Genomic DNA, 110,424 nt, shown 5'->3' with positions numbered 1-110,424 from the left:
GAGCTGTCCTGGGCCGCCCCCCTCGGCGACGCGCCGGATCCCGCCTGGGCCGGAGAGATCGACCAGGTGGTGATACGCGGCAACCGGATCACCACGGAAGTCGTCTTCCTGCACCGGGCAAGCGGCACCGTGATCTTCACCGACCTGATCCAGCACATGTCGCCCGGCTGGTTTCGCGGATGGCGGGCGATCGTCGCGCGGCTCGACCTCATGGCGGCACCCCGACCGGAGGTGCCCCGCAAGTTCCGCCTCGCCTTCACCGATCGCAGGGCAGCCCGGTCGGCCGTACGGCAGGTGCTCGCCTGGGAGGCCCGCGCCGTGCTCTTCGCCCATGGGCCGCCGGTGACGCTCGACGCGAGGGCGACGCTGCGCCGGATCTTCGCGTGGCTCTCGCCCTGACGCGGACCCGCGCGCAAATCTTCGCCGAGGACTGGCAGCGCCGCCGTCCCGCCCCCATATCCCCGTCATGAACTACTTGCTCGCCATCCTCCTGCCGCCGATCTCGATCATGCTCGCCGGCCGTCCGATCATCGGGATCATCACGCTGCTGATATGGCCCTTCGCCCTGTTCTTTTCGGGCGGGCTGACGCATCCGATGTTCATCCTGCTGGCGTGGTTCATCATCTTCGAGGGGCGCAACCGGCAACAGGGCTGACGCGATCGGCCCCGCGCACGTTGCAATGAGCCGGGGCAGCCGCTAGTGCGGCTGAAACCAACGAGCAGCGACACGCAGGCAATGTCCGCCCCCTCCGAGAGCCTCTCACGCACGCCCAGGGCGCTGTTGCGTCTGCTGATGATCCTGCTGCCGGGACTTCTGGCGATCCTTCTGCTGACACGGGCCTTCCTCGGCCTCGCACCCGTGGCCTGGTCCACGGCGGTCATTCTGGCCGGAGCTCTTCTGGCGACGCTCTTCCTGCCGTCGCCGCTGACAACGTCGGCCCTGCGATGGCGGAGCCTCGGATTCGCGCTCCTCGTCTTCTCCGTGGCGCTGGCGGTGCCCGTGACGGCGATCATCCTGATCTTCGGTCACGCCGATTTCTTCGCGATTCTCGTCAACATCGGTCTCGGTGTCGCGGGCACGCCAATCCTGCCCTACGTGTCCTTCGCGGCGACGGCGCTCATCCTCTGGGCCGCCATCGTCACCGCCCTCGTCCGGTTGCGCGGTCCGGTCCAGCGGCTGCCGGGCGCATGGATCTGGCCGGCGGCCGTCATCCTCGCCATCAATCCGGTGTTCCGCGACCTGATCGTCAATCGCTACTATGCGCTCATGGGCCAACCGACGACCCTGATCGAGCGATACACCGACCCGGAGATCGTTGCCGGGGTCACACCGCCGAACCTCGTCTTCCTCCTGCTCGAGGGCTACGACCGGCAGTTCATCGACCCGGTCCATTACGGCGACCTCGCGCCGGAGATCCGCGCTCTGGAGGAAACATCGCTCGCCTTCACAGACGTCGACCAATATGCCGGCACGGGCTGGAGCATCGCCGGCCATGCCGCCGCCTATTGCGGCGTGCCGCTCTCGCCGATCTTTCTCAGTGTGGCGCGCAGCTACGCGATCCTGCCCGACGCGACCTGCCTGCCCAACGTCCTGCACGACCTCGGCTATCGCCAGACCTACTATTCCGGCACCAACAAGTCGCGGGACAATCACTTCGGCTTCCAGACCTTCTTCGAGGACCGCCGCATCGACGAGGTCATCGACCCGCCCACACTCAAGCCAGCGTCGGGCGAAGTACCCGACGACGGCGCGGCATCGATCAAATGGGGTCTCTACGACAGCGATCTGTTGAGCGCGATCTGGGACGGGATCGAGGCGGGCGTCGCCGGCGACCGGCCCTTCGCGATCTACGCCTCGACCACCGACACCCACGGTCCGTATGGCGGCGTCTCTCCACCCTGCACCGAGGACGGACGCGGCCGCATCGTCATCGACCTGCGGGAATCGGTCGATTGCGTGTCGCGCATGGTCGGCGATTTCGTCGACCGCCTGGAGCGGGAGCACGGCGATGCGAACATCCTCCTCGTCGTCGCTTCCGACCACCTGTCGCATCACCCCGGATTGACACGCCACGTGCCCTCGGACGAGCGGCGGAACCTGATGTTCATCCGTGGGCCGGGAATCGTGCCGGGGCGGGTCGACAAGCCGGGCGCGATGTTCGATCTCTTTCCGACCGTCCTCGACGCGATGGGCCTTCTTGCGCCCGACCAGCCGCGGGCCGGCGTCGGAACGTCATTGATGCGCGAGGCACCGACCCTCGCAGAGGAATACGATCCTGCCGCGTTCGAACGCCTGCTGACCGCCGATGGCGCGCTCGCGGGCTTCGTCTGGGCGGAAAAAGACTGAGGAGCGCTGAAATGGGTTTCAAGATGGGTATCGTGGGTCTGCCGAACGTCGGCAAGTCGACCCTCTTCAACGCCCTGACGAAGACGGCCGCCGCGCAGGCCGCCAACTTCCCCTTCTGCACGATCGAGCCGAACGTGGGCGACGTGGCCGTGCCCGACGCCCGCCTGGACACGCTGGCCGGCATCGCCAAGTCGGCGCAGGTCATCCCGACGCGGATGACCTTCGTGGACATCGCGGGTCTCGTGAAGGGAGCGTCGAAGGGCGAGGGCCTCGGCAACCAGTTCCTGGCCAACATCCGGGAGACGGACGCGATCGCCCATGTCCTGCGCTGCTTCGAGGACGGCGACGTCACCCATGTCGAGGACCGGGTGAACCCGGTCGAGGACGCGGAAATCATCGAGACCGAGCTGATGATCGCCGACATGGAATCGATCGAGAAGCGCCTCGCCGGGCTCAGCCGAAAGATCCGCGGCGGCGACAAGGAGGCCCTGGTGCAGGAACGGCTGCTGAAGGCCGCCCTCGCCGCGCTCGAAAACGGTCGCCCGGCCCGGACGGTCGAGGTGGAGGTCGAAGACCGCAAGGCGTGGGCCATGCTGCAGCTGCTGACCTCGAAGCCCATTCTCTACGTCTGCAATGTCGACGAAGCCTCGGCGGCGACCGGCAACGCCTTCTCCACCGCGGTCGCCGAAATGGCGGAGGCGCAGGGCGCGGCCCATGTCGTCATCTCCGCCCAGATCGAGGAGGAAATCGCCCAGCTTTCGCCCGAGGAAGCCACCGAGTTCCTGGCCGAGATGGATCTGGAGGAGCCTGGCCTCGACCGGCTGATCCGCGCGGGCTATGCGCTGCTCGACCTCGAGACATACTTCACGGTCGGCCCGAAGGAGGCCCGCGCCTGGACGATTTCCCGCGGGACGAGCGCGCCGAAGGCCGCAGGCGTCATCCACGGCGACTTCGAAAAGGGGTTCATCCGCGCCGAGACGATCGCCTACGACGACTTCGTCTCGCTCGGGGGCGAACAGGCGGCGAAAGAGGCCGGCAAGATGCGCGCAGAGGGCAAGGGCTACACCGTCAAGGACGGCGATGTGCTGCATTTCCTCTTCAATACCTGACGGATCCGGGCCGCAAGCGCGGCAGAGCCGCCACTATTCAGCTCCGATCGCACTTCACACGCATTCGTGAACTTGAGATTCAGGACCGGCTGTGGCCGTTAGTGGGTTGACCAGTCAAACGCACCTCTGCCGGTGTGTCAAAACGTTTGCCTCAAGGAGATTTCGCATGAACAGACGCGAGCTGATCACGGGGGGTGCCGCCCTTTCCGCCCTTTCCCTGTTCGGATCGACCGAGGCCATGGCACAGGCCCTCCGCCCGGATTTCATGCCCGTCGAGGTGGCCATCCAGCCCGGGATCCCGGCGAACGAGATTCACGTCCTTCCCGACAGCTTCATGCTCTTCTGGACGCTGCCGAACGCGCGCGCCATGCGCTACATGGTCGGCGTGGGCCGGCCGGGTCTCTACGAGAGCGGCGAATTCTTCGTCGGAGCCAAGAAGGAATGGCCGAGCTGGACACCGACCCAGTCGATGATCGAGCGGACGCCGGAATACGCACAGTGGAAGGACGGCATGCCCGGCGGCCCGAACAACCCGCTCGGCGCACGCGCGCTCTACCTCTTCGAACCGGGCCGCGGCGACACCTTCCTGCGGATCCACGGCACCAACGCACCGGGGACGATCGGGACCGCGGTGTCGAACGGCTGCGCGCGGCTCGTGAACGACCAGGCCGTCGATCTCTACAACCGCGTACCGATGCGTTCGCGCGTCGTGCTGCACCCCAAGACGGTCTGAGATCCGGACGGCGCAGCCTATCCGGAGCGGCGACATGACGACACCGGGGCGGCCTCTGCCTGAGGCCGCCTTTTCCATGCGCTCCAACCGGTTCCTATCCCTTGCCGACCCTTGCGAAAAACGCCTTGCGGTCCGCGCACCTCTCGCCTAGGTCGGTCGGCGGAGACGTGGCCGAGTGGTCGAAGGCGCTCCCCTGCTAAGGGAGTAGGCGGGAAACCGTCTCGAGGGTTCGAATCCCTTCGTCTCCGCCATCAGCTTCTATTCTCGTTCTTGTTCAGCGTGTTATGAGGTCTTGGTGCTTCTTCTGTTCCGGGTTGCTACAGTAGCGAATGTCGATCCGTGTCGCCGTCCCCAAGCTTTTCCTGCGTGGAGGCCAATGGTCTGTCCGTGTGCAATTGCCTGCTGAGCATCAAGAGCGTCTTGGGCGGAAGGAATACTGGATCAGCTTGAGAACATCCGACCGGATCGAAACGACGACCCGCGCACCCGAGTTGATACTGGCAAAGCGCGAAGAGATTGCAGACCTGGTCATGCGCTTCACTGGACCTCGAACCGGGCCGCCAGCTCGGCAACCGTCCGCTCGCCGCGCAGCGCCTCCAGCGCCACCTTCGCCTTGAACGCGGCCGCGTGCCGCTTCCTCTTCGCCATCTCGTCCGTCTCCTTCTCGAAGACCAAGATGACCTCAGATCGTAGCTCCCGTCAGCGTCCAATTTCCAGGGAGCACCTCACAGTGCTTCGTGCGGGAACAAGAGTTGGTCGAGATAGCCTACCCTCAGGCTTCACAGCCATTAGATGACAGTCCCGGCGGAAAAAGGCTTCGCGCATCGGCTTAGCGACAAATTGCAAAGCGTCTCAGAGGCTTGAGCCTGTCAGGCAATGCCACGGAAGGGGTGGTCGCGGCGCTTATCATACGTCACTAGCGTCTTGCGTTGTTTCCGTCAGCGGATGCAGGCGCGTATCCCCCTCCTCCACTGCAGCCCGGAAATGGCATACAGTTTCGCGCTCATGCCGATCTTGGTTCGATCGACCTCTCGGGGCATTGCTGCGAAATGCCCTGTCGGGCACTTAAAGCGCGGTTTGCCATTAGACTTCGGGAAGCAGGGTTCCAGACGCGCCATCTGCGCATCGCTCAACCAGAAGGGATCGGACATATCACTGCTCTGTTCTCGCAAGGTGAATCATACCCATCCGCTAGCAATCAATGGAACCCGAACCTAGTTGCCGGCACAGGAAAGTGTTCGCCCAAACATGGCGGGAGGACATGCGCGGAAACACCGGAGCAAGAGGCACAGGTCGGCATCCCACCATGGTCGAGAGCGTGATCGGGAGCCGGACGACACTCATTGCCGAAAAAGTTCTGCTTGTCCTGTCTGAAAACGGTCACCGCCGCGGCCACGATTGCCGCCGCAACCGCGAGTCCCGCGCTGGCCGGGGGCCGATCCATCTGTGCAGTGGTGGCCGCGTATGACGTCGTCACGCTCGACGACGCCGACTTCTGCGACCGGAGCGACCCGGGGCGCGCGCCCCCGCGACTGTCCCCTCCCATCGGCGCGGGCAGGGGCGCTGTCCGCGCCGGACCGCCGAGACGACGGCGCAACACCGCGTCAGGTAGGACGGCCCGAAAACAACACAGACCCAAGGATACGGATTTGCACCTCCTCAAGACAGCCGCGCTTTCGATTGGCAGCCTTCTTCTCACCGCCGGCACCGCCTCGGCCGATGGAACATGGAGCGTCGGAGCCTTCGCAGGCGTCACCGTCGATTACTACATCGGCGGCGACCGCAGCGACATCGGCGTCGGCCCCTTCCTCGCCTACGACACCGAGCGGCTGCATCTCGGCTTCGACGGCGCGTCCTACAACTTCATCGCCCGTCCCGATCTGACGGTGGGTGCCGGACTCAGCCTCCGGGCCGAGCCCGATTTCCCGGGTGGCGCACTCTTCTCCGGTCTCGACCGGGGCACGGCGGTCGAGGCCGGGGTCTTCGCGCGGCAGAGTCTGGGCGAGTCGGGCTACATCGGCGGCGGTCTGCGCCGCGACATCTCTTCCGAACACGGCGGCTACGAGGCGGACCTCCATGTCGGCACGCAGTTCGCGCTCGGCCGGGTCGGGGTCGACGCCTCGATCGGAGGCAAGTTCCGCGACGGCGACCTGAACCACTATCTCGTCGGCGTCTCCGCGTCCGAGGCGAATGGCGATCGGTCGGCCTATGATCCGGGTTCGTCGTTCATTCCCTACGTCGGACTGACGGCCAGCGTCCCGCTGTCGGATAAGGTCACCCTCGTCGGCGCGGCCAGCTACGAGCACCTCGGCTCCACCTACGAGGACAGCCCTCTCGTGGAACGCAACAAGACGGGCAGCCTCGGCGTCGGGCTCGTCTACCAGTTCTAGGATGCGAGCTCAGCCCGCGCCGGCCCAGGAGAGCTTGTCGATGAAGGCATGTTCGGAGGCCGACCCCTCCGCCTGCTCCTCCTTCCACTGCTTGCGCAGTTCCATTGGGGTCATCCCGAGCTCCTGACGGAAGGCGCGGTAGAAGGACGAGCGCGAATTGAAACCGACATCATGGGCGATCGACAGGATCGTCGCATCGCTTCCGAGCAGCACCTCGACCGCCCTGCGGATGCGGAAACCGTTCACGTAGTCGAAGAAGTTGCGCTTCATCACGAAGTTCAGCGTCTGAGAAACGTAGTTCGTGCTGACGCCGATATGAGTGGCGAGATCCCAGAGCGACAGGTTCGGGTCGTCGTAGAGCTGATCCTGTCGCATGGCCGCGTCGATCTTGGTCGAGATCCGGCCCATGTCGGCGTCGGTCAGGGCCGACCGGCTGTACTTCGGCGCCACCTCCTCGCTTCGGACCGACTTCTCCATCTCCGACGCGGAGAGGCCGGGCCGCTGGCGCAGACCCCAGACCGCGATGACGCCGATCAGCTCGACATCCGCAAAACCCAGGGCAAAGGCGAAGGCCGGCGACAAGTCCTCGACCGCCAATGGCGCCAGCAAGTGAGCGATGCTCGTCACCCAGTACATCATCCCGGCGACGGCGATCCACCACACCCATCCGAGTTCCCGGCTTTCCGTGCTGGCGAAGAGATCCTTCAGGCGGCTGTTGTAGAGATAGAGGATCCGCAGCGTCCACAGCAGGTAGAAGAGAACCTGAAAGTAGAAGACGACGGTGGCGGTGTAGACGAGGATCGTCGCGAGCATGACGACCGCTCCCTCCGCGACTTGTCCCTGGTCAAGCACCGCGAGGGTCGATGCCGACACCAGCAGGTAGGTCGCCCCGGCGGCGCCCGCCAGGACGATCGGAGGAAGGTGCCAGAGGAGCGAGCGAAGCCGCAGCTCCGGCGTCTCCGACGTGAGCATCCGAACATAGAGCCAGAACAGCGGGGCCATCGTGGTTATGATCGGGAGCGACGCCGCGGTCGCGAGACGTAGGGCAAGCGCCGGCTCGGAACCGGCGATCGTCCGATCCAGCAGAGTTGGAACGAGGATGGCAACCTGCGCGGTGAAGAACAGCGCGAGAGGCAGGTAGACGCGCCGGTCCTCCTGACGCTGGAAGAGCTGGATGGCACAGATCGCCGACAAGCCCATCAGGAACATGTCCGCCGCGAACTGGAGCGTCTCACCTGACGTCATGGGCGCGGTTCCGTCTGTCGTGATTTCGCCCGGTAGATGCCGCACGAAGCCACGAGACCGCCAGAGCAAAAACGACATCGGCGGCTTTCCGTCGCACGGCGGCCCCGCAGGCGACCTGCCCTGCGCCGCGGCCCGCTTGCCAATCGCCGGTCGAGCGGTGATCCTCGGACCGGTGCGGGCAAGAGGATGTGGCGCGGTGACGAGGACCAGGGATGACATGCTGCGGGTTCGCCGCAGCTGGGCGCAGATCGCCGGCGACCCGGATGCGGCGGCGCGACTCTTCTATGCCAAGCTCTTCCGCATCGACCCCTCGACGAAGCCGCTCTTCGTGGGCGACCCCGTCCTGCAGGGCCGCAAGCTGATGCAAACGCTGAGCTTCGTGGTCGACCACCTCGATGACGAGGGCCGCCTGATGCCCGCCGCCCGCGACCTCGCCGTCCGGCATGTCGGGTACGGCGTCGTGGCGGAGCAATACGCGAGTGTTGGCGCGGCGCTGATCGAGACGCTCGCCCGGCTGATCGGACCGGACTTCTCGACCGAGGACCGGGCCGCCTGGGCCGAAACCTACCGCGCCCTCTCGGATGCCATGATCGCCGCGGCCTACCCCGGCCACTGACCTATCCTTCCGTATAGTCCGTCTCTCCGGATGCGCGGGTGCGATGCGGGCGCAGACGGGCTAAGGGGATGCGCATGAGACATCAGGAGGCATCCTTGGAGATCGACGTTGTAGTGGCGCGGAGCGCCGGGGAACTCGCCGCGAAACTGTCGGGCACGGACGCCGACTTCGTTTCGGTGCACGGGGACTGCGGCCTCGACGTCGCCGCTGCGGCGGTCGGGCTCGGGCTGCAGGCCCTCCACGGAGCGACCTCCTGCCTCGGCGCGATGACCGGCGAAGGGCCGACGGATGGCCTCGCGGCCTTCGTCCTGCGTGACCCCGCCGGAGCCTACGGCACCGCGCTCGCCACGTTCGGGGACGATCCCGCCGGGGCCGCCGCCCGAGCCACGCGCGCGGCGCTCGAAAACGCCGACCGCCCGGGCGAGCAGCCCGATCTCGTCTGGGTCTCCGCAACCCCCGGAGCCGAGGAAGAGGTCCTCGCAGGGATCGAAAGCGTCATCGGGCGCGACATTCCGATCATCGGCGGCAGTGCGGCCGACAATGCGGTCGCGGGCGGGTGGTTCGTCTACGACGGCAGCGAGCGGACCGAAGCCGGGGTCGTCGTCTCGGCGCTCTTCCCCTCGCGTCCGATCTCCTTCGCCTACCAGAGCGGCTATGCCCCGACCGAACACGCCGGCACCGTCACCCGCGCCGAGGGGCGGCGCATCCACGAGATCGACGGTCGCCCGGCGCTCGAGGTCTATGCGGAATGGACCGAGGGCGCGATCGACGGCCCGGCGGCGCATGAGGCATCGGTGCCGATCCTGTCGGAAAGCACGCTCTGGCCTCTCGGACGCGAGATCGCGGGCGTCGGCGCGGTGCCGTTCTACCTTCTGGCGCATCCGGCGGTGGCGCAGGCCGACGGTGCGATCGACCTCTTCGCCACCGTGGCCGAGGGCGAGGCGCTGACGCTGATGAGCGGCACGCAGGAGAGCCTGATCGCACGCGCGGGCCGCGTTGCCGCGCTCGCCCGCGCGACCGGCGGCGTCGAGGAGACGCCCGTCGCCGGTGCCCTGATGATCTATTGTGGCGGCTGCATGCTCTCGGTGCGCGATCGCGTCGCGGACGTCGCCGCCGGCGTGGACATCGCCCTCGACGGGGCCCCCTTTCTCGGAGCCTTCACCTTCGGCGAGCAGGGCGCGCTTCTCGGTGCCGGCAACCGCCATGGCAATCTGATGATCTCCTGCATAGTGTTCCACTGACACAGCAGCCGGGCGGACCATGGACCAGGACGAGCGACTGCGCGAGGCCCTGCTGGAGCTGCAGTTGCTGCGCGACCGCGAGGCCCGCGTCCATGCCGAGACGCAGACCCTCCTCGACTGTCTGGAGGCCTATTCCGCCGCGCCCGGACCCGGCGAGGCGCTGACGTCACTCTTCGTCTCGCTGCGCGGCAAGATCGGGTCGGACCTGTCGCTCCTCGTGGCCCGCGACGCCGAGGGCGACACGACCGTCGCCGCCACCGACCGCGCCGATGTCCTGGGCCAGAGCATCGTCGCGCCCTTCGACCTTTTCCGGCGACCGCGCAACATCTCCGACCTCTCCGTGACCGGCGACTGGTCGGGGGCCGTCGACGTCGCGGGGTTCCGGGCGCTTCTGGTCGCGCCGGTCTCCGGGGAGCTCGCGCTCCTGACGTTCCGCCGCCTGCCGACAGGCTTTCGCAAGGACGACATCAACCTGGTGCAGCGGCTCTCGGGCCTTGCCGCGCAGGCCTTGCGCAACCTCGACGTGGCGGCCGAGAAGGACATGCTGGCGGCGACCATTTCGGGCTCCTCCTCGGGCGTCGCGATCGCCGACGCGACCGATCCGGCCCGCCCGCTCGTCTACGTCAACCAAGCCTTCGAGCGCATTTCGGGCTACGCGGCGGCCGAGGTTCTGGGCCGCAACTGCCGCTTCCTGAGCGACGAACCCCCCGATGCCCCCGAACGCGCCCGTCTGCGCGCGGCGGTCGCGACCTGCGCGCCCGGGACGTTCGTTCTGCGCAACCGGCGCAGGGACGGAACGATGTTCTGGAACGAACTCACGCTCTTTCCGGTGCGCGACGGAGCCGGTCAGGTGCGCAAGCTGGTGGCGACGCAGACCGACGTGACCGACCGCATCCGCGCCGGGGAGGAACGCGACCGGTTGCGCCAGAGAATGGAGAGCGCGCTTGCAGCGACGGACGATGCCTTTCTCGTCCTCGACGGCGACGGCCGCGTGGCCTTCGCCAACGCCGCGGTCGACCTCTTCTTTCCCCTGCCCCAGGGCGAATGGACCGAAGGGGCCGACTTCGACACGACCTGGGCCGCCTATCTCGACGGCTGCAGCGATCTGCCGGGGCGGGTGACGCGCCGGTTGCGGGCGGCCGACTTCACGGCTCTCGCGCGGCTCGGCACGAGCCAGGGGCTCGACCTGCCCGACGGCCGCAGCCTCCTCGTCCGCGCCGGGCGGCTCGACGATGGGGGCTTCGCGGTCTCGGCCACCGATGTCACCGCCATGCGCTCGGCCCAGAACCTTCTGGCGCAGCGCCTCGCCGCGATCGAGGCCACCGCCGACGGCATCGCCATGACCGACGAAGACGGGCGGCTCGTCTATCTCAACGCCGCCGCCGCCGCGCTGCTCGGCTACGACGATCCGGGCCGCGCTCTCGGGCGGCGCTGGCGTGCGCAGTACCGGGATGCCCCCGCCCGCACCCGGGGCGGCGCGTTCCAGACCACAGTGTCACGGACCGACGGCAGCGCGGTGCAGACCCACGAGATCACCGGCTCGCCCCTCGACGGCGGCGGGTCGATCATCGTCATCCGCGACATCACCGAGACACTCGAGACCGAGGCACGGGAGGAGGAGCTGACGAAGGAACTGATCCGCCTGCAGCGGCAGGAAGCCATCGCCCAGTTGACCGCCGGCATCGCGCATGACTTCAACAACCTTCTGTCGGCGATCACCGGCTCGGCCACGCTGATCGAGATGCAGGGGGATCTGCCACCGGAGGTCGCGCCCCATCTCGCCCGGATCGGGGCCGCGGGAACGCAGGCCGCGAAGCTGATCGCGCGCCTCCTCGACATCGGGGCGGATTCGGAAACCGACGGTCTCTTCGAGGTCTCGACAGTCCTGAGCGACCTGCCCGCGCTCGTCGACGCGGCCCTGCCCGGCGGGATCGCCTTCGACATCCGGGCCGATCGGCCCGCGCTGGCCCTGCGCGGCGACCCCGGCACGCTCAGCCAGATCCTAGTGAATCTCGCGCTGAATGCCCGCGACGCCATCGGCAGCCGGAGGGGGCGCATCACGCTCTCGGTCGACACCATGGCGGGTTCCGAGGCCCCCGTCCCGGCCGTGGGCCGCCTCGACCCGGCCCGGAGCTATGCCGTGCTGGCCGTCTCGGACGATGGTGCGGGGATGGACGCGGCGACTGCGGAACGGATCTTCACGCCCTATTTCACCACCAAGGGCCGACTCGGATCGGGGCTCGGCCTCGCGACGATGGCGATGCAGGCGCGCTCGGTCGGCGGGGCCGTCGCGGTCGAAAGCGCGCCGGCGCAGGGCACGACCATCACGCTGTTCTGGCCGCTCGCGACGGGAGGCGGAGCACGCGCGCCCGCGCCCGCACCCGGGACGCCGCACCTCGACGGCCGCACTGTCATCGTGGTCGACGACGATCCGAACGTCGGGGCCGTCGTCGCCGGATACCTCGAGGCCCACGGCGCGGAGGTGACGACCTGCGAAGACCCCCGCGACGCGGCAGAGGCGATCGAGGAAGACCCCGACGCCTGGTCGGCACTCGTCACCGACTACGACATGCCGGGCCTCACCGGCGGGGCGCTCGCCGCACGGGCCCGCGCGGCGGCCCCGGACCTGCCGATCCTCGTCATCACGGCCCTCGCCCGGCGGCTGTCGGACCCGCGCGTCACCGACGATCCGGGCACCCGGGTCCTGCCGAAGCCCGTCGACCTCGAAGCGCTGCTGCGGGCACTGGCCAGCCCGGTGCGGGACCGCTAGACAGAAGACATGCGACTGCTCCTGGCCGACGATCACGACCTGGTTCTCGAGACCCTGAGCGCCTTCCTGACCGCGCAGGGCGAGTTCGAGGTCGAGACGCGCGGCTCGCTTGAGGACGCGCTCGTCCGGATCGGGGAGTCGCCCGCGCCCGATCTCGTGCTGCTCGACTACTCCATGCCCGGCATGAACGGGCTCGACGGGCTGGAGCGGGCCATCGCCGCGTCCTTCGGTCGTCCGGTCGCCATCATGTCCGGCACCGCCACCAAGGCCGTCGCGCAGGAGGCAATCGACAAAGGGGCGATCGGCTTCCTCCCGAAGACCATGGCCGCGAAATCACTCGTCAATGCGGTGCGCTTCATGGCGATGGGCGAGACCTACGTGCCGCTCGACTTCCTCAACGCCCAGGACGAGGCTGCCGACGTTCCGCTGGCCCGGCTTCTGTCGGAGCGGGAGCGGCAGGTGCTCGAAGCCCTGACGCGGGGACTGTCGAACAAGGAGATCGCGCGGGAGCTCGACCTCCAGGAAGTGACGATCAAGCTGCATGTGAAGACGCTCTGCCGCAAGCTCGATGCCAAGAACCGCACCCATGCCGCGATGATCGGAAAGGAGGCCGGCATCGTCTGACGCCGGCCCCGGGGATCAGAAGACGAAGGCGTCCACCACCGTCTGGTAGATGTCGTCGGCCGCGCCGGCCTCGCAGATCAGGGTCGCACCGCCGAGGTCGACCACCGCGTCGCCTGCGCCGTTCAACGAGACGTTCGCCGCGATCCACTCCGCCTCCGCCAGACCGCCCAGCAGGTCGAGCTTGCGCAGGTCGAGGCGGTCGGCTTCCGCGCCGTCGCGGGTGAGGTCGGTGATTCGATCGACGGAGCCGTCCATATCCTCGTCGCGGAAGACGAACGTGTCCGACCCCGCGCCACCGCTGGCCAGATCAGCGCCCGCGCCGAGGTAGATCTTGTCACGGCCCGCGCCGCCCGAGATCACGTCGTCCCCGGAGGAGGCGTTGATGTAGTCGCGCCCCTCGCCGCCCTCGATCCGGTCGGCACCCGAGCCCGAACGGATGCGGTCATCGCCCGCCCCGCCGTCGATGACGTCGGCGCCGGACCCGCCCGCGATCACATCCGCAGCCTCGCCGCCGGACAACTGGTCGCCGCCGCTGCCGCCATCGAGCCGGTCCGCGCCGGTGCCACCGTCGAGCGTGTCGGCCCCACTGCCACCGTCGAGCGTATCGGCCCCCGCACCGCCCGACAGAAGGTCGTCGCCGCTCTGGCCCGACAGCACATCGCGCCCCGCGTCGCCGGCGAGATCGTCGTCGCCGCTGCCGCCATCCAGGACATCGTCGCCGGAGCCGCCGGAGAGCGCGTCGTCCTCCCGCCCGCCCGAGAGTGCGTCGTCACCCGAACCGCCACGCAGTATGTCGTGGCCGCTGCCGCCCGAGAGGACGTCGGCCCCCGCACCGCCGTCGAGAACATCGTGCCCCGCGGAGCCGTCGAGCAGGTCGTCGCCCGACCCGCCGGCCAGGACGTCGTCGTCCTCCTCCAGAAGGTTGCCGTGCTGATCGTAGCGCAGGCCCGCGTCGTCATAGACCGACACGATCGTCGAGATGCTGCCCGGCCCCGCACCGCCATAGAGCACGTCGTCCCCGGCGTCGCCCTGCAGATGGTCGCCCGCCGAGGCCCCGATGAGGGCATCGGAACCGAAACCGCCGTGCACCTCGTCGGCCCCGGCCCCGGCCTCCACCAGATCGTCGTAGCTGCGGTTCGCGTCCTCGACCTCGTGGAGGCCGACGCCGCGGATCAGGAGGGTCGCGTCGGGGTCGAGCGTCGCGAAGGGGTCGATCGCGCGCGGGTCCATCGCGCCGTCGTTGCTGTAGGCGGGCGGCGCGTCGCTGACGAGTTCGAGCCGTGCCGTGCCATCGTCGAGCCGCTCGACACGGTAGATGCCACCCGTGCGGCCCGTCGCGTCGTTCATGTCGTGGTCGCCCCCGTTGCCGCCGGCATAGAGGTTGCCCTCTCCGTCCACGACGAAGGCCCCGAAGGTGATGTCGGGCGCGCCCTCGACCAGTGTGCCGTCGATCATCGTGCCGGTCACCGGGATCGTCGTGAAGACGGGCTCGCCGCCTTCGGCCACGGCCGAGATGTCGATCCGGATCAGCTTGGCCGCCCCGCCCTCGCCGTCTGGCTTCACGAGACCGTAGAAGCACTGGCTCTCCGCGTCGAAGCCCACGTCCCAGACCTTGTCGGCGATCATGTCGACCGGGAAGCGGAAGGTCCGCGCGAGCGGGTTGCCGTCGGCGTCGCGCGTATCCACGTCGATCATCGTGACGCGGTCGAAATCGGCCTCGAAGGCCCAGAGGTTGCCGCGGTCGTCGAAGTCGCCCGTCCAGGAGCGATAGGGCGTCGACCCGACGCGATAGGCATTGCCGTCCGCGTCGTACATCACGAGGTCGGACTGCGTCACGGCCTGACCGAGCGCATCCACGCCATCCCGCACGGCGATGCCGTAGATCAGGTCGTCCTCCTGGTTGAAGCCGATGGCGTTCGCCACCACCGTGGCCTCGGCTCCGGCGGCGGTGTAGCTCTGTGCCTCGGTGTCGAAGACCTGAAGACGGCCGTTCATCACCTGATAGATCGCCGGTTGGCCGGGCGCGAAGGCCGCGACTTCCACCGGCTCTCCGTTCAGCGTCACCGTGGTGGCGTAGCTCGCGATCGGGCCGCTCGTGTCGTAGGCCGGATCCGCGTCGGGCCGCAGCCGCAACGTCAGCTCGCCCGGCTCGCCCGTGCCCGTCAGCGTCACGGCCGCCTCCGAGAAGGCCCCGCTTCCGGTCGTCACCTCGCCGATGACCTCGCCGTTCCAGAGCACATCGACCGTGCCGGAACCGCCCCGGGTGATGTTGGCCGCGAGTTCGAAGGCGATCTCGTAGCTGGCCCCGGCGACCGTCTCCACGGTTTGGGACATCTGCTGCAGCCCGTCGGCGTCGAGACCGACGGTCCAGGCTCCGCCCTCGGCATATTGGTCGAGGGTCAATGCGCCCTCGGGGCTTTGGAGCAGGTCGACCGACAGGCTGTCGCCCAGGATGAGGTCGGCGCCGGCACCCCCCGAGAGGGTGTCGTCACCGGCGAGGCCGACCATATGGTCGATACCCGAGCCGCCGTCGAGAACGTCGTTCTGCCAGCCGCCCACGAGGGTCGGATTGAGGGGTTGAGAGGGTTGGGACATGGGTTTCACTCCATTCAGGGGGGTTTGATGGAACGGGCCGGACGGCGCGCTCCGGTTCACCAGCCGATGCCGTGGTAGAAAGGGCTCTCGGGCAGGTCGGGAAGCGCGCGGACCACGTCGACCACATGGGTCCGACCATCGGTCAGCACGGCATCGAGAAGGGCGGCATAGGCCGGCGTGGCCTGGGTCACGATCACCGCGTCGGCGTCGCGGACGGCCTCGGCCGCCTCCGCGGCCAGAAGCCCGCGCAGATCGCCGGCCAGGGCGGCCAGCCCCGGCGAGGCGTGGCGAACGTAGGCCAATTGTCCCTCGATATCGGTGTCGGGTGTCACCGCCGGGTCGTGGGCCATGACCTCGATGCCGGCGGCGCGGAGCTCGGCGATGACCTCGAGGATCGGGCTTTCGCGCAGGTCGTCCGTCCCCGGCTTGAAGGCGAGGCCAAGCACCGCGACACGGCGCGCCCCGGTCGCGCGCACGAGGCGCAGGCTCTCCTCGATCTGAGCCCGGTTCGATGCGCCCAAATGGTCGATCATCGGCAGCGACACCCCCGCCCGCGCCGCGATATGGGACACCGCCCGCACCTCCTTCGGCAGGCAGGATCCGCCATAGGCGAAACCGGGTTTCAGGTAGTAGGGCGACAGGTTCAGCTTGGTGTCGCGGCAGAAGACGTCCATCACGGCATGGCTGTCCACGCCCTGCGACTTGGCCAGTCGTCCGATCTCGTTCGCGAAACAGACCTTGGCGGCGTGCCAGACGTTGTCGGCGTATTTCACCATCTCGGCGGTCTCGATGGAGGTCACGACCGGCGCGGCATCCACGGGCTCGTAGATCCGGCGCATGATTTGGGCCGTCCGCGGGCAGGTCGCCCCGATCACCGTCTTCGGCGGAGCATGGAAGTCGGCGACCGCCACGCCCTCGCGCAGGAACTCGGGGTTGAAGGCGACGCCGAAGTCCACGCCGAGCCGCTTGCCCGACATCTCCTCCAGGATCGGTGTCATCACCTTCATCGTCGTCCCCGGCGGGATCGAGCAGCGCATGGCGAAGACGTGGAAGCCGTCCTTTTCGGCAAGGCCCCGTCCCATGTCGCGCGCCGCCGCCTCGATGTAGCGGTGGTCGCAGCCACCATCGGGGGCCGTCGGCGTGCCGACCGAGACGAAGGTGACATCGGTGTCGCGAACCGCCGCGGCGAGATCGTCGGTCGCGGCGATCAGATCGCGGGCCACGCCGTCCGAGAGCAGGCGGTCGAGCCCGGCCTCGTGGATCGGCGCGCGCCCCGCGGCGATGGCGGCGACCTTGCCCGCGTCGAGGTCGACGCCGACGACCCGATGCCCGAGGGCCGCGAGGCAGGCGGTGGAAACGGCACCGACATAGCCGAGACCGACGATGGAGATGGCGGCCTTCTCCTCCAGCAGGGCGAGGGGAACGGCCGTTGCAGTGGCGAGATCGGAGCGGGGGAAGTCGAACATGGGAGCCTCTCAGATGGGACATGATTGCGTCTGAGACGGTGATAACGCTTTGATAGAAAATGATTTCGATCTCGAAGGCGCAGTCGGGGGCGCGATGGTCTAGCTGCCGCGCGGATGGGCAGCCAGACCTGTCCGAAGGGATAGTCGCCGCGCCGGAGGCGGGTCCCGAAACGCGAAACGCCCGCGACCGGTCATCCGGTTGCGGGCGGCAAGTGGCGGAGCGCTCGGCCGCGTCAGGCGGCGTCGGCGCGGGCGTAGACGTCCTCGTAGCGGACGATGTCGTCCTCCCCGAGATAGGCCCCCGACTGAACCTCGATCAGCGTCAGCGGCAGTTTCCCGTGATTCTCGAGCCGGTGAACCGCGCCCAGCGGGACGTAGATCGACTGGTTCTCGGTCAGCATCTCGACGCGCCCGTCGACCGTCACCGTGGCCGTGCCGGCGACGACGACCCAATGCTCGGACCGATGGACGTGGGATTGCAGCGACAGGCGGCCACCGGGCTTCACCATGATCCGCTTGACCTGGAACCGGTCCCCGAGCGCCAGCGTCTCGTAGTGACCCCAGGGCCGGTGACACTGGCGGAAGCCATCGGCCTGCGGGGCTTCCTGCGCGCGCAGCACCTCGACCACCTCCTTCACGCGCTCGCCCTCGCTCATGTCGGCCACGAGGATGGCGTCGCCGGTCGCGACGGCGGCGATGTTGCGAAGGCCCAGACCGACGATCCGCGTGTCCGGCCGGTCCGAGCGAAGAAGCGTGTCCGCGCAGCCGATCTGCGTGGCCGACCCCGAGAGCGCGTTGCCGTCGGCATCCTGTGCGGCGGTCGCGTGGACGGCACGCCAGCCCCCCATGTCGTGCCAGCCACAGGCCATCGGCACCACGGTCAGGGCCTCGGCCCGCTCCATGATCGCATGGTCGATGGAGATGGTTTCGGCGCGCTCCCATCCCTCGGCCCCCAGCCGCAGGAAGCCCATGTCCTCCGTCGCGTGCCGGAGCGCCGCGCGCACCGGCATCAGAAGCTCGGGGGCGTGGGTCTCGAAGGCAGCGAGGATCGTGTCGACGCGGAAGAGGAACGTGCCCGCGTTCCAGAGGTGCCGACCGCCCGCCACGAAGGCCTCCGCCAGCGCGCGCGCGGGTTTCTCGACGAAGCCGGCCAGCGGCTGCGCGACACCGGTTTCCGCGGTCTCCGTCAGTTCAAGGTAGCCATAGCCGGTCTCGGGCCCCGTCGGGCGATTGCCGAAGGTGACGATCGCCCCGCGCGCCGCGGCCTCGGCCCCGGCGGCGACGGCGCTCTCGAAAGCCTCGGCATCGGCGATCCGGTGATCGGAGGGGGTCACGAGCATGAGCGCCTCGGGCGTTGCGGCCATGCGCAGCGCGGCGGCGAGCACGGCCGGCGCGGTGCTGCGGCCCGTGGGCTCCAGCATCAGGGTCGCGCGCACACCCGCCGTCTCGGCCTGCTCGGCGGCGATGAAGCGGTAGTCGGCCCCGGTGACGACGAGGGGGTCGGCATAGCGCGGCCCGGAAAGGCGCGAGAGCGTCGCCTCGAACAGGCTCTGTCCGCCGGTCAGGTCGGTGAACTGCTTGGGGTAGTCGCGGCGCGAGGCGGGCCAGAGGCGGGTGCCGGATCCGCCGGCGAGGATGATGGGGGTGATCATGGGTTCGGTCTCCGGTTGAGGTTGTGCCCCCTGCGTACCGGGCCCCGGAGCGCGGATCGCCTGACCGGAGGGAGGGGCGGGGAGTCCGGATGGGGCGGGCGCTATTCGGAAGGATAGTCCGCCATGCCCGAAGGCAGATGCAGCCCCTCAGAGCGGGGCCGGAATCGCCTCGACGTAGAGCGCGAGCAGCGTGACGAAGGCCGTCACCGCGATGGCGAGCTGCGCCTTGGCCGTCGCGTTCTGAACCCGCGCGACCCAGCCCCCGCCACCGCCCGCCGACTGGTTGCCCCGGTTCGACCATTTCTGCTTCGACAGATGGAACACCATGAAGATCTTCACCGAGGCGTTGATGACCTGGTTGAGGTAGAGGATGAACGGCCACGACAGGTCGATGCGACGACTGTAGCGATAGAGAAACAGGCAGAGGAGCACCCGGCTGAAGAGCACCCAGATCAACGCCGACCACAGAAAGAGCGGCTCGGTCAGGGCCAGGATGACGGCGAGCGTCGGGGACACCATCATCGTCCACATGGCGATACGCTGATCGACGAGGCACCACCAGATGAAGGGTTTCACCTGCCGCGGCCCGAGCGCGATGGCGCGGCTGCCGTTGCGGAGCATGTTGCCCGACCACCGGCGGAAGTTCTGGACCATCCGCCCGAGGCCGTTCTCCTTGATGACCTCGATCGTGTAGACGGTCGCGTCGGGCACATAGGTCATCTTCGCGCCGCGGGTGAGCATGTGGTACCAGGTCGACTTGTCGTCGCCCGACAGGAAACGGAACCGGCCCCACAGCCAGTGGTCGAGATGATCCGCCTCGATCGTCCGGATGAAGCGCTCGGAACGCATGTGCTGTGCGCGAAAGACGCTCATCCGCCCGGTCAGCGTCAGCACCTTTCCCGAGAGCGCGTGGCTTTGCATGGCGAGACGGCGCTGCGCAAAGCGCATGTCGAGCCACGCCTCGATCCACTTCGGCCCGTAGCAGATCACCTCTTCGTCGGTGGTGAGCGCCTGCAGCTCCGGGTCCGCTCCGAACATCGGGAGCGTCTTCTCTAGCACGTCGGCTCCATAGAGCGCGTCGCCGTCCATGAAGATCACGAGGTCGTCGGGGTCGACGCCTGCGCGGTTGATCGCGCGCAGGATCATCCCGATCGCCATGCGCTTGCCCGGCTGGTTCTGACGCAGGAAGACGAGTTCAGCGAGGTCGTCGGGAATGTCCTGCGCGTGGGTTTCGACGAAAGCGCGGATGATGGCCTCGTCATAGGCGGACCCGGTGCCGATGTAGAGGGTGGTCGGGATCCGCTCGCGCCGGATCTGGCCGAGGATCGAGCCGATCACCCGCCGGGTGATGGCGGGCTCCTCGAAGTAGGTCGTCATCTGGATGTGCAGCCGCCGCGGCCGCCAGCCCCCCCGCCAGACCGCATCGGCGGCGGCGCGCATCGCGGGCCAGCGCCGGCGGCGGTAGATCTCGGCACGCACGGCATGTGTGAACCACCAGCCGAAGCGCCAGATGCCGAGCGTGCCCATCGCGATCGTGACATGCAGCGTGGAGGGCGTGAAGAAGCGGTTGTGGGTGTGGACGAGCAGCCAGACGAGCACCGCGAGGATCAGCAGAAGACCGATCACCTGCCTTGGCCGCCACTTCGCGAGACCACGCCGCACGGGTGCCCGCAGGTCGCGGAGGCGCACGGTCAGATCCTTTTCGAACGCGTATTCGGTCGCGGGCGCGTGCATCGCTCAGCTCCAGTCCCGGAAAAGACCCGCGACAAACGCGCCCAGACGGCGTGCCCAGGGGCGACGCGCCTCCACCGCGACCGGCATCAGGTGCGGCAGGCGTTCGCGTGTCTGGCCCAGCGTCAGCTCGGGGAAGTCGACCGTGACGAGCATCCCGAATTCGGGCGACAGCTCCGGGTCGATACCTGCGACGACGGCCGAGATCCGTCCCTCGAGCCGCGCGGGCCCGGTGCCGTCGTTGACCGTCACGTCCGTCGCCATGCCCGGGGCGAGGGCGGCAGCCATGTCCTGCCCGATCCAGCCGCGCGCGACGCGGGCCTCCGCCCCCTCGATCTCCACGGCCGGGATCCCGCGGGCGAGGAACTGCCCCTCCTGCACCATCACCGCGGTGACGTGGCCCGGCGCGGACGCGATCAGATGCAGGGCGTCCGCCGCCCCGCGCAGCCGCCCCCGCTCCCGCCGCAGGCGGCGCAGCTCCTGCTCCAGATCCGCGATCTCGAGCAGGAGGCCCGCCTCGGTCTCGAAGAGCGCAGCGTGATCGGGAGACGTGCGGCCCTCGAAGGCTGCGCGCTCGGCTTCCGCCCGTCGCCGCACGGCCGCGTCGGTGGCCATGCGGATGGCACCCGACAGCGCTTCGCGCTCCCGTGCGATCCAGTCGGCGACCGCGGCGTGATCGGTGCGGACGGCGTCGAGCCGCCGTTCGAGCATGGCGATGCGGCCCCGCACGTCGGTCAGCCCGGCCTCGGTCTCGGGCGTCACGACGCGCACCAGCAGATCGCCCGCCGCCACCTCAGCGCCCGGGGCGACGAGAATATCGGCGACGTAGCCCGGCTGCAGCGCCAGTATCTGCGTCAGCGGAGCCTCGATGCGCGCGTTGCGGATGTCGACCGTCGCCAGTCGCGAGACGACGCCCTGTCCCAGCGTCGCGAGGACGACGCCCGCGATCACCAGGTAGCCGAGCACCGTGAGTGCCGCACGCAATGGCCGCGGCGCGACGGTGGCCCGACCCGCGGCCTCCTCCTCTGCGGTCTCCTCCATCGGAACGAGATCGACGGGCGTATCGAGGCTGGTGATGACATCATCCGTCGCTGCCATGCGGCCGGAGAGCAGCGATCGGTAGAAGACCGCGAGCGTCTCGCGCTGGCGACCCGAGAGACCGTCGAACGCCAGGAACCGCGTCACCCCCTGTCGGGCAAGCCGGACGGGGAAACGGATGTCGACCCCCTGGAAGGGGATCGACAGGATCGCCTCGCGGGGCAGAAGCTCGCTCTCGCCCGGGAAGGTGAAGCCGGTGAGCGACCAGCTTTCGATCGTGAGCCGCTCGCCGGTCATCAGCTCCAGACCGAGCGGCGCGCGGACCGACAGGGCGAGGTCGGACATGGGACGTTCGTGGCGGATCTTCACGGCGGGGCACTCCGGATGGGTCGCCCCGGTGTACTCTGTCCCGGCTCCGCCGCCGCTGTTCCGGTCGGGTAGGACACCGGCGCGAAAGTATAGGTCCGTCTGACCGCCGGTGCCGTCTCGGAGCCCTAGGCCTCGCGATCCGTTCGGGGACGCGATCGCTGAAGCAGCGCCATCCCGAGCGGAACCGCCGCGATGGCGAGCAAGATGGCGAGCAGCACGAGCGACACAGGCCGCTCCCAGAAGAGGCTCATCGTGCCCTGCGAGATGATGTAGCTCTGCAGGAAGGTCTCCTCCGCCATACCCCCGAGGACGAGGGCCAGAACGGTCGCTGCCGGCGAGTAGCCGTACTTCTTCATCGCGAAGCCGATCGCCCCGCTGATCACGAGGATCCAGGTCTCCACGATGCTCGCGTTGATCGCATAGGCCCCGATCACGCAGAGCAGGACGATGACGGGAACGACGTTGACGTAAGGTACGTCGAGGAATTTCACGAAGAGCGGGATGGCGAAGATGCTGAGCGCGATCAGGATCATATTGCCCAGATACATGCTGGCGATGAGGCCCCAGACGAACTCCGGATCGTTCACGATCAGCATCGGTCCGGGCTGCAGGCCCCACATCAGGAAGGCCCCGAGCAGGACGGCCGTCGCCCCGGACCCGGGGATGCCCAGAGATAGGAGCGGCACCATCGCACCCGCGGAGGCCGCGTTGTTGGCAGCCTCGGGTGCAACGAGGCCGCGCATCTCGCCCTTGCCGAAATTCTCCGGGTCGCGCGCGATCTTCTTCTCGACCGAATAGCCGATGATCGACCCGAGCGTGGCCCCCGATCCGGGCAGGACGCCCGCGATGAAACCGATGGCCGAGCCGCGCCAGAAGGTGAAGCGCGACTCCCGATAATCCCGGCGCGTGGGCCAGAAGGCCTTGTCGCGGAAGCTGACGCGCAGGCGCTTGGCCGGCTCCCGGTGCTGGCCGTTCAGGACACAGTGCAGAAGCTCGCCGATCCCGAAGAGCCCGATCGCGACCGCCACGAAGTAGACGCCCCCGATGAGCTCGGGCGAGCCGAAGGTGAACCGCTGCTGACCGCTCATCACGTCCACGCCGACGGTGCCGACGGCAAAGCCGATCAGCGCCGAGATGAAGCCCTTGAACTTGTTGTCTCCCATCATCGTTGTCAGCATCAGGAGGCCGACCGCGATGATGAGGAAATATTCCGACGGCCCGAAGGACGCCGCGAAGCCCGCGAGCGACGGGGCGAGCGCGGTGATGAGGATCACACCGATGGTGCCGCCGAAGAAGGAGGCGATCGCCTGCATGACGAGCGCGGGCCCCGCCCGTCCCTTCTGCGCCAGCGGATAGCCGTCGAGCGTGGAGGCCACCGTCGCGGATTCGCCCGGCGTGTTGATCAGGATGGAGGTGATCGTACCGCCGTACATCGAGCCATAGTAGATCCCGGCGAGCATGATGATCGCGATCGTCGGCGTCAGACCGAAGGTCATCGGGATGAGCACGGCGATGCCCGCGGCCGGGCCGAAGCCGGGAAAGAGCCCGACGATCATGCCCACGAAGGCTCCGACGACGAGGAAGAGAAGACCCTGGGGCGAGGCGGCGACGCTGAGGCCGAGGGACAGGTTGGCGACGATGTCGGCTAGCATGGCGAAATACTCTTTGGGCGCGGGAGGCCGGAGGTCAGACCCCGAGGGGGCCGATGGGCAGGGAGGCGTTCAGGAGAACCTTGAAAAGCAGGTAGAGAAAGCCCGGCAACGCAAGGCTGTAGATCAGGTTGCCGACCGGATGCCCGCGGTTGAAGGTGAAGAGGAAGGCCAGCATGAAGAAGATCATCGCCGGCAGCGCGCCGGCGATCTTCAGGGCGGCGACGAAGACGCAGAGGTAGCCGAAGGTGATCGCCACGTCGCGCCCGTACTCCGGCCCGCCGTCGAGCGCATGGGTGTCGAGCCCCATCGCCTCGGCCGTGCCTTCCGCGGTGGGATCTGCGCGATGGACGGGGCCGCCGCCGGCGGCTCGCCGGTCGCGCAGGTCACCCCAGAGGTTCACCCCGCAGGACACGATCAGCGCGAGCCCCACGAGAAGGGGAAAGAAGCCCGCCGCCGGGCGGCCCGACTGCGTGAAGAGCGACAGCGTCGCAAGGCCGTAGACTGTATAGCAAATCGCCAGCACCAGAAGCGCGGCGGCGAACCCGGTCTTCATGACGGTCCTCCCAAAACTGCGGTGACCGGGCCCATGGCACATCCTCCTGTGCCGCGGGCCCGGTCGATGATCCGTTACTCGATTGCGCCGATGTCCTTCAGGACGGCTTCGTACTTGGCGCTGGTCTCCTCGAGGTAGGTGCCGAAGTCCTCACCCCAGATCGGGTTGCCCGACATGCCGTTCGTCACGAGGTAATCCTTCCACTCCGGCGTCTCGACGGCTTCCTTGAGGGTGGCGACCCACCAGTCCTGGACGGCCGGATCGAGATCCGGCGGCAGCACGACGCCGCGCGGGAGCGAGAAGTCGAAATCGTAGCCGAGCTCTCGGAAAGTGGGGATGTCGGGGTGGTTCGTGCTGCGGGCCGAATCGGAGAAGGCCAGCGCCGAGAAACTCCCGGCGTCGATCTGACCGGCCACCTCGGAAGGGTTGGCGACGACGGCATCGACGCTGCCCGAGGTGAGCGCGGTGACGAGTTCTCCGCCCGAGCCGATCGGAACGTATTCGTATTCGATCCCGGCGGCCTGCGCGAAGAGGCTCGCGGTCACGCGTTCGGGCCCGGCCGAGCCGCTGCCGGCAATGGTGACGCGCCCGGCCTTGGCTGCCTCGACAAGGTCGTCGAGCGTGCCGAAATCGGAGTCGGAACGAACGACGAGGAACATCGCGTCACTGGCCAGAAGGCCGATGGGCGTGAAATCGGCATAGGTCCAGTCGGTGTCCGACACGAGCGGCGTGCCGATGAAGTTGCCGCTGGTCGACGTCGCGGCATAGGGGTCGCCCGCCTTGTTCTTGACGAAGCTGAAGCCGACCGCGCCGCTGCCGCCCTCGCGGTTCTCGACGACGATGTTGCCCGGATAGAGCTCGTAGTCCTTGAGGATGTCCACCAGCGTCCGGGACATGCGGTCGTTGCCGCCCCCCGGGCCGAAGGCGATCGTGTAGGTCAGCCGCTCGGACGGATAGTCCTCGGCAAATGCGGTCGTCGGCCCTGCGAAAAGCGCCACCGTGGCGGCCAGCGCTGCGAAGGTTCTGCGATTCATCATGGTTTCCTCCCCTGAATTTTGCATTTTCTCAATATTCCATGCAATATGGCGGCAGATTGGATTCTGTCAACCAAAAATCCGATTTTTCGAAAACTGTCTCATGTAAACCCTCCTATAAGCCTTAATCCGCTCAATACAGACGCTTCACGCGTAACTGTGCGGATTCTATCTTGCATATTTATTTTTAAAAAACCTATATAAGGCCATCTGAAACACCCTGGGAGGATACGATGCGGTTGATGGTCTTGCCTTGTGACGGAATCGGCCCCGAAATCATGGGCGCGACGCTCGAGGTGATGCGTGCGGCCAACGCGAAGTTCGACCTTTCGCTGACCTTCGAGACGGAAATGTCCGGCTTCGACAGCCTGCGGCACCATGGGACGACCCTACGCGAAGAGGTGCTGGAGCGCGCGCGGACGGAGTTCGACGGCGTCATCCTGGGGACGCAGTCCCACATGGACTATCCGCCGGTCGCAGAAGGCGGTCGCAATGTCTCGGCCGGCTTCAGGATCGGCCTCGACCTCTATGCGAACGTCCGCCCTGCCCGCTCCCGCGACTTCCTGACCAACAAGGCCCCCGGCATGGACCTTGTCATCATGCGCGAGGCCACGGAGGGTTTCTATCCCGACCGCAACATGTTCCGCGGCGTCGGAGAGATGATGCCCGATCCCGACATGGCGCTCTCGGTGCGCAAGATCACCCGCCACGGCTCGCTCAGGATCTGCCGCGAGGCCTTCAAGCTGGCCATGCAGCGCAAGAGGAAGGTCGCGGCGATCCACAAGGCGAACTCCTTCCTGATGACCGATGGCCTCTTCCTCGAATGCTTCCGAGAGGTCGCGGCCGACTTCCCCGAGGTCGAGACGGAAGAGCTGATCGTCGATGCCTTCGCCGCCCTCCTCGTGCGCAAGCCGCAGGCGTACGACGTCGTGGTGGCGACCAATTTCTACGGCGACATCCTGTCGGATCTCGCATCGGAGCTTTCGGGCTCCCTCGGGCTTGCGGGCTCGATCAACGCGAACGCCGAGACCGGCCTCGTCTGCGCGCAGGCGCAGCACGGATCGGCTCCGGACATCGCGGGCCGCAACGTGGCGAACCCGACGTCGCTCATCCTCTCGGCGGCCATGATGCTGAGCTGGCTGGGCGAGCAAAGCGGCGAGGCGCAGCTGATGGCGGCGGGCAAGGCGATCTCCGACGCGGTGGACGCGGTGATCGACGAGCCGGCGCAACGCACGCGCGACATCGGCGGATCCGTCGATACGGATGCCTTCGGTCGCCTCGTCGCGGCGCACCTCTCGGAGATGAGCCTCGCCGCCTAGCACCTCCCACGACGCGGCCGGACGGCGGGGTGGCACGGGCCATCCCGCGAAAGGCAGGATATGACCCACCCCACGACACGGCTTGCGCTCATCCATGCGACACGTCTCGCCATCGACCCGGTCGAGGCGGCCGCGCAGGCGCTCTGGACCGAGGCCGAGACGATCTCCCTCCTCGACGAGAGTCTGGAGCTCGACCGCGAGCGTGCGGGCCGGATGACGCCTATGCTTCACGCCCGCATCCTCGGTCTCGCGGATCACGCCCGGGACTTCGGCGCTGACGGCATCCTCTTCACCTGCTCCGCCTTCGGCACCGCCGTCGAAGCGGCCGATGCCGCGCTCGGCGTGCCGGTCATGAAACCCAACGAGGCGATGTTCGCCGATGCCCTGGCCCATGGAGACCGGATCGCCATGCTCTACACATTCCCCCCGGCCCGCACGGGCATGGAGGCGGAGTTCGACGCCCTTGTCGCAGCCCGCGGTCGCTCCGCCCGGATCGAAAGCCATCTCTGCGACGGCGCGCTCGATGCAAAGCGCGCGGGCGACACGGCCCGCCACGACCGGTTGATCGCCGAGCGGGGTGCAATGCTGCAGGGCTATGACGCCATTCTGCTGGCGCAGTTCTCCATGGCGAGCGCCGCCGATGTTCTCCGCGCCCGCACCGGTACACCGGTCGAGACGAGCCCACGCTCCGCGATCCGGGAGATGCGCAAGCGCGTGGAGGGCGGCCGATGTTGATCGGGGTGATCGCAGACGATTTCACCGGCGCGAGCGATATCGCCAACACGCTCTCTAAGGGCCTGCCGGGATCGGGCGGCCTGCGCACGGCGCAGTTCTCGGGCCGCCCCGAAGAAGCGGCCGACCCGACGATCGAAGCGGGCGTCATCGCCCTCAAGAGCCGCACCGCACCGGTGGAGCAGGCCGTCGGCGATAGCCTCGCCGCGCTCGACTGGCTGCGCGCGCAGGGTTGCCGGCAGATCGTCTTCAAGATCTGCTCGACCTTCGACTCGACGCCGGCCGGCAACATCGGGCCCGTCGCCGATGCCCTCGCCGCGGAACTCGGGGCGGAAACGGTCGTGGTCTGCCCCGCCTTTCCGGCCGCCGGCCGCACGGTCTATCGGGGCCATCTCTTCGTTTTTGACCGGCTTCTGAGTGAGTCGGGGATGGAGACCCACCCCCTCACTCCGATGACCGACCCGGACCTGCGCCGCTGGCTTGCGCGGCAGACGGCAAGACCGGTCGGGCACCTGCCGCTCGAGCGCCTGGCGACCGACACCGCGCGGATCGACGCAGGCCCCGGCTATCTCGTCGCGGATGTCGTCAGCGAAGCGGACCTTGTGGCGCTCGGCCGGCGTCTCGTGAATGCGCCCCTTGTCGTCGGCGGGTCGGGCATCGCCATGGGCTTGCCGCAGAACCTGATCGACGCCGGGCTCGCACCCGGCCATACCCCCGAAGGCCATGCGATCGACGGCCCCGGAGCCATCCTCGCCGGCTCCTGCTCGGGCGCGACGCGCGGCCAGGTGGAGCGCCATGCGGCGAACCACCCGACCCATGCCATCGACGTGACCCGGGTCATGTCCGGCACCGAGGGCGCGGCGGAGCTGACGGCCTTCTTCGCGGCCCACGCAACGGAAGCCCCGCTCGCCTATTCCTCCGCGTCGCCGGCGGAGGTCGCCGCGCTGCAGGATCGGTTCGGCCGCGCCGAGGTTGCCGCGCGGCTCGACGCGCTCTTCGCCGAGACGGCGCGCCTGCTGCTCGATCGCGGCGTGCGCCGCCTCGTCGTCGCCGGCGGCGAGACCTCGGGGGCGGTCGCACAGGCGGTGACCGACCACCTCGGGGTCGGCGCGATGCGGATCGGACCGGAAATCGACCCGGGCGTCCCCATCCTGACCGTGGGCCACGCGCGGCCCGTCGGCCTCGCGCTCAAGTCGGGCAACTTCGGGTCGCCGGATTTCTTCGGGAAGGCGCTTCAGGCGATGGCGCGACCGTGACGGAGAAGGAGGCGCGCCTGCGCGCGGAGATGTCCCGCCTTTGCCGATCTCTCTTCGAGCGTGGGTTCAGCGTCGGGACGGCCGGCAACGTCTCGGCCCGTCTGGACGACGGGTTGCTGATCACGCCCACGAATTGCAGCCTGGGAGACATCGCCTCTGACCGGATCGCCAGGCTCGACGCGACCGGCCGGCATGTCGATGGCCCGCGTCCGAGCAAGGAGATCTTCCTGCACCGCGCGCTCTACGAGACGCGCCCCGGCACGGGTGCCGTCGTCCACCTCCATTCGACCTGGGCGACCGCCCTCTCCTGCCGGTCCGACCTCGACCCCGAGGACTGCCTGCCACCGCTCACTCCCTACGTCGTCATGCGCGTCGGCACGGTCGTGCGTGTGCCCTACGTCGCGCCGGGCGATCCGCGTGCGGGCACGTTGATCCGTGAGCTTCGGGGACGCGCGGCCGCCGTCCTGCTGGCCAACCACGGTCCGATCGTCGCGGGTGTCGACCTCGCCTCGGCCGTCGCTGCGGCGGAAGAGCTCGAGGAGACCGCAAAACTCGCGTTCATCCTGCGCGGGATGCCCGTCGACACGCTCACCGCCGCCGATGTCACGACGCTCGAAACCGCCTATCGGGGGATGAAACCGGGATGAAGACCGCCGACCTGATCGACAGTCACGCCGGGGGCCTGTCCCTGCTGCACCTGCCCTTCCGCCTGTTTGGAAGCACCCGCGCCATCGCCGCCCCGATCCAGACGGTAAAATGCTTCGAGGACAATTCCGTCCTGCGCGCGGAGCTCGAACAGCCCGGGGAGGGCCGCGCGCTGGTCGTGGACGGCGGCGGCTCGACGCGCGTGGCGCTCCTCGGCGATCTTCTGGCCGCCCGGGCGATCCGGAACGGGTGGACCGCCGTCATCGTCGCCGGGGCGATCCGCGACAGCGCCGAGATCGAGGCGATGGACCTGATGGTCGCCGCCCTGGGCACCTCTCCGGTCAAGAGCGCCAAGGCCGGATGGGGCACCCTCGGCGTGCCGCTCGAGATCGGGGGCGCGCGACTGCGGCCGGGACAGTGGATCTACGCCGATGCCGACGGACTTCTCACGAGCCCCGAACAACTGACCTGATCATGCGCCGCCGGCGAAGAGCCGGGTCGCGGTCGCCTCGTTGGTGGCGAGAAGGGTGTCGTAGTGGATCCCGAGCCGAAGCAGCGACTTGACGTCGACGTCATGCGGCATCGCCGTGAGCGGGTCGATGAAGAAGACGAGCGCGTCGAGCCGGCCCTCCGCGATCATCGCCCCGATCTGTGCGTCGCCGCCGAGAGGCCCGCTCTTGAGCGCCGTGATTTCGAGCCCGGTTGCCTCGACCAACCGTCCGCCCGTCGTCCCCGTCGCGAAGAGCTGCAACTGCGACAGCCGTCCGACATGGCGCTTGGCCCAATCGACCATCTGATCCTTCTTACCGTCATGCGCGACAAGGGCGAGGCTGCGGATCGTCGGGATCTCCATCAGTCAGCCCCGGCACGCGTCACGTCGCCCTGGGCTTCGGCCCAGTTCCAGGCAAGCGGCGACTTCCGCTTGAGCGCCCCGCTGAGATGCTGGCGCATCCGATAGGAGGCATCGGCGACCTCGCCACGCTCGAGCAGCGTCAGGATCTCGAGATGCTCGGTGCATTGCTCCACCAGACGATCGACGTTGATCTTTGCGCGATACTCCATCAGCCGCCGCATCTGGTTCACCCGCTGCAGCGCCATCAGGAAGAAGGGGTTGCCCGAGAGCCGGATCAGTTCCTCGTGGAAGAGCGCGCCGTTGGCCAGCAGCGACTCGGGCGGCACGCGCGCATGGTCCATATCGAGCATCCCTTCCTGGATCCGGCGCTGCTCGCCCAGAACCTTGCGGTCGAGGCGGAAGGTCGGCTCCAGCATCGCCACTGGCTCGATGGCGAGGCGGAAGCGATAGATCTTGTCGAAGGCCTCGGGCGTCTTGGCGACCGGAAGGAAGCGCCAGCCATAGCCCGTCTTGCGTTCCGCCCATCCCTCGCGCGCGGCACGGGTCAGAAGCTCGACCACTTTCGCTTTTGTCCAGCCATAGCGATCCCGCAACGCCTGCTCCGTCACCTCGACGGGCAGCAGATCGGTCAGCCAGTCTTCGGCCATGCGCTGGTAATCGTCCGCGCCACCCGCGGCGTGATCCTCGAGCAGATCCGACAGATGGCCCGGCAGCGTGTCGGGCACGAAATAACCGCGGTTGACGCGTCGGACGAGCAGGCCGTCGCGCTCCAGCGCCTCCAGCGCCTCCCGCACGGGCGTGCGCGAGACATCGTAGCGATCCGCGATCTGCTGCGCCGCGATATGCTCGCCGCAGGCAAGCGTGCCGTTGGCGATATCCTCGATCAGACGGTGCGAGATCCGCTTCGACAGGTCGCTCGTTCGCATCGGTCCCTCCGGTTTGGCACCATTTCCGACAGGCGGATCGGAAAATTGCACATTTTTCTCAAATTTCACCGCAAGAATAGGTTTTCGATGATCCATAGGTCAATCCGGATCGTCCCCCCGACCCGAAACTCCGATTGTACCTGGGGGCCGTCGGCCTCGCCGCTAGGAGCTCACGCGGGCCCGCCAGAGTGTGAAGAGGCCCGCAGCCATGACGATGCAGGCCCCGAGAATGACGTGCACCTCGAGCGTCTCGTCGAAGACACTCACGCCGATGAGCGAGGCGAAGACGAGTTGCAGATAGGCGAAAGGCTGAACGACGCTTGCCTCCGCCACCTCGTAGCAACGGATCAGCAGGTAGTGACCGAGCGCGCCGGACACGCAAAGCGCCGCCATCCAGCCCCAATCGCCTGCCGTCATCGGTTCCCAGAACCAGACCCCGACCAATGTGATCGCCGCCGCGCCGACCGTACCCGTCCAGAAAAAGGAGGTCGCCGCGCTGTCGCGGCGGGCCGCATACCGCGTCAGAAGACCGTAGAGCGCGAACATGAAGGCCGCCGTCAGCGGCACGAGGGCCGCGGGCGTAAAGACCCCTGCCCCGGGCTGCAGGATGACGAGCACGCCGACGAAACCCACAGCGATCGCCACCCACCGCCGCCAGCCCACGCGTTCGCCCAGGACGGGGCCCGACAGCATCGCCACCAGAAGCGGGTAGGCCGCGAAGATCGCGTGGCTCTCGACGAGGCCCAGAAGCACGAAACCGGCGACCATCACACAGATTTCCGCCACGAGGAGCAGTCCGCGAAACCCCTGCAGCCAGGGCTGGGAGGTTGCGGCCGCCGCCCGCAGCCCGCCCGCCTGTCGCGCGGCGAGAGCGACGACGAAAGCGGCGAAGAACCAGTACCGGATCATCACCACCATCAGCACGTTGTATTCGCCCGCGAGGTGACGGGAGAAGCCGTCCTGAACCGCGAAGACGAAGGTCGTCGCTACCATAAGCCAGATGCCGAGCCGGTCGCCGCTCATGCCAGCACCCCGCGGCTCATGTGACGTTTGCGCCCGTAACCAGGCACGCGCCGCACGGTGAACCCCGCCTCGGCCAGCGCCCGTCGCACATGGCCGGCGGCCGTGTAGGTGGCGAATGTCCCCCGAGGCGCCGTGTGGCGCGCGACCTCGACCATCAGGCATGGCTCCCACATCTCGGGGTTCTTCGCGGGCGCGAACCCGTCGAGGAACCACGCGTCGGCGCGGCCCGTCCAGACCGGCAGCGTCTCGCGAACGTCGCCCCGGACGACCTCGAGGTCCACGCCCGGCAGGGCGATCCGGTCGGACGGCCATTGGTCGAGCAGCGCATTCGCGTCGATTTCCGGGAATGCGGCGAGTGCCCGCGCCATGTCGTCCAGCGCCATGGGATAGGCCTCGAAGGCTGTGTAGCGCAGACGCCCGGCCCCTCGCCACGCCGCCGCCGTCACCAGCGCGTTGAGGCCCGTGCCGAACCCCAGCTCCGCGATGTGGAACCCCGCGCAGAGACGCGCCGGCAGGTCGTTGCCCGCCAGAAAGGTATGCCGCGTCTCCTCCGGTCCGGAGGCAAGGCTGAAATAGGGATCGTCGAACCGCGTCGCGATCGGCGTGCCGTCGCGCCAGTCGAGCGTGGGAGAGAGGTTTTCGTCGGACATCGGCTGGCCTATGCGTCGAGGCGACTGGATACGAAAGGAACGGGCTTGGCAATCGAGGCGACGATCTACGGCGCAGGCGTCTTCGGCCTCGGGTGCGCCTTCGCCCTCGCCCGGCGCGGTGCCCGCGTTCGGGTGATCGACCCGAAGGGCGTTGCCGCCGGGGCCTCGGGCGGCATCGTCGGGGCCCTTGCGCCCCACGTGCCGGAGCAGTGGAACGAAAAGAAGGCCTTTCAACTCGACAGCCTCCTGATGGCCGAAGACTGGTGGCAGGCCGTGTCCGACCTCGGTGGCACCGACCCGGGCTACGCCCGAACGGGCCGCCTGCAACCGATCCCCGACGCCGACACGCGGACGCGGGCCCTCGACCGGGCGGACGGGGCCGCGGCGCTCTGGCGCGGCGCGGCGACCTGGACGGTCGAGCCGGCCCCCGCCGGCTGGTCCCCCGGTACGACGGAAGTCATCCGCGACACGCTCTCCGCCCGCATCCACCCGCGCCGCGCCTGTGCCGCCCTCGCCGCCGCGGTCCGCGCGCTCGGCGGACAGATCGTGCCCGATGCGCACTCGGAGGGCCTCGTGCTCCACGCGACCGGCTGGCAGGGCCTCGCCGCGCTGCGCGACGCCCGTGATCGGCCCGCCGGCAACGGCGTGAAGGGACAGGCCGCGCTCCTGCGGCTCGACCGGCGCGACGCGCCGCAACTCTATGTCGATGGCCTCCACATCGTGCCCCACGGCGACGGCACGGTCGCGCTCGGCTCGACTTCGGAGCGCGACTTCGACCATGCCGAACCCGACGTCCAACTCGACGCCATCCTCGCCCGCGCCTGCGCCGCCGTGCCCGAGCTTGCCGGTGCCGAGGTCATCGACCGCTGGGCCGGCATCCGCCCGCGCGCCCGCTCCCGCGCGCCGCTCCTCGGGGTCTGGCCGGGGCGGCAGGGGCACTTCATTGCGAATGGGGGCTTCAAGATCGGGTTCGGCATGGCCCCCAAGGTGGCGGAGGTCATGGCGGAGCTGATGCTCGACGGGCGCGACGCGATCCCCGAGGCCTTTGCCACGCATGGGCTTGCGCCCTGGACGCGAGGGGTCTAGGGGGCGGGTCTGCCTTCGGGCCATGTCTCCGACCACCATGCCAAAACGGGTTACAGAAATGCGCATCCTTCCCGCCGTCCTCGCGATGGCCCTCATCGTCGTCGCCGCGAACGTCGGCGTGCAGTTCATCATCGCCGACGGCTGGCTGACCTGGGGGGCCTTCACATACCCGCTCGCCTTCCTCGTCACCGACGTCTCGAACCGGCTCTATGGCCCTGAAAAAGCTCGGAAAGTCGTCTTCGCGGGCTTCGTCGTGGGCATCGGCTGCTCGCTTGTCGGGACGCAGGTGATGACGGAGTTCGGGCCGGCGGTGACGCTGCGCATCGCGATCGCGTCGGGCATCGCCTTTCTGACCGCGCAACTCCTTGACCTCGCGATCTTTTCCCGGCTCCGCGACCGCGACTGGTGGGTCGCGCCCTTCACCTCCTCAGTGGTGGGGTCGGTCGTCGATACCGCGCTCTTCTTCACCATCGCATTCGCCGGTTTCCTTGCCTTTCCAAACACTTGGGGCGACGTCTCCTGGGCGCAGGAGGCCACGGCCGTCGGGCCGCTCTGGGTGGGCCTCGCGCTGGCGGACTGGGCGGTGAAGCTCTCCATCGCGCTGCTGGCGCTGATACCCTTCCGTGTCATCACCGTGAAATTCGCACAACGGGTTGCGTAAAGGGGCTTGACCCACACCACATCTGTGCCAACCTCCTACGTAGTGCAACTCATCGAAAGGAGGTGATCCAGTGTCGAGAAAGATGGTGGAGAAGATGGTCGGGACAACTTCGGAGGTCCGCATCTAGGGCAGCCCTTGGATGTGAAATCCCGGAGTTGATGCGTCTAACCGACCTCACCTCCTGAGCCTTTCGGAAGGTCGCCCCGGTTGCACGGGGCGGCCTTCTTTCTTGGAGTTTGAACGTTTTGTACAAGCGCCAGACCCCCCTTTGAACGTTTTGTACAAAACTCCGGAGCCCCCATGCCCCTGCGCATCACCCCAGAGATCGAGCTTCAGGACTGGGAGATGACCGAGACCTTCGTGCGCGCGTCGGGCCCCGGCGGGCAGAACGTGAACAAGGTGGCGAGCGCGGTGGAACTGCGCTTCGAGGCCGAACGCTCCCCCGCCCTGCCCGGCCCGGTCAAGGCGCGGCTCCGGCGGCTGGCCGGGCGGCGGTGGACGAAGGAGGGGGCGGTGGTGATCCAGGTCTCCGAGGAGCGGTCACAGGCAAGGAACCGCGAGATCGCGCGGGAGCGGCTCGTCGCTCTGGTACGGGCCGCGACGGTGAAGCCGAAAAAGCGGGTGAAGACGCGGGTGTCGGCGAACCAGAAGCGCAAGCGGCTGGAGGCGAAGCGGCGGCGGGGGGAGGTGAAGGCGCTCAGAGGTGGGGTGGAGGAGTAGGGTTGGGTGGTTTCTAGGCCCCATTAGCTATGTTGGGCGATGCGTGCCCAGCATGCTCCCTACGCCTGTTAGGATGAGTCATCCCATTCGCGTGGCCGAGTCACATGACGACCATTTTCTTTTACAACATTTTGTGGAAACTGACACTCCGCAAGATGATGAGACCTGATGTGCGTGACGACGCTCGCCGCCTCTCGTAGTTTCCCTGCAAGAGGTGCGGATTGCCCTCCCCGCTCCGGAACCGGCGGAACAAGCACAACTTCCTTGCAAAGCTCTTCTTTCACAAGGCGAACAGCTTCAGTCAGATCAGAGTCGTTGCTTACGACGTAAGCGCGATCAAATTCGTCTTGGTATCCGTGATGAAGCAGATGGACGGCTAGCTTGACATCACTTTCTTTTTCTTGGGCAACCCAAGCCTCCACTAGCTCCGGAAGTGGCTCATTCCAAGAATACCCTTCTGGTCGCGCGCCTGGGTATCCAGTAGGTTTAACCCATCTCTCTTTTATCGCGAACTTACCAACATGAAGCCGCAGCTGCGGCTCAAGGGTTCGCAAAGCTTGGAGATAGAGTGCCTGTCGCTGTTGACCTTCGAGATCGATCTTACCTGACACGTGTGCAGTGTACATTTCGACACCGACGACCGCTTCACCATGCTGAACAAGACTTTCCGCAAGTCTAACCGGATTCAGCCAACGATGATGTCGCTCGCGCTGCAAGCGACCTCGGTAAAGGTTAAACCCGTCGATATAAAACTTACATCTCTTCATAGACTGCGGGCCGCGAGGTTTCCCTCGCGACCCGCACACTGAACAGCCAAGCTGCCAGTACTTTCGAGATCAGAGGTAGTGACGATTACAAAGACGGTCAAACAATATCTACGGCGAGCCTGCTCGCAGCGCAAGAGATCTAATCAAAATTGTTGGGTCGATGTACAAGGAACGCGTTCCGCGTTCCTTGTACATCGACCCATATCCACTCTGTCAAGAAAAAAATCTTCTATGTATGGATATTGGGACTGTCATTTGGCATGTTTGTTGCAGACAGGATTTTTGCAACAAGAAAGATCACGTCAGTGAGCTACGAACAAGACCTACTGAGTGAGATCGGCAAGGTCGATGAAATGATCGACAAGCTAGTTGCTGAGCGAGAAACGCTTTACAGGCTGTTAGCCAGACTGAGGAGCACAAAGCTCGGATCGAGTGAGAACAGCGTTCTGCGGTCTTCAAGTATCGAGCGCCTTACTGTGGAATACACAATAAAAACAATCTTGTCTGAGAGCAGCCGCCCAAAAAAAGTCAGTGAACTCGAAGGGTTAGTTATGAAACGGCACCCCGGCCTTAAGCCAACGACTTTTCGGAGTCATCTTCATCGAATGAAACAACGTGGACAGATCGAGCAACCAAATGGTCGCCGCGGCTATTGGCGCATTTCGAATAGAGCCCCCTAAACCACCACCTCCATCTCCCGCTGGCTCCCCACCCCGAACACCCGCTTGTACCGCGCGACCTCCCCCTCCGGCCCCATCGCCTTGCGGGGGTTGTCGGAGAGCTTCACCGTCGGGCGTCCGTCCGCCTCGACCGCCTTGCACACGAGCGAGAACGGGGCGAGGGCGTCGTCGGCCACCAGCCCCCGGAAGTCGTTCGTCAGGAGCGTGCCCCAGCCGAAGGAGGTGCGGACGCGGCCGTGGAACTGGCGGTGGAGTTCCTCGATCTTCTCCACGTCGAGCCCGTCGGAGAAGATGATGAGCTTCCCGGTCGGGTCCTCCCCGCGCGCCTGCCACCAGCGGATCGCCGTCTCGGCCCCCGTGGCCGGGTCGCCGGAATCGATACGGATGCCCGTCCACCCGGCCAGCCAGTCGGGCGCATTCGCGAGGAAGCCCTCGGAGCCGTAGGTGTCGGGCAGGATGATGCGCAGGTTGCCCTCGTGCTCCTCGTGCCAGTCGGCCAGCACGTCGTAGGGAGCCTGCGCCAGCGCGGCGTCGCCCTCGGCCAGCGCGGAGTAGACCATGGGGAGTTCGTGGGCGTTGGTGCCGATGGCCTCCAGGTCGCGGTTCTTGGCGATGAGGCAGTTGGAGGTGCCGGCAAAGTTGTCGCCGAGGCCCTCGCGGAGCGCCTGCACGCACCAGTCCTGCCAGAGGAAGGAATGGCGGCGGCGGGTGCCGAAGTCGGCGAGGCGGAGGTCATCGAGCCCGCGCAGGCGCTCCACCTTCTCCCAGACGCGGGTCATGGCGCGGGCGTAGAGCACCTGCAGCTCGAACCGGCCCATGTCGCGGAGGACGGCGCGGGAGCGGAGCTCCATCAGGATGGCGAGCGCCGGGATCTCCCAGAGCATGACCTCGGGCCAGCTGCCCTCGAAGGTGAGCTCGTACTGGTCGCCCACGCGCTGCAGGTCGTAGGGCGGCAGGCAGAGGTTTTCGAACCACTCCATGAAGTCGGGGCGGAACATCTGGCGCTTGCCGTAGAAGGTGTTGCCGCGGAGCCATGTGCTCTCGCCGCGGGAGAGGGAGAGGGTGCGCACGTGGTCGAGCTGCTCGCGCAACTCGCCCTCGTCGATGAGATGGGCGAGGGGCACGTGGGTGGAGCGGTTGATGAGGCTGAAGCGGACCTGCGTGTCGGGGCGGTTGCGGAAGACCGACTGGCACATCAGGAGCTTGTAGAAATCGGTGTCGATGAGCGAGCGGACGATCGGGTCGATCTTCCACTTGTGGTTCCAGACGCGGGTGGCGATGTCGATCATGGGTCGTCCCTTGCCGTGCTGACACAGGGTTACGGGGCGGGCCCGGTCTTGTCGAGCGATGGGCCGTCAGTCGGTGTAGCGCAGCAGGAGCGTGTCCTGCCCGGCCAGCGCCCGGCGCAGCGCCGGGAGGTCCGGATCGGCGTAGAGCGGCGCGACGGCGCGCAGGAGAGCCTCGGTGTCATGGGTGCCCGAAAGGCGGAACATCAGGTAGGACGCGCCGACGCCCTGCAGCGCGGCCCCCATCGGCTCCAGCATCTGCGCAACGCCGTGCGCTACGGGGGGTGACCAGTCGCCGGAGAAATAGCCGTTCGGGAAGGCCGCCAGCGCGCCGGCGGCAGCCTTCACCGGGACGGCCTGGATGACCGAGGCCGTGTCCCGCAGCGCGGCCGGGTCGGCGTTTGCGGCGTCCAACGACAGGCCGGTGTTGGGGCAGGTCCAGGCCAGCTTGCCGACGCTGCGTCCGGCAGCGTCCCGCCGGGCCCTGCGCAGGTTGGCGAGGCGGAGCGGAAATTCCTCGGGGTGGAGGAACTGGCCGATGTGCGCCCCGTCCTCGAAGGCCGCGGACGGCAGGCCGGAGAGGTCGTGGCCGTCGGGGCTGTCGAGGTCGTGGCTCAGCACCGCGTGGTAGCTGGTGTAGAGCGCCTGCCCCAGGTCGTCGAAGGACGCGAGCGCGCGGGTGCCGGGCTGAAGCGTTTCCACCGCGTCGCAGGCCAGTAGGAAATCGACAAAGCTGTCGCCGCAATGGACCCAGGCCGGGCAGAGGAGCGTCATGCGCTGGCCAAGGGGGTCTTCGCGCAGGGGGACGAGGGGGGCGGATGGCGTTTCGGTCATGCTCCGAGCCTGCCGGCAGATGGCACCGATGGCCACCCGCCTCGGGGACGCGGCCATTCGATTTCCCCGGATCGGTCCCCGTTTCGTCGCTTTCCGACCCGACACTTCGCGAAACAGAGATTGCAAACCGGAGCCGCGAGATGAAGCCGCTGAATTACCACGTCGATGTCCATTACCTCATGCCGCGCGAGATGTTCGCCGACCCGAAGCAAGCCCAGACGCTGAAGCTGGCTGGGATCGAGGCGGAGGCGGTCGGCAACACGGTGCTGCTGTTCCGTGATCCCGCCACGCTGGAGGCCGCGCAGGCCGCGCCCGAATGGCTGCGCACGGCGATGTTGGATGCAGGCTTCGGTTTGAACCTGTCGGGACAGACCGGGCCAATCGAGCAATTCGACAAACTGGAAGATCGGCATCGGATGAAGAAGTTCACGAAGCTGCTGGACGCCGTCAAGGCGCATCCGATGGGCTGGAGCCGTTTCGAGGGCGGGTTCGACACCCGTCTCCTCTGGGCCCACGAGAGCCGGATGCAGGCGCTGGCCGGGATGAAGCAGGGCGACGGCGAAAACATCACCGGCGTCTGCCTGGACCTCGCGCAGGCGCTGGAGAAAAAGGCCGGCCTGCCGTCGCCCACTTGGCCCACCGTCGAGGACGCGCGGCGCGGGCAGCAGGCGGATGCGGAGCGGATCGTGCGCGCCACCGGACCCAAGCCCCGCGTCTCCCGGAACCGGCGGAGATCGGCCCGGACGGCGCTGCCGATGAGGCTGGTCCTGGCCGTCGCGCTGTTGGGCCTGCCGATCTACGGGCCATATCTGACCGACGTCGGCCCGCTCGCCGCGCTCTTCGGCGGGGAGATCATCGCCGCCGGACGCTGACCCTCCGCCGCGTCCACGTTGCGACGGGGCGCGCCTGCGCCTATGCCACGCGCAGCGGAGGAGACGGCCATGAAGATCTGTCGAACGGTCGAGGAGATGCGGGCAGCCTGTCGGCGGCTCAGGGCGGAGGGCACGCTCGGCTTCGTGCCGACGATGGGCGGGCTGCACGCGGGGCATATGTCGCTCGTCTCGGCGGCGCGGGCGGGATGCGACGCGGTGGCGGCCTCGGTCTTCGTCAACCCGATGCAGTTCGAGAACCCCGACGACCTTTCGAGCTATCCGGCCGACACCGACCGCGATCTCGCCATGCTGCGCGAGGCCGGGGTGGCCGTCGTCTTCCTGCCCGACGTGGCGGACATCTACCCCGAGGGGGCCGAGACGATCGTGGAGACGACGCGGCTGGCCAACATGCTGCATGGCGAGGTGCGGCCGGGGCACTTTCGCGGCGTGACGACGGTGGTGGCGAAGCTCTTCAACGTGGTTGCCCCCGACGTCGCCTACTTCGGCAAGAAGGACTATCAGCAACTCGCCGTGATCCGGCAGATGGTGCGTGATCTGCACTTCGGGATCGGCATCAAGGGCGTGGAGACCGTGCGGGAGACGGACGGACTTGCCATGTCGTCCCGGAACGTGCGGCTCGGCCCCGAGGCGCGGGCGGCGGCCCCGGTTCTGCGCGCAGCGCTCCGCGCGGCGGCGGCGGCCCTTCACCGGGGCGGCACAGTCGCAGCGGCGCGGGAAGCGGTGCACGCCTGCGTCGAGGCGGAACCGCTGGCCCGGCTCGAAGGGTTCGACGTCGTGGATCGGGCGAGCTTCGCGCCGGTCTCGGGCGTGCCCGGAGGACCGGTCGGCATGATGATCTCGGCCGAGGTCGGCGGTGTTCTGCTGCTCGACCAGATGGAGGTCGGGGCGGCCGTTTGAGGCGGCGTTAGCCCGTCAGGTCGAAGCGCTTCGCGGTCGCCGTGCCGTCGGTGCGCCAGCTGCGGAACCCCATCGCCTCGTAGTAGCCCATCCCCTCGGCATTCGCGGTCTGGATATAGGCATCGAGGCTCGGCACGCCGGCGGCCCGGGCGGCCGACAGCGTTTCATCGAAGAGGGCCCGGCCCACGCCCCGGCGCGCGGCCCACGGGGCGACATGGGTGCCGATGATACCCCAGCCGGCGGGCGTGCCGTAGGGGTTGTCCGAACGCGCACGGGAGAGGACCTGGATCCCGAGGAGCCGTCCGTCGTCGTCGAGGGCGAGCGTCGTGCGGATGCCGTCGGTGTTCGCGACATAGGCGTCGCGCACGAACTCCGGATCGGAGGGGCGGGTGCGCTTGCCGGCGTCGGTGAGCGCCTGGAGCATCTCGACGATCTGTTCGATATGCGCCGGGATGGCTTCGACGAGTTTCATGGCAACTGCCTCCTGACATGGGAAGGGGGCCGCGCGGGCGGCCCCCTCCGATCTCTGTCGACGGGCCTATTCAGCGGGCTTGAGGCCCGGCGCATCGGCCAGCTCCGGAGCCTCGGCCCCGTCGATCTCGTCGAAGGTGGTGGGCACGCCGACCTTCTCGCGACGGCCGTCGTTGAAGATCGCCTTCACGAGCGCGACGCACATCAGCACCATCACCACCGAGAAGGGCAGCGCGCCGATGACCATCGCGGTCTGGATCGCCGAGGTGCCGCCCGAGATGAGCAGTCCCGCGACCACGAGACCCAGCGCCGCACCCCAGAAGAGGATATGCGGCCGCGCCTTCGGGCCCTCGTCGCCGGCCGCGTTGATCGTGTTCACGATCAGCACCGCCGAGTCGGCCGAGGTCACGAGGAACGTCATCAGGAGGACGACGATCATCACCGCCATGGCCCAGGACAGGATCTCCGAGATCGGGGCGAGCATGAACTCGGTCATCGCGAAGATCTTGTCGCCGTTGCCGGTGTCGTAGATCAGGCCGCCCGCCCCGCCGTTGAGCTCGAGGTCGATGGCGGTGCCACCGGCCCAGGAGAACCAGACGAAGCACATCAGCGACGGCACGATCATCGCGCCCAGCACGAACTCGCGGATCGTCCGCCCGCGCGAGATCCGCGCCAGGAACAGCCCCACGAAGGGCGCGAAGGCGATCCACCACGCCCAGTAGAACACCGGCCACCAGCCCTGCCACTGCGCGAGCAGGAACGACTCGGAGCCCTCGACACCGTCGGAGCGGTAGACGTTGAAGCTCAGGAACGGGAGATTCACGAGATACTCCCAGAGGCCGATCGTCATCGCCTGCAGGCCGAACCACGTCGCCCCGAAGAGGATGAAGAACCCGAGCAGCACGATCGACAGCACCATGTTGATGTTCGAGAGCCATTTGATGCCCTTGCCCACACCCGACAGCGCCGAGAGCGTCGAGGCCCCCATGATGACGAGGAGCGCGAAGATGATGCCGAAGGTATTGGCCGTGTTCGCGATGCTCTCGCCCGCGTCGTTGACGGCCTCCGCCCCGTGCACGAGGCCGCCGACGCCGATGCGCGTCAGGCCCGCGACCAGCTGATCGACCCCGAAGCCGAGGGTCTGGGCGACGCCGAGGATGGTCGCGACGACCGCCACGATGTCGATGACATGCCCCAGGACGCCGGCGAGCGACGACCCGAAGAGCGGCGTCAGCGAGGAGCGGATCGTCAGCGGCAGCCCGCGACGGTAGGTGAAGAACGCGAGGCCGAGACCGGCGATCGCGTAACAGGCCCAGGCTCCGAGACCCCAGTGCAGGAACGACCATTTGTAGGCCGTCATGATGTTGTTCTCGGCCCGGGCTTCCGTGATGCCCTGGATGACCGAGGGGTTGTTCTGGAAGTGGGCGACGGGTTCGGCCACGGCCCAGGTGAGCATCCCCACCCCGATGCCGGCCCCGAACATCATCGAGAACCAGGAGAAGTTGGTGAATTCGGGTTTCTCGCCGTCGATTCCAAGGTTCATCCGGCCCGCCGTGGGCCAGATCGCCAGGCCGAGGCACACCAGCACGAAGAGCGTCACCGTCCAGATGTACCACGACGCGAAGAGGTCGAGGATGAAGGTATTGATCCCGTTGAGCACCGCACCCGACTGGATCGGCCAGAAGATGGCCCAGACCACGAGCGCCGAGATGATGATCTTGGCCGGGACCGCTACAGACGTCGCGAAGCCGTTGTAGAAGCCCCCCTCCGTCGTTCGGATCGGCAGATCCGTAAGCGGTGGTTCAATATTCGACATGTCGTTCGTCCCTCCGATTGTTGTGGGCGACATGCTGCGCGCCCGAGTCGCGGCTGACTAGGTGGAATCGTCGCGTTTCGGGGCAAAAACGACATTTTTACGTCGCAAAGTCTCCGTTACGAAACTTTGCGCCCTTCGCGCGCAGATTTCAGGCAAGCGTCACACCCGCGCCCGCCATGCCGTCGCGCGCCGCGGCGAGCGAGCCGTCGAGGTCGATCGCCCGGCAGAGCGTCTCCTCCACGGTGACGGCGAAGCCGAGGCGCGCGGCGTCCTGCGCAGAGAAGTTGACGCAGAAATCCGTGGCGAGGCCCACGAGCGTCAGCTCCCGCACCTCGAGCGTGTGCAGAAGCCCGGCGAGACCGGTGGGCGTCGCGTGGTCGTTCTCGAAGAAGGCGGAGTAGCTGTCGACGGCGGGGTTCATGCCCTTGCGGATGACGGCGCGCGCCCGGCCGGTGGCGAGATCGGGATGGAAGGCGGCCCCCTCGGTGCCCTGGATGCAGTGATCGGGCCAGAGCACCTGCGGGCCATAGGGCATCTCGACCATGTCGTAGGGGGACTTGCCCGCATGGCTCGACGCGAAGCTCGAATGACCGGCGGGATGCCAGTCCTGCGTCAGGATCACATGGGCGAAATCCTCCATCCGGGCATTGATACCGGCGACGATCCCGTCCCCGCCGGGCACGGCGAGCGCGCCACCGGGGCAAAAGCCGTTCTGGACGTCGATCACGATCAGGGCCTGGGTCATGGCGGTCTCCTCGAACTCCGGTGCGAGCCTACCGCTTGAGGCGCGGAGGGCAACGGCCTATGCCCCGTCCATGGTCACCGTCGCCGCCCTCTACCGCTTCACGCCCCTTCCGAAACCGGCCGCCCTGCGCGCTCCGCTCCTCGACTGCTGCGTCGAAGCGGGCGTCGCCGGCACGCTGCTGCTGGCGCCCGAGGGGATCAACGGCACCATCGCGGGCCCCGCCGCGGGGATCGAGGCGGTGCTCGCCCATATCCGCGCCCTGCCCGGCTGCGCCGGAATCGCGCCGAAGTTCGCCTCGGCGGAGGCGATGCCCTTCGGCAAGATGAAGGTCCGCGTGAAGCAGGAGATCGTGACGATGGGCCAGCCAGACGTCGACCCGCTGGCCGGCGTGGGCCGCTATGTCCCACCCGCCGAATGGAACGCCGTCATCTCCGACCCCGACACCGTCGTCATCGACACGCGCAACGACTACGAGGTCGCCATCGGCACCTTCGAAGGCGCGCTCGACCCGAAGACCGCTGCCTTCGGCGAGTTCCCCGACTGGTGGGCGCGGAACGCAGACGCGCTCTCGGGGAAGCGCGTCGCCATGTTCTGCACAGGGGGCATCCGCTGCGAGAAGTCTACGGCCTACCTGCGCCAGCAGGGGGTGGAGGACGTGGTGCATCTGGAGGGCGGTATCCTCAAATACCTGGAGGACGTGCCCGAGACCGAGAGCCTTTGGCGCGGAGCCTGCTTCGTCTTCGACGACCGCGTGAGCGTGGGCCAGGGCCTGGAGCCGGGCGGTCACGTGCTCTGCCACGCCTGCCGACGCCCCCTCGAACAGGCCGACACCGCACGCCCGGAGTTCGAGGCCGGCGTGCAATGCCACCGCTGCGTGGACCAGTTCGCGGCATCAGACCGGGAACGCTTCCGCGAGCGGATGAAGCAAATCGGCTTGGCCCGCACGCGCGGCACGCGTCACCTCGGCGCGACGCAGGGCTGACGCGGGGCGGGGCGTCAGGTTTCTTCGGGGTCGCGGGCCTCGTCTTCCTCGATCCGGGCCCAGTGAAGGGTCAGCAACCGGACCACGACGACAGCGGCAAAGACCGCGGCGGCGAGCATGAAGAAGTCGGTCATCCGTTCCTCCCGAAAACGATGTCCACCCGGAAAGCGTAGCACAGGTTTCGACCTGTGCAAAACGACAGGTTCGATCTGGCGGCATTTTGCCCGCGCCGGAGGGGCGGCCCCGCCATCGTCGCGGTTGCGACGGTCGCGGCGGGGGGTCAGACTGGTCATGGAACGGACCCGGAGGACGCGATGACCACACCCCTTTTGCTGCTTCCGGGCATGATGTGCGACGCCCGCCTCTTCGCGCCGCAGCTCGCGGCGATCCATGACCGGGCCATCATGGTCAGCCCGATCGCCGCCGCCGACACGACCGAGGCGCTGGCCCGCATCGTGCTGGAGGCCGCACCGCCGCGGTTCGCGCTCGCCGGGCTCTCGATGGGAGGGATCGTCGCGATGGAGGTCCTGGCGCAGGCCCCGGACCGGGTCGCGGGCCTTTGCCTGATGGATACGAACCCGAAGGCAGAGTCGGAGGCCGTCGCCGCCGCCCGGGAGCCGCAGATCGCCCGCATCCGCGAGGGCGAGCTGCGCGCGGTGATGCGCGACGAGATGAAACCCAACTACCTCGCCGACGGGCCCAGTATCGGTGCGATCCTCGATACCTGCATGGCCATGGCCGAGACCATGGGCTCGGTCACCTTCGTGCGCCAGTCGCGGGCGCTGCAGACGCGCGCCGACCGGCAGGAGACGCTGCAACGGGTGACGGTGCCCGCGCTCGTGCTCTGCGGTCGGGAAGACAGTCTCTGCCCGCTGCACCGCCACGAGCTGATGCACCGGCTGATCCACGGATCGGAACTGGTGGTGGTCGAGGGTGCCGGCCACCTGCCGACGCTGGAGCAACCCGAGGTCACGACCCGCGCGATCCGCCACTGGCTCGAGCGGGTGGATCACGCGGAGGCCGCCGCATGACGCAACACGCGCTCGTCATGCTGGCCGCCGGTTTCGGCATTCCCGTGCTGGCCGCGCTCAATGCCAGGCTCGGCGCGAACATCGGTGGGCCGGCGGCGGCGGCGGTCGTGCTCTTCCTCGTGGCGCTGACGACCGCCGCCGTGGCGATGGTGCTGACGGGGCCGGGTGCGCTCGCGCGGGTGCCGGGTCAGCCGCTGCACCTCTTTGCCGCGGGGGCGCTCATCGCCTTCTACGTCCTCTCGATCACCTGGATCGCGCCCGTCTTCGGAGTGGGCAACGCCGTCTTCTTCGTCCTGATGGGGCAGCTTGCCTCGGCCGCGATGATCGACCAGCTCGGCCTCTTCGGCGCACGTCAGGTCGCGCTCTCGCCCATCCGGATCGGCGGGCTTGCGTTGATGGCGGTCGGGCTCGCGCTCACGCAGTTCGCCCCGCGGGAGTAGAGCGCCGCGCGGTCGGATTCGCGTATCCGCGGCCGGAGCAAATCCGCATTGCGCTTGACCCGGCGACGCGGACGCGTAGGTCGCGGGGCATGGCCCAGACACCCCCTTCCCCCGGCGTCGTCGGTCGCCTGACCGGCGCGCTCGACAGCTTCATCCAGAAATACCTGCCCGATCCGCTGGTGATTGTGATCCTGCTGACGCTCTTCGTCTTCGGGCTCGGGATCGCCGTGCAGGGGGCCACGCCCGTCGAGATGGTCGGCTACTTCGGCGACGGGTTCTGGAACCTCCTGACCTTCGCGATGCAGATGGCCCTCGTCCTGGTGACTGGATTCGTCTTCGCCTCCACGCCGCTCTTCGGGCGGCTTCTAGGCGCGCTGGCACGCCGGGCGTCCACCCCGGGGCAGGCGATCGTGCTGGTCACGCTCGTCTCGCTTGCCGCGTCCTTCGTGAACTGGGGCTTCGGGCTCGTCATCGGCGCTCTCTTTGCCAAACGTCTGGCGCGGGAGGTGCCGGAGGTCGACTACCGCGTGCTGATCGCGGCGGGCTACTCCGGATTCCTCATCTGGCACGCCGGCATGTCGGGCTCCATCCCCCTGACGGCGGCGACGCCGGGCAACTTCCTCGAAGAGGAGATCGGCCTCATCCCCGCGTCTCAGACGATCTTCGCGCCGTTCAATCTGATCCTGCTGGCCGTCATCGCCTGCGGCCTGCCGTTTCTGAACCGGATGATGCTGAACCACGGAGGCCGGGTGCTGCGCGCGGGCGACGTCGGGCTCGACGACCGCAACGACGACCACCCAGAGGTCTCGCCCCGGACGCCCGCCGGGCGGCTCGAACACTGGCCCTGGCTCGGGCGGCTCGTCGGCATCTTCGGGCTCGCGTTCCTCGCGGTGCAGGTCGCGCGCGGCGAGTTCGCGCTCACGCTCAACACCGTCAACTTCGGCTTCCTCTTCGCGGGCCTGCTGCTGCACGGCTCTGCGCATGACTTCCTGCGCGCGGTGGACGACGCGGTGAAGGGCGTGGGCGGCATCCTGATCCAGTTCCCCTTCTACGCGGGCGTGATGGGGATGATGGTCGGCTCGGGCCTCGCTGCGTCCCTGACCGACCTTTTCGTCGACGGGGCCAATGCCACGATTCTGCCGCTGCTTGCGTTTCTGTCTGCGGGCTTCGTCAATGTCCTTGTCCCCTCGGGCGGCGGGCAATGGGCAGTGCAGGGGCCGATCATCATGCCGGCGGCCGAGGCGCTCGGGGCGGACAAGGCGCGGGTTCTGATGGCGATCGCCTGGGGCGATGCCTGGACGAACATGATCCAACCGTTCTGGGCCCTGCCCGCCCTGGCCGTCGCAGGCTTGAGCGCGCGGGACATCATGGGGTTCTGCGTGCTGGTGCTGATCGTGTCCGGCGCGGTCCTGATGCTCGGCCTGACGTTCCTGCCCTGACGACGGCAGATCGTTCGCGAACGATCTGCGGCGGCCAAAGTCTTCGGGAAGACTTTGGCGGCTTCACCGGTCCGGAATGACCTTACCGGGGTTCATCCGGTTCTCCGGGTCGAGTGCCTGCTTGATCGACCGCATCACGTCGAGCGCGACCGGATCCTTGCGCCGCTCCATCGTGGCGAGTTTCGACAGGCCGATCCCGTGTTCCGCGCTGATCGAGCCGCCGAGGGAGACGGTAACGTCCTCCACCATCTCCCGAATGGCATCGAGCTGGCCGTCATCGCTCGGATAGACCGTCAGGTGCAAGTTGCCGTCGCCCAGATGCGCGACGATCAGCGTCTCGGCCCCCGGGTCCATCGCGGCGAGACGCGCGTGCATGTCGTCGATGAAGGTCGCCACGCCGTCGAGTGGCAGGGCGACGTCGTTATCGACGATCGGCAAGCGGGTGAAGGTGACTTCGGCGGCGGCCTCCCGCATCTCCCAGATGTGGGCGCGCTGCGCGTCGTTCTGTGCGATCGTGGCGTCGAGCACCTCGCCCGCCTCCATCGCGGCGGCAAGCGTCTCTTCGAGCGTTGCAGTCAACGGGCGGGAGAGCCCCCCGAGGTCGATCATCACCGCATGGTCGCGGAGCGCGAAGGGCTGCCGCAGGTCTGGCCGGTGCGTCGCGAGCGCGGTCATGTAGCTTCGCGGCATGTACTCGAAGGCCTCGACCGCGCCGTCGGTGGCGGCCTGCAACCGGGCCAGAAGCGCGAGCGACGCCGGCAGGTCACGCACGGCCGCGAGCGCGGTCGCGTGGTGGCGCGGCTTCGGCAGAAGGCGCAGGACGGCGGCGGTGACGATGCCGAGCGTGCCCTCGGCCCCGATGAAGAGATCGCGCAGGTCGAGGCCCGAATTGTCCTTGCGCAGCTCGCTCATCAGGTCGAGGACGCGGCCGTCGGCCAGCACGACCTCGAGCCCGAGGACGAGCCCGCGCGTCGGCCCGTAGCGCACGACGTTGGAGCCCCCCGCGTTCGTCGACAGGAAGCCGCCCACGCGCGCCGACCCGCGCGCCCCGAAGGTGAGCGGAAAGATCAGGTCGTGCGCGCCGGCCGCGTCGTGGATGTCCGAGAGCACCGCGCCCGCCTCCACCACGGCGAGGCCCGCGGCGGGGCGGATGTCGCGGATGGCCGTCATCCGTTCGAGCGAGACCATGAGCGCGCCGGTGTTGGCCGTGCCCCCGACGAGGCCGGTATTGCCGCCCACGGGCACGATCGCGAGGTCGTGGGCGGCGGCGATGCGGACCGTCTCGGCCACTTCGTCCGTGTCGGCCGGGCGCACCACGGCGAGCGGATCGGCCCGCCACTTGCCCGTCCAGTCGCGGCCGTAGCGCTCGGTCGCGGAACCGGTCAGCACATGCCCCGGCCCGAGGGTGGCCCGGAGGGTCTCCAAGGCCGCGGCGGCTCCGGTCTCCTGGTCTTTCATGGGCTCTCCTCCGGCAGTAAGCGTGGCACGGGGAGGGGGCGAAGAAAAGCCATGCGCCGGTCTTGACGCCTGCCCCCCCGCGCCGTAAGTCGCGCGACGTCGGCGGTGTAGCTCAGTTGGTTAGAGCAGCGGAATCATAATCCGCGTGTCCGGGGTTCAAGTCCCTGCACCGCCACCATACCCCTCCAATCGTATAATTCGGCATCGGTGCCCTTTGCTTCGATCCCGATCACGTCGCTTTCAGTTGCGGGATGCGAGGGGTTCTCGCACAATTCGTCGAGAAGCGATGTCCGCCCTTGCCAGTCGCGCCGGAGGCGGAGAAAGACGAGACATGGAATTCACCGGCCCCTCTCTTCGCGACCGGCTCCGCGTCGGCACGCGCCTGTCGCAGGACGCGCTGGAGCGTGCGCAGAAACGTTTCGATCTCACGCGGACCGAGGGCTACGCGGGTTTTCTCGGCGCGCAGCGCGATACGCTCCGGGCGATGCAGGCCGCGGGCGGCGAACTTGCGGACGCGATCGAGGCGGCGCTCGGCGACCTCGACGCGGATCTCGCCGAGGTCGGTCCGGCGCTCCCGTCCCGCAAGGTCGCGCCCCCGCGCGTCGACGACCCGCGTGGACGCGGCTACGTCTGGCACTCGCAGCAGCTGCATCTGCGGATGTTGGCCCGGCGGATCCCCGAGGGAGCGCAGACCGCGACGCGTTATCTGTCGCGCGGGCGGGACTCGGCCGCCTGGCGCGCGCTCTGCGACGATCTCGAAGCGGTGCCGGGTTACGGCGCGGAGGCCGAGCGGGCGCTCATCGCGGCGAACGACTGGCTCGCCCTCGGAGAGACGATTCACCTCGGCTACGCCAAGCAGCCAAGCTAACGCCTTTCCTTACGCGGCTCACCCGTCTAAGAGCGATGGTATCGGTAACATTCGGGGAAACGCGATGTCTGGAGACGCACGGATCGGCTTGATCGGCCTTGGCACCATGGGGGCCGCGCTGGCTTCGAACATCGCCGAGAAGGGCTTCGACATCGCGGTCTTCAACCGCACCACGCAAGTCACGCGCGACTTCGCGGCGGAGGCGGGCGATCTCGCCCCGAAGATCACGCCGACCGAGACGCTGGAAGACTTCGTCGCGGCGATCGCCACGCCGCGCGCGATCATCCTGATGGTGCCCGCGGGCGATGCGGTCGACGGCCAGATCGAGGCACTGAAGCCGCTTCTCGGGGCCGACGATCTCATCATCGATTGCGGCAACGCCAACTTTCACGACACCGACCGGCGCGAGGCCGAATGCGGCGTCCCGTTCCTCGGCGTCGGCGTCTCGGGCGGGGAGGAGGGTGCGCGCCACGGTCCCTCGATCATGGGCGGCGGCGACGCGGCACTCTGGGCGCGGGTCGAGGACGTGATGACCGCCATCGCCGCCAAGCACGACGGCGATCCCTGCGCGGCGCTCATGGGACCGGGCGGAGCGGGGCACTTCGTCAAGATGGTCCACAACGGCATCGAATACGCCGACATGCAGATGATCGCCGAGGTCTACGGCATCCTGCGCGACGGGCACGGGATGGACTACGACGCCATCGGCGACGTGTTCGCCCGCTGGAACGAGGGTCCGCTCGAAAGCTATCTGATCGAGATTTCCGGCAAGGTCGCCCACGCACGGGACGTCGCTACGGGCGATCCGCTCCTGTCGGTGATCGTCGACGCGGCGGGGCAGAAGGGCACCGGGCGCTGGACGGTGATCGAGAGCCAGCACCGCCTCGCCCCCGTCCCCGCGATCGAGGCCGCCGTCGTGGCCCGCAACCTTTCGGGCCGACTGGACGAGCGGGCAAAAGGTCAGTCGATCTTCGGCACCGCGCCGCAGCCCTTCGACGGGCTCGACCATGCAACGCTGGAAAAGGGGCTGATCGCCGGCAAGATCCTCTGCTACGCGCAGGGGTTCGAGATGCTCTCGGCCGCCACGCGGGACTTCGGCTGGGATCTGCCGATGTCGCGGATCGCTCAGATCTGGCGGCAGGGGTGCATCATCCGCTCCTCGATGCTGGACGACATGGCCAGCGCGCTCGACGCGGAGCCGGGCACGAACCTGATGTTCACGGACCACTTCGCCGCCCTCCTGCGCGACACCCACGGCGCGCTCAGGCAAGTGGTGGCCCAGGCGGCGCTGAACGGGCACCCGACGCCCGCGCTGTCCTCGGGCCTCGCCTATTTCGACGCGATGCGCACGGCGCGCGGCACGGCAGACATGGTGCAGGGGCAGCGGGATTTCTTCGGGCTGCACGGGTTCGTCCATGTGAACGGCAAGGACGATCAGCACGGGCCCTGGGCCAAGGACTGATCCCGCCGCGGCTTTATCTCCACCACAAGCATTTATGGAACGCAGAACCGGCGATTTGTTTCAAATCGTCGAGGTTCGGTCACGCTGGCGGGAGAATGGGATCGCGGGCCGTGAGGGCGGTGCGGACGGGGGTGAGTGCTGTGCGTGGACGCACGCATATCGCGCCATCCTCACGCGTCCGTTCATGGAAGGTGATGAACCCCGCCCGTAAATCTCCCTCATCAGCAGGGCACACCGCCCCGCACCCCCCAACCGGACCCGCCGCAACCACAGGGTCCACCGCTTCAAAAGGACCAAGACTATGAAAACCCTCATCGCTTCCGCCCTCCTCGCCACCGCCGCCCTCGCCGCGCCGGCCGCGGCCCAGGTCGCCCAAGGCCCCGCCGCCGCGATCGCCCACTTCAACGCCGACTTCGACACGCAGGACGGCGTCCGCGTGCTCAAGTCGGGCGGCAATGGCGTCACCGTCTCGACCCGCTCGGGCGGCACGGGCGCGGCCTTCGGCCTCTTCAACGGCCAGGCCGACAGCCAGGACGGTGTCCGCGGCCTCGACGGCGCGACGGCCTATTCGGGCGCGCCCAGCGTCGGCGGCGACATCTTCGACCGCATCCGCGCCGAGAGCGCCGAAGGCGAGTAGGCCGGCCCTCCGCAACGCCGGTTGTTTTCTCCCCCGTTTTCCAAGGTGCGTTGCGGCACGGACGCCCCCCGACCGGTCAGACCGGCGGGGGGCGTTCTCATGTTTGCAAGGTCAGGAGAGCGGCTCGCCCACGCACTCGAGTCGCCGCTTTTCCATCGCGGCGAGCCGCTGGATCTCGCCGTTGAGCGTCGAGCGCACGTAGGTGCGGCCTGCCAGCTCGAACGGTTGCCAGCAATGGTTCGTGCCCGGGTCGTCGTCGTAGACGAAGCAGACCTTGGTGTCGCGCACGCTGATCTCGCCGAGCGCGCAACTCCCGTCGCTGCGCGTCCAGACACTGCGTTCGCGGTCGATGAACCGCTCGACCCCGACGAGCGCATCGCTCTCGCCCAACATGAAAGTCGCCGTCTGCCCCTCGACCAGATCGAGAAAGGCATCGGGCGTCATCGCCCGCTCCTGCGCGGCCGCGCCCGTGGCCGCGAGACAGAGCAGGACAACGCGGATCATCGGCAGGTCACCGCATCGACGGCAGCCGCAGGTGTGAAGGCCCCGATGTCGCGCGCGGTGATGGCCGCGCCGTCAAACGTCACGGCGAGCATCCGCGTGCGATCGGCATTCGAGAGCACGATCTCCGGCCCGGCTCCGCAGTCGCGCAGACCGCCGTGGATCACCTCGTCGCCTATGGCATGGTTCGTGACGCCGCCCGCCGCAGCGACCTCCAGGAAGTCGCCCTCGGCGTAGCGCCAGATGCGCAGGGTTTTGGCCAGATGCGGGCGGTCGACATAGGCGATCTCGACATGGCCGTCGCCGTCGAGATCCCCGACCGCGGCGGGGGCCAACCAACGGTTGCGGCGGCCGATGTAGGGAGTGGCGGCGAGAACTTCGAGCGAAAGACCATTACCCGCATCCGCGTAGATCACCAGTTGCGCCCCCTGCGTCAGGCTGGAACGCACGGCGATGACTTCGGCCCGCCCGTCCCCGTCGACGTCGGCCACGCGTGGGGCGGTGTCCTCGAAGACATGGCCATCCCCCGCTGCGCCATAAATCGTGCCGCAACTAAAGGTTGAGGTCGTCGACGTCGCTGTCAGGCGCAGAGCATCCGGCACATCCCCCATGATGTCGTGCCCATAGATGTCGGTCGGGAGTTCATACCAAGCGGAGGTTATGCCGTCCTGTCCATCGCCATCTGCCATACTTCCGCGAATTGCGTCTAACTGGGCCGGTATCGAGCAGCCCAAGGCGGGCACCGTTCCCATGAGGAACAGGAACACCGCCCACCGCATCAGATCTGCTTCTCGGGCATCTGCACGACCAGGCCGTCGAGCGCCTCGGTCACCTTCAGCTGGCACGTCAGGCGCGACCGCTCGGGATCGGGTTCATAGGCGAAGTCCAGCATGTCCTCCTCCATCGGGTCTTTCGCCGGCAGTTTTTCTACCCAATCGGGTGCGACGTAGACATGGCAGGTCGAGCAGGCGCAGGCCCCGCCGCAATCGGCCTCGATGCCGGGGATGTTGTTGTCGCGCGCGCCCTCCATCACCGTCAGGCCGAGGGGAACGTCCACGACATGCTCCGTGCCGCCGTGTTCGATGTAGGTGATCTTGGGCATTGGGGTCTCCTGAATTCTCGCCTTCCGACCTAGCCCCGTGGTTGCCCGCGTGCAACAACGCCGCGCCGGATCGCCGCCGATCGCGTGCCCTCCGACACCGGGGCGTTTGTTCGGCCCGGTATCTGGTCTAGGCTTGCGCGCAGCCGGCACCAGACCGCGCCAAGATACAGGCCCATGACCCGACCCTTTCTCTTCCTGCTCCTTGCCGGGCTTGCAGCCTGCGGACAACCCGTGACCGAACCGGTGACACGGATGCTCGGGCCTCTCGACGCCGCACCGGGCAGCTGCCACGCGCGCGGCGTGACGCCCGCCATCCTCGAGACGGTAACGCAGCAGGTGCAGGAAGCGCCGGAGGTCCGCGATGCCTATGGCACGCTGATCGAGCCCGCGCGCTTCCGGACGCTCACGACGACGCAGATCGTACGGCCAAGGGCCGAACGCTGGTTCGAGACGCCCTGCGCCCTGCGTCGCGGCGACCCGGAGTTCGTGCGCCAGATCCAGCGCGCTCTGGCCGTGCGCGGGCTCTATGACGGTCCGGTCCACGGCCTCTACGACGTACCGACGCGTGCCGCCGTTCGCAGCTTCCAGCAGGAGCGCGGTCTCGAAAGCGGCACGCTCTCGACGGACGCGGCGAAGGCGCTCGGCCTCGTGGCGCTCGGACGGGACGGGGTGTGAGTGACACCGGCCGATTGATCGCGGTCGACTGGCTGCGCAGTCTCGCCATCGTCGCAATGGTCCTCTTCCACTTCGGACGCGACTTCGAGGTGCTGGGCCTCGTGCCGCCGGGCACGACCTTCGGAGGCCTGTGGAACCTCTCCGCGCGGCTGATCGCGGGCAGCTTCCTCTTCCTCGCGGGCTTCTCCCTTTGGCTCGGCCACGGGGCGGGGCTGCGCCCGCGGGCCTTCCTCAAGCGGCTCGCGATGATCGCCGCGGGCGCGGCCGCGATCACGATCGTCACCTATTTCGCCGTTCCGGGGGCCTGGGTGCGGTTCGGAATCCTGCATTCGATCGCGCTCTGCAGCCTTGTCGGCCTCCTGTTCCTGCGGGCGCATGCCGTCGTGACGATCACCGCGACGGTCGTCGTGCTCTTCCTGCTGCCGCAGGCCGCGTCACCGGCCTTCGATCATCCACTCTGGATTTGGACGGGTCTTTCGACCGCCGTGCCGCCGATGATCGACTACGAGCCGCTTGTGCCGTGGTTCGCGCCCTTCGCCGCCGGGCTCGCCTTCGGGCAGGCGGGCGGTGCGCGGCTGCTGACCTGGGGGCCAGACGTGCCGGGGCCCTGGGCGCGGCGGCTGGCCTGGCCCGGACGGCACGCGCTGGCGATCTATCTCATTCACCAGCCGGTGCTCGTCGGTCTGCTGACGGCGGCGGCCTGGGTCTGGTTCCGCCTGCTTTGAGCCGACATGAAAACGGGCCCCTTGGGGGGCCCGCCTTCCGATACTATCGGGTGCGCCTCAGCCTTCGGCCAGGGGCAATGCGACGAAGCGCGCGTCCTCGCCCCGCCGCACGAGCAGCAGGAAGGATTTCTGCCCCGCATCCCGGGCCGCCTCGATCCGCTCCTCGAAATCAGCGACGCTGCTCACGGCGACCTGACCGGCCTCCTCGATCACGTCGCCGGCCCGGAGGCCCTTCTCGTAGGCGTCCGAGTTCGGATCGACGTCGGTGACAGCAAGGCCACGGGCATTCTCGCCGAGGCCGAGCTGCGCGCGCAACTCCTCGGTCAGGCTCGACACAGTCAGGCCCATGACGTCGCCTTCGCTGGTCTCCTCGGGGGCGGAGGCGGGCGTACCGCTCTCGGCGTCCTCGCGGCGGCCCAGCGTCACGAGCATCGTCTGGGTTTCGCCGTCGCGGAACACGACGACGCGCACGGCCTTGTCCACCGGTGCGTTGCCGACCGTGCGGACGAGTTCCCGCGTGTCCTCGACCTCGGTGCCGTCGAAGGTCAGGATGACGTCGCGCGGCTCGATGCCCGCCGCCTTGGCCGGGCCGTCCGGCACGTCGGTGACGAGCGCGCCGCGCGCCCGCTCGAGACCGAGCGCATCGGCAAGCTCCGCGTCCACGTCCTGGATCCGCACGCCGAGCCAGCCACGGCGGGTTTCGCCGAATTCCTGAAGCTGGTCGACGACACGGGTGACGACGTTCGACGACATGGCGAAACCGATGCCGATCGAGCCGCCGGTGGGCGACAGGATGGCGGTGTTCACGCCGATCACCTGACCCTCGAGGTTGAAGAGCGGCCCGCCAGAGTTGCCTCGGTTGATGGCCGCGTCGGTCTGGATGTAGTCGTCGTAGGCCCCGGACAGCTCGCGCCCGACCGAGGAGACGATCCCGGCAGAGACCGAGAAGCCCTGGCCGAGCGGGTTGCCCATGGCCATGACCCAGTCGCCGGTGCGCATCGCCGTGGAGTCGCCGAAGGGCACGAAGGGCAGCGGCTCCTCCGACTCGACCTTCAGGAGCGCGATGTCGGTGTTCGGGTCGGTGCCGACAAGTTCCGCCGGAAGCTCGTCACCGGAGAAGAACTCGATCAGGATCTCGTCGGCATTCTCGATGACGTGGTTGTTGGTGACGATGTAGCCGTCTTCCGAAATCACGAAGCCAGAGCCGAGGGCGCTGCCGCGGCGGACGGGCGGCTGCGGCGGCGCGCCTTCGGGGGCCCCGCGCCGGCGGAACTCCTCGAAGAAGTCCTCGAGCGGGTTGCCGCTGTTGGGCCCCCGCGCGCCGGTGGCGACGCTGGTGTTGGTGGTGATGTTGACGACGGCGCCAGAGACCTGGTCGACGAGGTCGGCGAAACTGTCGGGTCGGCCCTGCGCCGCGGCGGTCATCGCCGTCGACAGGAGCATCGCCAGCCCGAGCACGAGAGCCGTGAGCGCCCGATACGCGGCGCCCATCGACCCATGCAGGTTGGTGTCTGTGTTCAAGGTTTCCCCTCCGATACAAAATCCGTCTGCGCCCGCGCTTTGCGTCGGTCGCCCGGTCCGTTGCATGTTCGCATCAGTCCGCAACTCTTCAACGCAAGCGTCTTCACATGGGCGTGAGAGCGCCTCGTGACGCAACGTAGGGCCGCACGCGCCTTCCGCCAAGACCCGATCACCGCAGCCGCCGCCTCACGAGCGAAGGGCCGCCCCGGGGCGGCCCTCTGCATGGCATGTCTCAGCGTGGCGCATGGTCGTTCGGTCAGTTCCCGCTCGCCGGGGCCGCAGCCGCATCCGCCTCGCCATCGCTGGCATCCTCCGCCGGGGTTTCGGGCGTCGCGCCCGCATCGGTCGGCTCGGTGGCGGCGCTCTCGGGGGCGGGCTGGACCGCCGGCGTGAGCGGTCCGTCCGTCAGGCGGTCCGTCTTAAGGTAGTCGAAGAACTCCGAGTCGGGCGACAGGACAAGCGTGGAATTCGAGCCTTGAAGCGCGCGGGTGTAGGCGGTGAGCGAACGATAGAACTCGAAGAACTCCGGATCGCGGGAGAACGCCTCGGCGAAGATCGCGTTGCGCCGCGCGTCGGCCTCACCACGGGCGATCTCCGCGTCCCGCGCGGCATCCGACGTCAGCTCGACCACTGTCCGGTCGGCCTGCGCCCGGATCCGCTGCGCCGCCTCCTGACCGCGAGCCACCTCGTCGGCCGCCTCGCGTTCCCGCTCGGCCCGCATCCGTGCGAAGGTCGCGTCGAGGTTCTGCGCCGGAAGGTCGGTACGCTTGAGCCGAACGTCGATGATCTGGATCCCGAGCGCCGCGGCCTCGGCCCGGGCCCCCGTCGCGATACGCAGCATGAGACCCGCGCGATCCTCGGAGAGGATGTCGTTCGAGGAAACCGAACCCAGCACCTCGCGCAGCTCGGACCGCAGGATCAGGTCGAGGCGCTGCTCCGCGGTGGCAAGACCGCCCGTGCCGACCGCCTGCCGGAACCGCTCCACCTCGGTGATGCGGAAACGGGCGAAGGCGTCGACGACGAGACGGCGATCGTCCGACGGCGTGACCTCGATCGGATCGACGTCGCGGCTCAGGATGCGGTCGTCATAGTAGACTACGTTCTGGAAGAACGGCAGCTTGAACGCGAGACCCGGCGCTTCCTTGACGTTGACGACACGGCCGAACTGCAGCACGAGCGCCTTCTGGCGTTCGTCCACGACATAGATCGAGGAGAAGGCCACCACGAGGAGCGCGGCCAGGACCGGAAGCAGGAAAGCGGAGCGTTTCATCAGTTGGTCCCTCCGGCCGAGGTGGCGGGTCGGCTCGACCCGCTGTCACGCCGCAATTCGTTGAGCGGCAGATAGGGCACTACGCCCTGCCCCCCGCCGGTCTGGACGCCACTGTCGATGACGATCTTGTCGACGTCGCCCAACACCTGTTCCATCGTTTCGAGGTAGAGACGCTTGCGCGTCACCTCCGGTGCGTTGGCATATTCCGCGAGGACGGCGGTGAAGCGGCTCGCCTCACCTTCGGCCTCGTTCACGACGCGAGCGCGGTAGGCCTCAGCCTCTTCCAGAAGCTGCGCCGCTTCACCGCGCGCGCCGGCCAGGACCTGGTTGGCGTAGCGGTCCGCGTCGGACTGCAGGCGGTCGCGTTCCTGCTCGGCGGCCTGCACCTCGCGGAAGGCGTCGATCACCTGCTCGGGCGGGTCGGCGCGGTCGAAGTTGACCCGCAGTATCGACACGCCGCTGTCGTAGCTGTCGAGCGTGCGCTGGATCAGTTCCCGCAGCTCGTCGGCGATGATGCCCCGGTCGCGGTTGAGGATCGGAGCCAGGGGCGAGCGCGCCACGATCTCGCGCATGGCCGATTCCGACACGGCCCGGATCGTCGCCTCGGGGGCCGCGAGGTTGAAGAGGAACATCGCCGGATCGGAGACGTTCCAGACGACCTGGAAGTCGATGTCGACGACGTTCTCGTCCCCGGTCAGCATCAGGCCCTGTTCGGTGCGCGCGCCGCGGTTGACGCCGATGTCGACGGTGCGTTCCGTCGTGACCGGAATGACCTCGGCCGTGACGACGGGCCAGGGTGCGAAGTTCAGGCCCGGCTCCCCGGTGCTGGAAAACTCGCCGAGGAAGAGTTCCACCGACCGTTCTTCGGGCCGCACGGTATAGACGCTCGAGAAGATCCAGAGCGCGGCGAGAGCAAAGAGCCCGATGGCGATCATCGGCCGGCTCACCTCGAACCCGCCGCCACCGCCGCCGCCTCCGGTGCCGCCGCCGCGACCACCCATCAGGACACGGAGCTGATCCTGCCCCTTCTTCATCAGTTGGTCGATCTCGGGAACGCCCTGCTGGCCCCGGTTCGGGGGTCTGCGCCCGCCGCCGTTCGGACGATCCGGGCCGCGATCCCCGTCGCTGCCCCGGCCACCGCCGGAATTGCCGCCGCCGCCCCCCCAGGGGCCTCCGCTACCTGCCATCAGGATCGTCCCTTCGTCGTGCATTCGTTTGCTGCGGTGTAACATTGGCCCAGAGGGGGGGAAGTTCAAGCAGGTAAGGCGCGGCGAACGGCGCATGTCACGCGGTTGCGAACCACGGAGCCGCGCGCCGGCGCAGCCCCCGCTGCGCGCCCTCCGCACGCATCCCGGCGTTGCCCGCGGCGGCCGCCCGGCGTACGTCTGGGCCGGCAGATCAAGGAGCGCCCCATGGATTTCGACTACGACCTCTTCGTCATCGGCGGCGGCTCCGGCGGGGTCCGCGCGGCGCGGCTCACGGCGCAGGATGGACACAAGGTCGCATTGGCCGAGGAGAGCCGGATGGGCGGCACCTGCGTCATCCGCGGCTGCGTCCCGAAGAAGCTCATGGTCTTCGCCTCCGAGTACCCGGAAGCGATCGGCTACGCGCGCGACTACGGCTGGGACGCCAAGGTGGGTGACTTCGATTGGTCGGCCTTCTCGGGGCATATGCGCAGCGAGTTGGACCGCCTCGAGGGGATCTACGAAACCAACGCCCAAAAGGCGGGAGTGAAGATCTACCACGGCCGCGCGACGGTCGAGGACGCGCATACCGTCAAGCTGGGCAACGGCCAGACCCGCACCGCGAAGCACATCCTGATCGCCGCCGGCGGCCATCCCGTCCGGCCCGACATGAAAGGCGGCGACCTCGGCATGGTGTCGGACGACGTGTTCAACCTCGAGGCCCTGCCTCGCAAACTCCTCATCGTGGGCGGCGGCTACATCGGGTGCGAGATGGCCGGCATCTTCAACGGCCTCGGCGTCGAGACCTCGATGATGATCCGCGGCGCGCAGATCCTGCGCGGCTTCGACGAGGAGGCCCGCGGGCACATCGCCGACTGCATGGGACGCCGGGGCGTCACGATCCACACCGGCTGCGCCCCCGTCGAGATCGAGAAGCGGGGCGACCGGATCTGGGTCAAGGGGTCGAGCGGCCATCAGGACGAATTCGACGACATCCTCTGGGCGACCGGGCGCAAGCCGAACACGCAGGGCCTGATCGCGGAGGGCGTGGGCGTGAAGCTGGACCGCCGCGGCGCGATCTGCGTCGACGACTACAGCCGGACCGACGTGCCCTCGATCCATGCCATCGGCGACGTCACGGGCCGGGTGGAGCTGACGCCCGTGGCGATCCGCGAGGGCATCGCATTTCACGAGACCGTCTTTCGCGGCAACAAGACGCCGGTGGATCACGAGCTCATCCCCACGGCCGTCTTCACCCAGCCCGAGATGGGCACCGTGGGCCTCAGCGAGGAGGCCGCCTGCGAGCAGGAACCGACCCTCGTCTACGCGACCGCCTTCCGCCCGATGCAGCAAGCCTTCGCCGGCGGCGAGGAGCGGGTGCTCTTCAAGATGCTGGTCAGCAAGGAGACGGACAGGGTTCTCGGCGTCCACATCGTCGGACCGGGGGCCGGCGAGATGATCCAGTTCGTGGGAGTCGCGCTCAAGATGGGGGCCACCAAGGCCGATTTCGACCGCACCTGCGCCGTGCACCCGACCATGGCCGAGGAACTGGTGACGATGAAGGAGCCGGTGCGCGTTCTCGACTGACGTCATGGGACCGGGCGGAGATGGTCGGGGCGGGCCCGACCATGACGCGCGGCCTCAATCGGCGATGGAGACGAAGATGTTGTCCTCTTCGCGCAGGTCCACGCGCTCCTGCGTGACCGAGCCGTTGTTGATGTCGCGCACTTCGACGCTTCCTTCCGCGTCGCCCATGATGACGACGTCGCAGATGTCGAGGAAGAGCCCGTTCTCCACCACGCCCGGAATCTGGTTGAGGACGAGGCCCAGTTGCCGCGGATTGCCGATCCGGCGCAGGTGCAGGTCGAGGATCAGGTTGCCCTCGTCCGTGCGGTAGGGCGCGTCGCGATTGAGGCGCAGCGTCACCTGCCGCCCGGCGACGTCCATCCCGATCAGACTCTCCTCCAGGAGCGCCTTCGTCGTCTGCCAGCCGAAGGGGATCACCTCCACCGGCAGGGGAAAGGCCCCGAGGTGGTCGACCTGCTTCGAGCGATCGGTGATGACGACCATCATGTCCGAGGCGGTCGCCACGATCTTCTCCTGCAGGAGCGCGCCGCCGCCACCCTTGATGAGGCTCAGGTCGGGGTCGAATTCGTCCGCACCGTCGATCGTCAGGTCGAGCCACTTGACGTCTTCGAGGGTGGCCACCGGGATGCCGCACTCCCGCGCGAGCTCCGCGGTGCGCGTCGAGGTCGGCACGCCCGTGACCCGCAGTCCGTCCTGGCGCACCATCTCGCCCAGGCAGCGCACCATCCAGGCCGCGGTCGAGCCGGTGCCGAGCCCGATGCGCATCCCGTCCTCGACGTAATCGAGCGCCCGCTTTGCCGAGACGTACTTGGCCATGTCGATGGGGTTCGGTGTGGCGGACATGTCGGGCTCCCTGGTCTCTCGTCGGCGTTATAGCGGGGCCACTCCGCCCGGGCGAGGGGCTGATGTCAGCGCCGCGATCAGGGATGGCAATTCCGCCGCAGGCAGGATCAGCGCCATCGTTCCCTCGACGTCGAGCGTCACCGGGCCGGTCGCCGCGTTCGATGTGCCGGTCCGGGTTCCGGGTCCGAACGCCAGCCCCTCGATCGGCCATTCGAGCCCCGTCGAAACGCCCCGCGCCGGCCCGACCGGCCAGAGCGAGACCCGCGTCCCCGGGTCGAGGTCGAGCGACAGGCGGGGCGGCAGGATGCAGAGACAATCCTCTTCGCCGAGAAGGAGGACGCGCGCGCGGGTCCGCGCCAGCTCGGTCAGCACCGACAGGAAGTGATCGACCCGCGCGCCGATGAAACCGACCCCGATGCTGAACGGTGCGGGGCTTGTCCGCAGGGCCTTGGCGAAATCGGTGCTGTCCTGCTCGGCGATGTGATGGAGCCGGTCGGCATAGGCATCCCGTGCCGTCCCGGAGATCGAATCGAGATCGCCGACCACAAGATCGGGCATGACCCCCGCCGCCAGCAGCGTATCCGCACCCCCGTCGACAGCGACCACGCGCGGACCATGTGTTAAGGCAATCTTCAGGACCTGGGTGCTAACCGGAGCCCCACCGACCAATGTCTGGGGCATGTCAGCAATGGGGACCGTGCGTTTCGAATCTGGCAAGAATTCGCCCTCGTCATCGTCAAATGGTCCCGAACAGGGCACGATTTGAATGGAATCGTTTGCTTATGTGCAAGGTGAAATGAAACTGGTTTCCCGCCCGGGACTAGAGTGGAGGTGACCCGAATGGTTCCCGCAAACAAGATTCTCACCGTCGCCTACGGCACGTTTTCGTGCACGCTCGAAGGTTTCGACGACCCGTTCTCCACCATGACCGACATTGCGGAGTATTTCCGCGATCTTGCCGCGGAGGATCGTTTCTTCGGTGCAGAGCCGCCGACACCCGACATGGCGATGCTGCGCACCATCGCCGAGACACGCGCCAAACAGGCCGTCACCGCCGAGCCCGACGAGAGCGGCGTCGTCCTGCGCCCGTCCGCCGTACCGGCACCGGCCGCCATGGATGCCGCCTTCGAGGCGACGGACCTTCCGACCGAACCCGCGCTCGCCGCCAGCCTGGCCGAAGCCGCCGCAGCGGACGCCGCGGGCAGCGTCGAAGGTATCGTCGATGACACGCCCCGGGCCGAAATCGACGAGACTGCCGAGGAGACGGTTGCAGAGGACGCGCCCGCCGAGGACGCGCCCGAAGAACCGGCCTTCGAGCCCGAAAGTGCCGCTGCCAAGCTCGCGCGGATCCGTGGCGTGGTCGAGGCCGACCGTCAGTCGTCCGCGATCTATTCGGAGGACGAACACGCCGAAGACATGATCGCCGGCATGGTCGAGGACGACCTTGCAGCGGCTTTCGCAGAGGATGCGGACGCACGCGCCGAGACCGTCGAGACCGTTCCCGAGAGCGATACGGTCGAACAGCCGGAAGCCGACGACACGATCGCGGACGTCTCTGGCGAAGACACGCTAGCCGCGGATCTGGCGGCGATCCTGCCCTCTATGGATACGGACGACGAAGCCGTTGGAACCGCCGAGGCTGAGGACGTGCAGCCCGTTGATGCCGCACCGGCGGGAATGGACGACGACGACGCAGGCAACGAAGAAGTCGCAGCGGTCGAGGACGGTTTCGACACAGAAGAGTCGTCCGACGAAGAACAGGCGGTCGACGTGCTGGCGGACGACGCAGCGCCTGACGGGGAGATCGGTGCCGCTCGCCCGGAAACACCCGAGGATGATGTCGCCGAAGATCCGTCGGACGCCACCGTCGAGGAAACCCGCGCCGAGCGCCGCCAGCGCCGCATCCGCATCCGCCGCGTCCGCCGCCAAGAGGCCGAAGCCGCCGCGCTGACCGCCGACGCCACCTCGGAAGAGGTCGCCGAGGAGACGGACGGGATGGAGGCCAACGACGACCTGATGACCGAACTCGCAGCGATCGAGGCGGAACTCGACCGCGACCCCACCGGATCTGCCGACGCGGACGACGCCGACGACGACCTGATGGCTGAACTCGCCGCGATCCGCGCCGCCGATGCGGAACCGGAGGCCGCCGAGGACGGCGACGGGCGGGACGACGAGGGCGAGCGCGCGGAAGCCGAGGCGGACGCCGCGTTCGAGGCCGAACTCGCCGCCGCCATGGCCGCCGACCTGCCGGCCGAGGACGCGGACGCCGCTTCCGACGCCGAAACCCCCGTGTCGGACGACACGGCCATCGAACCGCTTGCGGGTGAGGGGCCCGCCGCGTCCGTTGCAGACGAAGAGCATGTCGCCGCCGAGATCGACGAAGAGACCACAGCCACTTCTGACGAGGTCGCCGAGTGGGAGGCCGAGATCGAGACGGCATCGAGCGAAGAGACCAGCGACGAAGAGACCAGCGACGAAGAGACCGGCGAAGACGTGATCGCAGAGGACGAGACCGCCGAGCCGAACCGCGGAGCCGTGCCGGAGGCCGCCGACATGGAACGCCTCTTCGCGGCGACCGACTCGCGCCTTTCCGGTGAGGATGCGTCGCGCCGTCACGCGAACATCTCGCACCTCAAGGCCGCCGTTGCCGCCCGCCGCGCCGACGGCCCGATCGAGGAGAAGGCGGACACGGAGGCCGACGCCTACCGCGCCGACCTCGCCAGCACCGTGCGCCCGCGCCGGACGCCGGTGAGCGAGGAGCGCCGCGCCCGGACGCCGCGCCCCGAGCGCCCCGCGCCCCTCGTGCTCGTCTCCGAACAGCGGGTCGAGGACACGCCGGAGCCGGCCACGGAGCGCGTCATGCCGCGCCGTGCCACCCGGACCGCCGAGGCGGAGATCCGCGACGAGGCCCTTGCCGGGTCCGAGGATTTCGAGGCCTTCGCTGCCGACGTCGGTGCCAAGGACCTGCCGGAGATCCTGGAGGCCGCAGCTGTCTACAGTGCGAAGGTCATGGGGCAGGACAATTTCTCCCGCCCGCGCCTGCTGCACCTCGCCGCCGAAGCGGTGGACGACATGAGTCGAGAGGACGGTCTGCGCGGCTTCGGCCAGCTCCTGCGGGACGGCACGATCCGCAAGGTCAGCCGGGGCACCTTCGCCCTTGCCTCCGAGAGCCGCTACTCCGAGGAAGCCGACCGCCGCGCCGGCTGACCGTCACCGCCAATCAAGGAAGCGCCCGCCGTCCCCACGGCGGGCGTTTTGCATGGCACCCGGCCCAACCGGTCGCACCCTCGCGTTTCCAGGACATCCCGCGCTGCCGGCAACCAGCTTTACGCGTCGTCCGAGGGCGGCGCGTCCGGATCTTCGCGCGATGTGCCGAGGAAGATCGGCTTCAGCGGGAAGAAGGCTACCACGCCGAGAACGATATAGATCGCAAGTTCGACGAGGAGCGGCGGCTGTCCGAAATTGTCGTATACGAGCCCCATGATGCCGACCATCAGGAAGATGTAGAGCGGCAGCCCCACGACGAGGATGAGCAACGACAGCCGTTTTCGCGTCTTGTGCTTGAGCGCCATCGGGCCTCCGGAGTCAGTCCTCGAACGGATCGGTCACGAGGATCGTGTCCTCGCGCTCGGGCGAGGTGGAGAGTAGGGCGACGGGGCACTGGATCAATTCCTCGACCCGGCGCACATATTTGATCGCCTCGGCCGGCAGGTCCGCCCAGCTGCGCGCGCCCTCGGTCGATTGTGACCAGCCCGGCATCTCCTCGTAGATCGGCGTGCAGCGCGCCTGGGCGTCGGCGGCGAAGGGCAGATGGTCTATGACATCGCCGTCGAGCTCGTAGCCCGTGCAGATCTTGAGGGTCTCGAACCCGTCGAGCACGTCGAGCTTCGTGAGCGCGATCCCGTTCACGCCCGACGTCGCGCAGGTCTGACGGACGAGGACGGCGTCGAACCAGCCGCAGCGGCGCTTGCGTCCTGTGACCGTGCCGAATTCGTGCCCGCGCTCGCCGAGGCGCTGCCCGTCGGCGTCGTCGAGCTCTGCCGGGAAGGGCCCCTCGCCCACGCGGGTCGTATAGGCCTTCACGATGCCCAGCACGAAGTCGATGGAGCCAGGCCCGATCCCCGTGCCCGTGGCCGCCTGCCCCGCGATCACATTGGACGAAGTGACGAAGGGATAGGTGCCAAAATCGATATCGAGGAGCGCCCCCTGCGCCCCTTCGAAGAGGATGCGCTTGCCGGCCCGGCGCTTCTGATCGAGCACCTTCCAGACCGGGGCCGCATAGTCGAGAACGACGGGCGCGATCTCCCGCAGGGCGGCGAGCAAGCCGTCGCGATCCACCGGGTCCAGGCCGAGGCCGCGGCGCAACGCGTCGTGGTGGACGAGCGCGCGATCGACCCGCGCCTCAAGCGTCGCCGGATCGGCAAGGTCGGCCACGCGGATCGCGCGGCGGCCGACCTTGTCCTCGTAGGCGGGGCCGATGCCGCGGCCCGTCGTCCCGATCTTGGCGACCGAATTCTGGCTCTCGCGGGCACGGTCGAGCTCACCGTGGATGGGGAGGATGAGCGGCGTGTTCTCGGCAATCATCAGCGTCTCGGGCGTGATCTCCACGCCCTGGCCGCGCAACTGCTCGATCTCCTTGGCGAGGTGCCAGGGGTCGAGCACCACACCGTTGCCGATGACCGAAAGCTTGCCGCCGCGCACGATACCCGAGGGAAGGAGCGAGAGCTTGTAGACCGTGCCGTCGATGACCAGCGTGTGGCCCGCGTTGTGGCCGCCCTGGAAACGCGCGATCGTATCGGCCCGCTCCGACAGCCAGTCGACGATCTTGCCCTTGCCCTCGTCGCCCCACTGGGCGCCGACCACCACTACGTTCGCCATCGCTCTGGCCCCCGATCCGGTTGAAACCGCGTCCCCCTACCGCAGCCCCCGCCGGGGGGGAAGCCCCGACCCGACGCGCCCCTTGCGGGCAGGGTCGGCAGTCAATAGATAGCGCCAAACACCAGATTGAGCGGCCGCCATGGAAAACGTCATTCTCGTCATCCACCTGATCCTCGCGCTTTCGCTGATCGGCATCGTGCTGATGCAGCGGTCGGAAGGTGGCGGCCTCGGGATCGGCGGTGGCGGCGGCGGAGCCATGACCGGCCGGCAGGCCGCGACGGCGATGACCAAGCTCACCTGGGCGCTCGCCGTGGCCTTCCTCGTGACGTCGATCACGCTGACGATCGTCGCCGCGCAGAACGCGTCGGGCACGTCGGTGCTCGACGGTGACGAGCTGCTGCCGCCCGCCACCGAGGACGCCGCCCCCGCGCCGCCTGCCCCCGCGGGTGACGACCTCCTGCCGCCGTCGGCCGATGGTGCACCGGCGGCTCCGCCGCGCTCGGAGTAAGCTGCTCGGGTCGCACTGCGGCCATATCTAGACAGACCCGGGTCGAAGATCTCAGGATATAGCGGGACGCGGTTGCGGCCCGTCTCCTTCTCCTGTTATTCTCAAATCCCGTGATTGGTGAGACCGGGCCCCGATTCCCGGTTCTCGCCCCAGACGATCTCGCGGGAGCTTCCGGCCATGGCACGTTTCATCTTCATCACCGGCGGCGTGGTGTCTTCCCTCGGCAAGGGGCTCGCTTCGGCCGCGCTCGGGGCGCTTCTGCAGGCGCGGGGCTATACGGTGCGGCTGCGCAAGCTCGACCCCTATCTGAACGTCGATCCGGGCACGATGTCGCCCTTCGAGCACGGTGAGGTCTTCGTGACCGACGACGGGGCCGAGACCGATCTGGATCTCGGCCACTACGAGCGTTTCACCGGCGTCGCGGCGCGCGCGACCGATTCCATCAGCTCGGGCCGGGTTTATTCCAACGTGCTCGAAAAGGAGCGGCGCGGCGACTACCTCGGCAAGACGATCCAGGTGATTCCCCACGTCACGAACGAGATCAAGGATTTCATCCGCATCGGCGAGGACGAGGTCGATTTCATGCTCTGCGAGATCGGCGGCACGGTCGGCGACATCGAGGGACTGCCGTTCTTCGAAGCCATCCGTCAGTTCAGCCAGGAGAAACCCCGCGGCGAATGTCTCTTCATGCACCTGACGCTCCTGCCCTACATCAAGGCGAGCGGCGAGCTGAAGACGAAGCCGACACAGCACTCGGTCAAGGAGCTCCGCTCGATCGGGCTCGCGCCCGATATCCTCGTCTGCCGCTCCGAAGGCCCGATCCCGGTGAAGGAACGCGAGAAGCTCGCCCTCTTCTGCAACGTCCGCCCCGACAGCGTGATCGCGGCGCAGGACCTCAAGTCGATCTACGAGGCCCCCCTCGCCTACCACCGGGAGGGGCTCGACCAGGCGGTGCTCGACGCCTTCGGCATCCAGCCCGCGCCGAAGCCCACGCTCGACCGCTGGGAGGACGTGGTCGACCGCATCCACAACACCGACGGCGAGGTTCGGGTGGCGATCGTCGGCAAGTACACGCAGCTCGAGGACGCCTACAAATCCATCGCCGAGGCGCTGACCCACGGCGGCATGGCGAACCGCGTGAAGGTGCGGATCGAGTGGATCGACGCCGAGGTCTTCGAGACCGAGGACGCCGCGCCGCATCTGGAGCGGTTGCACGCGATCCTCGTGCCCGGCGGCTTTGGCGAGCGCGGGACCGAGGGCAAGATCAAGGCGGCGCAATTCGCACGCGAACGCAAGATCCCCTATCTCGGCATCTGCCTCGGGATGCAGATGGCGGTGATCGAGGCGGCACGGAACATGGCCGACATGGATGATGCCGCCTCCGAGGAGTTCAGCGACGGCGTCGACCCGAAGAGCTTCACGCCCGTCGTCTACCATCTGAAGGAATGGGTGCAGGGCAACGCCAAGATCACGCGCACCAAGACGGACGACAAGGGCGGGACGATGCGCCTCGGGGCCTACGACGCCGTTCTGACGGAAGGCTCCCGCGTAGCCGACGCCTATGGCGACACCGCCATCGAGGAGCGGCACCGCCACCGCTACGAAGTCGACATCCGCTATCGCGAACAACTTGAGAAAGAGGGGCTGCTGTTCTCGGGCCTCTCGCCCGACGGCCGCCTGCCCGAGATCGTCGAGGTGAAGGATCACCCATGGTACATCGGCGTCCAATTCCATCCGGAGCTGAAGTCGAAGCCGTTCGACCCGCATCCGCTCTTCGCCGATTTCATCCGTGCGGCGAAGGAGCAATCGCGGCTCGTGTAGGCGGCAACCGCGTTCGAGCGCGGATGCAGTAAGGGAGTGCCATGGCAGAGCTCGCTTTCCACGTCTGGGACGTCTTCACCGACACCGCCTTCACGGGCAATCCGCTGGCCATCGTCGAGACGGACGGGTCGCTGGCGACGGCTCAGATGCAGACCCTCGCGCGGGAGTTCAACCTGAGCGAGACGATCTTCCTGATGCCCCCACACGACCCTCTGCATACCGCGCGAACGCGCATCTTCTTCCCGACCGCCGAAATCCCCTTCGCGGGGCATCCGACCATCGGGGCGGCACTCTTCCTTGCCGGCCGCGAGGGACTGGACCGGGTCGTTCTCGAAGAGGAGGCCGGACTTGTTCCTGTCGAGATCGATGGCACGACAGCGCAGTTCACGGCCCCCGTCCTGCCGGCAGCGCACGGAGGGCCGGTGGGCCGCGCCCTCTGCGCCGAGGCGCTCGGTCTCTCGGAGGAGATGATCGGGCCGCATGTGCCGGGGGCTTTCGCCGGCGGTCCGGCCTTCGTCTACATCCCCGTGCGCGACCGCGAAACACTCGCCCGCGCCCGCCCGATGGAGCCGGCCTGGACCGCACTCATGGAAAGCGCCGGCGTCGACAGCGCCTGGCTCTACGACCCCGACCTGAACGCGCGGATGTTCTCGCCCACCGCCGGCATTCCCGAAGATCCGGCGACCGGGTCCGCCAGCGCGATCCTCGCGGCACAGCTTCTGGCAAACGGGGCCCTGCCCGACGGCCAGTCACGCCACGTCATTCGCCAGGGCGAAGACATGGGGCGTGCGTCCGTCATCACGATGGAGGCGCGGGCCGACGACGGCGCGATCGCCGAGGTCCGGATCGGCGGAACGGCCGTCCCCGTCAGCCGGGGCACGATCCGGGTGCCGTAATCAGAAACCGAGCGTGAAGCGCCGGGTGACCCCGATGGAGGCCGAGATCTGCTCATCGTCCCGGGTGATCGGGCTGCGGCCCGCGTCGTTCTGCAACTTGTCGTAGTTGATCGTCGCGTCGATGCCCCAGTTCTCGTTGAACCGGTAGCCGGCTCCGATCTCGATGCCCGCGGAGAGAAGCCCGCCATCGGCATCGAAAGCGGCGAAGTTGCCGCCCGACGCCACGCTTTCCGCTTCGGTCACGCCGAAATAGGTCGAAGCGTAGTCGCTGTCGCCGAAGAGCACGCGCGGGCCAGCACGCAGCGTCCAGCCCTCCGCAGGGCGCAGGATGACGTCCGCCCCGGCCTCGGCCACGAAGGCTTCGTGGCCGATCACGCCATAGCGGATGTCGCCGAAGGCGTGGAAGTTTTCGGTCGTGTACCGCAGCCCGCCACCGATCTCGAGCGCGGCATCGACGTCGTCGAGGCCGTCGAGCTCCGGGCTGTCGTCATCGTCGCGATCGTCGATGTAGCGGAAGGATCCGCCGAAGCTCAGACCTCGCGATTCGTAGAACGGATCGGGATTGCCGAAGGTGAAGCCCCCCAGACGCAGGTAGTCGAGTTCGGCTCCCAGCGCCGGGCCTACCTCCTGCTCGTCGGAGCCGAAGTACTCGGGTGCCGTCGACACACCGCCCCGCAGCGTGAAACCGAGCGCGGGGCCCTGTCCCTGGCTCGAGAAGACGGGCGAATCGAGGCCCTGGGCACTGGCCACGGAGGACAGGCCGAGTGCGATAGCGGCGGGAAGGATGAGACGGATCATTGGGTGCCTGAAGGCAAGAGTGAGTGTGTAATTGCGATGTAGCACAACCGATGCGAATGGCACATGCCAAGTTACGTCTTCGTGAGACGGTTGCACGCTTGCACCACCCGGGGCGGGGAGCTAGCCCGATCCCATGTTATCCTATCAGCACGGCTATCACGCGGGGAATGCCGCCGACGTGCACAAGCACGCGCTGCTGGCCACCGTGCTCGACTACATGACCCGCAAGGACAAGGCGCTGTCCTATCTCGAGACCCATGCGGGCCGGGGCCTCTACGACCTGTCAAGCGCAGCGGCACGGCGCACCTGCGAGGCCGCGCAGGGCGTCGCCCGGCTGCTGCCGCGGTTTCCGGCGGATCATCCCTACGCGCGCGTACTCGGTGCGGTGCGGGTCCGTCACGGGGCCACGCACTATCCCGGCTCGCCGCTGATCGCGGCCGGGCTTCTGCGGCGTTTCGACCGGATCGACCTGGCGGAGCTGCACCCGCAAGAGAACGGCGCGCTTCTCGCCGCGATGCCGGAAAGTCCAAACACGCGGATCCACCGGCGCGACGGACTGGAGATGGCGAAGGCGCTCACCCCGCCCGATCCGCGCAGGGGTCTGATGCTGATCGACCCGTCGTGGGAGTTGCGGGAGGACTATACGCGCATTGCCGGCCTTCTCCCGAAGTTGCACCGCAAATGGGGCGTCGGCATCCTGATGCTGTGGTACCCGATCCTTCCCGACCGCCGGCATCGGCCAATGATCCGCGCGCTGGCCGAGGCGATCCCAGATCTGATGGTGCATGAGGTGGCCTTTGCCGCCGCCCGTGCGGGACACGGGCTCGAAGGCTCCGGCATGGCCGTGGTCAACCCGACCTGGGGCCTCGAGGCAGAGGCCGCGCGCCTGACCGAAATCTTCAAGGGAGAGAGCTGATGGCAAAGGGATACTGGATCGCGCACGGGCGCGTCGACGACGCGGAGAAATACGATCTCTACCGCGCCGCGAATGCCGCTCCGCTGGCCGAATACGGCGGCCGCTTCCTCGTGCGGGGCGGCGCACGGGAAGTGCGGGAGGGCGAGGCGAAGCCGCGCAGCGTCGTGATCGAGTTCCCGAGCTACGAGGCGGCCCTCGCCTGCTACGACAGCCCCGGCTACCAAGCGGCGCGCAAGCTGCGGGAGGGGATCAGCGAAAGCGACCTCGTCATCGCCGAGGGTTGGGACGGCTGAGACTGGCCGCGGACGTCGCAGGTGCCTATATCGCAGGGATGTTTCAGGATCTGCTCCGCCGGCTGACGGCCCCCGACCCCCAACCCCTGCCCGAACCCGACGCGCGCCTGGCGCTCGCCGCCCTGATGGTGCGAGTCGCCCGAAGCGATGGCGACTATGCTGCTGCCGAGCGCTCCCGCATCGACGAGGTGCTGTCCCGACGTTACGGCCTCGACGCGGCGCAGGCGCGCGAGGTGCGCAGTGAGGCGGAAGAGATGGAGGCCGAGGCCCCGGATACCGTTCGCTTCACCCGCGCAATCAAGGACGCGGTCGTCCTCGAAGAGCGAATCGCGGTCATCGAGGCACTCTGGTCCGTCGTCCTCGCAGACGGCGCGCGCGATGCGGAGGAGGACAGCCTGCTGCGGCTTTTGGCAAACCTGCTCGGCGTCGGCGATCGGGACAGCAACCTCGCCCGCATCCGCGCCGAATCGCGGGAGTGACCCGGGGTTCCACCCGCCTGCCCCATTGCAATTTCCCGTAATTTCCGGCGTAACCACGGGGTTCGACACCCCGAGGCCCCGTTTGACCGCCGCACCGCCCGTCATCGAAATCCGCGACCTGCACAAGGCCTATGGCCAGCTGGAGGTGCTCAAGGGCGTCGATCTGCGCGCCTGCCAGGGGCAGGTGATCTCGCTCATCGGCTCCTCCGGGTCGGGGAAATCGACACTCCTGCGCTGTGCCAACCTTCTGGAAGACAGCCAGGCCGGCGAGATCCTCTTCTGCGAGGAGCCGGTCAAGTGGAAGGGCAAGGCGCACGACCGTCATCCGGCCGACACCGCGCAGATCACACGGATCCGTACGAACCTGTCGATGGTCTTCCAGTCGTTCAACCTCTGGTCGCACATGACGATCCTGCAGAACGTGATGGAGGCCCCGGTCCAGGTACTGCGCCGGGACCCAGCGGAGGTGGAGACGAAAGCGCGCATGTATCTCGACAAGGTCGGAATCGGCGACAAGGCTGATGCCTGGCCCGCGCAGCTTTCGGGCGGGCAGCAGCAGCGCGCGGCCATCGCCCGCGGTCTCTGCATGGAGCCGAAGGCGCTTCTGTTCGACGAGCCGACCTCGGCGCTCGACCCCGAACTCGAGCAGGAGGTGATCCGCGTCATCAAGGCGCTGGCCGAGGAGGGCCGGACCATGGTGATCGTCACCCACGACATGAACCTCGCCCGCGACGTGAGCGATCACGTCATCTTTTTGCACAAGGGACGCATCGAGGAGGAAGGTCCGCCCGAGACGCTCTTCGGCGCGCCGAAGTCGGAGCGCCTGAAGGGCTTTCTGAGCGCGACCTCGACCTGAAATCACCCGCCAACCCCGGCCCGACCGGGGAGGCTCAACACGGAGAGAAGACATGAAACTGATCCTGACCGCCGCCGCGCTCGCCGCGACCGCCACCATGGCCCTCGCCGACGGCCACGCCACGACCGTCCGCATGGGCACCGAAGGACAATACCCGCCCTACAACTTCCTCAACGACGCGGGCGAGGTCGACGGCTTCGAGCGCGAGGTGGGCGATGAGCTTTGTGCCCGCGCCGAGCTGACCTGCGAGTGGGTCACGAACGAGTGGGACTCGATCATCCCGAACCTCACCTCGGGCAACTACGACACCATCATCGCCGGCATGTCGATCACCGACGAGCGGGACGAGGTCATCGACTTCACCCAGAACTACTTCCCGCCGGCTGCCTCGGCCTATGCCGCCCTCTCGACCGACGCCGACCTCGAAGGCGGTGTGATCGCCGCGCAGACGGGCACGATTCAGGCCGGCTACGTCGCGGAGACGGGGGCCACGCTCCTCGAGTTCGCCACCTACGACGAGACCGTCGCGGCCGTCCGCTCGGGCGAGGCCGATGCCGTCTTCGCCGACAAGGACGCGCTCGCGCCCACCGTCGAGGAATCGGCCGGCGAGTTGACCTTCACCGGCGAAGACGTCCCCCTCGGCGGCGGCATCGGCCTCGGCCTGCGCGAGAGCGACACCGAACTGAAGGACAAGTTCGACGCCGCCATCACCTCGATGAAGGAAGACGGCAGCCTCAATGAACTGATCGTCAAGTGGTTCGGCGAAGACGCCAAGACGTTCTGACCCATCCGGGGGGCGGCGCGACCCGCCCCCCATCTTCCTGCGCAAAATACTCTTAGCAAGACACGCGCAGGGACGCACAACCGCGGGAATTCAAGCCATCTTCGCCTGCACCGACCCCGACACGCTCTCCGGCCTTTCCTGGCTCGCCTGCTATCTGACCACGGGCAAGCATCTGTCGTTCTACGCGGCCTTCGGCACCGTCCTGTTGCTGTTGGCGATCACCGCACCGACGGCGCTCGCCTTCGGCTTCGGCGGGGCGATGGCCGCGCGGTCGTCCTTCGCGCCGCTCGGATGGCTCGGCAAGCTCTACATCGCGATCGTGCGGGGCGTGCCAGACATCGCCTTCTTCCTCTTCTTCGTCATCGCGCTCGATCAGGGGATCGAATACCTGCGCCACAAGATCAAATGCCCGGACTGGGATCAGCCGATCCGGCAGGGCAGCGACTTTCTCGTCTGCGCGCAGGCCAAGATGCCGCTCGGCACCTCGCCGCAGTGGGTACATGAGACCTACGGCTTCGCGCTGGCCGTGCTGACCTTCGCCATCGTCTTCGGGGCCTTTGCCGCCAACGTCCTCTTCGGGGCGATGCGGGCCGTGCCCCGCACACAGATCGAGACGGCGGAGGCCTATGGCATGAGCCCGCGGCAGACCTTCTGGCGCATCACCGTGCCGCAGATGTGGGTCTATGCCCTGCCCGGCCTAGGCAACCTCTGGATGGTGCTCATCAAGGCGACGCCGCTTCTGTTCCTTCTGGGCGTCGAGGACATCGTCTATTGGGCGCGGGAGCTCGGGGCGGCAAAGACCGCGCGCTTCTCCGACTATCCGCACCCCGACTGGCGCATGTGGTACTTCCTCGCGCTCCTCGTCTTCTACCTCGCCTTCACCCGCATCTCGGAGGTCGTGATCGCGCGGCTCACCCGCCGCCTTTCGATGGGGCAGGCCACCGCCGGGGGCGAGGCGCTCCGAAAGGCGGGCGCATGACCTGCGCCGAGGTTATCGCCGACTACGGCCTGCGCTCGATCGGCTATGGCGAACGCCTGCTGCCGCGCAGCGACTTCACGCTCTGCCAGCAGGTCGTCCTGATCGGGTCGGGGATGATCTGGAACATCTATTTCGGCGTGCTGGCCCTTCTCTCCGGGTTCGCGCTGGCCACCGTCCTGGCTCTCGGCAAAGCCGCGCGGAATCCGCTTCTGCGCAAGCCGGCGGAATGGTTCATCTTCCTCTTCCGCGGCTCCCCGCTCTTCATCCAGTTCTTCTTCGGCTATTTCCTGTTCCTGTCGCTGAAGCAGGCTTTCCCGGTCTTCGAGCCGCTTGCCGCGGCCTGGGCCGGCGCGCTCGTCGTGCTGTTCCTCAACACCTCCGCCTACACCGGCGAGATCTTCTACGGCGCGCTCATGTCCGTCCCGAAGGGTGACCAGGAGGCGGCGGCGGCCTATGGCTTCACCGGCTGGCGCAGGTTCCGACGGATCACCTGGCCCACGATGCTGCGCCTCGCCTGGCCGGCCTACACGAACGAGGCGATCTTCCTCTTCCACGCGACGGTGCTCGTCTTCTTCACCGGGTTTCCGGCGATCCAGCAACGGGGCGACGCGCTCTACTACGCCAACTACTTCGCCGACAAGACGTTCAACCCGTTCGTGCCCTACCCGATCCTTGCGGCATATTTCATTCTGCTGACGCTCATCATCATCGCGCTCATGAGCCTCGTGAACCGGCGGCTGAACCGGCACCTGCCGCAGACCGCCACGCGCAGACCGCGCCTCCTCGGGCAGATCATGCGATGACGGACGCGTCCCCCGACGGCTGGCTCCATGCCAACCCCTCGATCCACTCCGTCCGCGTGGCCGCCTGCGACCTGAACGCTCAGGCCCGCGGCAAGCGCGTGCCGCGCCGTTTCGCCCACAAGCTCGAGACGGAAGGCACCCGCTTTCCCTATTCGATCCTGAATCTCGACATCTGGGGCGAGGACATCGACGACAGCCCCCTCGTCTTCGACGCGGGCGATCCGGACGGCATCCTGAAACCCACCGACCGCGGCTTCGTGCCCATGCCCTGGCTCGACACGCCGACCGCGCTCCTGCCCGTCTGGATGTATCACCCCGACGGCCGCCCCTTCGCCGGCGATCCGCGCCACGCCCTTGCCACGGTGCTTGCCCGCTACGCCGCGCGCGGGCTGACACCCGTCGTCGCGACGGAGATGGAATTCTACCTCATCGACGACAGCACCCGGCAATTGCGTGCGCCGAAGTCACCCAACTCCGGCAAGCGGCGGCCGGGCGCGCAGACGCTCTCGATGCGCGCGCTCGACGGCTTCGATCGCTTCTTCACCCAGCTCTACGACGCTTGCGAGGCGATGGACATCCCGGCCCAGACCGCGATTTCCGAAGCCGGGATCGGGCAATTCGAGATCGACATCGCGCATCAGCCGGACGCCATGAAGGCAGCGGACGATGCGTGGTTCTTCAAGCTCCTCCTGCAGGGGCAGGCCCGGCGTCACGGGTTCGCGGCGAGTTTCATGGCCAAGCCCTATCCCGACTACAGCGGCAACGGGATGCACGTGCATTTCTCGGTGCTCGACGCGGCCGGCGACAACATCTTCGACGACGGCACCGATCGGGGCTCGGATGCCTTGCGCCACGCGGTCGCCGGGCTTCTGGCGGCGGCCCCGGCGTCCACCCTCGTCTTCGCGCCGCATCTCAACAGCTACGACCGCCTCGTGCCCGATGCTCATGCGCCGACAGCACTCAGCTGGGCCTATGAGAACCGGACCGCCGCCCTGCGCATCCCCGCCTCGCCCAACGCGGCGCGGCGGATCGAACACCGGATCTCGGGTGGCGACGTGAACCCCTACCTGCTGCTCGCCTGCATCCTCGGCGCGGCGCTCAACGGAATCGAGGACGCGGTGGAGCCGCCCCCGGCGATCACCGGCAACGCCTATGCGCTCGACCTCCCCCAGGTGCCCGCGACCTGGGAAGCGGCGATCGCCCGGTTCGAGAGCGACCCGCAGACGCCGCGCCTTCTCCCGCCCGAGCTGATCGCGAACATGGTCCTGACCAAACGACAGGAGATGCGCGACATCGAGGACCTGACCGAGGACGAGCGCATCGACCTCTACCTCGACACGGTATGACGGCGGGCGTCTTCGCCGCCGTGCTCGGCGCGGCCTTTCTCCACGCAGCCTGGAACGGCCTTGTGAAATCGGGCGCATCCAAGGTCGGGGGCATCGCCATCCTGACGCTGGTGCAGGGTGGCATGGGCGCGGTGATCGCCCTCGCCCACCCGCTCCCAGAGGCGCAGGTCTGGCCTTGGCTGCTCGCGTCGGGTCTCTTTCACGCGGGCTACAAGCTCTTCCTCGCCTTCGCCTACGAGCAGGGCGACCTCAGCCGGGTCTACCCGATCGCCCGCGGGGCGGCTCCGATGATCGTGTTGCTGATCGGGCCGTTCATCCTGACCGATGTGCTGTCATCGGCGGAGATCCTCGGCGTCGTCCTCCTCGGCGCCGGCATCGCCACCATGGCCGCCGGCAGCCTGCGCGCGCGCGAGGCGCGGCGGCTCATCCCCTACGCGCTCGGCTCGGCGCTGATGACGGCAGGCTACACGATCGTCGACGGCTCGGGTGCGCGCGTCGCCGCATCGGCCGCGCAATACGTGGCGTGGCTCTTCATCCTCGACGTGGTGATCTTCTCGCCCCTCATCACGCTCCTGCGGGGGCGCGGCGTCTGGCGGGCGGATGCCCGGGCCTGGGGTCTCGGCGCGCTGGCGGCGGGCTTCAGCTACGGTGCCTATGCGATCGCGGTCTGGGCCATGACCGTCGCTCCGATCGCGCTCGTGGGCGCGCTGCGCGAAACCTCGATCCTCTTCGCCGTCCTGATCGGCTGGGCGGCCCTCGGGGAGCGCGTCGACCGCTGGAAGGCCGCGGCCGCCGCGATCATCGTCGCGGGCGTGGCGCTGACCCGGATCTGAAATCGGCGGAAGCCTGCCGCGGGGGTGCTATCGTCGGGCCTGACCCGACGATCTCTGGTCCCTTCCCCGTGCAACAGATGGTCGGGTCAAGCCCGACCATGACACCGCGCAGCTCCGACCGGCGCTAACAGGGTCCGGCGAGCACCATGGCCCACCAGAGCCGGCCCCGGCCATCGCGCACGGCGGCGACCGCCCCGTCCGTCAGGCGCGGGTTGAGAATGTTTGCCCGGTGGGCCGGTGACGTCATCCAGGCGCGCGTCACCGCCGTTGCATCGCGCTGCCCGCCGGCCACGTTCTCGGCCCCGTGACAGAGCGGATAACCCGTCGCCCGGATCCGCTCGGCGAAGGAACTGCCGCCGGTCCCGCGGTGGCCGATGCGTTGCGACCGGGCCATGTGCCGCGCCTGCGCCTCCGCCGCGGCGGCCAGCCGCGAGTTCATCGTCAGAGGCGGCAGGCCAACGCGCTGACGCTCCGCCGAGGCCTGCGAGAGCGCATCGGGCACGGAGCCGCCGGTCGCGGCGGAAGCCCAGAAGCAGAAGACTAGAAAGAGAACACGCATAGAACCATCTCGACCATCATATCGGCTCGATGCCACATGATTTCTGAAGACTTGGTAAAGCGGCAGCATCTTGCGGCGGCTCGGGCCGCATCCTAGCGTCTGACCGCGCAACCGCAAAAGGCCCAAACATGAAGATCGGAATCCTCCAGGCCGGACACACGCCGCCCGAGCTCCTCCCCGCGCGCGGCGATTTCGATCAGATGTTTGCGCAGCTGCTCGACGGGCATGGCTTCACCTTCGCAGCCTATGACGTCGAGCACATGATCTTCCCGGAGGACGTTCATGCCTGCGATGGCTGGCTCATCACCGGCTCGAAGCACGGAGCCTACGAGGACCATGCTTTCATCCCCCCACTCGAGCGCTTCATCCGCGATGTCTATGCCGCCGACGTGCCCCTCGTCGGCATCTGCTTCGGGCATCAGATCATCGCCCAAGCCCTCGGCGGCCGGGTCGAGAAGTTCACCGGCGGCTGGGCGGTCGGTCGGCGCGAATACGCGCTGCCCGATGGCGGCACGCTCGCACTCAACGCCTGGCATCAGGACCAGGTCGTCGACCGGCCCGAGGGCGCGACCCGCCTCGCCGGCAACGCCTTCTGCGAGAACGCGATCCTCGCCTACGGGCAGCGCGCCTTCACGGTGCAGCCCCATCCCGAGTTCTCGAACAACCTGATCCGCGACTACGTCACCACGCGGCGTGGCACCGGCACCTACCCGGATGACTTGATGAACCAAGCCGAGGTCGGTGCGACGGCACCCGTCGACAACGCCCGCCTCGCCACCACGATTGCCACCTTCTTCCGCACGAGGTCCACCCATGTCGATGCCTGACTGGATCGACCGCGCGCCTGACCATGCCCGCGCCTACCTCGACGGCCGCCGCCTCGACGAGGTGGAGTGCATCGTCGCCGACATGTCGGGCATCGCCCGTGGGAAGGCGATGCCGGCCGCGAAATTCGCCAAGCAGACGCAGTTCTACCTGCCGAATTCCATCTTCCAGCAGACGATCACCGGCGACTGGGCCGACGACGGCGATACCGCCTTCCTGGAGCCGGACATGGTGCTGACCCCCGATTTCAGCACCGCCTGCGCCGCGCCCTGGACGGCGGACTGGACGATGCAGGTCATCCATCACATGCACGACCAGCAGGGCGAGATCGTGCCCACGGCCCCGCGCAACGTGCTGCGCCGGGTGGTGGACCTCTATACCCAACGGGGCTGGACGCCGGTGGTCGCGCCCGAGATGGAGTTCTACCTCGTCGCCCGCAACACCGACCCCACGCAACCCGTCCTCCCCCCCATGGGCCGCTCGGGCCGGCGGGCGGCGGCGCGGCAGGCCTATTCCATGTCAGCCGTCGACGAATACGGCCCCGTCATCGACGACATCTACGACTTCGCCGAGGCGATGGGCCTCGAAATCGACGGCATCCTGCAGGAGGGCGGATCGGGACAGGTGGAGATGAACCTGCGCCATGGCGACCCGGTGAAGCTCGCCGACGAGATCTTCTACTTCAAGCGTCTCATCCGCGAGGCCGCGCTGCGCCACGACTGTTACGCCACCTTCATGGCCAAGCCCATTCAGGACGAACCCGGCAGCGCCATGCACATCCACCATTCGGTGGTAGACCGCGCCACGGGGCGCAACCTATTCGACGGCGGCGACGGCACGGAGAGCCCCGCCTTCCTGCATTTCATCGGCGGGATGCAGCGCCACCTGCCCTCGGTGATCGCGCTGCTCGCGCCCTACGTGAACTCCTACCGCCGCTACGTCCGAGACTTCGCCGCCCCGATCAATCTGGAATGGGGGCGCGACAACCGCACGACGGGCCTGCGCGTGCCCGTCTCGGAGCCCGAGACCAAGCGCGTCGAGAACCGCATCGCCGGCATGGACTGCAACCCCTACCTCGGGATCGCGGCCTCGCTCGCCTGCGGCTACCTCGGGCTCGTCAACGAGATCGCCCCCGCGCCGCAATTCACCGGCGATGCCTACGACAACGGAGGCGGCATTCCCCGCGATCTGTCGACCGCGCTCGACCTCTTCGACGCGGCGACCGAGATCCATGACGTCCTGCACCCGCACTTCTGCTCCATCTACGCCTCCGTGAAGCGCATGGAGAACGGGGCCTTCCTGCAGGTCATCTCGCCCTGGGAGCGGGAGCATCTCCTCCTGAACGTATGAGCTGGCTCCACGCCAATGGGGACAGCGGCGTCTGGCCCGCGACGGTCTATGCCGAAGGTCTGGACCTGCCCGCCCCTTTCCCGCCCCTGCGGGACCGGCGCACCTGCGATCTCGTGGTCGTCGGCGGCGGGCTGACCGGGCTCTGGACGGCGCTCGACGCGGCGCGGGCCGGGCAGGCGGTGATCCTGCTCGAGGCGCAGCGGATCGGCTGGGGCGCCTCGGGGCGCAACGGCGGGCAGCTCGGCTCGGGCTTCAACTGGTCGCAACGGAAGCTGGAGGCGCGGCTCGGCCCGGCGAAAGCGCACGCGCTTTGGGCGCTGGCGGAGGCGGCGAAGGCGGATGCAAGCGCTTTCATGGAGGGGGCGGGGTATCGCCCGGGGGTCATCTCGGCCTGCCTCCGCGCGCGGGAGCTGCCCGAGTATGCGGCCGAGACGGCGTGGATGGCGCGGCACTACGGCACCGCCTGGGAGGTGCTCGACGCCGGCGAGATGGCCCGCGTGACGGGCTCGACGGCCTACCCGGGCGGGGTGCTCGACCGGTCGGCGGGGGTCTGCAACCCCTTGGCCTACGTACTCAATCTCCTCCGCGCCTGCCTCGATACGGGAGTGGAAATCTTCGAAGGCTCGGAGGTCCACCGCATCGACGGAACGACGGTCGCGACGGGGCACGGCGCGGTGACGGCGCGGGCGGTGGTGCAGGCGACGAACGGGTATTCGCCCTGGCTGACGGACCGGACAGCACGGAGCGTTCTGCCAATCAATAACTACATCGCCGCGACGGCCCCGCTGCCGAATTGTACGTTTTGTACAGACTTCGCGGTGGCCGATGGACGTTTTGTCGTAAACTATTTTCACGTGACGGAGGACCGCCGCCTCGTCTTCGGGGGCGGCGAGAGCTATGGCCGCCGCTTCCCGACCGACATCCGCGCCAAGGTCCGCCGCAACCTCGCCCGCGTCTATCCCGAGTTGGCCGAGGTCGAGCTGACCCACGCCTGGGGCGGCACCCTCGCCGTCACGGCGACCCGCCTGCCCTTCGTGGCCGAGGTCGCGCCGGGGGTCTTCTCGGCGGGGGGGTACTCGGGCCACGGGCTGGCGCTGTCCGGCCTCGCCGGCCGCGCCTGCGCCGAGGCCGCGCGGGGGAAGCGGGACCAGTTCGAGACACTCGCGTCGTTGCCCGTGCCGAGCCTCCCGGGGGGGCGTGTGCTCGGGCCGTGGCTGGCGCAGGCGGGGATGGTTTGGGGGGCGACGCGCGACCGCCTGTCAGGCGGCTGATCGCTCCGGTGGAGCGATCAGAGCGCGGAGCGCCCGGAGCGCAAGCGGAGGGCTGGTGCCATTTCCCGCTGTGAGCTGGACCCTTACGGAACCCGGGAGCTCACCCCGAATTTCCCCAGCCGAATGCGGTTTTCTTTGACTTCATAAAGTCAGATATGTTCCGATACCATCTCAGATCGCTTTCGAAAGTTCTTCTGAGATACTCCTCGGGAAAACCTTCCGCACGGTACTTTTCCAATCGGGTCTGATAAAACATCAGCGTGTCCACCTTAGAAACGCTATCTTTCAAAAGATTAATTCCAGAATTGTCCATTGATTCAGCAAGTGCCTCGTTAGAGAAAAATCCCTTATCGACAAGATCGAATCGAGACTTGTAGTATATCTTGAGCCGCCTTACCCGTCGCCACTCTTCAGGATCGACAATCTCCTTACGCACGTCGAATAACTCAAAGTGCTTTGCGTCATATCCATTTGTCTCAAAAGCGGCATCTGCTTCAGCTTTGCATGACAGATAAAGTGGCACGACGGCGCGAAGCTCATCATATAGCGCCTCGTATTCACTGAAACTACGAAGGAGAAGATCTGCATCGGCCCCAGCGGTAGCACGTCGATGCTCATAGAGCGCAAGAATAATTGCCGCAACACCGACCAAGGTTGATGCTACCGCTATCCAGAACATTCCGGAACCGAAGCTAAACGAAGGCTCCGATCCAAGAGTGCGGATGAGTTCGCCAAACTGTCCCTCGTCCAGCGAATAGTTCGTCTCAGCCTCCAAGTTGAATAACCCCCATAAACTCCCGCCATTCGCCCTTGCTCATACCAGACGTCTCCTGCGTGACCTCCTCCCCCGCAAGCATCCGGCGCACACACTCCACGCCCTTGCCCGACAACTGCGCCCCGCTGAGGCGGTAGTCCTCGAAGGCGGCGTAGGCGAGGGGCACCCAGTCCTTAATGATTTCGCAAATCTTTTCCGCGTAGACACGAATCTCCATCTGCGCGTGGGCGTCGGCGCGCAGGCGGAGGAAGTGAAACAGGTTGTGCAGGTCCACCTTCCAGTACCATTGCGTATAGACATTCGCCGGCAAGTTCATGCGGGCCAGTTCACGGGCGAGGCCCTGCTGGCCCTCCTGTGAGATCATCGCCTCGTAGTGGTCGTAGGCGCGGGTGCTGTCGTCACGCAGCCAGTCGAGGACGCGGGCGGCCTCCTCCCCCGAGAGCGCCTCACCCCGGCCCTGGTTGTTGACGACCGATTGCGCGGCGAGGTCTTCGGGCGCGGGGATGTAGAACTCTCGGTCGAGGATGGAGTAGCGGGCGGAGTATTCGTTCACGTTGGCCGTGCGGTGGCGGATCCACTGCCGGGCGACGAAGACGGGCAGCTTCACGTGCAGCTTGACCTCGCACATCTCGAAGGGCGTCGAGTGCCAGTGCCGCATCAGGTAGCGGATCAGCCCGTCGTCGTTCGACACGGCCTTGGTGCCCCGCCCGTAGCTGACGCGGGCGGCCTGGGTGATGGCGGCATCGTCGCCCATGTAGTCGATGACGCGGACGAACCCGTGGTCGAGCACCTCGTGCGCCGTATAGAGATGCGCCTCCATCCCCGGAACGGTGGCGCGGCGGGTCTGGTGCGACTGGGCGCGCTGGTCGTCGATTTCGGCCTGTTGGTCGGGGGAGAGCGGCATGATCTGTCCTTCGGATTCGGGCGTCGCCCCAAGGTGGCCCGGGGGCGGCCGCGCCGCAACGGAGGCCGCGCAGAAGTCGGAGGTGTGTGGCCCGGCGGCGCAGCCCGGGGGTGGACCGCGGCAGAGGCGATTGCGCGCGCGTGAAGGGTGACATTGCGCGACCGGGGCCTAGGCTCTCGCGGGAGACGCAAAAGGAGACTGCGATGCCGATCACCTATCTGCACACCATGGTCCGCGTGAAGGACCTCGACACCTCGATCGCCTTCTACAAGATGCTGGGCCTCGTCGAGCGCCGGCGGATCGAGAACGAGGGCGGGCGCTTCACGCTCGTCTTCCTCTGCCCCCCGGACCAGGCGGACGGCCACGCCGACGTGGAGCTGACCTACAACTGGGACGGCGACGACGCGCTGCCCGACGACAGCCGGCACTTCGGCCACCTCGCCTATACCGTCGATGACATCTACGGGATGTGCCAGACGCTGATGGACGCGGGCGTGACCATTAACCGGCCGCCCCGCGACGGGCACATGGCCTTCGTGCGCAGCCCCGACAACATCTCGATCGAATTGCTGCAAGCGGGCGAGAAAAAGGCACCGCAGGAGCCCTGGGCCTCGATGGAAAACACCGGGCACTGGTAGGATTAACCGTCCATTAACCATTGTAAACGAGGGGCTTGCGGGATCGCGGGCCCCTTTCGCGACGTAGCGTCACGAAATGTGACAGCGGGTCAGGGGCTTGCGCCCGTGCGCCCAGATCGCGCCCAGAAATGAGACATTAACCATCATTTTCGCGTCTGAATCGGGTGTCAGAACCGTCGGCAGAAATTGCTTGAGGTTCACTGCCATGTTCAGCCTGCCGACGTCCGTCACATCCTTCCTCGCCGACGAGCGCGGGGTCATCGCCGTCGATTTCGTCGTCCTGACCGGGGGCGCGACCGCCATGGGCGTCGCCACCATGGCGATGATGAACGGGGAACTGGGATACATCTTCGAGGGCGCGGCGACCGATCACCAGCGCCGCGATGCCCGTCCCTCCTTCGCCTATGCGCCCTACGATCCGGGCAACTACGATCGCTACACGGCGATGCTCTCGACGCTCTCGGACCACAACCTCGCGATCATGTCGGCCTGGGGCAACGCGACGCGCGACACGCTCGACACCGCGGACGACGAGGCCGCGTCACGCTTCTTCGAGGATTTCGACGCGGCGATCACCAATGCCTATTCCGGCCGCGGCCAGTCGCGGGGCACCGGCGACGAGTACGAGCAGTACGATCTGGACCGGGTGGCGGGGATGCTGGGCTTCAGCCAGTCGACCCGCCCCGCGACGGCCGGAGGCTGATCAGGCGACCGGCAGCACGGCCGCCGCCACACGCCGGCCCTCGCCCACGAGCACGTTGTAGGTGCGGCAGGCGGCGGGCGTGTTCATCACCTCGAGGCCCAGGCCCGCGCCCTCCACGGCCGCGCGCAGATCCGCGGGCACATGGGCGATTTCGGCCCCTGTCCCGACGAAGACGACGTCGACCCGATCGGCCAGTGCCGTGAGCGCCGCGGCATCGCCGAAGCCGCCCCAGGGCGCCCGCCCCGTCGGGTGGAGGATGAGCGGCCCCTCGACCACCGTGCCGCCGATTCGGAAGAAACCGGGGCCGTAGCCGTCGAAGGGCTGAGCATCGTCGAATTCGATCTCGGACAGGTTCATCGTGTGTCCCCCGTTCGGCCCGCAATCCCGCGGGTTCGCCGCATTTGTAGCCCCGTTGGCGACGGTGTCACGGGGCGACTGCCCGATTTGTGCCCCATTGCAGGACTAATTTTGCCTCAAATGGTAGAAGACCAGGGGGATCAAATGTCGCTTCGTCGTTTCCTTGCCGCCGAGACCGGGGCGGTCACCGTCGATTGGGTCGTGCTGACGGCCGCGATGGTCGGACTTGCGCTCGCGGTGTCGAGCGTCGTTTCGGACGGGCTGGAGGAACTGGCGCGCGAGGTCGCGCAATTCCTCGCAGATATCGAGATCAGGACGCGCTTTTGAAGCCTGACCCGAGCGCGAGCAGCGCCGCCCCGGCGATCAGGGCATAGGCGACCCCGCGGTAGAGGCGCTCTCCACCGTGGCCGGTCGTGAAGATACGGCCGCCGACCCAGTTCGCCAGCAGGTAGAGCGGAACGAGCCCGGCCCCGATCAGGACGGGTTCCAGCGCAAGCCGCCCCGTCGCCAGCAGGACCGCGCCGAAGAGCGCATCCCAGGCGACGAGATACATCATCAGGTTCGCCCGGATCACGGCAGCCGGCAGCGGTGCCGCCATGTAGGTCAGGATCACGGGCGGACCGGCGAGGCCGGAGATGCCGCCCAGAAATCCTGACAAGCCGCCCGCCGTGGCGATGACACCGGGCGACATCCGACCCGACCAGCGCCAGCCCGAAATCATCAGCGCGACCGTCGCGAGGCAGAGGAGACCCACCGTCCAGCGGAAGCCCGCGGCGGGCAGGCGGTCGAGGAGCCAGAGCCCGGGCAGAAGCGTGAGCGCCGCCACCGCCGCGAGGGCCGCGACCTGACGCGGCCGCCCGTCGCGCCAGGCGCGCGGCAGGTTCGGCAGCGGACCGATCAGGTCCATCACCGTCAGCGTGACGAGCACCCAGAGCGGCGGCAGGGCAAGCGAGGCGAGCGGCACGTAGAGAAGCGCCGTGCCAAACCCCGCGAAGCCGCGCACGAGCCCGGCCAGCACGGCCGCTCCGGCGACCCAGACGAGGTCACCGGCGGAAAGGCCAAGCTCGGGCAAGCGGCCTCAGGCGTCGATGTTGGCGAACTGCGTGCCGGCGTCCGAGGGCTTCTTCGGATCGCGGTCGACGCCCAGCATCAGCACCACGTTCTTGGCGACGTAGACCGAGGAATAGGTCCCGACGAGCACGCCCCAGAGGATCGCGAAGACGAAGCCCCGGATGACGTCGCCGCCGAGCACGATGAGCGCCACGAGCGCGAGGATCGTGGTGCCAGAGGTCATCAGCGTCCGCGAGAGGGTCTCGTTCACCGACTTGTTCATGACGTCGATCAGCGGCGTCTTCTTGAACTTGATGAGGTTCTCGCGCAGGCGGTCGAAGATGACGACGGTGTCGTTGATCGAATAGCCGATGATCGTCAGGATCGCCGCGATCGTGGCCAGGTCGAAGCGGATCTGCAGGAGACTGAAGACGCCGATAGTCAGGATGACGTCGTGGAAGAGCGCGGCGACCGCGCCGACCGAGAACTGCCACTCGAACCGGAGCCAGATGTAGAAGAGGATCGCCACGAGTGACGCGCTGACGGCGAGGAGTGCGGTGGTGATCAGCTCGCCCGAGACCTTCGGACCGACGGATTCGACCGACGGAAAGGTGATCTCGGGGTCGAGACCCCGGAGGGCCCCCTCGACCGCCGTGATGGTTTCGGGCGTCACCGCCTCGGCCCCGTCCTGCGCCTGGATGCGGATGAGCGCGACGTTCTGGTCGGCCCGGAAGGTCGGGTCGGAAACCTCGGTGATGACGACATCGCCCAGCTCGAGCGGGTTCAGCGCGTCGCGGTAGGATCCGACATCGACCGCCTGGGTCGACTCGGTCCGGATCGTGGTGCCACCGAGGAAGTCGATCCCGAAGTTCAACCCGACGCTGAGCCAGATGATGACGCTCGCGATCATTGCCACGATCGACGCGCCGAACGTGAACTTCCGGTACTTCATGAAGTCCCAGGCGGTGTCCTGCGGAACGAGTCTCAGGCGCATGTCAGACCTCGATTGTCTTGGGACGGCGACGCTCGAACCAGAGCACGATCAGAACGCGCGTCACGAAGATCGCCGTGAAGACCGATGTCAGGATGCCGATGCCGAGGGTCACCGCGAAGCCCCGTACCGGGCCGGAGCCCAGCGTGAAGAGGATCGTGGCGACGATGAATGTGGTGATGTTCGCATCGACGATGGCCGAGAGCGCACGCTCGTAGCCGAGCGCGATGGCCCGGGCTGGTCCACGCGCTGTCTTGAGCTCTTCGCGGATGCGCTCGAAGACGAGGACGTTGGCGTCGACCGCCATGCCGATGGTCAGCACGATGCCCGCGATGCCCGGCAGCGTGAGCGTGCCCCCGATGAGCGAGAGCACCCCGAAGATGAGCGCCACGTTGATGGCGAGCGCCACGGTCGCGAAGGCTCCGAAGAGGCCGTAGCTCGCCACCATGAAGACGACGACGGCAGCCATGGCGACGAGCGAGGCGACCTTGCCCGCGTCGATGCTGTCCTGGCCAAGCTCGGGGCCGACAGTGCGTTCCTCGAGGAACTCCATGCCGGCGGGCAGCGCGCCGGCGCGCAGGAGGACGGCCTGGCGATTGGCCTCCTCGACGGTGAAGTTACCGGTGATCTGGCCGGAACCGCTCGGGATCGGTTCGTTGATGCGGGGTGCGGTGACCACCTCGTTGTCGAGCGCCACGGCGAAGAGCGCGCCGACATTCTCGGCCGTGTAGACGCCGAAGGCACGGGCACCGGAGGGATTGAAGCGGAAGGTGACGGCGGGCTGGCCGCGCTGATCGAAAGCGGGCTGGCTGTCGACGAGGTCGTCGCCGGTCACGACGGGCAGACGTTCGAGGATGTAGAAGGTGCCCGGCTCGTCGAGGGACGGCATCAGCACCTCGTCGCTCGACACCCGTTCTTGTGCATCGCTCGACGTGCGCACGACCGGGTGGAAGGTGAGTTTCGCGGTCGTCCCGATCAGCTCCTTGAGCTCCTGCGCCGAGCCGATGCCGGGCACCTGGATCAGGATGCGGTCGGTGCCCTGCCGCTGGATCGTGGGTTCGCGGGTGCCGGCCTCGTCGACGCGACGGCGAATGATCTCGAGCGACTGGGCCATGGTGCGGTCGTCCGTCGCCGCGCGCTCCGCCTCCGAGAGGCGCAGTGTGAGCGTGTCGCCCGCCCCCGAGACCTCGATGTCGTTCTGGCCGACCCCGGTGAGAGAGACCGTGGGCCGCGCGAGGCCGCGCACGGCATTGACCGCCGCCTGCAGGCCTTCGGGGTTGGAGACGCGCACCCGCAGCTCGTCCGCCGGGCCGTCGTCGACGCGGCGGATGCCGCCGACCTGATCGCGAAGGCCGCGCAGCGTGTCGCGCACCTCGGGCCAGTAGCCGTCGATGCGGCTGGCGTAGACGTCCTCGAGCTGAACCTCGGCCAGGAGATGCGCCCCGCCGCGCAGGTCGAGCCCGAGGTTGACGACCGAGGAGGGCAGAGCCCCGGGCCACTGGTCGAGGTCTGCCTGCAACTCGTCGGTCACCACCGTCCCGCGTTCGATCGCGGTGACGGCGTCGTTGTGACGCTCCGCCCGGGTGTAGAAGACGTTGGGCAGCGCCAGCGCCAGACCCGTGAGACAGACGATCAGGATCGTCAACCGTTTCCAGAGCGGGATTTCGAGCATGTCAGGCCGCCGGATCCGTCTTGTTGAGGACCTGGGTGATCGTGGCGCGCACCACGCGGACCTTGACGCCCTCGGCGATCTCGACCTCGACCTCGCTGTCGTCCTTGATCTTGGAAACCTTGCCGATGAGCCCGCCTTGGGTGACCACCTGGTCCCCCCGCCGCAGGGCCGCGACCATGGCCTTGTGTTCCTTCATCTTCTTCTGCTGCGGACGGATGAGCAGGAAGTACATGATCGCGAAGATCGCGATCAGCGGGACGAAGCTTCCGAACGTGCCGGCGGCACCGCCGGCGGCCTGGGCATAGGCGGGGGTTGCGAACATGGGTCGGTCCTTGGTTGTCTCGGGGCGCGACGCCGCACACCCCTCTTCGAAGTCGCGGCACCCTATTAGCGGCATCTGGGGGGCGCAAGCGGGCGGCGCAACCTCTGGCACGGGGCGATGGGCTGTGGCATGTGGCCCCCACGACACGAGCGAGGCCCGCCCCATGCACGACATCCGACAGATCCGCGAGACCCCCGAAGCCTTCGACGCCGCACTGGCGCGGCGGGGCCTGGAGCCGCTGTCGTCTTCGCTGCTTGCGCTCGACGAGGCTCGGCGGAGGGCGATCACCGGAGCGGAAACCGCTCTGGCCGAGCGGAACGCGGCGTCGAAGCAGGTGGGCGCGGCCAAGGCCGGGGGCGACGAGGCGGAGTTCGAGCGCCTGCGCGCGCTGGTCGCCGCCAAGAAGGAGGAGATCGCGCGGCTGGAAGAGGAGAGCCGCACGGCCGATGCCGCCCTGCGCGACGCGCTCATGGAGATCCCGAACCTGCCCGATGCCGACGTGCCCGACGGCGCGGACGAGGACGACAACGTCGAGGTGAAACGGTGGGGGGACGTTCCGACGTTCGACTTCGCCCCGAAGGAGCATTTCGACATCGCCGGGGTGAAGCCCGGAATGGAGTTCGACACCGCCGCCAGGATGTCCGGCGCGCGTTTCGTCTTCCTGCGCGGCGCGGTCGCGCGGATCCACCGGGCGCTGGCGCAGTTCATGCTCGACACCCATGTCGACGATAACGGCCTCGAGGAGGTCAACCCCCCGGTCCTCGTGCGCGACGAGGCGATGTACGGCACCGACAAGCTGCCGAAGTTCGGCGAAGAGAGCTTCCTGACGCGCGAGGGGCACTGGCTCATCTCGACCTCCGAGATCCCGCTGACCTATTCGGTCGCGGGCGAGGTCGTCGAGGAGACGAGCCTGCCGCGCCGGATGACGGCCCATTCGCTCTGCTTCCGCTCGGAGGCCGGATCGGCGGGCCGCGACACCGCCGGCATGCTGCGCCAGCATCAGTTCGAGAAGGTGGAGATGGTCTCGATCACCCATCCGGACGAGAGCCGGGCGGAGCTCGATCGGATGACCGCTCTGGCCGAGAACATCCTGGAGCGCCTGGGTCTCGCCTATCGCACGGTCGTCCTCTGCACCGGCGACATGGGCTTCGGCGCACGGCGGACGCATGACATCGAGGTCTGGCTGCCGGGGCAGGATACCTTCCGGGAGATTTCCAGCTGCTCGACCACCGGGGATTTCCAGGCCCGGCGGATGAACGCGCGGTTCAAGCCCTCGGGTGGCGGAAAGCCGGCGTTCGTGCATACGCTCAACGGCTCCGGCCTCGCCGTCGGGCGCTGCCTGATCGCGGTGCTGGAGAACGGGCAGCGGGCCGACGGCTCGGTCGACCTGCCGGAGGTTCTGCACCCCTATCTCGGCGGGAAGACCCGGCTGACGGCGGAGGGCGCGCTGGCCTGAGGCACGCGCCCGGTCGCGGCGGCGCGTCGGCGTATTTCGGGCCAGAGGAAGGGCCGGCTAGAGCGAGCGCAGAAGCTCCGGCAGGGCCCCGAGATCGGCGATGCGCCGGTAGCGCGGATGCGTCGCCGGCTCCTCCGCGCGCTCCAGCTCCCATTCGTGCTCGGACGGGCAGAAGACGCCGAAGGCCCCGGCCGCGATGGCGGGCACGACGTCCGACTTCATCGAATTGCCGACCATGAGCGCCCGCGCCGCGCCGTCGCCATGGGCGTCGAAGGCGCGGGTGTAGGTGGCAGCCGTCTTGTCGGAGACGATCTCGATGCCGTCGAAGAAGTCGCCCAGCCCCGATTCGGCCAGCTTGCGCTCCTGGTCGAGGAGGTCGCCCTTGGTGATGAGCACGAGGCGGTGCGAGGGGGCGAGATCGCGGATGCACGCCTCCACGCCGGGCATCAGGTCGACCGGGTGGCGGTGCATCTCCCGCCCGTCGGCCAGGATTTCGGCGATGACACTCGCCGGCACGCGGCCCTCCGTCACCTCGATCGCTGTCTCGACCATCGAGAGCGTGAAGCCCTTGATGCCGAACCCATAGTGCCCGAGGTTGCGCCGCTCCGCCGCCAGGAGCCGCTCCATCAGGTGATCGGGGTCGGCATGGTCCGCGAGGCGCGCGGCGAAACGGGCCTGCGTATCCTTGAAGAACAGCTCGTTGTGCCAGAGCGTGTCGTCCGCATCGAAACCAACCGTCGTTACCGTCACCGGACCAGCCCCTTTTCCTTGACGCCCCGGTGCCTATATTGTGCCACCACCCCCGTCACCCCCAGACCGGACATGAATGACATGCATCTCGAGCCTTTCAGGATGAGCGACAGTCCCGACGAGGGCGATGGCGATACCGTCGTCGTCACCAAGACGCGCCCGAAGACGCAGAAGCCGCCGATGTACAAGGTGCTGCTTCTCAACGACGACTATACGCCGATGGAGTTCGTCGTCGTGGTGCTGGAGAAGTTCTTCGGCATCAACCACAGCCAGGCCGTCGAGATCATGCTGACCGTGCACAAGAAGGGCATGGCCGTGGTCGGCGTCTTCAGCCACGAGATCGCCGAGACGAAGGTGGCGCAGGTGATGGACTTCTCCCGCCGGCACCAGCATCCGCTGCAATGCACCATGGAGAAAGAGGACTAGGTCCTCCCGCCCGATGACGTCCCGCCTGTCGCTGGCCCTTGCGGGCGATGCCGTCGCGCTGCCCGAGAGGCGCATCCTTGTGCTGCGTCCGCCGGCGGATGCGTGGCTCTCCGACCTGCCGGGCACGCCCGTCGCCGTGCAGGGGTTCAAGCCCGATCACGATGCACTCGCGGCGCGCGGGTTCGAGGTGGTTCCCGAGGCCGGAGGCACGGCAGATGCGGCCGTCGTCTTCCTCAGCCGGGCGAAGGCACTCTCCCTCGCCTCCATTGCCGAGGCCTGCGCGGCGGTGCCCGAAGGGGCCACCGTGGTCGTGGACGGGCAGAAGACCGATGGCGTCGATTCCGTGCTGCGCCAGTGCCGTAAGATGTTCGAGGTGGGCGAGGTCTTCTCCAAGGCCCATGGCAAGACGTTCTCCTTTCCGGCGAAGGCTGCTCCTGCCGATTGGTCGCCGCCCCCTGCCCGCGTCGCCGGATTCGTCACGCGTGCCGGCGTCTTCTCCGCCGACGGGATCGACCGGGGATCGGCGCTGCTGGCGGACCACGTGGGGGGCCTTTCCGGGCGGGTCTGCGACCTCGGCGCGGGCTGGGGGTACCTCTCGGCGCAGGTGCTGGCGTCGGCGGACGTCAGGGAGTGCACCCTCGTCGAGGCGGAGCACGCGGCGCTCGCCTGCGCGCGTGAGAACGTGACGGACCCCCGCGCGCGTTTCGTCTGGGCCGATGCGACCAGCTGGACGGGAGGGCCCTTCGACGCGGTCGTCTCGAACCCGCCGTTCCACACCGCGCGCCGCGCGGACCCGGCGCTCGGGCGAGCCTTCATCGTGGCCGCCGCCCGCCTGCTCGCGCCGCGGGGACGGCTCCTGATGGTGGCGAACCGGCATTTGCCCTATGAAGAGACGTTGAAAGAGTATTTCGCCACGATCCAGGTGCTGGACGATCGCGACGGTTTCAAGGTGATCGCAGCGAACACAACGAAGCGGCAGCGGGGACGGGCATGAGCAATTCGATCGAGGGCAAGACCGCCATCGTGACCGGGGCGGCGAACGGGGTCGGCCTCGCCATCGCCCGCCATTTCGTCGAACAGGGTGCGAACGTGATGTTCGCCGACCGCGACGAGGAGCGGCTGAACGCGGAGGTGGGCGACGCGCAGGTCGAGGACGGGGCGCGGCTGCGCTATTTCGCGGGCGACCTGCGGGAGCGGTTGACCGTGGCGAACCTCCTCTCGGCCACGATCGACGCCTACGAGCGCGTGGATATCCTCGTGAATGCCTCGCGCCAGATCCTCGTGACCGATCCGCTCGACCCCGAGGACAAGAGCGTCGCGACATTGCTCGAGCAGAACCTGATGACGGCGCTGCGCCTCAGTCAGGCCGTCGCCAAGCGGATGATCCACCAGGCCGAGGTCGACGAGCAGACCGAGGGGATGGTGGGCTCGATCGTCAACATCAGCTCCATCGCCGGGCGGCGGACGCAGCCGGAACTGCTGGCCTATTCGATCAGCGCCGCCGCGCTCGATCAGGCGACGCGCAGCCTTGCCGTCAGCCTCGCGCACGAGCGGATCCGGGTGAACGGCGTCGGCGTCGGCTCGGTGATGTCGGCGAACCTGCAGACCCGCCTCGGGGAGGCGGAGGGCCTGCGCAAGGCGATCGTCGACGCGACCCCGATGGGCCGCATCGCCGCGCCGTCGGAGCTGGCCGAGACGGTGCAATTCCTGGCCTCCGAGGCCTCGGGCTTCATGACCGGACAGATCCTGACCGTCGACGGGGGCCGCACCCTGATCGACCCCGTCGTGGAGCCGGTGCATTGAGCCCGCGTCCCGTTCTCCTCGGTCTGGCGCTGATTGCCGGAGCGCCCGCCGCGGCGGAGATCGTCCCGGTGCGGGAGGCCGGTCCGGACGTGCGCGCCACGCTCGAGGCGATGGAAGACACGGTCGTCCGCACCTTCGTCTGGGACGTGGATGTCGACGGCGACGGGACGGCCGAGCGCGTGGTGCAGGCCGGCTTCACGCCGGGCGGCAATGGCTGGTACACGCGGTTCTTCGTCTTTGCGGCCTACCGCGCCGAGACTCCGGTCGAGGTCAATGCCGGGCCGGTGGCCTTCTTCGACCAGGTCGAGACCGGGCAGGACGGGCCTTTCGCCGTCACGCGCAGCTATGGCCCCGGCGACGGGCGTTGTTGCCCCTCGGTGATCGGGCGGATGTCGCTCCGGCTGGATGATCTCGACACGGAGTAGCCCCATGCCCGACGCGCCGCACAGGATCACCGATCTCGAAACGCTTGCCGCGCTCTACCCCCGGCCGGCCGAGATGGCGCACACCAAGGTCGCGAACCGGATCACGCCGCTCTATGGCGAGTGGATCGAGACATCGCGGTTCTGCATCGTCGCGACCGCCGGGCCGGAGGGCACGGATGCCAGCCCGCGCGGCGACGACGGCCCGGTCGTGCAGATCGCTGACGAGACGACGCTCCTCCTGCCGGACTGGCGGGGCAACAACCGGCTCGACACGCTGCGCAACATCGTCACCGACGGGCGCATCGCGCTGATGTTCATGGCCCCGCCGTCGAAGAACGTCGTCCGCGTGAACGGCACCGCGACGCTCAGTACCGACCCCGCCCTCGTCGCCCGTTTCGAGGGCCGGGGACGACCGCCCACGCTGGTCGCGGTGATCGAGGTGGCCGAGGTCTACGTCCATTGCGGCCGCGCGATCCTGCGCGCGGGGCTCTGGGACAGGGAAAGCGGCCCGGTCCCGAGCGTCGGGGAGCTGGTGGCCGAACAGACGGCGGGCGACTTCGACGGGGCGGGCTATGACGCGGCCTGGGCCGACCGGGCCAAGGGCACCCTCTGGTAGAGCCGATTGCGGCGCGCGGCCCCCGCGCCTATATCCGCGCCCATGTCAGAGACCGCCCAGACCAACCGCGCCCCCCTGCCGCCCGAGATCGGGCGCCGCCGCACCTTCGCGATCATCAGCCACCCCGACGCCGGCAAGACGACGCTGACCGAGAAGTTCCTGCTCTACGGCGGTGCGATCCAGATGGCCGGACAGGTGCGCGCCAAGGGCGAGGCGCGGCGCACGCGATCGGACTTCATGAAGATGGAGCAGGACCGCGGCATCTCGGTCTCGGCCTCGGCCATGTCCTTCGACTTCGCGCGCGGGCAGAACGACTATCGCTTCAACCTCGTCGACACGCCCGGCCACTCGGATTTCTCCGAGGACACCTATCGCACGCTGACGGCGGTGGATGCGGCGGTGATGGTGATCGACGGCGCGAAGGGTGTGGAGAGCCAGACGCAGAAGCTCTTCGAGGTCTGCCGGATGCGCGACCTGCCGATCCTGACCTTCTGTAACAAGATGGATCGCGAGAGCCGCGACACCTTCGAGATCATCGACGAGATCCAGGAGAACCTCGCCATCGACGTCACCCCCGCGTCCTGGCCCATCGGCGTCGGGCGGGAGTTCATCGGCTGCTATGACCTGCTGCATGATCGGCTGGAGCTGATGGACCGGGCGGATCGCAACAAGGTGGCCAAGAGCGTCAAGATCGACGGCCTGGCCGACGCGAAGCTGGCCGATCACGTGCCCGCCGACCTTCTGGAGAAGCTGCGCGAGGAGGTGGAGATGGCGCGCGAGCTTCTGCCCGCGTTCGACCGCGCCGCCTTCCTCGAAGGCTCGCTCACGCCGATCTGGTTCGGCTCCGCGATCAACAGCTTCGGCGTGCAGGAGCTGATGGCCGGCATCGCCGAGTATGGCCCCGAGCCGCAGCCGCAGATGGCCGACCCGCGACAGGTGAGCGCGGACGAGGGCAAGGTCACGGGCTTCGTCTTCAAGGTGCAGGCCAACATGGACCCGAAGCACCGCGACCGCGTGGCCTTCGTGCGCCTTGCGTCCGGGCATTTCGAGCGGGGCATGAAGATGACGCATGTGCGCACCAAGAAGCCCATGGCCGTGTCGAACCCCGTCCTTTTCCTCGCCGCCGACCGGGAGCTGGCCGAGGAAGCCTGGGCCGGCGACATCATCGGCATCCCGAACCACGGCCAGCTGCGCATCGGTGATGCGCTCACCGAGGGCGAGGCGCTGCGCTTCACCGGCATTCCGTCGTTCGCGCCGGAACTCCTGCAGGGCGTGCGCGCGGGTGATCCGCTAAAGGCCAAGCACCTCGAGAAGGCGCTGATGCAATTCGCCGAGGAGGGCGCGGCCAAGGTCTTCAAGCCCGCCATCGGCTCGGGCTTCATCGTCGGCGTCGTCGGCGCGCTTCAGTTCGAGGTGCTGGCGAGCCGGATCGAGCTGGAATATGGCCTGCCCGTCCGCTTCGATCAGTCGCAGTTCACCTCCGCTCGCTGGATCTCGGGCCCGGAGGACGCGGTGGACGAGGTCATCCGGAAAAACGGTCAGCACATCGCCCACGATAACGACGGCGACCCGGTCTTCCTGACCCGCCTGCAATGGGACATCGACCGCATCGAACGCGACCACCCCGAGGTGACGCTGAGCGCGACGAAGGAGATGATGGTTTGATCCCCCGCGCTGTGGTCGCCGAGGCGCTCGGCCTGCCCGAGGATACCGACGCCTTGCCCCCCGGCGACCTGCCGCTCGACCGGTTCGCGGCGCGGCTCATCGGGTATCTTTCGACGCCCGATGCCGACTCCGAAACGCCGGATGCCTGGACGGGGGTGGTCATGGACCGGCTCATTGCGGACGACCCGGAGCTGGCGCTCGATGCGCTGGCGACCGGTGCACGGCTAGATGGGGCCGCGGTCCTCTCGGATGCGTTGGCGGACCTCGGGCAGAGGGACGCGGCGACGAACCGGATGATCGAGAAGCGCGCCAGTGCGGATCCGGCGCTGACGGCGCTCATCGCCGCGGTCGAGGAGGAGTGACCCACCCAAACCGCGTCCAACCCGACGGCCGGTTCCTAGCCGTACCGGCGCGCGGCACGCTCACCGGAAATCGCGGCGTGCTGCACGACGAGGACGGGATCGGTCCGGCGCGATGGAAGCACAGGGCCTGGGTCAGCTGCGAGCTTTCGTTTCGCGGGCGATGGCGGCCGATCATGCCGCCGCGTCGGTGGACGGCGCTCTTCTTTCCGGACGAGGCGGTTGCGATAGCCGCCGGTCACCGGCCCTGCGGGCAGTGTCGCCACGGGGACTACCGCGCATTCACCGAGGCTTGGGCGCGGGCGTTTGGCGGCTGGCCCGGACCGAAGGACGCGGACGCCATTTTGCACGCTGCCCGCGCGCAACGCGGCGCACGGCATCTGCGCCACCGTCCGGCACTCTTCGAAGACTTGCCGGAAGGAGCCTTATTCAAGCATGGCGGCAGCATCTTCCTACGATGGAACGGGGTCGCGCGGCCCTATGCGCCAGACGGCTACGGCACACCCATCGCCGCCCCGACGGGCGACGTCACCGCCCTGACCTCACCGCCGATGCAAGCCGTGCTTGCGGCGGGCTACCGTCCCCGTCTCCATCCGACGATCGCGACGCCTTGATCCCGTGCGCCCGCCGTCCGCATCACGCCAGCTTCGCATCCATCGTGATCTCGGCGTTCAGGAGCTTCGAGATCGGGCAGTTCGCCTTTGCGGCCTCGGCGGCCTCCATCACCTTCTCCGCCTCCGCGCCGGGCACCGACATCGTCACGTCGAGGTGCGACTTCGTCACGGCGAACCCGCCGTCGACCTGATCGAGCGTGACCGTTGCATTCGTATCGATGGCGTCGGCCGTCATGCCCCCCTCGCCCAGCACCATCGAGAGTGCCATCGAGAAGCAGGACGCATGGGCGGCCGCGATCATCTCCTCGGGGTTGGTCCCCGGCTTGTCCTCGAAACGGGTATTGAAGCCGTAGGGCTGCGCGTCGAGCGCGCCTGACTGCATCGAGACGGTGCCCTTGCCGTCCTTCAGGCCGCCCTCCCAATGGGCGGATCCGGTGTTGGTGGTCATGGCACTCTCCTCTCGTTCTGGGGCTCACGCGGAGGGAACCGCCCGCGCGGCCCGTTCGTTCCGTCCCCGAGGGCCAAGTTGACCCCGCGCGCGCCCTTTGCTAGGGCGGCGCTGCGCGGCCATCAGGGCCGGCACGACGTTTCGATTGGGGCGCAAGATTTTGTGGCGTCCCGCTACCCCAGAGCAACGGGCATCCGGCCCGGCTCCAGACAGGACGCACATGACGAGCTTTTCCGACCTGAACCTCGACCCGAAGGTTCTCAAGGCCATCGAGGCCACCGGCTACACCACTCCCACCCCGATCCAGGCGGGCGGCATCCCTCCGGCGCTCGAAGGCCGCGACGTCCTCGGGATCGCACAGACGGGCACCGGCAAAACCGCGGCCTTCACGCTGCCGATGATTACCCGGCTCGGCAAGGGCCGCGCCCGCGCCCGGATGCCCCGCTCGCTCGTCCTCGCGCCGACCCGCGAACTCGCCGCGCAGGTTGCCGAGAACTTCGACCAGTATGCCAAGGGCTCCCGCCTCAAGAAGGCCCTTCTGATCGGCGGCGTCAGCTTCAAGGAGCAGGATCAGCTGATCGACCGGGGCGTCGACGTCCTGATCGCGACGCCCGGCCGCCTGATCGACCATTTCGAACGCGGCAAGCTCCTGCTGACCGGCGTCGAGATCATGGTCGTGGACGAGGCCGACCGGATGCTCGACATGGGGTTCATCCCCGACATCGAGCGCATCTTCGAGATGACGCCCTTCACCCGGCAGACGCTCTTCTTCTCGGCCACCATGGCCCCCGAGATCGAGCGGATCACCAACAAGTTCCTCTCGGCCCCCGAGAAGATCGAGGTCGCGCGGCAGAACACGACCTCGGATACGATCACGCAGGTTCTGGTCGAGCACGCGCCCAAGCGCCGCGACATGACGGCAAAGGACAAGCGCGCAATCCTGCGCACGATCATCGACCGCGACAGCGCCCTCGAGGACAATCCGCTGCGCAACGCGATCATCTTCTGCAACCGGAAGGTCGACGTCGACATCGTCGCGAAGTCGCTGAAGAAGCACGGCTACAACGCAGAGCCGATCCACGGCGATCTCGACCAGTCGCATCGCACGCGCACGCTCGACGGCTTCCGCGACGGGAGCGTGACCTTCCTCGTCGCGTCGGACGTGGCAGCGCGGGGTCTCGACATTCCGAACGTGAGCCATGTCTTCAACTACGACGTGCCGAGCCACGCCGAGGACTACGTGCACCGCATCGGCCGGACGGGACGCGCCGGCAAGCTCGGAACGGCCTATTCGATCGCCGTGCCCGCCGATCAGAAGTACATCGACGCCATCGAGAGCCTGACAGAAGCGACCATTCCGCGCGGCGAGAACCCCTGGACGCCGCCGGGTGCCCGCAGCGGCAGCAGTCGCGACGAGAGCGAGGACGAGGGCGGCAAGCGCAGCTCGTCCCGCAGCCGCTCCCGCTCGCGAAAGTCGTCCGAAGCGAAAGACGCCGCCGAGAGCGCACCGCGCGACGACGCGCCGAAGGCGGATACGGGCCGCGACGATACACCGTCGGGCAGCCGCAGCAGCCGGTCGCGTGGCGGTCGCGGGCGCAGCGGTGGGCGCGACGACGGCCCGAAGGTCGTCGGTCTCGGCGATCACGTCCCGAGCTTCATCGAGCTGAGCTTCGACGAGCGGCGCGCCGATCCGGCGTAGGGCGCACGCCTGACGCGCGTCCGGACCGTTTGCCCCCCTGCACTGAGCGTGCCCCTTGCCCGACGGCCCACCCCCGGTCCATCAAGGCGCGGGGGGACGTATGACGACGACACGCACGCAGGTCTGTATCATCGGCGGGGGGCCGTCGGGGCTTCTGCTGTCGCAGATCCTGCATCGCGCCGGCATCGACACCCTCGTCCTTGAACGTCAAAGCCGGGCCTATGTGCTGGGCCGCATTCGCGCGGGCGTCCTCGAAGGTGGGACGATGCAGATGCTTCGTGACGCCGGCGTGGGCGCGCGGATGGACACCGAGGGATTCCTGCACGACGGCACCTATGTCGCCACGCGCAATCGCGGCTTCCGGGTCGATTTCGACGCGCTCATCGGGCGGCAGGTCATGGTCTATGGCCAGACCGAGGTGACGAAGGACCTCTATGCCGCGCGCGACGCCATGGACGGCCGGATCGTGGACGAGGCCGCGGACGTCGCGATCCAAGATGCCGCCGGCACGCCCCATGTCACCTATCGCAGGGACGGCACGGAGCACCGCGTCGATTGCGACTGGATCGCGGGGTGCGACGGCTTCCACGGGCTCAGCCGGCAGACGATACCCGCGGATGTGCTGCGCACGGTGGAGCGGGTCTATCCCTTCGGCTGGCTCGGCGTGCTGAGCCGGACGGCACCCGCCGCGCCGGAACTGATCTACGCCAACCACGACCGCGGGTTCGCCCTTGCCTCCATGCGTAACGAGAGCCTGAGCCGCTACTACATCCAGGCCCCCGTGGACGACCCCTTGGAGAAATGGACCGACGACGCCTTCTGGGACGAGCTGCGCCGGCGGCTTCCCTCGGACGTGGCGGACGCGATGGAGACGGGACCGACCATCGAAAAGAGCCTCGCGCCGCTGCGCTCCTTTGTCGCCGAACCGATGCGGTGGAACCGGCTGTTCCTCGTGGGCGACGCGGCCCATATCGTGCCGCCGACAGGGGCGAAGGGGCTCAACCTCGCGGTGTCGGACGTGCACTACCTGAGCGACGCGCTGATCCGGCACTACGGTGGCGACGACGAAGGCATCGACAGCTATTCCGAGCGCGCGCTCGCCCGCGTCTGGAAGGCGACGCGCTTCAGCTGGTGGTTCACGACACTCATGCACCGCTTCCCCGAGGACGGGGCCTTCGGACAACGCATGAAACAGGCCGAGATCGACTATCTCGAAAGCTCGCGCGCGGCGCAGACCGTCATGGCCGAAAATTACGTCGGATTGCCGTTTTGACCTCCGAAACCCTCTCCGTCACCGCCCGCGATGGCACGCGCCTCCACGCCGAGATCACCGGCCCCGCCGATGGCCGGGCCCTGGTCTTCGCGAACTCGCTCGGGTCCGACCTGAGGCTCTGGGACGCGGTGCTTGCGCATCTGCCGCCGGGTCTCCGGGTCCTGCGGTGGGACAAGCGCGGCCACGGGCGGTCCGACGTGCCGGAGCCGCCCTATGCGATGGGCACGCTCGTCGCCGATGCCGAGGCGGTCATCGAGGCGGCAGGGCTGCGCGCGGTCACCTTCTGCGGCCTCTCCATCGGAGGCATGATCGCGCAGGGCCTCGCCGTGAAACGACCGGACCTCGTCTCGGCGCTCGTCCTCTCGAACACGGCCGCCAAGATCGGCACGCCCGCGATGTGGGACGCCCGCATCGAGACGGTGCTTGCCGAGGGGATGGAGCCGCTTGCCGATCAGGTCATGCCGCGCTGGTTCGGGCGCGACTTCATGGCCGGGCCCGACCTGCCGCTCTGGCGGGCACGCTTCTGCGCGGTCTCGCCCAAGGGATATGCCGGCTGCTGCGCCGCGATCCGGGGCACGGACTTCTACACGCCGACGAGCGGGTTGCGCCTTCCGACCCTCGCCATCGCCGGCTCGGAAGACGTATCCACGCCGCCCGACCTCGTGCGCGAAACGGCCGATCTCATCCCCGGCGCGCGGTTCGAGCTGATGCGACGGGCCGGCCACCTGCCCTGCGTGGAACAGCCCGCCGCCTACGCCCGACTTCTCGGCGATTTCCTCGCCACGACCTCCGGCGCTCGGTAACCTGCCCCGATGGACAATCGCCGCCCCATCCTCTTCATCCTGATCACCATCGTGATCGAGGCGATGGGCATCGGCCTCGTCCTCCCAGTCATGCCCAGCCTCCTGCGCGAGGTGCAGGGCACCGACCTCAGCGAAGCGGCGCTCTGGGGCGGGCTGCTGGCGTCGAGCTATGCGCTGATGCAGTTCCTCTTTTCACCGACCATCGGCAACCTCTCGGACCGTTTCGGGCGGCGGCCCGTCCTTCTGCTGTCGCTGGCCGTCATCTTCGTCGATCACGTCATCATGGCGCTGGCGACGTCGATCTGGGTTCTCCTGATCGGGCGGATCATCGCGGGGATCGCGGCGGCCACCATGTCGACGGCGACCGCCTTCATGGCCGACATCTCCCCGCCCGAGAAGAAGGCCGCCAACTTCGGGCTCGTCTCTGCCGCCTTCGGGCTGGGCTTCGTGCTGGGGCCGGCGATCGGCGGGCTCCTGGCCGAGTTCGGGCCGCGCGCGCCCTTCTGGGCCACGGCGATCCTCTCGGCGGCGAACCTCGTCTTCGGCCTGCTCGTCCTACCCGAGACGCTGCGCCGGGCCCGGCCGTTCTCCTGGCGACGGGCGAACCCCCTCGGCAGCCTTCTGGCGGTCACGGCCCTGCCGGGGCTCGGCGGACTTCTCTTGGTCTTCTTCGTCTACCAGGTGTCGAACTGGGTCTACCCGGCGGTCTGGGCCTATTTCACGCAGGCCGCCTTCGGGTGGGACGAACGCATGGTCGGCGCGTCGCTCGCCGTCTACGGTATCTCGATGGTCATGGTGCAGGGCGGGCTGATCCGCTGGCTCATTCCGCGCCTCGGCGAACGCACGACCCTGCGCTGGTTCCTGCCCTACAACGCCGTCGTCCTCCTCTGCGTCGCCTTCGTGCCCTACGGCTGGCTGATGCTGCTGCTCACGCCCTTCTCGGCCATCGGCGCGGTGGTGCAACCGGCGATCCAGGGGGTTGCGAGCCGGGTCGTGGAGGACGATGCGCAGGGTGAACTTCAGGGCGTTCTGGCCTCGATCACCGCGGTCGCGGCCATCGCCTCGCCGCTCCTGATGACGCGTGTGTTCAACGTCGCCACGTCCGAGGGTCGGGACTTCGCCGGTGCGCCGTTCCTCGTCGCCTCTGGCCTGATGGCGATCGCCTGGGGGATCTACCGCGCTCAGACGCGGCTGAGGGCATCGCTGAAGACCTGAGCGTCGACGTTCCCGCCCGACGCCACCACGGCGACGTCGCCCGCGTGGTGGAAGAGTCCGGCCGCCAGCGCCGCCGCGCCGCCCGGCTCCAGCACGATGCGCAGGTGCTGCCAGGCCAGCGCCATGGCGCGAAGCGCTTCCTCGTCGGTCACAACGAGGCCCGCGCCGCAGAGGCGCTTGAGGATCGGGAAGGTGATCGCGCCCGGGCTTTCGGTCAGGATCGCATCGCAGATCGAGCCGGATCGCGCGTTGTTCGTCTGCCGCGCGCCCGCAGCCAGCGACCGCGCCACGTCGTCGAAGCCCGCCGGCTCGGCCGGGTGCACCCGCGCGCGACCTTCGAGCGCGAGCGCCACACCGGCCGTCAGCCCGCCGCCGCCGCAACAGACGATCACCTCGTCCACGTCCTCGGGTAGATCCTCGGCGATCTCGAGCCCGCAGGTGCCCTGACCCGCGATCACCAGCGGCTCGTCGTAGGGCCGCACCAGCGTCAGCCCGCGCTCCTCCATCAGCTGCGCGCCGATCTCCTCCCGGCTCTCGCGATCCCGGTCGTAGAGCACGACCTCCGCGCCGTAGCCCCGCGTGTTCGCCACCTTCACTGCGGGCGCATCCGTCGGCATGACGATCACCGCCCGCTTGCCCAGAAGCTGCGCCGCATGGGCCACGCCCTGCGCATGATTGCCCGAGGAGAAGGCGACGACGTCGCCCTCGATCTGGCTCAGCGCATTGAAGGCCCCGCGGAACTTGAAGCTGCCGGTCCGTTGCAGGCACTCCGCCTTCACATAGATCCGGCGCCCGAAGGCCGCATCGAGCGTCGGCGCATTCAGGAGCGGCGTGCGGACGGCATGGCCGCGGATCCGGTCTGCGGCGGCCTGGATGTCGCTCAGATCAACATCGTCCATTCGTTCAAGGCCTCCAGCGCTTCGGGTTCGTCCAGAAAGGGCACATGGCCCCGGTCGGGAACCTCGGCCGTGACCATATCGGGCCGGCGGCGTTTCATCTCGGCAAGGGTCTCTCGCGACAGCAGGTCCGAGTTGGCCCCCCGGATGCAGGCGAGCGGCAGGCCGGCGAGGGCATCGAACAGCGGCCAGAGATCCGGTGCGGGCTGCGCCCCCGCCTCCAGCACCGCATCCCGCAGCTTGGCGTCGTAGTTGATTGCAAGGCCCTCGGGCGTCTCGCGGTAGTGCTTCGCCACCTCCTCGCGCCAACGGTCGGCGGGCACGTTGGCGAAGCCCTGCATGAGCGTCGCGCGCATCAGCGCGGCCTCCTCCAGCGTGCGGGCCTCGGGCGGCTGACCGACATAGCCCTTGATGACCTCGAGGCCCTCGGGCGCAACCTCCGGCCCGATGTCCACGAGGCAGAGCCCCCCGAGCCGCGCCTTGGCCGTCAGCGCCAGCGCCATGCCGATCAGCCCACCCCGGGAGGTGCCGATGATCGGCACACGGTCGAGGCCGAGATGATCCAGCAGTTCCACCACGTCCCTCGCCTCGGTCGGGATCGTATAGGTCCGCCAGTCGGGCGCGCGTTGCGATTTGCCCCGGCCACGGTAGTCGAGCCGGATCACCCGATGCTCGCCCAGCAGATAGGGCAGCACGTAGTCGAAATCGGTGGAGTTGCGTGTCAGCCCCGAGAGGCAGAGGAGCGCCGGATCGCCCTCATCGCCCTGGTCCTCGTACCAGAGCCGCAGGTTGTCGGAGGATCGGAACTCCGGCATCAGAGCCGCTCCACGAGCGCCGGGATGCCCGAGAGATCATCGAGCACGTGTTCAGGCGTCCAGGGCAGGCGATCCATCGGCAGGCCACTGCGGTTCACCCAGGCCGTCGTGAAGCCGTAGCCCGTCGCCGCCGCCGCGTCCCAGCCGTTGGAGCTGACGAAGAGGACGTTGCCCGCCTCGCAACCGAAGGCGCGGCCGACCATGTCGTAGACCCGGGTATCGGGCTTGAAGACGCCCACGCTCTCGACCGAGAGCACATGGTCGAGGAGCCGCCCGACCCCCGCGGAAGAGACCGCCCCCTGCAGCATCTCGGGCGATCCGTTCGACAGGATGCCGGTTGCCTTGCCCGCGTCCTTGAGCGTGCCCAGCATCTCGGACACCTCCGGATAGGCCGACAGTTCCCAGTAGAGCTTCAGCAGCCGCTCGCGCAGCGCGTCGTCGCCGGCAAGGCCCGTGACCTCGAGCGCATAGTCGAGCCCGTTCTGCGTGACCTGCCAGAAGTCGCAATGTTCGCCGGCGATGGCCCGGATCCAGGTGTATTGCAGCTGCTTGTCGCGCCACTCGGCGGCGAGCTTTTGCCAGATATCGGCCAGCGCGGGGAAGGCCTCGTCTTCGGCCGCCTGCCGCGCGGCGGAGGTCACGTCGAACAGCGTGCCATAGGCGTCGAAAATGCAGGTGTCGATTGCCATCGGCGGCCCCCTCGGTTCGGTCGGGGCGACCCTGCCACGGGCACCCCGGCGCGTCGAGAGGAAGGCGTCAGATGCCGCGGTGCGCCATCTTGCACTCCAGAAGACCCTGAATGGTATGGTCCCGCGACCATCCGTCCTGCCTATCGGCGACACGCGCGACCCGGTCGCGCTCGGCCCGCAGGCCCGCGTCGGTAAAGCGTGCGCCATGGGTCGCGAACCAGCCATCGACGTCGACCGGGTCGCTTCCACCCGCCGCGACCCGCGCCGCTTCCCGCGCCCGCAGACCGTCGATGCCCGTCGAACAGAGATCGGGATCGCCGAAGCTCTGTCGGATGACCTGGCCGCGCAACTGGCTGCTGACGTCGACGGACACCTCCCCGACGCCGCCAGAAACGGTCTTGACCACCGAGAGGCCGGTCGCGGCCAGCACCGCTGTCAGGATCAGCCAGTCGAAAGAGATCGCGCCGGTCTCGTCGTGCAGAAAGGATTGGAGTTGAGGGGCCACGGTAATGCTCGCCTTTAAATCAAGTTCGAAACATATGTCCGACGAGAAAGACTAAAATAGGGTTAATCATCTGATTTACCGGCAAAAAGACACAATTTTGACTCAATTCCGGCGACGATCCGCCGGCCGGCGTGCAATCGTTGACGATTATCCGCCGATCCCGCCGCGGCGATCAGATATTCTCCGGCCGGGGCATCCCCATGACGTGATAGCCGCCGTCCACGTGAATCACCTCTCCGGTCGTGCAGGCTCCCGCCTCTGAGCAGAGATAGAGCGCCGTGCCGCCCACCGCCTCGAGCGTTGCGTTGGCCCGCAGCGGCGCGTTCGTTTCGGCGTGACGGAAGGTCTTGCGCGCGCCCCCGATCGCGGCTCCGGCCAGCGTCTTCATCGGCCCGGGCGAGATCGCGTTGACGCGGATGCCCTCGGCCCCGAGGTCGGAGGCGAGGTAGCGCACCGACGCCTCGAGCGCGGCCTTCGCCACCCCCATGACGTTGTAGAAGGGCATGACCCGCTGCGAGCCGTCGAAGGTCAGCGTCAGGATCGTGCCGCCCTCGGTCATCAACGGCGCGGCACGGCGCGCGACCTCGATCAGCGAATAGCAGGAGATGTCGAGCGAATGCTTGAAGTTCGCGCGGCTCGTGTCGACGAAGCGCCCCGTCAGTTCGGACTTGTCGGAAAAGGCGATCGCATGGACGACGAAGTCGAGGCGGCCGCCCTTCTCAAGTTCCGCGAACGCCGCGTCGAGCGAAGCATCGTCGGTCACGTCCACATCGAGGAGCGTGGTCGCGCCGATGCTCTCGGCCAGCGGCGCGAGCCGCTTGCCGAAGGCCTCGCCCTGGTAGGTGAAGGCCAGTTCCGCCCCCGCCGCCGACAGCGCCCGCGCGATCCCCCAGGCGATCGACCGCTCGTTCGCCACACCCATGATGAGCCCGCGCTTTCCGTTCATGTCCATCGGGTTCACCTCAGATCTGTCCGCTCTTGCCTCGTGTCCCGCCATAGGTTGGACATCCCAATGCCCACCGTCTCCTAGGCCCGGTGCTTCGAAATGATGACGGTCCCGTTCGTGCCGCCGAAGCCGAAGGAATTCGAGAGGATCGAGTCGATCTCCACGCCGTCCTTCAGTTCGGTGTTGATTTCCGCCGGGTCGAGTTCGGGGTCGAGCTCGGTCACGTTGATCGACGGGGCGATGAAACCCTTGTTCATCATCAGCATCGAATAGATCGCCTCCTGCACTCCGGTCGCCCCGAGCGAGTGGCCCGTCATCGACTTGGTGGAGCCGACGGGCGGCGTGCTGCCCGTGCCGAAGATGTTGCGCAGCGCCACGATCTCCTTGATGTCGCCGACCGGCGTGGAGGTGCCGTGGGCGTTGACGTAGCCAATCTCGCGATCTTCGGGCAGCTGGCTGAGCGCGAGGCGCATGGCCCGCTCCCCGCCCTCGCCCGAGGGGGCGACCATGTCGGCCCCGTCCGAAGTCGCGCCGTAGCCGGTGACCTCGCCGTAGATGGTGGCCCCGCGCGCGATGGCGCGCTCCCGTTCCTCCAGCACGACGACGCCCGCGCCGCCCGCGATGACGAAGCCGTCCCGCGTCGCGTCGTAGGGGCGGGACGCCGTCTCGGGGGCGTCGTTGTACTTGGACGACATCGCACCCATCGCGTCGAAGAGGCACGACAGCGTCCAGTCGACCTCCTCGCCGCCGCCGGCGAAGACGATGTCCTGCTTGCCGAACTGGATCTGCTCGACGCCGTTGCCCATGCAGTGCAGCGAGGTCGTGCAGGCCGAGGTGATCGAGTAGTTCACGCCCTTGATTCCAAAGGGCGTCGCCAGACAGGCGGAGTTGGTGGACGACATGCAGCGCGTCACCATGAAGGGGCCCATGCGCTTGGGGCTGCCCTTGTTGATTACGGTGTCGAAGGCGGTGAAGAAGTTCGAGGTCGACGGGCCGCCGGAGCCCATGACGAGCCCCGTGCGCTCGTTCGAGACCTCGTTCTCGGTCAGGCCCGCATCCGCGATGGCCCGCTCCATGGCGATGTAGTTGTAGGCCGCACCGGGCCCCATGAAGCGCAGCTGCCGCTTGTCGATATGATCCTCGACCTTGATGTCGGGTACGCCATGGACCTGGCTGCGGAAGCCGTGCTCGGCGTAGCTCTCGGAGAAGGTGATCCCCGACTTGCCCGCGCGCAGGGACGCCTCGACCTCCTCGGGCGAGTTTCCGATGGGCGAGACGATCCCGATCCCGGTGACGACGACACGACGCAACATTGCGTGGCTCCTCTCGTTCAGTCCTTCGCGCCCGATATGCCTGTGACGGGTGCGGATTCAATCGTTCAGTTACCTGGAGATCAGCTCTCCGACAGCGCGACCTTCATGTCCTTGACCTGATAGATGACCTCGCCGTCGGCCTCGACGATGCCGTCGGCCACGCCCATCGTCAGGCGGCGGGTCTGCAGGGCCTTGGTGAAGTCGACCCTGTAGGTCAGCATCCTCCGGTCGGGCCGCACCATGCCCGTCAGCTTCACCTCGCCCACGCCGAGCGCGTAGCCCCGCCCCTGCCAGCCGCGCCATCCGAGGTTGAACCCCGTCAGCTGCCAGAGCCCGTCGAGGCCGAGGCAGCCGGGCATGATCGGATTGCCGGGGAAGTGGCAGTCGAAGAACCAGAGGTCGGGCTTGATGTCGAATTCGGCGATCACATGACCCTTGCCATGCGGGCCGCCGTCGCCCGAGATGTCGGTGATCCGGTCCATCATGAGCATGGGCGGCTCAGGCAGCTGCGCGTTGCCCGGCCCGAACAGCTCTCCACGCGCGCATTTGAGCAGGTCTTCGCGGTCGAACTGCGTCGGATACTGGCTCATGGTGCCCCCTCTCGGCCGTTTCCGACCCCCTATCACCCGATGTTTCAACGTCGCAACCCTGCGTGTCTTGCCGCTGCGTCACAGAAATCCGGGTGAATCCGTTTGAAAACCATTCGCAGGACACCCTATATTGATGTCGATGGGTATGACCGAGTCATCCAGGGCCCGCGGCGAAAGCTGGCTGGCCGGCGCGAATCTGCGGCCGACGCGGCAGCGGGTTCTTCTCGCGTCTCTTCTCGTGGGCGACGGTCGCGACCGCCATGTCACGGCCGAGTGGCTACACGACGCCGCCCGCGCTTCGGGCGACAAGGTCTCGCTCGCCACGGTCTACAACACCCTGCGCGCCTTCACCGAGGCCGGCCTCGTGCAGGAGATCACCGTCGACGGCACCGGCAGCTACTTCGACACCAAGCTCGACGACCACCCCCATTTCTACTGGGAGGAGGAGGGCCGCCTGTCCGACGCGGGAACGGAAGCGCTCGAGATCGTGAACCTGCCCGACGCCCCCGACGGCATGGAAGTGACCAAGGTCGACGTCGTGATCCGGCTGCGCAACAAGCGCTGATCGGTTCGCCCCCGCACAGCCGCAACAGCGCCCCTGCCCTTGCGGCACCCTGCCCGGCCTGAGACAACCGGCCGCAGGAGGAGCAGTGATGCAGGATTTCGCCACTTACCCGAGCCTCAGAGGCAGGACCGTGATGATGACGGGAGGAGCCTCCGGTATCGGGGCCGAGATCGTCTCGGGTTTCGCGGCGCAGGGGGCTCGGGTGGGTTTTCTCGATCTCGATGCCGAGGGGGCGCAGGCGATGTCGGAGGCGCACGAGGGCGTCACGCATGAGGTCTGCGACCTGCGCGACATCGACGCGCTCAAGGCTGGTCTTGCCGCCCTGCGCGCGCGGATCGGCCCGGCCGACGTGCTGGTGAACAACGCCGCGCGGGACGACCGGCACGACTGGCGCGAGGTCACCGCGGACTATTGGGACGACCGCATGAACACCAACCTGCGGCACATGTTCTTCGCGATCCAGTCGGTCGCGCCGGACATGGCCGCGAAGGGCGGGGGCTCGATCATCAACATGGGGTCCAATTCCTGGTGGGAGGCCGGCGGCGGCTTCCCGGCCTATGCCACGGCCAAGGCGGCTGTCCATGGGCTCACCCGGACGATGGCGCGCGACCTCGGGCGTGACCGCATCCGCGTGAATACGGTCGTGCCCGGCTGGATCATGACCGAGCGGCAGAAGGAGCTCTGGGCCACGCCCGAAGCGCTCCAGGCGCAGGCGGCGCGGCAGTGCCTGCCGGACCTGATCGACCCGGTCTACGTGGCTCGGATGGTCCTCTTTCTCGCGTCGGACGACGCGGCGATGTGCAGTGCGAACAACTACATGGTGGAAGCCGGCTCGATCTGAGCCGGACGGGAGGACAAGATGGAAAAGATCGGTTTCGTGGGCGTGGGCCTGATGGGTCAGGGCATGGCGGCCAGCATGATGAAGGCGGGCCATCCGATGACCGTGGTGGCCCATCGCAACCGTGGCCCCGTCGAGGACCTCGTGGCGCAGGGGGCGACCGAGGCCGCCGACCTCGCCGAATTGGCGCGGGCCTCCGATATCGTCCACATCTGCGCCCCAGGCTCCCCGCAGGTGGAGGCCATCGTGGCGGAGCTCATCGCCCACATGCCCGAGGGCGGCGTCATCGTCGATTGCTCCACCGCGAACCCCGTCTCGACCGAGAAGCTGGCCGCCGAGGCCGAGGCCGCCGGCCTGCACTGGTGCGATGCGCCGCTCGGAGGCACGCCGGCGCAGGCCGCGACGGGCGAACTCGCGGCGATGGTCGGCGCGCGAGAAGACGTCTTCGCCCGCGTCGAGCCGGTGATCGCCACATGGGCCAAGGCCATCGTCCGCATCGGTGGCCCGGGCGCGGGGCATAAGATGAAGCTGCTGAACAACTTTCTCGCCATGGGCTACGGCGCGCTCTACTCCGAGGCGCTGGCGCTGGCCGAGAAATCGGGCGTGGGAACCGAGATGTTCGACAGCGTCATCCGCGGCAGCCGCATGGACTGCGGCTTCTACCAGACCTTCATGGGCTACGCCGTCGAGGGCAATCCGGAGGCGCACAAGTTCACGCTGACGAATGCCTTGAAGGACATGCGCTATCTCGCCGCCATGGCCGACGGATCGGCGGTGGCAAACCCGCTGCAGTCGGCGATCAAGAACAGCTACGCGATGGCCGTGAACACCGGCGGCGATGGCCCGGAGGACTACGTGCCCCATCTCGTCGATTTCGTGGCGCGTTCGAACGGGATCGACCGCTAGGGCCGGTCAGCCGAGGCCGAGGGCCGCGAACGACAGGTAGGGCACGGGG

The 110,424-nt window shown here is 67.9% G+C and carries 114 protein-coding genes, 2 tRNA genes and 2 pseudogenes (2 of these 118 only partly in view); 68 read left to right on the top strand and 50 right to left on the bottom strand.

The features are described from left to right. From HSX43_RS05435 to HSX43_RS20010, 7 genes and pseudogenes are all read left to right on the top strand, one after another. Positions 1-399, top strand: the 3' portion of a protein-coding gene (locus tag HSX43_RS05435) for a DUF4336 domain-containing protein (RefSeq protein ID WP_179379077.1). 294 nt of this gene lie to the left of the window's left edge; 399 of the gene's 693 nt are visible here — the last part of the coding sequence; the start codon falls outside the window, past its left edge; its stop codon occupies positions 397-399. A gap of 67 nt (positions 400-466) precedes the next feature. Beyond that, the gene (locus HSX43_RS05430) at positions 467-655 is read left to right on the top strand and encodes a hypothetical protein (RefSeq protein WP_179379076.1); all 189 of its coding nucleotides are present in this window, start codon (positions 467-469) and stop codon (positions 653-655) included. A gap of 81 nt (positions 656-736) precedes the next feature. Next, positions 737-2,347, top strand: a complete 1,611-nt coding sequence (locus HSX43_RS05425) for an LTA synthase family protein (RefSeq protein ID WP_179379075.1) — start codon at positions 737-739, stop codon at positions 2,345-2,347. Positions 2,348-2,358: 11 nt separating this feature from the next. Continuing rightward, on the top strand, positions 2,359-3,456 hold the full coding sequence (gene ychF, locus HSX43_RS05420) for a redox-regulated ATPase YchF (protein ID WP_179379074.1): 1,098 nt from the start codon (positions 2,359-2,361) through the stop codon (positions 3,454-3,456). A gap of 166 nt (positions 3,457-3,622) precedes the next feature. Next, positions 3,623-4,189: a L,D-transpeptidase gene (locus HSX43_RS05415; RefSeq protein ID WP_179379073.1), complete on the top strand. Its 567-nt coding sequence runs from the start codon at positions 3,623-3,625 to the stop codon at positions 4,187-4,189. A gap of 161 nt (positions 4,190-4,350) precedes the next feature. Further along, a tRNA-Ser gene (locus tag HSX43_RS05410) sits at positions 4,351-4,440 on the top strand. 78 nt (positions 4,441-4,518) lie between these two features. Next, positions 4,519-4,695 (top strand): annotated as a pseudogene (locus HSX43_RS20010) (DUF6538 domain-containing protein); the annotation flags it as partial. Positions 4,696-5,259: 564 nt separating this feature from the next. Here the strand turns inward: HSX43_RS20010 and HSX43_RS05405 are convergent. Then, positions 5,260-5,340 (bottom strand): annotated as a pseudogene (locus HSX43_RS05405) (IS5/IS1182 family transposase); the annotation flags it as partial. A 498-nt stretch (positions 5,341-5,838) separates the two neighbouring features. On the opposite strand from HSX43_RS05405, the gene HSX43_RS05400 reads away from it, so the two are divergent. After that, positions 5,839-6,579, top strand: coding sequence for a MipA/OmpV family protein (locus HSX43_RS05400; protein WP_179379072.1), 741 nt, complete (start codon positions 5,839-5,841; stop codon positions 6,577-6,579). 9 nt (positions 6,580-6,588) lie between these two features. Here HSX43_RS05400 and HSX43_RS05395 read toward each other — a convergent pair whose 3' ends face one another. Then, complete coding sequence (locus tag HSX43_RS05395) at positions 6,589-7,824, bottom strand: helix-turn-helix domain-containing protein (RefSeq protein WP_179379071.1); 1,236 nt, start codon at positions 7,822-7,824, stop codon at positions 6,589-6,591. 217 nt (positions 7,825-8,041) lie between these two features. Between HSX43_RS05395 and HSX43_RS05390 the strand changes: the two genes are divergently transcribed. The 4 genes from HSX43_RS05390 to HSX43_RS05375 all read left to right on the top strand — a co-directional run bounded on the left by HSX43_RS05390 (position 8,042) and on the right by HSX43_RS05375 (position 13,075). Further along, positions 8,042-8,440 carry a globin domain-containing protein gene (locus HSX43_RS05390; protein WP_179379070.1) on the top strand — a complete coding sequence of 133 codons (399 nt, stop codon included), beginning with the start codon at positions 8,042-8,044 and terminating at the stop codon, positions 8,438-8,440. 95 nt (positions 8,441-8,535) lie between these two features. Then, positions 8,536-9,681, top strand: a complete 1,146-nt coding sequence (locus HSX43_RS05385) for an FIST signal transduction protein (protein ID WP_179379069.1) — start codon at positions 8,536-8,538, stop codon at positions 9,679-9,681. A gap of 19 nt (positions 9,682-9,700) precedes the next feature. Continuing rightward, positions 9,701-12,451 carry a hybrid sensor histidine kinase/response regulator gene (locus HSX43_RS05380; RefSeq protein ID WP_179379068.1) on the top strand — a complete coding sequence of 917 codons (2,751 nt, stop codon included), beginning with the start codon at positions 9,701-9,703 and terminating at the stop codon, positions 12,449-12,451. A 9-nt stretch (positions 12,452-12,460) separates the two neighbouring features. After that, positions 12,461-13,075 carry a response regulator transcription factor gene (locus HSX43_RS05375; RefSeq protein WP_179379067.1) on the top strand — a complete coding sequence of 205 codons (615 nt, stop codon included), beginning with the start codon at positions 12,461-12,463 and terminating at the stop codon, positions 13,073-13,075. A gap of 15 nt (positions 13,076-13,090) precedes the next feature. On the opposite strand, the gene HSX43_RS05370 is transcribed toward HSX43_RS05375, so the two are convergent. From HSX43_RS05370 to HSX43_RS05335, 8 genes are all read right to left on the bottom strand, one after another. Next, entirely contained in the window at positions 13,091-15,670 is a 2,580-nt protein-coding gene (locus tag HSX43_RS05370; protein WP_179379066.1) for a calcium-binding protein, read from the bottom strand. Positions 15,671-15,726: 56 nt separating this feature from the next. Continuing rightward, entirely contained in the window at positions 15,727-17,136 is a 1,410-nt protein-coding gene (locus HSX43_RS05365) for a nucleotide sugar dehydrogenase (RefSeq protein WP_179379065.1), read from the bottom strand. A gap of 233 nt (positions 17,137-17,369) precedes the next feature. Then, complete coding sequence (locus tag HSX43_RS05360) at positions 17,370-18,788, bottom strand: mannose-1-phosphate guanylyltransferase/mannose-6-phosphate isomerase (RefSeq protein ID WP_179379064.1); 1,419 nt, start codon at positions 18,786-18,788, stop codon at positions 17,370-17,372. A 147-nt stretch (positions 18,789-18,935) separates the two neighbouring features. Further along, a complete protein-coding gene (locus HSX43_RS05355; RefSeq protein ID WP_179379063.1) occupies positions 18,936-20,522 on the bottom strand; it encodes a glycosyltransferase in 1,587 nt (528 codons plus the stop codon). 3 nt (positions 20,523-20,525) lie between these two features. Continuing rightward, positions 20,526-21,926 carry an HlyD family efflux transporter periplasmic adaptor subunit gene (locus tag HSX43_RS19910; RefSeq protein ID WP_179379062.1) on the bottom strand — a complete coding sequence of 467 codons (1,401 nt, stop codon included), beginning with the start codon at positions 21,924-21,926 and terminating at the stop codon, positions 20,526-20,528. A gap of 125 nt (positions 21,927-22,051) precedes the next feature. Next, positions 22,052-23,578 (bottom strand): tripartite tricarboxylate transporter permease, encoded by a 1,527-nt coding sequence (locus HSX43_RS05345; protein WP_179379061.1) that lies wholly within the window; start codon positions 23,576-23,578, stop codon positions 22,052-22,054. Between the two features lie 34 nt (positions 23,579-23,612). Beyond that, the gene (locus tag HSX43_RS05340) at positions 23,613-24,131 is read right to left on the bottom strand and encodes a tripartite tricarboxylate transporter TctB family protein (RefSeq protein ID WP_179379060.1); all 519 of its coding nucleotides are present in this window, start codon (positions 24,129-24,131) and stop codon (positions 23,613-23,615) included. A gap of 74 nt (positions 24,132-24,205) precedes the next feature. Continuing rightward, complete coding sequence (locus HSX43_RS05335) at positions 24,206-25,168, bottom strand: Bug family tripartite tricarboxylate transporter substrate binding protein (protein ID WP_179379059.1); 963 nt, start codon at positions 25,166-25,168, stop codon at positions 24,206-24,208. 230 nt (positions 25,169-25,398) lie between these two features. Here HSX43_RS05335 and HSX43_RS05330 point away from each other — a divergent pair, with 230 nt between their 5' ends. From HSX43_RS05330 to rraA, 5 genes are read left to right on the top strand one after another with little or no spacing between them, the layout of a single operon-like run. Beyond that, entirely contained in the window at positions 25,399-26,484 is a 1,086-nt protein-coding gene (locus tag HSX43_RS05330) for an isocitrate/isopropylmalate dehydrogenase family protein (RefSeq protein WP_179379058.1), read from the top strand. A gap of 60 nt (positions 26,485-26,544) precedes the next feature. After that, complete coding sequence (locus tag HSX43_RS05325) at positions 26,545-27,219, top strand: aspartate/glutamate racemase family protein (protein WP_179379057.1); 675 nt, start codon at positions 26,545-26,547, stop codon at positions 27,217-27,219. Continuing rightward, the gene (gene otnK / locus HSX43_RS05320) at positions 27,213-28,472 is read left to right on the top strand and encodes a 3-oxo-tetronate kinase (protein WP_179379056.1); all 1,260 of its coding nucleotides are present in this window, start codon (positions 27,213-27,215) and stop codon (positions 28,470-28,472) included. Before HSX43_RS05325 ends, otnK begins: the two co-directional genes overlap by 7 nt. Further along, entirely contained in the window at positions 28,469-29,119 is a 651-nt protein-coding gene (gene otnC / locus HSX43_RS05315; protein ID WP_328795064.1) for a 3-oxo-tetronate 4-phosphate decarboxylase, read from the top strand. Before otnK ends, otnC begins: the two co-directional genes overlap by 4 nt. After that, entirely contained in the window at positions 29,116-29,589 is a 474-nt protein-coding gene (rraA, locus tag HSX43_RS05310) for a ribonuclease E activity regulator RraA (protein ID WP_179379055.1), read from the top strand. Before otnC ends, rraA begins: the two co-directional genes overlap by 4 nt. Here the strand turns inward: rraA and HSX43_RS05305 are convergent, their stop codons facing one another. The 4 genes from HSX43_RS05305 to mnmD form a co-directional block, all read right to left on the bottom strand. Further along, a complete protein-coding gene (locus HSX43_RS05305; RefSeq protein ID WP_208454487.1) occupies positions 29,590-29,970 on the bottom strand; it encodes a methylglyoxal synthase in 381 nt (126 codons plus the stop codon). Beyond that, entirely contained in the window at positions 29,970-30,896 is a 927-nt protein-coding gene (locus HSX43_RS05300) for a GntR family transcriptional regulator (protein ID WP_179379054.1), read from the bottom strand. Before HSX43_RS05300 ends, HSX43_RS05305 begins: the two co-directional genes overlap by 1 nt. Before the next feature lie 162 nt (positions 30,897-31,058). Then, positions 31,059-31,919 (bottom strand): DMT family transporter, encoded by an 861-nt coding sequence (locus tag HSX43_RS05295; protein ID WP_179379053.1) that lies wholly within the window; start codon positions 31,917-31,919, stop codon positions 31,059-31,061. After that, a complete protein-coding gene (mnmD, locus tag HSX43_RS05290) occupies positions 31,916-32,569 on the bottom strand; it encodes a tRNA (5-methylaminomethyl-2-thiouridine)(34)-methyltransferase MnmD (protein ID WP_179379052.1) in 654 nt (217 codons plus the stop codon). The genes HSX43_RS05295 and mnmD overlap by 4 nt, the downstream gene beginning before the upstream one ends. A 51-nt stretch (positions 32,570-32,620) precedes the next feature. Here mnmD and HSX43_RS05285 point away from each other — a divergent pair, with 51 nt between their 5' ends. The 3 genes from HSX43_RS05285 (at position 32,621) to arfB (ending at position 35,036) form a co-directional block, all read left to right on the top strand. After that, positions 32,621-33,655: an NAD(P)/FAD-dependent oxidoreductase gene (locus tag HSX43_RS05285; RefSeq protein WP_407929364.1), complete on the top strand. Its 1,035-nt coding sequence runs from the start codon at positions 32,621-32,623 to the stop codon at positions 33,653-33,655. 58 nt (positions 33,656-33,713) lie between these two features. Continuing rightward, positions 33,714-34,316, top strand: coding sequence for a queuosine precursor transporter (locus HSX43_RS05280; protein ID WP_179379050.1), 603 nt, complete (start codon positions 33,714-33,716; stop codon positions 34,314-34,316). 300 nt (positions 34,317-34,616) lie between these two features. Next, complete coding sequence (arfB, locus tag HSX43_RS05275) at positions 34,617-35,036, top strand: alternative ribosome rescue aminoacyl-tRNA hydrolase ArfB (RefSeq protein WP_179379049.1); 420 nt, start codon at positions 34,617-34,619, stop codon at positions 35,034-35,036. A 68-nt stretch (positions 35,037-35,104) separates the two neighbouring features. Here arfB and HSX43_RS05270 read toward each other — a convergent pair whose 3' ends face one another. From HSX43_RS05270 to HSX43_RS05260, 3 genes are all read right to left on the bottom strand, one after another. Then, complete coding sequence (locus HSX43_RS05270) at positions 35,105-35,752, bottom strand: NYN domain-containing protein (protein WP_179379048.1); 648 nt, start codon at positions 35,750-35,752, stop codon at positions 35,105-35,107. Between the two features lie 727 nt (positions 35,753-36,479). Continuing rightward, positions 36,480-37,772: a nicotinate phosphoribosyltransferase gene (gene pncB / locus HSX43_RS05265; protein WP_179379047.1), complete on the bottom strand. Its 1,293-nt coding sequence runs from the start codon at positions 37,770-37,772 to the stop codon at positions 36,480-36,482. 66 nt (positions 37,773-37,838) lie between these two features. Next, positions 37,839-38,603, bottom strand: coding sequence for a hypothetical protein (locus HSX43_RS05260; protein WP_179379046.1), 765 nt, complete (start codon positions 38,601-38,603; stop codon positions 37,839-37,841). Between the two features lie 140 nt (positions 38,604-38,743). On the opposite strand from HSX43_RS05260, the gene HSX43_RS05255 reads away from it, so the two are divergent. Continuing rightward, on the top strand, positions 38,744-39,475 hold the full coding sequence (locus HSX43_RS05255) for a hypothetical protein (protein ID WP_179379045.1): 732 nt from the start codon (positions 38,744-38,746) through the stop codon (positions 39,473-39,475). A 69-nt stretch (positions 39,476-39,544) separates the two neighbouring features. Continuing rightward, positions 39,545-40,393 (top strand): pantoate--beta-alanine ligase, encoded by an 849-nt coding sequence (panC, locus tag HSX43_RS05250; protein WP_179379044.1) that lies wholly within the window; start codon positions 39,545-39,547, stop codon positions 40,391-40,393. Between the two features lie 7 nt (positions 40,394-40,400). Here the strand turns inward: panC and HSX43_RS05245 are convergent, their stop codons facing one another. The 3 genes from HSX43_RS05245 to pncA form a co-directional block, all read right to left on the bottom strand. After that, on the bottom strand, positions 40,401-40,865 hold the full coding sequence (locus tag HSX43_RS05245) for a GNAT family N-acetyltransferase (RefSeq protein WP_179379043.1): 465 nt from the start codon (positions 40,863-40,865) through the stop codon (positions 40,401-40,403). A gap of 66 nt (positions 40,866-40,931) precedes the next feature. Continuing rightward, the gene (locus HSX43_RS05240) at positions 40,932-42,713 is read right to left on the bottom strand and encodes a BCCT family transporter (protein WP_235962505.1); all 1,782 of its coding nucleotides are present in this window, start codon (positions 42,711-42,713) and stop codon (positions 40,932-40,934) included. Between the two features lie 115 nt (positions 42,714-42,828). After that, positions 42,829-43,425, bottom strand: coding sequence for a bifunctional nicotinamidase/pyrazinamidase (pncA, locus tag HSX43_RS05235; protein ID WP_179379042.1), 597 nt, complete (start codon positions 43,423-43,425; stop codon positions 42,829-42,831). Positions 43,426-43,495: 70 nt separating this feature from the next. On the opposite strand from pncA, the gene trhO reads away from it, so the two are divergent. The 4 genes from trhO to HSX43_RS05215 all read left to right on the top strand — a co-directional run bounded on the left by trhO (position 43,496) and on the right by HSX43_RS05215 (position 47,317). Beyond that, entirely contained in the window at positions 43,496-44,407 is a 912-nt protein-coding gene (gene trhO, locus HSX43_RS05230) for an oxygen-dependent tRNA uridine(34) hydroxylase TrhO (protein ID WP_179379041.1), read from the top strand. Between the two features lie 314 nt (positions 44,408-44,721). Continuing rightward, entirely contained in the window at positions 44,722-45,438 is a 717-nt protein-coding gene (locus HSX43_RS05225; protein WP_179379040.1) for an alpha/beta fold hydrolase, read from the top strand. Beyond that, a complete protein-coding gene (locus HSX43_RS05220) occupies positions 45,435-45,878 on the top strand; it encodes a DMT family transporter (RefSeq protein WP_179379039.1) in 444 nt (147 codons plus the stop codon). Before HSX43_RS05225 ends, HSX43_RS05220 begins: the two co-directional genes overlap by 4 nt. A gap of 89 nt (positions 45,879-45,967) precedes the next feature. Further along, positions 45,968-47,317 carry a short-chain fatty acid transporter gene (locus tag HSX43_RS05215; protein WP_179379038.1) on the top strand — a complete coding sequence of 450 codons (1,350 nt, stop codon included), beginning with the start codon at positions 45,968-45,970 and terminating at the stop codon, positions 47,315-47,317. Positions 47,318-47,380: 63 nt separating this feature from the next. Here HSX43_RS05215 and HSX43_RS05210 read toward each other — a convergent pair whose 3' ends face one another. After that, positions 47,381-48,775, bottom strand: a complete 1,395-nt coding sequence (locus tag HSX43_RS05210; RefSeq protein WP_179379037.1) for an FAD-binding oxidoreductase — start codon at positions 48,773-48,775, stop codon at positions 47,381-47,383. A gap of 101 nt (positions 48,776-48,876) precedes the next feature. On the opposite strand from HSX43_RS05210, the gene HSX43_RS05205 reads away from it, so the two are divergent. The 4 genes from HSX43_RS05205 (at position 48,877) to HSX43_RS05190 (ending at position 51,742) form a co-directional block, all read left to right on the top strand. Continuing rightward, positions 48,877-48,953, top strand: a tRNA-Met gene (locus tag HSX43_RS05205). A gap of 153 nt (positions 48,954-49,106) precedes the next feature. Next, complete coding sequence (locus HSX43_RS05200) at positions 49,107-49,643, top strand: heme oxygenase-like domain-containing protein (RefSeq protein WP_179379036.1); 537 nt, start codon at positions 49,107-49,109, stop codon at positions 49,641-49,643. A gap of 64 nt (positions 49,644-49,707) precedes the next feature. After that, positions 49,708-51,105, top strand: coding sequence for an NADP-dependent phosphogluconate dehydrogenase (gndA, locus tag HSX43_RS05195; RefSeq protein ID WP_179379035.1), 1,398 nt, complete (start codon positions 49,708-49,710; stop codon positions 51,103-51,105). 301 nt (positions 51,106-51,406) lie between these two features. After that, the gene (locus HSX43_RS05190) at positions 51,407-51,742 is read left to right on the top strand and encodes a hypothetical protein (RefSeq protein ID WP_179379034.1); all 336 of its coding nucleotides are present in this window, start codon (positions 51,407-51,409) and stop codon (positions 51,740-51,742) included. Positions 51,743-51,853: 111 nt separating this feature from the next. Here the strand turns inward: HSX43_RS05190 and HSX43_RS05185 are convergent, their stop codons facing one another. The 3 genes from HSX43_RS05185 to HSX43_RS05175 form a co-directional block, all read right to left on the bottom strand. After that, complete coding sequence (locus HSX43_RS05185) at positions 51,854-52,246, bottom strand: hypothetical protein (RefSeq protein ID WP_179379033.1); 393 nt, start codon at positions 52,244-52,246, stop codon at positions 51,854-51,856. Next, positions 52,243-52,932: an FG-GAP repeat domain-containing protein gene (locus HSX43_RS05180; RefSeq protein WP_179379032.1), complete on the bottom strand. Its 690-nt coding sequence runs from the start codon at positions 52,930-52,932 to the stop codon at positions 52,243-52,245. The genes HSX43_RS05185 and HSX43_RS05180 overlap by 4 nt, the downstream gene beginning before the upstream one ends. An 89-nt stretch (positions 52,933-53,021) precedes the next feature. Continuing rightward, positions 53,022-53,345 carry a 2Fe-2S iron-sulfur cluster-binding protein gene (locus HSX43_RS05175; protein ID WP_179379031.1) on the bottom strand — a complete coding sequence of 108 codons (324 nt, stop codon included), beginning with the start codon at positions 53,343-53,345 and terminating at the stop codon, positions 53,022-53,024. Between the two features lie 174 nt (positions 53,346-53,519). Here HSX43_RS05175 and HSX43_RS05170 point away from each other — a divergent pair, with 174 nt between their 5' ends. Together HSX43_RS05170 and HSX43_RS05165 are read left to right on the top strand one after the other, a co-directional pair. Continuing rightward, positions 53,520-54,020, top strand: coding sequence for a peptidoglycan-binding domain-containing protein (locus HSX43_RS05170; protein ID WP_179379030.1), 501 nt, complete (start codon positions 53,520-53,522; stop codon positions 54,018-54,020). Further along, positions 54,017-54,745 (top strand): heparan-alpha-glucosaminide N-acetyltransferase, encoded by a 729-nt coding sequence (locus HSX43_RS05165; RefSeq protein WP_179379029.1) that lies wholly within the window; start codon positions 54,017-54,019, stop codon positions 54,743-54,745. Before HSX43_RS05170 ends, HSX43_RS05165 begins: the two co-directional genes overlap by 4 nt. 57 nt (positions 54,746-54,802) lie before the next feature. Here HSX43_RS05165 and HSX43_RS05160 read toward each other — a convergent pair whose 3' ends face one another. The 3 genes from HSX43_RS05160 to hflK form a co-directional block, all read right to left on the bottom strand. After that, positions 54,803-56,236, bottom strand: coding sequence for a Do family serine endopeptidase (locus HSX43_RS05160; RefSeq protein ID WP_179379281.1), 1,434 nt, complete (start codon positions 56,234-56,236; stop codon positions 54,803-54,805). A gap of 286 nt (positions 56,237-56,522) precedes the next feature. Continuing rightward, positions 56,523-57,536: a protease modulator HflC gene (gene hflC, locus HSX43_RS05155; RefSeq protein ID WP_179379028.1), complete on the bottom strand. Its 1,014-nt coding sequence runs from the start codon at positions 57,534-57,536 to the stop codon at positions 56,523-56,525. Then, positions 57,536-58,723, bottom strand: a complete 1,188-nt coding sequence (gene hflK / locus HSX43_RS05150) for an FtsH protease activity modulator HflK (protein WP_179379027.1) — start codon at positions 58,721-58,723, stop codon at positions 57,536-57,538. The genes hflC and hflK overlap by 1 nt, the downstream gene beginning before the upstream one ends. A gap of 225 nt (positions 58,724-58,948) precedes the next feature. Between hflK and gorA the strand changes: the two genes are divergently transcribed. After that, complete coding sequence (gene gorA, locus HSX43_RS05145; RefSeq protein ID WP_179379026.1) at positions 58,949-60,307, top strand: glutathione-disulfide reductase; 1,359 nt, start codon at positions 58,949-58,951, stop codon at positions 60,305-60,307. Positions 60,308-60,361: 54 nt separating this feature from the next. On the opposite strand, the gene rpiA is transcribed toward gorA, so the two are convergent. Then, positions 60,362-61,150, bottom strand: coding sequence for a ribose-5-phosphate isomerase RpiA (gene rpiA, locus HSX43_RS05140; protein WP_179379025.1), 789 nt, complete (start codon positions 61,148-61,150; stop codon positions 60,362-60,364). 27 nt (positions 61,151-61,177) lie between these two features. Next, the gene (locus tag HSX43_RS05135; RefSeq protein ID WP_179379024.1) at positions 61,178-61,831 is read right to left on the bottom strand and encodes a thiamine diphosphokinase; all 654 of its coding nucleotides are present in this window, start codon (positions 61,829-61,831) and stop codon (positions 61,178-61,180) included. A 159-nt stretch (positions 61,832-61,990) separates the two neighbouring features. On the opposite strand from HSX43_RS05135, the gene HSX43_RS05130 reads away from it, so the two are divergent. Beyond that, a complete protein-coding gene (locus HSX43_RS05130; protein WP_179379023.1) occupies positions 61,991-64,360 on the top strand; it encodes a hypothetical protein in 2,370 nt (789 codons plus the stop codon). A gap of 119 nt (positions 64,361-64,479) precedes the next feature. On the opposite strand, the gene HSX43_RS05125 is transcribed toward HSX43_RS05130, so the two are convergent. Then, entirely contained in the window at positions 64,480-64,725 is a 246-nt protein-coding gene (locus HSX43_RS05125; RefSeq protein WP_179379022.1) for a DUF2842 domain-containing protein, read from the bottom strand. A 13-nt stretch (positions 64,726-64,738) separates the two neighbouring features. Continuing rightward, entirely contained in the window at positions 64,739-66,031 is a 1,293-nt protein-coding gene (locus HSX43_RS05120; protein WP_179379021.1) for an adenylosuccinate synthase, read from the bottom strand. Positions 66,032-66,170: 139 nt separating this feature from the next. Between HSX43_RS05120 and secG the strand changes: the two genes are divergently transcribed. The 3 genes from secG to HSX43_RS05105 all read left to right on the top strand — a co-directional run bounded on the left by secG (position 66,171) and on the right by HSX43_RS05105 (position 69,256). Next, positions 66,171-66,539, top strand: a complete 369-nt coding sequence (secG, locus tag HSX43_RS05115; RefSeq protein WP_179379020.1) for a preprotein translocase subunit SecG — start codon at positions 66,171-66,173, stop codon at positions 66,537-66,539. A 177-nt stretch (positions 66,540-66,716) separates the two neighbouring features. After that, the gene (locus HSX43_RS05110) at positions 66,717-68,360 is read left to right on the top strand and encodes a CTP synthase (RefSeq protein WP_179379019.1); all 1,644 of its coding nucleotides are present in this window, start codon (positions 66,717-66,719) and stop codon (positions 68,358-68,360) included. A gap of 41 nt (positions 68,361-68,401) precedes the next feature. Beyond that, positions 68,402-69,256, top strand: coding sequence for a PhzF family phenazine biosynthesis protein (locus HSX43_RS05105; protein ID WP_179379018.1), 855 nt, complete (start codon positions 68,402-68,404; stop codon positions 69,254-69,256). Here HSX43_RS05105 and HSX43_RS05100 read toward each other — a convergent pair whose 3' ends face one another. After that, positions 69,257-70,054, bottom strand: coding sequence for a MipA/OmpV family protein (locus HSX43_RS05100; protein WP_179379017.1), 798 nt, complete (start codon positions 70,052-70,054; stop codon positions 69,257-69,259). Positions 70,055-70,187: 133 nt separating this feature from the next. Between HSX43_RS05100 and HSX43_RS05095 the strand changes: the two genes are divergently transcribed. The 9 genes from HSX43_RS05095 (at position 70,188) to HSX43_RS05055 (ending at position 77,343) form a co-directional block, all read left to right on the top strand. After that, complete coding sequence (locus tag HSX43_RS05095; RefSeq protein ID WP_179379016.1) at positions 70,188-70,970, top strand: 23S rRNA (adenine(2030)-N(6))-methyltransferase RlmJ; 783 nt, start codon at positions 70,188-70,190, stop codon at positions 70,968-70,970. Next, positions 70,970-71,263 (top strand): DUF1330 domain-containing protein, encoded by a 294-nt coding sequence (locus HSX43_RS05090; RefSeq protein WP_179379015.1) that lies wholly within the window; start codon positions 70,970-70,972, stop codon positions 71,261-71,263. The genes HSX43_RS05095 and HSX43_RS05090 overlap by 1 nt, the downstream gene beginning before the upstream one ends. 38 nt (positions 71,264-71,301) lie before the next feature. Then, positions 71,302-71,742, top strand: coding sequence for a tellurite resistance TerB family protein (locus tag HSX43_RS05085; protein ID WP_179379014.1), 441 nt, complete (start codon positions 71,302-71,304; stop codon positions 71,740-71,742). 82 nt (positions 71,743-71,824) lie between these two features. Then, on the top strand, positions 71,825-72,598 hold the full coding sequence (locus HSX43_RS05080) for an ABC transporter ATP-binding protein (RefSeq protein WP_179379013.1): 774 nt from the start codon (positions 71,825-71,827) through the stop codon (positions 72,596-72,598). Between the two features lie 52 nt (positions 72,599-72,650). Continuing rightward, entirely contained in the window at positions 72,651-73,382 is a 732-nt protein-coding gene (locus HSX43_RS05075; RefSeq protein WP_179379012.1) for a transporter substrate-binding domain-containing protein, read from the top strand. A gap of 97 nt (positions 73,383-73,479) precedes the next feature. Beyond that, positions 73,480-74,361, top strand: a complete 882-nt coding sequence (locus HSX43_RS05070; RefSeq protein ID WP_179379280.1) for an ABC transporter permease — start codon at positions 73,480-73,482, stop codon at positions 74,359-74,361. Beyond that, the gene (locus HSX43_RS05065) at positions 74,358-75,164 is read left to right on the top strand and encodes an ABC transporter permease (RefSeq protein WP_179379011.1); all 807 of its coding nucleotides are present in this window, start codon (positions 74,358-74,360) and stop codon (positions 75,162-75,164) included. The genes HSX43_RS05070 and HSX43_RS05065 overlap by 4 nt, the downstream gene beginning before the upstream one ends. Further along, positions 75,161-76,510, top strand: coding sequence for a glutamine synthetase family protein (locus HSX43_RS05060; RefSeq protein ID WP_179379010.1), 1,350 nt, complete (start codon positions 75,161-75,163; stop codon positions 76,508-76,510). The genes HSX43_RS05065 and HSX43_RS05060 overlap by 4 nt, the downstream gene beginning before the upstream one ends. After that, a complete protein-coding gene (locus HSX43_RS05055) occupies positions 76,507-77,343 on the top strand; it encodes a DMT family transporter (protein WP_179379009.1) in 837 nt (278 codons plus the stop codon). Before HSX43_RS05060 ends, HSX43_RS05055 begins: the two co-directional genes overlap by 4 nt. Before the next feature lie 124 nt (positions 77,344-77,467). On the opposite strand, the gene HSX43_RS05050 is transcribed toward HSX43_RS05055, so the two are convergent. After that, a complete protein-coding gene (locus HSX43_RS05050) occupies positions 77,468-77,902 on the bottom strand; it encodes a CAP domain-containing protein (RefSeq protein WP_179379008.1) in 435 nt (144 codons plus the stop codon). Positions 77,903-78,030: 128 nt separating this feature from the next. Here HSX43_RS05050 and HSX43_RS05045 point away from each other — a divergent pair, with 128 nt between their 5' ends. Genes HSX43_RS05045 through HSX43_RS05035 form a run of 3 tightly spaced genes read left to right on the top strand, consistent with a single transcriptional unit; the run spans position 78,031 to position 81,348 of the window. Beyond that, a complete protein-coding gene (locus HSX43_RS05045; protein ID WP_179379007.1) occupies positions 78,031-78,729 on the top strand; it encodes a type 1 glutamine amidotransferase in 699 nt (232 codons plus the stop codon). Beyond that, complete coding sequence (locus HSX43_RS05040) at positions 78,722-80,077, top strand: glutamine synthetase family protein (RefSeq protein WP_179379006.1); 1,356 nt, start codon at positions 78,722-78,724, stop codon at positions 80,075-80,077. The genes HSX43_RS05045 and HSX43_RS05040 overlap by 8 nt, the downstream gene beginning before the upstream one ends. After that, positions 80,074-81,348 carry an NAD(P)/FAD-dependent oxidoreductase gene (locus HSX43_RS05035; protein ID WP_179379005.1) on the top strand — a complete coding sequence of 425 codons (1,275 nt, stop codon included), beginning with the start codon at positions 80,074-80,076 and terminating at the stop codon, positions 81,346-81,348. Before HSX43_RS05040 ends, HSX43_RS05035 begins: the two co-directional genes overlap by 4 nt. Positions 81,349-81,448: 100 nt before the next feature. Here the strand turns inward: HSX43_RS05035 and HSX43_RS05030 are convergent, their stop codons facing one another. Then, positions 81,449-82,027 (bottom strand): hypothetical protein, encoded by a 579-nt coding sequence (locus tag HSX43_RS05030; protein WP_179379004.1) that lies wholly within the window; start codon positions 82,025-82,027, stop codon positions 81,449-81,451. Between the two features lie 85 nt (positions 82,028-82,112). Continuing rightward, the gene (gene thyX / locus HSX43_RS05025; RefSeq protein ID WP_179379003.1) at positions 82,113-83,027 is read right to left on the bottom strand and encodes an FAD-dependent thymidylate synthase; all 915 of its coding nucleotides are present in this window, start codon (positions 83,025-83,027) and stop codon (positions 82,113-82,115) included. A gap of 203 nt (positions 83,028-83,230) precedes the next feature. Between thyX and HSX43_RS05020 the strand changes: the two genes are divergently transcribed. Together HSX43_RS05020 and HSX43_RS05015 are read left to right on the top strand one after the other, a co-directional pair. Further along, positions 83,231-83,665: a VOC family protein gene (locus tag HSX43_RS05020; protein ID WP_179379002.1), complete on the top strand. Its 435-nt coding sequence runs from the start codon at positions 83,231-83,233 to the stop codon at positions 83,663-83,665. A 190-nt stretch (positions 83,666-83,855) separates the two neighbouring features. Beyond that, the gene (locus tag HSX43_RS05015; RefSeq protein ID WP_179379001.1) at positions 83,856-84,368 is read left to right on the top strand and encodes a hypothetical protein; all 513 of its coding nucleotides are present in this window, start codon (positions 83,856-83,858) and stop codon (positions 84,366-84,368) included. Here the strand turns inward: HSX43_RS05015 and HSX43_RS05010 are convergent, their stop codons facing one another. Next, positions 84,369-84,725, bottom strand: coding sequence for an Mth938-like domain-containing protein (locus tag HSX43_RS05010; protein WP_179379000.1), 357 nt, complete (start codon positions 84,723-84,725; stop codon positions 84,369-84,371). It lies immediately after the preceding gene. A 144-nt stretch (positions 84,726-84,869) separates the two neighbouring features. Here HSX43_RS05010 and HSX43_RS05005 point away from each other — a divergent pair, with 144 nt between their 5' ends. Then, entirely contained in the window at positions 84,870-85,052 is a 183-nt protein-coding gene (locus tag HSX43_RS05005; RefSeq protein ID WP_179378999.1) for a hypothetical protein, read from the top strand. Here HSX43_RS05005 and HSX43_RS05000 read toward each other — a convergent pair. Genes HSX43_RS05000 through yajC form a run of 4 tightly spaced genes read right to left on the bottom strand, consistent with a single transcriptional unit; the run spans position 85,036 to position 88,760 of the window. Then, entirely contained in the window at positions 85,036-85,797 is a 762-nt protein-coding gene (locus tag HSX43_RS05000; protein WP_179378998.1) for a TSUP family transporter, read from the bottom strand. The two genes, HSX43_RS05005 and HSX43_RS05000, sit on opposite strands and share 17 nt — an antisense overlap. A gap of 6 nt (positions 85,798-85,803) precedes the next feature. Continuing rightward, positions 85,804-86,769 carry a protein translocase subunit SecF gene (gene secF, locus HSX43_RS04995; RefSeq protein ID WP_179378997.1) on the bottom strand — a complete coding sequence of 322 codons (966 nt, stop codon included), beginning with the start codon at positions 86,767-86,769 and terminating at the stop codon, positions 85,804-85,806. 1 nt (position 86,770) lies between these two features. Further along, positions 86,771-88,438 (bottom strand): protein translocase subunit SecD, encoded by a 1,668-nt coding sequence (secD, locus tag HSX43_RS04990; RefSeq protein WP_179378996.1) that lies wholly within the window; start codon positions 88,436-88,438, stop codon positions 86,771-86,773. Between the two features lies 1 nt (position 88,439). Continuing rightward, positions 88,440-88,760: a preprotein translocase subunit YajC gene (yajC, locus tag HSX43_RS04985; RefSeq protein WP_179378995.1), complete on the bottom strand. Its 321-nt coding sequence runs from the start codon at positions 88,758-88,760 to the stop codon at positions 88,440-88,442. Between the two features lie 163 nt (positions 88,761-88,923). On the opposite strand from yajC, the gene serS reads away from it, so the two are divergent. Then, positions 88,924-90,216, top strand: coding sequence for a serine--tRNA ligase (gene serS / locus HSX43_RS04980; protein WP_179378994.1), 1,293 nt, complete (start codon positions 88,924-88,926; stop codon positions 90,214-90,216). A 57-nt stretch (positions 90,217-90,273) separates the two neighbouring features. Here the strand turns inward: serS and HSX43_RS04975 are convergent, their stop codons facing one another. Next, positions 90,274-90,966, bottom strand: coding sequence for an HAD family hydrolase (locus tag HSX43_RS04975; RefSeq protein WP_179378993.1), 693 nt, complete (start codon positions 90,964-90,966; stop codon positions 90,274-90,276). Positions 90,967-91,068: 102 nt separating this feature from the next. Between HSX43_RS04975 and clpS the strand changes: the two genes are divergently transcribed. The 8 genes from clpS to HSX43_RS04935 are packed head-to-tail and all read left to right on the top strand — an operon-like array spanning position 91,069 to position 96,874. Then, the gene (clpS, locus tag HSX43_RS04970) at positions 91,069-91,392 is read left to right on the top strand and encodes an ATP-dependent Clp protease adapter ClpS (protein WP_235962504.1); all 324 of its coding nucleotides are present in this window, start codon (positions 91,069-91,071) and stop codon (positions 91,390-91,392) included. A gap of 13 nt (positions 91,393-91,405) precedes the next feature. Next, positions 91,406-92,386 (top strand): class I SAM-dependent methyltransferase, encoded by a 981-nt coding sequence (locus tag HSX43_RS04965; protein WP_179378992.1) that lies wholly within the window; start codon positions 91,406-91,408, stop codon positions 92,384-92,386. Next, positions 92,383-93,195 (top strand): SDR family NAD(P)-dependent oxidoreductase, encoded by an 813-nt coding sequence (locus tag HSX43_RS04960; protein ID WP_179378991.1) that lies wholly within the window; start codon positions 92,383-92,385, stop codon positions 93,193-93,195. The genes HSX43_RS04965 and HSX43_RS04960 overlap by 4 nt, the downstream gene beginning before the upstream one ends. Continuing rightward, positions 93,192-93,620 carry a hypothetical protein gene (locus HSX43_RS04955; protein WP_179378990.1) on the top strand — a complete coding sequence of 143 codons (429 nt, stop codon included), beginning with the start codon at positions 93,192-93,194 and terminating at the stop codon, positions 93,618-93,620. Before HSX43_RS04960 ends, HSX43_RS04955 begins: the two co-directional genes overlap by 4 nt. A gap of 4 nt (positions 93,621-93,624) precedes the next feature. Then, a complete protein-coding gene (locus HSX43_RS04950; protein ID WP_179378989.1) occupies positions 93,625-94,236 on the top strand; it encodes a pyridoxamine 5'-phosphate oxidase family protein in 612 nt (203 codons plus the stop codon). Between the two features lie 42 nt (positions 94,237-94,278). Beyond that, positions 94,279-95,901: a peptide chain release factor 3 gene (locus HSX43_RS04945; RefSeq protein WP_179378988.1), complete on the top strand. Its 1,623-nt coding sequence runs from the start codon at positions 94,279-94,281 to the stop codon at positions 95,899-95,901. Further along, positions 95,898-96,263 carry a hypothetical protein gene (locus HSX43_RS04940; RefSeq protein ID WP_179378987.1) on the top strand — a complete coding sequence of 122 codons (366 nt, stop codon included), beginning with the start codon at positions 95,898-95,900 and terminating at the stop codon, positions 96,261-96,263. Before HSX43_RS04945 ends, HSX43_RS04940 begins: the two co-directional genes overlap by 4 nt. Further along, positions 96,260-96,874 carry a hypothetical protein gene (locus HSX43_RS04935; protein WP_179378986.1) on the top strand — a complete coding sequence of 205 codons (615 nt, stop codon included), beginning with the start codon at positions 96,260-96,262 and terminating at the stop codon, positions 96,872-96,874. The genes HSX43_RS04940 and HSX43_RS04935 overlap by 4 nt, the downstream gene beginning before the upstream one ends. A gap of 22 nt (positions 96,875-96,896) precedes the next feature. Here the strand turns inward: HSX43_RS04935 and HSX43_RS04930 are convergent, their stop codons facing one another. Then, entirely contained in the window at positions 96,897-97,322 is a 426-nt protein-coding gene (locus HSX43_RS04930; RefSeq protein WP_179378985.1) for an OsmC family protein, read from the bottom strand. Between the two features lie 220 nt (positions 97,323-97,542). Here HSX43_RS04930 and HSX43_RS04925 point away from each other — a divergent pair, with 220 nt between their 5' ends. The 4 genes from HSX43_RS04925 (at position 97,543) to HSX43_RS04910 (ending at position 102,312) form a co-directional block, all read left to right on the top strand. Further along, positions 97,543-99,021 (top strand): DEAD/DEAH box helicase, encoded by a 1,479-nt coding sequence (locus HSX43_RS04925; protein WP_179378984.1) that lies wholly within the window; start codon positions 97,543-97,545, stop codon positions 99,019-99,021. 100 nt (positions 99,022-99,121) lie between these two features. Further along, on the top strand, positions 99,122-100,294 hold the full coding sequence (pobA, locus tag HSX43_RS04920; protein ID WP_179378983.1) for a 4-hydroxybenzoate 3-monooxygenase: 1,173 nt from the start codon (positions 99,122-99,124) through the stop codon (positions 100,292-100,294). Next, positions 100,291-101,097, top strand: a complete 807-nt coding sequence (pcaD, locus tag HSX43_RS04915; protein WP_179378982.1) for a 3-oxoadipate enol-lactonase — start codon at positions 100,291-100,293, stop codon at positions 101,095-101,097. The genes pobA and pcaD overlap by 4 nt, the downstream gene beginning before the upstream one ends. A gap of 9 nt (positions 101,098-101,106) precedes the next feature. After that, positions 101,107-102,312, top strand: coding sequence for a TCR/Tet family MFS transporter (locus tag HSX43_RS04910; RefSeq protein WP_179378981.1), 1,206 nt, complete (start codon positions 101,107-101,109; stop codon positions 102,310-102,312). Here HSX43_RS04910 and HSX43_RS04905 read toward each other — a convergent pair. The 7 genes from HSX43_RS04905 to fabA form a co-directional block, all read right to left on the bottom strand. Further along, the gene (locus tag HSX43_RS04905; protein WP_179378980.1) at positions 102,279-103,211 is read right to left on the bottom strand and encodes a threonine ammonia-lyase; all 933 of its coding nucleotides are present in this window, start codon (positions 103,209-103,211) and stop codon (positions 102,279-102,281) included. The genes HSX43_RS04910 and HSX43_RS04905 overlap by 34 nt on opposite strands. Continuing rightward, entirely contained in the window at positions 103,193-104,023 is an 831-nt protein-coding gene (locus HSX43_RS04900) for an alpha/beta fold hydrolase (RefSeq protein ID WP_179378979.1), read from the bottom strand. The genes HSX43_RS04905 and HSX43_RS04900 overlap by 19 nt, the downstream gene beginning before the upstream one ends. After that, complete coding sequence (locus tag HSX43_RS04895; protein WP_179378978.1) at positions 104,023-104,712, bottom strand: haloacid dehalogenase type II; 690 nt, start codon at positions 104,710-104,712, stop codon at positions 104,023-104,025. Before HSX43_RS04895 ends, HSX43_RS04900 begins: the two co-directional genes overlap by 1 nt. Before the next feature lie 67 nt (positions 104,713-104,779). Next, positions 104,780-105,217 (bottom strand): hypothetical protein, encoded by a 438-nt coding sequence (locus HSX43_RS04890; protein WP_179378977.1) that lies wholly within the window; start codon positions 105,215-105,217, stop codon positions 104,780-104,782. A gap of 172 nt (positions 105,218-105,389) precedes the next feature. Continuing rightward, positions 105,390-106,169 carry an enoyl-ACP reductase FabI gene (locus tag HSX43_RS04885; RefSeq protein ID WP_179378976.1) on the bottom strand — a complete coding sequence of 260 codons (780 nt, stop codon included), beginning with the start codon at positions 106,167-106,169 and terminating at the stop codon, positions 105,390-105,392. A 74-nt stretch (positions 106,170-106,243) separates the two neighbouring features. Further along, entirely contained in the window at positions 106,244-107,473 is a 1,230-nt protein-coding gene (fabB, locus tag HSX43_RS04880; RefSeq protein WP_179379278.1) for a beta-ketoacyl-ACP synthase I, read from the bottom strand. 83 nt (positions 107,474-107,556) lie between these two features. Further along, positions 107,557-108,066 carry a bifunctional 3-hydroxydecanoyl-ACP dehydratase/trans-2-decenoyl-ACP isomerase gene (fabA, locus tag HSX43_RS04875; RefSeq protein WP_179378975.1) on the bottom strand — a complete coding sequence of 170 codons (510 nt, stop codon included), beginning with the start codon at positions 108,064-108,066 and terminating at the stop codon, positions 107,557-107,559. Between the two features lie 145 nt (positions 108,067-108,211). Here fabA and irrA point away from each other — a divergent pair, with 145 nt between their 5' ends. The 3 genes from irrA to HSX43_RS04860 all read left to right on the top strand — a co-directional run bounded on the left by irrA (position 108,212) and on the right by HSX43_RS04860 (position 110,375). Next, a complete protein-coding gene (irrA, locus tag HSX43_RS04870) occupies positions 108,212-108,631 on the top strand; it encodes an iron response transcriptional regulator IrrA (protein WP_179379277.1) in 420 nt (139 codons plus the stop codon). Positions 108,632-108,719: 88 nt separating this feature from the next. Beyond that, entirely contained in the window at positions 108,720-109,472 is a 753-nt protein-coding gene (locus HSX43_RS04865; RefSeq protein WP_179378974.1) for an SDR family NAD(P)-dependent oxidoreductase, read from the top strand. 18 nt (positions 109,473-109,490) lie between these two features. Then, positions 109,491-110,375 carry an NAD(P)-dependent oxidoreductase gene (locus tag HSX43_RS04860; RefSeq protein ID WP_179378973.1) on the top strand — a complete coding sequence of 295 codons (885 nt, stop codon included), beginning with the start codon at positions 109,491-109,493 and terminating at the stop codon, positions 110,373-110,375. Between the two features lie 6 nt (positions 110,376-110,381). Here the strand turns inward: HSX43_RS04860 and HSX43_RS04855 are convergent, their stop codons facing one another. Further along, positions 110,382-110,424, bottom strand: partial view of a molybdopterin-binding protein gene (locus HSX43_RS04855; protein WP_179378972.1) — the end only. It continues 1,988 nt past the right edge of the window; only the last 43 of its 2,031 coding nucleotides appear in the window; the start codon falls outside the window, past its right edge — the gene reads right to left on this strand; its stop codon occupies positions 110,382-110,384.

It is taken from the genome of Jannaschia marina, from assembly GCF_013404595.1.
Classification (GTDB): Bacteria; Pseudomonadota; Alphaproteobacteria; order Rhodobacterales; family Rhodobacteraceae; genus Jannaschia; species Jannaschia marina.
Note: the sequence above shows the minus strand (reverse complement) of the source record. Positions and strands in the feature narration are given on the sequence as shown.

Excerpts from the sequence above, each read along its gene's own strand:
- secD (WP_179378996.1), bottom strand. The coding sequence starts at position 88,438 with ATGCTCGAAATCCCGCTCTGGAAACGGTTGACGATCCTGATCGTCTGT.
- thyX (WP_179379003.1), bottom strand. The coding sequence starts at position 83,027 with ATGCCGCTCTCCCCCGACCAACAGGCCGAAATCGACGACCAGCGCGCC.
- HSX43_RS05005 (WP_179378999.1), top strand. The coding sequence starts at position 84,870 with ATGTCGCTTCGTCGTTTCCTTGCCGCCGAGACCGGGGCGGTCACCGTC.
- fabA (WP_179378975.1), bottom strand. The coding sequence starts at position 108,066 with ATGAGCCAGTATCCGACGCAGTTCGACCGCGAAGACCTGCTCAAATGC.
- HSX43_RS05245 (WP_179379043.1), bottom strand. The coding sequence starts at position 40,865 with ATGAAACTCGTCGAAGCCATCCCGGCGCATATCGAACAGATCGTCGAG.
- HSX43_RS05125 (WP_179379022.1), bottom strand. The coding sequence starts at position 64,725 with ATGGCGCTCAAGCACAAGACGCGAAAACGGCTGTCGTTGCTCATCCTC.
- HSX43_RS05325 (WP_179379057.1), top strand. The coding sequence starts at position 26,545 with ATGACCCACCCCACGACACGGCTTGCGCTCATCCATGCGACACGTCTC.
- HSX43_RS04925 (WP_179378984.1), top strand. The coding sequence starts at position 97,543 with ATGACGAGCTTTTCCGACCTGAACCTCGACCCGAAGGTTCTCAAGGCC.
- HSX43_RS04900 (WP_179378979.1), bottom strand. The coding sequence starts at position 104,023 with ATGCCGGAGTTCCGATCCTCCGACAACCTGCGGCTCTGGTACGAGGAC.
- HSX43_RS05355 (WP_179379063.1), bottom strand. The coding sequence starts at position 20,522 with ATGCACGCGCCCGCGACCGAATACGCGTTCGAAAAGGATCTGACCGTG.
- HSX43_RS04945 (WP_179378988.1), top strand. The coding sequence starts at position 94,279 with ATGTCAGAGACCGCCCAGACCAACCGCGCCCCCCTGCCGCCCGAGATC.
- HSX43_RS05280 (WP_179379050.1), top strand. The coding sequence starts at position 33,714 with ATGCGCATCCTTCCCGCCGTCCTCGCGATGGCCCTCATCGTCGTCGCC.
- gorA (WP_179379026.1), top strand. The coding sequence starts at position 58,949 with ATGGATTTCGACTACGACCTCTTCGTCATCGGCGGCGGCTCCGGCGGG.
- pobA (WP_179378983.1), top strand. The coding sequence starts at position 99,122 with ATGACGACGACACGCACGCAGGTCTGTATCATCGGCGGGGGGCCGTCG.
- HSX43_RS05375 (WP_179379067.1), top strand. The coding sequence starts at position 12,461 with ATGCGACTGCTCCTGGCCGACGATCACGACCTGGTTCTCGAGACCCTG.
- HSX43_RS05100 (WP_179379017.1), bottom strand. The coding sequence starts at position 70,054 with ATGATCCGTCTCATCCTTCCCGCCGCTATCGCACTCGGCCTGTCCTCC.
- HSX43_RS04965 (WP_179378992.1), top strand. The coding sequence starts at position 91,406 with ATGACGTCCCGCCTGTCGCTGGCCCTTGCGGGCGATGCCGTCGCGCTG.
- clpS (WP_235962504.1), top strand. The coding sequence starts at position 91,069 with ATGAGCGACAGTCCCGACGAGGGCGATGGCGATACCGTCGTCGTCACC.
- gndA (WP_179379035.1), top strand. The coding sequence starts at position 49,708 with ATGTCTGGAGACGCACGGATCGGCTTGATCGGCCTTGGCACCATGGGG.
- HSX43_RS05060 (WP_179379010.1), top strand. The coding sequence starts at position 75,161 with ATGACGGACGCGTCCCCCGACGGCTGGCTCCATGCCAACCCCTCGATC.
- HSX43_RS05425 (WP_179379075.1), top strand. The coding sequence starts at position 737 with ATGTCCGCCCCCTCCGAGAGCCTCTCACGCACGCCCAGGGCGCTGTTG.
- HSX43_RS05390 (WP_179379070.1), top strand. The coding sequence starts at position 8,042 with ATGCTGCGGGTTCGCCGCAGCTGGGCGCAGATCGCCGGCGACCCGGAT.
- HSX43_RS05200 (WP_179379036.1), top strand. The coding sequence starts at position 49,107 with ATGGAATTCACCGGCCCCTCTCTTCGCGACCGGCTCCGCGTCGGCACG.
- HSX43_RS05110 (WP_179379019.1), top strand. The coding sequence starts at position 66,717 with ATGGCACGTTTCATCTTCATCACCGGCGGCGTGGTGTCTTCCCTCGGC.
- HSX43_RS05370 (WP_179379066.1), bottom strand. The coding sequence starts at position 15,670 with ATGTCCCAACCCTCTCAACCCCTCAATCCGACCCTCGTGGGCGGCTGG.
- HSX43_RS05135 (WP_179379024.1), bottom strand. The coding sequence starts at position 61,831 with ATGCCCCAGACATTGGTCGGTGGGGCTCCGGTTAGCACCCAGGTCCTG.
- HSX43_RS04930 (WP_179378985.1), bottom strand. The coding sequence starts at position 97,322 with ATGACCACCAACACCGGATCCGCCCATTGGGAGGGCGGCCTGAAGGAC.
- mnmD (WP_179379052.1), bottom strand. The coding sequence starts at position 32,569 with ATGTCCGACGAAAACCTCTCTCCCACGCTCGACTGGCGCGACGGCACG.
- HSX43_RS04885 (WP_179378976.1), bottom strand. The coding sequence starts at position 106,169 with ATGGACATGAACGGAAAGCGCGGGCTCATCATGGGTGTGGCGAACGAG.
- HSX43_RS05240 (WP_235962505.1), bottom strand. The coding sequence starts at position 42,713 with ATGTCGCCCACAACAATCGGAGGGACGAACGACATGTCGAATATTGAA.
- otnK (WP_179379056.1), top strand. The coding sequence starts at position 27,213 with ATGTTGATCGGGGTGATCGCAGACGATTTCACCGGCGCGAGCGATATC.
- HSX43_RS04895 (WP_179378978.1), bottom strand. The coding sequence starts at position 104,712 with ATGGCAATCGACACCTGCATTTTCGACGCCTATGGCACGCTGTTCGAC.
- HSX43_RS05215 (WP_179379038.1), top strand. The coding sequence starts at position 45,968 with ATGGCCCAGACACCCCCTTCCCCCGGCGTCGTCGGTCGCCTGACCGGC.
- HSX43_RS05210 (WP_179379037.1), bottom strand. The coding sequence starts at position 48,775 with ATGAAAGACCAGGAGACCGGAGCCGCCGCGGCCTTGGAGACCCTCCGG.
- HSX43_RS05055 (WP_179379009.1), top strand. The coding sequence starts at position 76,507 with ATGACGGCGGGCGTCTTCGCCGCCGTGCTCGGCGCGGCCTTTCTCCAC.
- HSX43_RS05260 (WP_179379046.1), bottom strand. The coding sequence starts at position 38,603 with ATGACCGAAACGCCATCCGCCCCCCTCGTCCCCCTGCGCGAAGACCCC.
- HSX43_RS05175 (WP_179379031.1), bottom strand. The coding sequence starts at position 53,345 with ATGCCCAAGATCACCTACATCGAACACGGCGGCACGGAGCATGTCGTG.
- HSX43_RS05105 (WP_179379018.1), top strand. The coding sequence starts at position 68,402 with ATGGCAGAGCTCGCTTTCCACGTCTGGGACGTCTTCACCGACACCGCC.
- HSX43_RS05050 (WP_179379008.1), bottom strand. The coding sequence starts at position 77,902 with ATGCGTGTTCTCTTTCTAGTCTTCTGCTTCTGGGCTTCCGCCGCGACC.
- rpiA (WP_179379025.1), bottom strand. The coding sequence starts at position 61,150 with ATGTCCGCCACACCGAACCCCATCGACATGGCCAAGTACGTCTCGGCA.
- HSX43_RS05335 (WP_179379059.1), bottom strand. The coding sequence starts at position 25,168 with ATGATGAATCGCAGAACCTTCGCAGCGCTGGCCGCCACGGTGGCGCTT.
- HSX43_RS05295 (WP_179379053.1), bottom strand. The coding sequence starts at position 31,919 with ATGAGCGGCGACCGGCTCGGCATCTGGCTTATGGTAGCGACGACCTTC.
- pncA (WP_179379042.1), bottom strand. The coding sequence starts at position 43,425 with ATGACCCAGGCCCTGATCGTGATCGACGTCCAGAACGGCTTTTGCCCC.
- HSX43_RS05185 (WP_179379033.1), bottom strand. The coding sequence starts at position 52,246 with ATGATCCGCGTTGTCCTGCTCTGTCTCGCGGCCACGGGCGCGGCCGCG.
- secG (WP_179379020.1), top strand. The coding sequence starts at position 66,171 with ATGGAAAACGTCATTCTCGTCATCCACCTGATCCTCGCGCTTTCGCTG.
- panC (WP_179379044.1), top strand. The coding sequence starts at position 39,545 with ATGAAGATCTGTCGAACGGTCGAGGAGATGCGGGCAGCCTGTCGGCGG.
- pncB (WP_179379047.1), bottom strand. The coding sequence starts at position 37,772 with ATGATCGACATCGCCACCCGCGTCTGGAACCACAAGTGGAAGATCGAC.
- hflC (WP_179379028.1), bottom strand. The coding sequence starts at position 57,536 with ATGAAACGCTCCGCTTTCCTGCTTCCGGTCCTGGCCGCGCTCCTCGTG.
- HSX43_RS05220 (WP_179379039.1), top strand. The coding sequence starts at position 45,435 with ATGACGCAACACGCGCTCGTCATGCTGGCCGCCGGTTTCGGCATTCCC.
- HSX43_RS04865 (WP_179378974.1), top strand. The coding sequence starts at position 108,720 with ATGCAGGATTTCGCCACTTACCCGAGCCTCAGAGGCAGGACCGTGATG.
- trhO (WP_179379041.1), top strand. The coding sequence starts at position 43,496 with ATGGTCACCGTCGCCGCCCTCTACCGCTTCACGCCCCTTCCGAAACCG.
- HSX43_RS05160 (WP_179379281.1), bottom strand. The coding sequence starts at position 56,236 with ATGGGCGCCGCGTATCGGGCGCTCACGGCTCTCGTGCTCGGGCTGGCG.
- HSX43_RS05255 (WP_179379045.1), top strand. The coding sequence starts at position 38,744 with ATGAAGCCGCTGAATTACCACGTCGATGTCCATTACCTCATGCCGCGC.
- HSX43_RS05340 (WP_179379060.1), bottom strand. The coding sequence starts at position 24,131 with ATGAAGACCGGGTTCGCCGCCGCGCTTCTGGTGCTGGCGATTTGCTAT.
- ychF (WP_179379074.1), top strand. The coding sequence starts at position 2,359 with ATGGGTTTCAAGATGGGTATCGTGGGTCTGCCGAACGTCGGCAAGTCG.
- HSX43_RS05045 (WP_179379007.1), top strand. The coding sequence starts at position 78,031 with ATGAAGATCGGAATCCTCCAGGCCGGACACACGCCGCCCGAGCTCCTC.
- HSX43_RS04960 (WP_179378991.1), top strand. The coding sequence starts at position 92,383 with ATGAGCAATTCGATCGAGGGCAAGACCGCCATCGTGACCGGGGCGGCG.
- irrA (WP_179379277.1), top strand. The coding sequence starts at position 108,212 with ATGACCGAGTCATCCAGGGCCCGCGGCGAAAGCTGGCTGGCCGGCGCG.
- HSX43_RS05190 (WP_179379034.1), top strand. The coding sequence starts at position 51,407 with ATGAAAACCCTCATCGCTTCCGCCCTCCTCGCCACCGCCGCCCTCGCC.
- HSX43_RS05345 (WP_179379061.1), bottom strand. The coding sequence starts at position 23,578 with ATGCTAGCCGACATCGTCGCCAACCTGTCCCTCGGCCTCAGCGTCGCC.
- HSX43_RS05395 (WP_179379071.1), bottom strand. The coding sequence starts at position 7,824 with ATGACGTCAGGTGAGACGCTCCAGTTCGCGGCGGACATGTTCCTGATG.
- HSX43_RS05035 (WP_179379005.1), top strand. The coding sequence starts at position 80,074 with ATGAGCTGGCTCCACGCCAATGGGGACAGCGGCGTCTGGCCCGCGACG.
- HSX43_RS05020 (WP_179379002.1), top strand. The coding sequence starts at position 83,231 with ATGCCGATCACCTATCTGCACACCATGGTCCGCGTGAAGGACCTCGAC.
- HSX43_RS05095 (WP_179379016.1), top strand. The coding sequence starts at position 70,188 with ATGTTATCCTATCAGCACGGCTATCACGCGGGGAATGCCGCCGACGTG.
- secF (WP_179378997.1), bottom strand. The coding sequence starts at position 86,769 with ATGCGCCTGAGACTCGTTCCGCAGGACACCGCCTGGGACTTCATGAAG.
- HSX43_RS05120 (WP_179379021.1), bottom strand. The coding sequence starts at position 66,031 with ATGGCGAACGTAGTGGTGGTCGGCGCCCAGTGGGGCGACGAGGGCAAG.
- HSX43_RS04910 (WP_179378981.1), top strand. The coding sequence starts at position 101,107 with ATGGACAATCGCCGCCCCATCCTCTTCATCCTGATCACCATCGTGATC.
- HSX43_RS05330 (WP_179379058.1), top strand. The coding sequence starts at position 25,399 with ATGCGGTTGATGGTCTTGCCTTGTGACGGAATCGGCCCCGAAATCATG.
- HSX43_RS04950 (WP_179378989.1), top strand. The coding sequence starts at position 93,625 with ATGCCCGACGCGCCGCACAGGATCACCGATCTCGAAACGCTTGCCGCG.
- HSX43_RS05085 (WP_179379014.1), top strand. The coding sequence starts at position 71,302 with ATGTTTCAGGATCTGCTCCGCCGGCTGACGGCCCCCGACCCCCAACCC.
- HSX43_RS05010 (WP_179379000.1), bottom strand. The coding sequence starts at position 84,725 with ATGAACCTGTCCGAGATCGAATTCGACGATGCTCAGCCCTTCGACGGC.
- rraA (WP_179379055.1), top strand. The coding sequence starts at position 29,116 with ATGAAGACCGCCGACCTGATCGACAGTCACGCCGGGGGCCTGTCCCTG.
- hflK (WP_179379027.1), bottom strand. The coding sequence starts at position 58,723 with ATGGCAGGTAGCGGAGGCCCCTGGGGGGGCGGCGGCGGCAATTCCGGC.
- HSX43_RS05065 (WP_179379011.1), top strand. The coding sequence starts at position 74,358 with ATGACCTGCGCCGAGGTTATCGCCGACTACGGCCTGCGCTCGATCGGC.
- HSX43_RS05030 (WP_179379004.1), bottom strand. The coding sequence starts at position 82,027 with ATGTTCTGGATAGCGGTAGCATCAACCTTGGTCGGTGTTGCGGCAATT.
- HSX43_RS05090 (WP_179379015.1), top strand. The coding sequence starts at position 70,970 with ATGGCAAAGGGATACTGGATCGCGCACGGGCGCGTCGACGACGCGGAG.
- HSX43_RS05075 (WP_179379012.1), top strand. The coding sequence starts at position 72,651 with ATGAAACTGATCCTGACCGCCGCCGCGCTCGCCGCGACCGCCACCATG.
- HSX43_RS05430 (WP_179379076.1), top strand. The coding sequence starts at position 467 with ATGAACTACTTGCTCGCCATCCTCCTGCCGCCGATCTCGATCATGCTC.
- HSX43_RS05130 (WP_179379023.1), top strand. The coding sequence starts at position 61,991 with ATGGTTCCCGCAAACAAGATTCTCACCGTCGCCTACGGCACGTTTTCG.
- HSX43_RS05305 (WP_208454487.1), bottom strand. The coding sequence starts at position 29,970 with ATGGAGATCCCGACGATCCGCAGCCTCGCCCTTGTCGCGCATGACGGT.
- HSX43_RS04905 (WP_179378980.1), bottom strand. The coding sequence starts at position 103,211 with ATGGACGATGTTGATCTGAGCGACATCCAGGCCGCCGCAGACCGGATC.
- HSX43_RS05170 (WP_179379030.1), top strand. The coding sequence starts at position 53,520 with ATGACCCGACCCTTTCTCTTCCTGCTCCTTGCCGGGCTTGCAGCCTGC.
- HSX43_RS05360 (WP_179379064.1), bottom strand. The coding sequence starts at position 18,788 with ATGATCACCCCCATCATCCTCGCCGGCGGATCCGGCACCCGCCTCTGG.
- HSX43_RS05415 (WP_179379073.1), top strand. The coding sequence starts at position 3,623 with ATGAACAGACGCGAGCTGATCACGGGGGGTGCCGCCCTTTCCGCCCTT.
- HSX43_RS05180 (WP_179379032.1), bottom strand. The coding sequence starts at position 52,932 with ATGGCAGATGGCGATGGACAGGACGGCATAACCTCCGCTTGGTATGAA.
- serS (WP_179378994.1), top strand. The coding sequence starts at position 88,924 with ATGCACGACATCCGACAGATCCGCGAGACCCCCGAAGCCTTCGACGCC.
- HSX43_RS05380 (WP_179379068.1), top strand. The coding sequence starts at position 9,701 with ATGGACCAGGACGAGCGACTGCGCGAGGCCCTGCTGGAGCTGCAGTTG.
- HSX43_RS05040 (WP_179379006.1), top strand. The coding sequence starts at position 78,722 with ATGCCTGACTGGATCGACCGCGCGCCTGACCATGCCCGCGCCTACCTC.
- HSX43_RS04860 (WP_179378973.1), top strand. The coding sequence starts at position 109,491 with ATGGAAAAGATCGGTTTCGTGGGCGTGGGCCTGATGGGTCAGGGCATG.
- HSX43_RS05225 (WP_179379040.1), top strand. The coding sequence starts at position 44,722 with ATGACCACACCCCTTTTGCTGCTTCCGGGCATGATGTGCGACGCCCGC.
- HSX43_RS05365 (WP_179379065.1), bottom strand. The coding sequence starts at position 17,136 with ATGTTCGACTTCCCCCGCTCCGATCTCGCCACTGCAACGGCCGTTCCC.
- arfB (WP_179379049.1), top strand. The coding sequence starts at position 34,617 with ATGCCCCTGCGCATCACCCCAGAGATCGAGCTTCAGGACTGGGAGATG.
- HSX43_RS05300 (WP_179379054.1), bottom strand. The coding sequence starts at position 30,896 with ATGCGAACGAGCGACCTGTCGAAGCGGATCTCGCACCGTCTGATCGAG.
- yajC (WP_179378995.1), bottom strand. The coding sequence starts at position 88,760 with ATGTTCGCAACCCCCGCCTATGCCCAGGCCGCCGGCGGTGCCGCCGGC.